At 54.1% G+C, this 115343-nt stretch carries 98 protein-coding genes (2 of these 98 cut by a window edge); 48 read left to right on the top strand and 50 right to left on the bottom strand.

Annotated features, from left to right (window positions below; translation table 11 throughout):
* From FH871_RS20645 to FH871_RS20570, 16 genes are all read left to right on the top strand, one after another.
* On the top strand, positions 1-1241 hold the 3' portion of the coding sequence (locus FH871_RS20645; RefSeq protein WP_171062904.1) for a sialidase family protein. It extends 388 nt beyond the left edge of the window; only the last 1241 of its 1629 coding nucleotides appear in the window; its start codon lies off the left edge, out of view; the stop codon is at positions 1239-1241.
* A 30-nt stretch (positions 1242-1271) separates the two neighbouring features.
* On the top strand, positions 1272-2402 hold the full coding sequence (locus tag FH871_RS20640) for a sialidase family protein (protein ID WP_138993256.1): 1131 nt from the start codon (positions 1272-1274) through the stop codon (positions 2400-2402).
* A 33-nt stretch (positions 2403-2435) separates the two neighbouring features.
* The gene (locus tag FH871_RS33805; protein ID WP_229317435.1) at positions 2436-4238 is read left to right on the top strand and encodes an exo-alpha-sialidase; all 1803 of its coding nucleotides are present in this window, start codon (positions 2436-2438) and stop codon (positions 4236-4238) included.
* A 43-nt stretch (positions 4239-4281) separates the two neighbouring features.
* On the top strand, positions 4282-5394 hold the full coding sequence (locus FH871_RS20630) for a sialidase family protein (RefSeq protein WP_138993255.1): 1113 nt from the start codon (positions 4282-4284) through the stop codon (positions 5392-5394).
* Between the two features lie 12 nt (positions 5395-5406).
* Entirely contained in the window at positions 5407-6204 is a 798-nt protein-coding gene (locus FH871_RS20625; protein ID WP_229317432.1) for an SGNH/GDSL hydrolase family protein, read from the top strand.
* 1 nt (position 6205) lies between these two features.
* A complete protein-coding gene (locus FH871_RS20620; protein ID WP_138993254.1) occupies positions 6206-7129 on the top strand; it encodes a succinylglutamate desuccinylase/aspartoacylase family protein in 924 nt (307 codons plus the stop codon).
* Positions 7119-7934, top strand: a complete 816-nt coding sequence (locus FH871_RS20615) for an SDR family NAD(P)-dependent oxidoreductase (protein ID WP_138993253.1) — start codon at positions 7119-7121, stop codon at positions 7932-7934. Before FH871_RS20620 ends, FH871_RS20615 begins: the two co-directional genes overlap by 11 nt.
* Before the next feature lie 35 nt (positions 7935-7969).
* A complete protein-coding gene (locus tag FH871_RS20610; RefSeq protein WP_212768252.1) occupies positions 7970-9019 on the top strand; it encodes a pyridoxal-phosphate dependent enzyme in 1050 nt (349 codons plus the stop codon).
* Between the two features lie 36 nt (positions 9020-9055).
* Positions 9056-10321: an MFS transporter gene (locus FH871_RS20605; protein ID WP_138993251.1), complete on the top strand. Its 1266-nt coding sequence runs from the start codon at positions 9056-9058 to the stop codon at positions 10319-10321.
* Entirely contained in the window at positions 10318-10962 is a 645-nt protein-coding gene (locus tag FH871_RS20600) for an RraA family protein (RefSeq protein ID WP_138993250.1), read from the top strand. Before FH871_RS20605 ends, FH871_RS20600 begins: the two co-directional genes overlap by 4 nt.
* Positions 10959-11342: a RidA family protein gene (locus FH871_RS20595; protein WP_138993249.1), complete on the top strand. Its 384-nt coding sequence runs from the start codon at positions 10959-10961 to the stop codon at positions 11340-11342. Before FH871_RS20600 ends, FH871_RS20595 begins: the two co-directional genes overlap by 4 nt.
* A gap of 10 nt (positions 11343-11352) precedes the next feature.
* Positions 11353-12837 (top strand): M81 family metallopeptidase, encoded by a 1485-nt coding sequence (locus FH871_RS20590; RefSeq protein WP_138993248.1) that lies wholly within the window; start codon positions 11353-11355, stop codon positions 12835-12837.
* A 151-nt stretch (positions 12838-12988) separates the two neighbouring features.
* The gene (locus tag FH871_RS20585; RefSeq protein ID WP_138993247.1) at positions 12989-13819 is read left to right on the top strand and encodes an SMP-30/gluconolactonase/LRE family protein; all 831 of its coding nucleotides are present in this window, start codon (positions 12989-12991) and stop codon (positions 13817-13819) included.
* A gap of 44 nt (positions 13820-13863) precedes the next feature.
* Positions 13864-14892, top strand: coding sequence for a hypothetical protein (locus FH871_RS20580; RefSeq protein ID WP_138993246.1), 1029 nt, complete (start codon positions 13864-13866; stop codon positions 14890-14892).
* 29 nt (positions 14893-14921) lie between these two features.
* Positions 14922-15860 carry an aldo/keto reductase gene (locus tag FH871_RS20575; protein ID WP_138993245.1) on the top strand — a complete coding sequence of 313 codons (939 nt, stop codon included), beginning with the start codon at positions 14922-14924 and terminating at the stop codon, positions 15858-15860.
* A 110-nt stretch (positions 15861-15970) separates the two neighbouring features.
* Positions 15971-16762, top strand: a complete 792-nt coding sequence (locus tag FH871_RS20570) for an SDR family NAD(P)-dependent oxidoreductase (protein WP_138993244.1) — start codon at positions 15971-15973, stop codon at positions 16760-16762.
* A gap of 9 nt (positions 16763-16771) precedes the next feature.
* On the opposite strand, the gene FH871_RS20565 is transcribed toward FH871_RS20570, so the two are convergent.
* The 3 genes from FH871_RS20565 to FH871_RS20555 all read right to left on the bottom strand — a co-directional run bounded on the left by FH871_RS20565 (position 16772) and on the right by FH871_RS20555 (position 20943).
* Positions 16772-17425, bottom strand: a complete 654-nt coding sequence (locus FH871_RS20565) for a hypothetical protein (RefSeq protein WP_138993243.1) — start codon at positions 17423-17425, stop codon at positions 16772-16774.
* Positions 17426-17595: 170 nt separating this feature from the next.
* The gene (locus FH871_RS20560) at positions 17596-18450 is read right to left on the bottom strand and encodes a GNAT family N-acetyltransferase (RefSeq protein ID WP_138993242.1); all 855 of its coding nucleotides are present in this window, start codon (positions 18448-18450) and stop codon (positions 17596-17598) included.
* Positions 18451-18462: 12 nt separating this feature from the next.
* Positions 18463-20943 (bottom strand): outer membrane beta-barrel family protein, encoded by a 2481-nt coding sequence (locus FH871_RS20555; RefSeq protein WP_229317430.1) that lies wholly within the window; start codon positions 20941-20943, stop codon positions 18463-18465.
* Positions 20944-21211: 268 nt separating this feature from the next.
* Here FH871_RS20555 and FH871_RS20550 point away from each other — a divergent pair, with 268 nt between their 5' ends.
* Positions 21212-21991 carry a TlpA disulfide reductase family protein gene (locus FH871_RS20550; RefSeq protein ID WP_171062903.1) on the top strand — a complete coding sequence of 260 codons (780 nt, stop codon included), beginning with the start codon at positions 21212-21214 and terminating at the stop codon, positions 21989-21991.
* 266 nt (positions 21992-22257) lie between these two features.
* On the opposite strand, the gene FH871_RS20545 is transcribed toward FH871_RS20550, so the two are convergent.
* Complete coding sequence (locus FH871_RS20545; protein ID WP_138993240.1) at positions 22258-22695, bottom strand: DUF6526 family protein; 438 nt, start codon at positions 22693-22695, stop codon at positions 22258-22260.
* Between the two features lie 71 nt (positions 22696-22766).
* On the opposite strand from FH871_RS20545, the gene FH871_RS20540 reads away from it, so the two are divergent.
* Positions 22767-24098, top strand: coding sequence for a DEAD/DEAH box helicase (locus tag FH871_RS20540; protein WP_138993239.1), 1332 nt, complete (start codon positions 22767-22769; stop codon positions 24096-24098).
* Positions 24099-24207: 109 nt separating this feature from the next.
* Here the strand turns inward: FH871_RS20540 and FH871_RS20535 are convergent, their stop codons facing one another.
* Positions 24208-24498: a DUF6364 family protein gene (locus tag FH871_RS20535; protein ID WP_138993238.1), complete on the bottom strand. Its 291-nt coding sequence runs from the start codon at positions 24496-24498 to the stop codon at positions 24208-24210.
* Between the two features lie 122 nt (positions 24499-24620).
* Here FH871_RS20535 and FH871_RS20530 point away from each other — a divergent pair, with 122 nt between their 5' ends.
* Entirely contained in the window at positions 24621-25763 is a 1143-nt protein-coding gene (locus FH871_RS20530) for a DEAD/DEAH box helicase (RefSeq protein ID WP_138993237.1), read from the top strand.
* 104 nt (positions 25764-25867) lie between these two features.
* Here the strand turns inward: FH871_RS20530 and FH871_RS20525 are convergent, their stop codons facing one another.
* Positions 25868-26365 carry a DinB family protein gene (locus FH871_RS20525; protein ID WP_138993236.1) on the bottom strand — a complete coding sequence of 166 codons (498 nt, stop codon included), beginning with the start codon at positions 26363-26365 and terminating at the stop codon, positions 25868-25870.
* Between the two features lie 86 nt (positions 26366-26451).
* A complete protein-coding gene (locus FH871_RS20520; protein ID WP_138993235.1) occupies positions 26452-28593 on the bottom strand; it encodes an alpha-amylase family protein in 2142 nt (713 codons plus the stop codon).
* A 100-nt stretch (positions 28594-28693) separates the two neighbouring features.
* Here FH871_RS20520 and FH871_RS20515 point away from each other — a divergent pair, with 100 nt between their 5' ends.
* The 3 genes from FH871_RS20515 (at position 28694) to FH871_RS20505 (ending at position 30444) form a co-directional block, all read left to right on the top strand.
* A complete protein-coding gene (locus FH871_RS20515) occupies positions 28694-28981 on the top strand; it encodes a hypothetical protein (RefSeq protein ID WP_212768251.1) in 288 nt (95 codons plus the stop codon).
* 145 nt (positions 28982-29126) lie between these two features.
* Entirely contained in the window at positions 29127-30098 is a 972-nt protein-coding gene (locus FH871_RS20510; protein ID WP_138993234.1) for a Na/Pi cotransporter family protein, read from the top strand.
* A gap of 28 nt (positions 30099-30126) precedes the next feature.
* Positions 30127-30444 (top strand): hypothetical protein, encoded by a 318-nt coding sequence (locus tag FH871_RS20505; protein WP_138993233.1) that lies wholly within the window; start codon positions 30127-30129, stop codon positions 30442-30444.
* Between the two features lie 85 nt (positions 30445-30529).
* Here FH871_RS20505 and FH871_RS20500 read toward each other — a convergent pair whose 3' ends face one another.
* Positions 30530-32041: a choice-of-anchor I family protein gene (locus FH871_RS20500; protein ID WP_138993232.1), complete on the bottom strand. Its 1512-nt coding sequence runs from the start codon at positions 32039-32041 to the stop codon at positions 30530-30532.
* A gap of 307 nt (positions 32042-32348) precedes the next feature.
* Here FH871_RS20500 and FH871_RS20495 point away from each other — a divergent pair, with 307 nt between their 5' ends.
* From FH871_RS20495 to FH871_RS20485, 3 genes are all read left to right on the top strand, one after another.
* Entirely contained in the window at positions 32349-32600 is a 252-nt protein-coding gene (locus tag FH871_RS20495) for a hypothetical protein (RefSeq protein WP_138993231.1), read from the top strand.
* A 66-nt stretch (positions 32601-32666) separates the two neighbouring features.
* A complete protein-coding gene (locus FH871_RS20490; RefSeq protein ID WP_138993230.1) occupies positions 32667-33974 on the top strand; it encodes an esterase-like activity of phytase family protein in 1308 nt (435 codons plus the stop codon).
* Positions 33975-34020: 46 nt separating this feature from the next.
* Positions 34021-35874: an alkaline phosphatase gene (locus FH871_RS20485; RefSeq protein ID WP_138993229.1), complete on the top strand. Its 1854-nt coding sequence runs from the start codon at positions 34021-34023 to the stop codon at positions 35872-35874.
* 78 nt (positions 35875-35952) lie between these two features.
* Here FH871_RS20485 and FH871_RS20480 read toward each other — a convergent pair whose 3' ends face one another.
* From FH871_RS20480 to FH871_RS20465, 4 genes are all read right to left on the bottom strand, one after another.
* Complete coding sequence (locus tag FH871_RS20480) at positions 35953-37485, bottom strand: RagB/SusD family nutrient uptake outer membrane protein (protein WP_138993228.1); 1533 nt, start codon at positions 37483-37485, stop codon at positions 35953-35955.
* 19 nt (positions 37486-37504) lie between these two features.
* Entirely contained in the window at positions 37505-40837 is a 3333-nt protein-coding gene (locus tag FH871_RS20475) for a TonB-dependent receptor (protein WP_138993227.1), read from the bottom strand.
* 413 nt (positions 40838-41250) lie between these two features.
* Positions 41251-42675 (bottom strand): arylsulfatase, encoded by a 1425-nt coding sequence (locus FH871_RS20470; RefSeq protein ID WP_138993226.1) that lies wholly within the window; start codon positions 42673-42675, stop codon positions 41251-41253.
* A 117-nt stretch (positions 42676-42792) separates the two neighbouring features.
* Positions 42793-43686 carry an NmrA family NAD(P)-binding protein gene (locus FH871_RS20465; protein WP_138993225.1) on the bottom strand — a complete coding sequence of 298 codons (894 nt, stop codon included), beginning with the start codon at positions 43684-43686 and terminating at the stop codon, positions 42793-42795.
* A 100-nt stretch (positions 43687-43786) separates the two neighbouring features.
* Here FH871_RS20465 and FH871_RS20460 point away from each other — a divergent pair, with 100 nt between their 5' ends.
* Positions 43787-44170 (top strand): helix-turn-helix domain-containing protein, encoded by a 384-nt coding sequence (locus FH871_RS20460; RefSeq protein WP_138993224.1) that lies wholly within the window; start codon positions 43787-43789, stop codon positions 44168-44170.
* A gap of 43 nt (positions 44171-44213) precedes the next feature.
* On the opposite strand, the gene FH871_RS20455 is transcribed toward FH871_RS20460, so the two are convergent.
* The 4 genes from FH871_RS20455 to FH871_RS20440 all read right to left on the bottom strand — a co-directional run bounded on the left by FH871_RS20455 (position 44214) and on the right by FH871_RS20440 (position 52758).
* On the bottom strand, positions 44214-46856 hold the full coding sequence (locus FH871_RS20455; RefSeq protein ID WP_138993223.1) for a putative Ig domain-containing protein: 2643 nt from the start codon (positions 46854-46856) through the stop codon (positions 44214-44216).
* A gap of 156 nt (positions 46857-47012) precedes the next feature.
* Positions 47013-48299: an Hsp70 family protein gene (locus FH871_RS20450; protein ID WP_138993222.1), complete on the bottom strand. Its 1287-nt coding sequence runs from the start codon at positions 48297-48299 to the stop codon at positions 47013-47015.
* A 253-nt stretch (positions 48300-48552) separates the two neighbouring features.
* Positions 48553-51987 carry a PAS domain S-box protein gene (locus FH871_RS20445; protein WP_138993221.1) on the bottom strand — a complete coding sequence of 1145 codons (3435 nt, stop codon included), beginning with the start codon at positions 51985-51987 and terminating at the stop codon, positions 48553-48555.
* A gap of 30 nt (positions 51988-52017) precedes the next feature.
* A complete protein-coding gene (locus tag FH871_RS20440; protein WP_138993220.1) occupies positions 52018-52758 on the bottom strand; it encodes a response regulator in 741 nt (246 codons plus the stop codon).
* Between the two features lie 290 nt (positions 52759-53048).
* Here FH871_RS20440 and FH871_RS20435 point away from each other — a divergent pair, with 290 nt between their 5' ends.
* Both FH871_RS20435 and FH871_RS20430 read left to right on the top strand, forming a co-directional pair.
* Entirely contained in the window at positions 53049-53378 is a 330-nt protein-coding gene (locus tag FH871_RS20435; protein WP_138993219.1) for a hypothetical protein, read from the top strand.
* A gap of 144 nt (positions 53379-53522) precedes the next feature.
* Complete coding sequence (locus tag FH871_RS20430) at positions 53523-53756, top strand: hypothetical protein (protein ID WP_138993218.1); 234 nt, start codon at positions 53523-53525, stop codon at positions 53754-53756.
* A 124-nt stretch (positions 53757-53880) separates the two neighbouring features.
* Here the strand turns inward: FH871_RS20430 and FH871_RS20425 are convergent, their stop codons facing one another.
* Entirely contained in the window at positions 53881-54951 is a 1071-nt protein-coding gene (locus tag FH871_RS20425) for an alpha/beta hydrolase family protein (RefSeq protein ID WP_138993217.1), read from the bottom strand.
* 85 nt (positions 54952-55036) lie between these two features.
* The gene (locus tag FH871_RS20420; RefSeq protein WP_138993216.1) at positions 55037-56074 is read right to left on the bottom strand and encodes an SDR family oxidoreductase; all 1038 of its coding nucleotides are present in this window, start codon (positions 56072-56074) and stop codon (positions 55037-55039) included.
* 269 nt (positions 56075-56343) lie between these two features.
* On the opposite strand from FH871_RS20420, the gene FH871_RS20415 reads away from it, so the two are divergent.
* Positions 56344-56775: a hypothetical protein gene (locus FH871_RS20415; protein WP_138993215.1), complete on the top strand. Its 432-nt coding sequence runs from the start codon at positions 56344-56346 to the stop codon at positions 56773-56775.
* Between the two features lie 135 nt (positions 56776-56910).
* Here the strand turns inward: FH871_RS20415 and FH871_RS20410 are convergent, their stop codons facing one another.
* The 3 genes from FH871_RS20410 to FH871_RS20400 all read right to left on the bottom strand — a co-directional run bounded on the left by FH871_RS20410 (position 56911) and on the right by FH871_RS20400 (position 60471).
* On the bottom strand, positions 56911-57582 hold the full coding sequence (locus tag FH871_RS20410) for a GNAT family N-acetyltransferase (protein ID WP_138993214.1): 672 nt from the start codon (positions 57580-57582) through the stop codon (positions 56911-56913).
* A 125-nt stretch (positions 57583-57707) separates the two neighbouring features.
* Positions 57708-59417, bottom strand: a complete 1710-nt coding sequence (locus FH871_RS20405) for an arylsulfatase (protein ID WP_138993213.1) — start codon at positions 59415-59417, stop codon at positions 57708-57710.
* Between the two features lie 19 nt (positions 59418-59436).
* Positions 59437-60471: a bile acid:sodium symporter family protein gene (locus FH871_RS20400; RefSeq protein WP_255516939.1), complete on the bottom strand. Its 1035-nt coding sequence runs from the start codon at positions 60469-60471 to the stop codon at positions 59437-59439.
* A 53-nt stretch (positions 60472-60524) separates the two neighbouring features.
* Between FH871_RS20400 and FH871_RS20395 the strand changes: the two genes are divergently transcribed.
* Positions 60525-61265 (top strand): IclR family transcriptional regulator, encoded by a 741-nt coding sequence (locus FH871_RS20395; RefSeq protein WP_229317428.1) that lies wholly within the window; start codon positions 60525-60527, stop codon positions 61263-61265.
* A gap of 8 nt (positions 61266-61273) precedes the next feature.
* On the opposite strand, the gene FH871_RS20390 is transcribed toward FH871_RS20395, so the two are convergent.
* The 18 genes from FH871_RS20390 to FH871_RS20305 form a co-directional block, all read right to left on the bottom strand.
* On the bottom strand, positions 61274-62095 hold the full coding sequence (locus tag FH871_RS20390) for a PHB depolymerase family esterase (protein ID WP_229317454.1): 822 nt from the start codon (positions 62093-62095) through the stop codon (positions 61274-61276).
* A gap of 65 nt (positions 62096-62160) precedes the next feature.
* On the bottom strand, positions 62161-62955 hold the full coding sequence (locus FH871_RS20385) for a sialate O-acetylesterase (RefSeq protein WP_138993211.1): 795 nt from the start codon (positions 62953-62955) through the stop codon (positions 62161-62163).
* 157 nt (positions 62956-63112) lie between these two features.
* Positions 63113-64129: a zinc-binding dehydrogenase gene (locus FH871_RS20380; protein WP_138993210.1), complete on the bottom strand. Its 1017-nt coding sequence runs from the start codon at positions 64127-64129 to the stop codon at positions 63113-63115.
* 43 nt (positions 64130-64172) lie between these two features.
* Entirely contained in the window at positions 64173-64565 is a 393-nt protein-coding gene (locus tag FH871_RS20375; RefSeq protein WP_138993209.1) for a VOC family protein, read from the bottom strand.
* Positions 64558-66654, bottom strand: coding sequence for a heparinase II/III family protein (locus tag FH871_RS20370; RefSeq protein WP_138993208.1), 2097 nt, complete (start codon positions 66652-66654; stop codon positions 64558-64560). The genes FH871_RS20375 and FH871_RS20370 overlap by 8 nt, the downstream gene beginning before the upstream one ends.
* Positions 66654-67361, bottom strand: coding sequence for an RraA family protein (locus FH871_RS20365; protein ID WP_138993207.1), 708 nt, complete (start codon positions 67359-67361; stop codon positions 66654-66656). Before FH871_RS20365 ends, FH871_RS20370 begins: the two co-directional genes overlap by 1 nt.
* On the bottom strand, positions 67358-68059 hold the full coding sequence (locus FH871_RS20360; RefSeq protein ID WP_138993206.1) for an SDR family oxidoreductase: 702 nt from the start codon (positions 68057-68059) through the stop codon (positions 67358-67360). The genes FH871_RS20365 and FH871_RS20360 overlap by 4 nt, the downstream gene beginning before the upstream one ends.
* A 101-nt stretch (positions 68060-68160) precedes the next feature.
* Positions 68161-69912: a sodium:solute symporter family protein gene (locus FH871_RS20355; protein WP_138993205.1), complete on the bottom strand. Its 1752-nt coding sequence runs from the start codon at positions 69910-69912 to the stop codon at positions 68161-68163.
* A 2-nt stretch (positions 69913-69914) separates the two neighbouring features.
* Positions 69915-71426, bottom strand: a complete 1512-nt coding sequence (locus tag FH871_RS20350) for a glycoside hydrolase family 28 protein (RefSeq protein WP_138993204.1) — start codon at positions 71424-71426, stop codon at positions 69915-69917.
* Between the two features lie 449 nt (positions 71427-71875).
* A complete protein-coding gene (locus tag FH871_RS20345; RefSeq protein WP_138993203.1) occupies positions 71876-73378 on the bottom strand; it encodes a hypothetical protein in 1503 nt (500 codons plus the stop codon).
* Positions 73379-73399: 21 nt separating this feature from the next.
* Entirely contained in the window at positions 73400-74554 is a 1155-nt protein-coding gene (locus tag FH871_RS20340; protein ID WP_138993202.1) for a hypothetical protein, read from the bottom strand.
* A 10-nt stretch (positions 74555-74564) separates the two neighbouring features.
* The gene (locus FH871_RS20335; RefSeq protein ID WP_138993201.1) at positions 74565-76016 is read right to left on the bottom strand and encodes a hypothetical protein; all 1452 of its coding nucleotides are present in this window, start codon (positions 76014-76016) and stop codon (positions 74565-74567) included.
* Entirely contained in the window at positions 76013-76711 is a 699-nt protein-coding gene (locus tag FH871_RS20330; RefSeq protein WP_138993200.1) for an SGNH/GDSL hydrolase family protein, read from the bottom strand. Before FH871_RS20330 ends, FH871_RS20335 begins: the two co-directional genes overlap by 4 nt.
* Positions 76712-76718: 7 nt before the next feature.
* The gene (locus FH871_RS20325; RefSeq protein ID WP_138993199.1) at positions 76719-78221 is read right to left on the bottom strand and encodes a glycoside hydrolase family 88 protein; all 1503 of its coding nucleotides are present in this window, start codon (positions 78219-78221) and stop codon (positions 76719-76721) included.
* A 6-nt stretch (positions 78222-78227) separates the two neighbouring features.
* Positions 78228-79640 carry a RagB/SusD family nutrient uptake outer membrane protein gene (locus tag FH871_RS20320; RefSeq protein ID WP_138993198.1) on the bottom strand — a complete coding sequence of 471 codons (1413 nt, stop codon included), beginning with the start codon at positions 79638-79640 and terminating at the stop codon, positions 78228-78230.
* Positions 79641-79654: 14 nt separating this feature from the next.
* Positions 79655-82771, bottom strand: coding sequence for a TonB-dependent receptor (locus tag FH871_RS20315; RefSeq protein ID WP_138993197.1), 3117 nt, complete (start codon positions 82769-82771; stop codon positions 79655-79657).
* A gap of 310 nt (positions 82772-83081) precedes the next feature.
* Entirely contained in the window at positions 83082-84308 is a 1227-nt protein-coding gene (locus tag FH871_RS20310) for a hypothetical protein (RefSeq protein WP_138993196.1), read from the bottom strand.
* Positions 84292-86790 (bottom strand): DUF2339 domain-containing protein, encoded by a 2499-nt coding sequence (locus FH871_RS20305; RefSeq protein ID WP_138993195.1) that lies wholly within the window; start codon positions 86788-86790, stop codon positions 84292-84294. Before FH871_RS20305 ends, FH871_RS20310 begins: the two co-directional genes overlap by 17 nt.
* A gap of 341 nt (positions 86791-87131) precedes the next feature.
* On the opposite strand from FH871_RS20305, the gene FH871_RS20300 reads away from it, so the two are divergent.
* On the top strand, positions 87132-87539 hold the full coding sequence (locus FH871_RS20300; RefSeq protein WP_138993194.1) for a hypothetical protein: 408 nt from the start codon (positions 87132-87134) through the stop codon (positions 87537-87539).
* A gap of 117 nt (positions 87540-87656) precedes the next feature.
* A complete protein-coding gene (locus FH871_RS20295) occupies positions 87657-88793 on the top strand; it encodes an AraC family transcriptional regulator (RefSeq protein ID WP_138993193.1) in 1137 nt (378 codons plus the stop codon).
* Here FH871_RS20295 and FH871_RS20290 read toward each other — a convergent pair.
* Positions 88738-89226, bottom strand: coding sequence for a hypothetical protein (locus tag FH871_RS20290; protein WP_138993192.1), 489 nt, complete (start codon positions 89224-89226; stop codon positions 88738-88740). The genes FH871_RS20295 and FH871_RS20290 overlap by 56 nt on opposite strands.
* A 260-nt stretch (positions 89227-89486) precedes the next feature.
* On the opposite strand from FH871_RS20290, the gene FH871_RS20285 reads away from it, so the two are divergent.
* Positions 89487-92423 carry a carboxypeptidase-like regulatory domain-containing protein gene (locus FH871_RS20285; protein ID WP_171062901.1) on the top strand — a complete coding sequence of 979 codons (2937 nt, stop codon included), beginning with the start codon at positions 89487-89489 and terminating at the stop codon, positions 92421-92423.
* A gap of 22 nt (positions 92424-92445) precedes the next feature.
* Here FH871_RS20285 and FH871_RS20280 read toward each other — a convergent pair whose 3' ends face one another.
* Positions 92446-93159 carry a hypothetical protein gene (locus FH871_RS20280; protein ID WP_138993190.1) on the bottom strand — a complete coding sequence of 238 codons (714 nt, stop codon included), beginning with the start codon at positions 93157-93159 and terminating at the stop codon, positions 92446-92448.
* Positions 93160-93293: 134 nt separating this feature from the next.
* On the opposite strand from FH871_RS20280, the gene nfi reads away from it, so the two are divergent.
* Both nfi and FH871_RS20270 read left to right on the top strand, forming a co-directional pair.
* Positions 93294-93998, top strand: a complete 705-nt coding sequence (gene nfi, locus FH871_RS20275; RefSeq protein WP_138993189.1) for a deoxyribonuclease V — start codon at positions 93294-93296, stop codon at positions 93996-93998.
* Between the two features lie 203 nt (positions 93999-94201).
* Positions 94202-95104: a manganese catalase family protein gene (locus FH871_RS20270; RefSeq protein ID WP_114405159.1), complete on the top strand. Its 903-nt coding sequence runs from the start codon at positions 94202-94204 to the stop codon at positions 95102-95104.
* A gap of 101 nt (positions 95105-95205) precedes the next feature.
* Here FH871_RS20270 and FH871_RS20265 read toward each other — a convergent pair whose 3' ends face one another.
* On the bottom strand, positions 95206-95385 hold the full coding sequence (locus FH871_RS20265) for a hypothetical protein (protein WP_138993188.1): 180 nt from the start codon (positions 95383-95385) through the stop codon (positions 95206-95208).
* A gap of 464 nt (positions 95386-95849) precedes the next feature.
* Between FH871_RS20265 and FH871_RS20260 the strand changes: the two genes are divergently transcribed.
* From FH871_RS20260 to FH871_RS20250, 3 genes are all read left to right on the top strand, one after another.
* The gene (locus tag FH871_RS20260) at positions 95850-96896 is read left to right on the top strand and encodes a sensor histidine kinase (RefSeq protein ID WP_138993187.1); all 1047 of its coding nucleotides are present in this window, start codon (positions 95850-95852) and stop codon (positions 96894-96896) included.
* On the top strand, positions 96877-97680 hold the full coding sequence (locus tag FH871_RS20255) for a LytTR family DNA-binding domain-containing protein (RefSeq protein WP_138993186.1): 804 nt from the start codon (positions 96877-96879) through the stop codon (positions 97678-97680). The genes FH871_RS20260 and FH871_RS20255 overlap by 20 nt, the downstream gene beginning before the upstream one ends.
* 104 nt (positions 97681-97784) lie before the next feature.
* Entirely contained in the window at positions 97785-99233 is a 1449-nt protein-coding gene (locus FH871_RS20250) for a S41 family peptidase (RefSeq protein WP_138993185.1), read from the top strand.
* Between the two features lie 72 nt (positions 99234-99305).
* On the opposite strand, the gene cydB is transcribed toward FH871_RS20250, so the two are convergent.
* The gene (gene cydB, locus FH871_RS20245) at positions 99306-100340 is read right to left on the bottom strand and encodes a cytochrome d ubiquinol oxidase subunit II (protein WP_138993184.1); all 1035 of its coding nucleotides are present in this window, start codon (positions 100338-100340) and stop codon (positions 99306-99308) included.
* Positions 100341-100419: 79 nt separating this feature from the next.
* Here cydB and FH871_RS20240 point away from each other — a divergent pair, with 79 nt between their 5' ends.
* Entirely contained in the window at positions 100420-100782 is a 363-nt protein-coding gene (locus FH871_RS20240) for a four helix bundle protein (protein WP_138993183.1), read from the top strand.
* A 32-nt stretch (positions 100783-100814) separates the two neighbouring features.
* Here FH871_RS20240 and FH871_RS20235 read toward each other — a convergent pair whose 3' ends face one another.
* Positions 100815-102176: a cytochrome ubiquinol oxidase subunit I gene (locus FH871_RS20235; RefSeq protein ID WP_138993182.1), complete on the bottom strand. Its 1362-nt coding sequence runs from the start codon at positions 102174-102176 to the stop codon at positions 100815-100817.
* 212 nt (positions 102177-102388) lie between these two features.
* Between FH871_RS20235 and FH871_RS20230 the strand changes: the two genes are divergently transcribed.
* From FH871_RS20230 to FH871_RS20210, 5 genes are all read left to right on the top strand, one after another.
* A complete protein-coding gene (locus FH871_RS20230) occupies positions 102389-103153 on the top strand; it encodes a creatininase family protein (RefSeq protein ID WP_138993181.1) in 765 nt (254 codons plus the stop codon).
* 250 nt (positions 103154-103403) lie between these two features.
* Positions 103404-105161 carry a hypothetical protein gene (locus tag FH871_RS20225; RefSeq protein WP_138993180.1) on the top strand — a complete coding sequence of 586 codons (1758 nt, stop codon included), beginning with the start codon at positions 103404-103406 and terminating at the stop codon, positions 105159-105161.
* 6 nt (positions 105162-105167) lie between these two features.
* Positions 105168-105506: a tRNA-binding protein gene (locus FH871_RS20220; RefSeq protein ID WP_138993179.1), complete on the top strand. Its 339-nt coding sequence runs from the start codon at positions 105168-105170 to the stop codon at positions 105504-105506.
* 11 nt (positions 105507-105517) lie between these two features.
* The gene (locus tag FH871_RS20215; RefSeq protein ID WP_138993178.1) at positions 105518-107521 is read left to right on the top strand and encodes a plastocyanin/azurin family copper-binding protein; all 2004 of its coding nucleotides are present in this window, start codon (positions 105518-105520) and stop codon (positions 107519-107521) included.
* 88 nt (positions 107522-107609) lie between these two features.
* The gene (locus tag FH871_RS20210; RefSeq protein WP_138993177.1) at positions 107610-108944 is read left to right on the top strand and encodes a sensor histidine kinase KdpD; all 1335 of its coding nucleotides are present in this window, start codon (positions 107610-107612) and stop codon (positions 108942-108944) included.
* Positions 108945-108972: 28 nt separating this feature from the next.
* On the opposite strand, the gene FH871_RS20205 is transcribed toward FH871_RS20210, so the two are convergent.
* Together FH871_RS20205 and FH871_RS20200 are read right to left on the bottom strand one after the other, a co-directional pair.
* On the bottom strand, positions 108973-109617 hold the full coding sequence (locus tag FH871_RS20205; RefSeq protein WP_138993176.1) for an NAD(P)-dependent oxidoreductase: 645 nt from the start codon (positions 109615-109617) through the stop codon (positions 108973-108975).
* Between the two features lie 71 nt (positions 109618-109688).
* Positions 109689-110099 (bottom strand): Rrf2 family transcriptional regulator, encoded by a 411-nt coding sequence (locus tag FH871_RS20200; protein ID WP_138993175.1) that lies wholly within the window; start codon positions 110097-110099, stop codon positions 109689-109691.
* Positions 110100-110226: 127 nt separating this feature from the next.
* Between FH871_RS20200 and FH871_RS20195 the strand changes: the two genes are divergently transcribed.
* From FH871_RS20195 to FH871_RS20180, 4 genes are all read left to right on the top strand, one after another.
* Positions 110227-110748 (top strand): hypothetical protein, encoded by a 522-nt coding sequence (locus FH871_RS20195; protein WP_138993174.1) that lies wholly within the window; start codon positions 110227-110229, stop codon positions 110746-110748.
* Positions 110745-111068: a hypothetical protein gene (locus FH871_RS20190; RefSeq protein WP_138993173.1), complete on the top strand. Its 324-nt coding sequence runs from the start codon at positions 110745-110747 to the stop codon at positions 111066-111068. Before FH871_RS20195 ends, FH871_RS20190 begins: the two co-directional genes overlap by 4 nt.
* Complete coding sequence (locus FH871_RS20185) at positions 111069-112433, top strand: M28 family metallopeptidase (RefSeq protein ID WP_138993172.1); 1365 nt, start codon at positions 111069-111071, stop codon at positions 112431-112433.
* A gap of 181 nt (positions 112434-112614) precedes the next feature.
* The gene (locus tag FH871_RS20180) at positions 112615-113088 is read left to right on the top strand and encodes a lipocalin family protein (RefSeq protein WP_138993171.1); all 474 of its coding nucleotides are present in this window, start codon (positions 112615-112617) and stop codon (positions 113086-113088) included.
* A gap of 271 nt (positions 113089-113359) precedes the next feature.
* On the opposite strand, the gene FH871_RS20175 is transcribed toward FH871_RS20180, so the two are convergent.
* The 4 genes from FH871_RS20175 to FH871_RS20160 form a co-directional block, all read right to left on the bottom strand.
* On the bottom strand, positions 113360-113995 hold the full coding sequence (locus FH871_RS20175; RefSeq protein ID WP_138993170.1) for an HPP family protein: 636 nt from the start codon (positions 113993-113995) through the stop codon (positions 113360-113362).
* Between the two features lie 102 nt (positions 113996-114097).
* Complete coding sequence (locus FH871_RS20170) at positions 114098-114379, bottom strand: helix-turn-helix domain-containing protein (protein WP_138993169.1); 282 nt, start codon at positions 114377-114379, stop codon at positions 114098-114100.
* A gap of 35 nt (positions 114380-114414) precedes the next feature.
* A complete protein-coding gene (locus FH871_RS20165) occupies positions 114415-114825 on the bottom strand; it encodes a GreA/GreB family elongation factor (protein WP_138993168.1) in 411 nt (136 codons plus the stop codon).
* 58 nt (positions 114826-114883) lie between these two features.
* Positions 114884-115343, bottom strand: the 3' portion of a protein-coding gene (locus FH871_RS20160) for an MCP four helix bundle domain-containing protein (RefSeq protein ID WP_171062900.1). The gene runs 224 nt beyond the window's last position; the window shows 460 of its 684 coding nt (coding positions 225-684); its start codon lies beyond the right edge, outside the window; its stop codon occupies positions 114884-114886.

The following is a 115343-nucleotide window of genomic DNA, read 5'->3' as shown; positions in this document are numbered from 1 at the left end:
ACCGGGGGCGGCATCTGGATGTGTGGTATGGCCGGACAACCGGTGCCGGAAAACCGTGGAGTCAGCCCCAGAAGATTTACGACGGCTACGTGGGTTCGATCCGGAGTTTCATCCGGCTCAGCACCGGACGCCTGTTGGTGTCTTTTGCCAAAGCGGTTCCCGAACGGCAGGAAAAACCGGGGGCGGGGCAGGTTGATTACGGCTGGAACGATATTATTTCGCTGCATTCGGACGACAACGGGCAAACCTGGAAACCGTCAACTAATTCGGTCCGGGTCGAGATCAACAACGCCATGCCGGTTCGGTATGGCGGTATTGAGCCCGCTGTGGTGGAATTAACCGACGGGCGGTTGTGGATGCTGGTTCGGACCAACAAAGGACATCTGTATGAATCGTTTTCCGGTGATCAGGGGCAAACCTGGCAGGCGGCCCGACCAACCCGGTTTATTTCGTCGGACTCCCCGGCCGAACTGCTCCGGCTTTCGGATCGTCGTCTCGTGTTATTGTTGAATAGCAACCAGCGTTGGGACAATCCCCGGAGTTATGCCGCCGGAGGCCGGGAAATGCTGCATGCCGCCATCAGCCGCGATGACGGTCAAACCTGGCAGGGCTTTCGGGAAGTGCTGACGATGCCGGTGACCAAACCGGGTCAGGTTGAGAAAAACGACAGGGGGACCGCCTACGCATCGGCAGCAGAAACGGTGGAGGGCAAGGTGGCACTGGTGGCCGGACAGGGTGACGCCAAATCCGTGGTGTTGTTTGACCCCGACTGGCTGGAGCAAACCGAAGCCCGCGAAGAGGGGAAAACCACCCTGAATTCGACAGCCGAGCGCCCGGCCCTGGTCTGGAATTTTCCGGCGACGCGGCAGGGAACGCTGAAAGCCGATCTGGAATTTCCGACCGATGCGCAGGCGGTTTCACTGGCCCTAACCGACCATTTTTCGGTGCCGGACGACTCGCTGGCGGCTGACCATGCTGTAGCCGAATTCAAGATTAAATTCGCCGAACTGGCCAAAACTGGAGCGAAACCGTCCCGGATGACGGTGGAAATCCGGTGGAATTGCCAGAAACAAGAGGCTCTTTTCGTGATGAACAACCAAATCGTGGCCCGGACGAATTTTCACCGCCAACCGGATTTTGGAGTGAATTACCTGCGAATTGGAATGCGCGACCAACGGGGAAAACCCGTCGGTGTGCCGCTTCACTCGGTCGCAATGACGGGCACAAAAAAGCCAAACTGACTATCCTAAACCTTAAACCACCTGCTTTGTATGAAAATAGCGCATCGATTAAAAGTAGCAAGCCTGCTGGCACTGATGGCCAGCGGTTCTCTGCTCGCTCAGATCAATAAAGACGCCGGAAAAACCACCGCGTCGGGGTCCTGGATTGCGGAGAATGTTCAGGAAATGCCGGGCCTGAAAATGGGGCCGTTTGTGCGGCTGGCCGACGGCAGTATCCTAACCGTCGACAAAACCAAAAGCCTGATCAGCAAGGACGACGGCAAAACCTGGACGGAGTACACGATCTTTAAAGACCCGGCGAAATTTGAAATCAGCGACGAACGGGCGTTGATCCGTACCAAACGGAATGTGATCATTCTGGCTTGTATGAACCTGAAAGAACGGGCCAACTGGAACTGGCAGAAGGAAATCTCGGATTCGCCGGACGCCAAACTGCCGACCTACGCCGTTCGCAGCCTCGACGGCGGCAAAACCTGGCAGGACGCCCAGAAACTGCACGACGACTGGACCGGCGCCATTCGTGACATGATCGAAACCAAAGACGGCAGCATCGTTTTTACCTCCATGATGATGATGCACAACCCCGGACGGCATTCGGTGCTGACCTATTCGTCGAAGAACGATGGCAAAACCTGGACCCGCAGCACCATCATCGACCTGGGCGGAACCGGCCACCACGGAGGTGTGACGGAAGCCACGCTGGAGCAATTGAAAGACGGCCGGCTGTGGCTGCTGCTGCGGACCAACTGGGGAACGTTCTGGGAAGCCTATTCCAAAGACGACGGCGTGACCTGGAACAGCTTCAACCCTACCAAAATCAGCGCGAGTTCCGCGCCCGGTCTCCTCAAACGGTTGCAGGATGGCAAGCTGGTGCTGGTCTGGAACCGCCGTTTTCCGGATGGGCAGGTGTCGTATAAGCTGAGTGGGGGCGATAACCAGTGGTCGGAAATTCCGGCCAGCAACCACCGCGATGAACTGTCGATTGCGTTTTCGGATGATGAGGGCAAAAGCTGGAGCAAACCGGTGGTCTTTGCCGAACGCGGAAAGCAGCCCCGGATTTCGTATCCGTACGTCTTCGAAGAAAAACCGGGCGTGCTCTGGATCACCGTCATGCAGGGCGAGTTGCGGGTGAAGCTCAACGAAAAAGACTTTTTACGGTAGAAAGCGGTACGCAGCTCTTTAAACAGGTGATCTATGCGACTTTCGATACGATTTTTGCGAACAACGGTTCTCTGCTTTCTCATCGGTTTTCCGGTTTTTGCCGAAAAACCGGCGGGAGTTGGTGATGGCAATTTGACCATTGTCGCTTTCGGCAACTCCATTACGGCCACCCGCAAAACCGTCAATCAGGTTTTTGCGCAACGGCTGCCGCACCTGCTGGCCCAGAAAGGCGTGAGTGCCACGGTCATCAATGCCGGAATCCCCGGTAGCCATACGGGCCGTCAGACGGATCATAACCTGTTCAAAATCAGACACGCCCTCGACCGGTTTGAGTCGGATGTGCTGGCGGTTCATCCCGATCTGGTAATCATCGGGTTTGGCATCAACGACGCCCACATCGACAGCGGAGGAGCCACCGGGCCGTCGCGGATTCCGCTGGAGAACTACCGGAAGAACCTGGCCTACATGATCGAATCGCTGCAAAAGCAGGGCAGTTTAGTGATCCTGACGGTTCCGAATCTGCTGGGCAAAAAATACGCAGATTACCAGAACGAACGCCTGTTGCAGTACGTCGAGGTGGTGCGGAACTATTCCCGGAAATACCGAACCGGTCTGGTCGATAACTACAAAGCGTTTGTGGATTACCAGAACCGGACGGGTGTCAGTTACGATTCGCTGATGCTCGACGGCGTTCACCCCAACGACCGGGGCCACGAACTGATTGCCGGGAACCTGGTGGACGAAATCCTGCGGGTAACCAAACTCAACGGAAAGAACAAGGTCGGTGAGAAAAGTTTGGTTCTGCAACTCAATCCGGGGGCCGACAACCCGCGCAACAGCGAAGGCGATTTTGTGACGCTGAAAGATGGCCGGATTCTGTTCATTTACTCGCGTTTTGCCGGAAACTCTTCCAGCGATTTTGCTGCGGCCACGCTCGTAGGGCGGTATTCCGGCGACGGCGGCAAAACCTGGACGAAGGACGACCAGCTTATCGTTAGCAATGAAGGCGGCATGAATGTGATGTCGGTTTCGCTGCTGCGGTTGCAGGATGGCCGGATCGCCCTGTTTTACGCCCGGAAAAATGCCATGGACGACTGCATCCCGATGATGCGGATTTCGACCGACGAAGCCAAAACCTGGAGCGATGCCATTCCCTGCATCACCGACCGGGAAGGCTATTTTGTGTTGAACAACAACCGCGTGATTCAGTTGAAAACCGGTCGGCTCCTGATGCCGGTCGCCTTGCACGAAACGCCACCGGGTGGCCGGTTTAATGGAAAAGGCCGCTTATTTTCGTATTATTCCGACGATACCGGCAAAACCTGGAAGGCGAGTCAGGAGGTGGCCAATCCGGATGCGATTACCCTGCAGGAACCGGGACTGGTTGCTTTGAAAGACCGGCTGATGATGATCATCCGGACGGATGCCGGGGTGCAGTATGCGGCCTATTCGAGCGATCAGGGTCAGACCTGGAGTCCGTCGCAGCCGACCACCATCGCGTCGCCGGTTTCGCCCGCCACCATCGCCCGAATCCCGGCCACCGGCGATCTGCTGATGGTCTGGAACAACAACGGCAACCAGGAAGGCAACCCGATCAAAGGCCGACGGACGCCCCTGAACATCGCCGTTTCGAAAGACGAGGGCCAAACCTGGACACACGTGAAAACGCTGGAAGCCGATCCCGATGGCTGGTATTGTTACACCGCCATTCATTTCATAGGCAAGAAGGAGGTTTTGCTGAGTTATTGCGCCGGAAACCGCCCCAAAGGAACGGGGCTCTCGGTCACCAACGTCACGCGCCTGAACCTGGACTGGATTTATAATACGAAGAGGTAAGAAAAGAGAAGTGAGACAAGAGACACGACTAATTACTAAACCCATGACCAAACCACTGTTCATCCTATCATTTCTAGTTCTGGCTTTTGTAGCCGCCCGCGCGCAGCCCGATACCGAATCCGTTGGCACGGTTGCCCTGGAATTGACCCCCGGCGACAACAACCCCCGCAACAGCGAAGGCGATTTCATTACGCTGAAAGACGGCCGCATTCTGTTTGTCTACAGCCACTACACCGGCGGCAGCACCAGCGACCACGCCCCGGCCTATCTGGCGGGTCGGTTTTCGAAAGACGGCGGCAAAACCTGGACGCAACAGGACCAACTCATTGTGGAAAAAGAAGGCGATATGAACGTGATGTCGGTTTCGTTGCTGCGGCTGAAAAACGGCAAAATTGCCCTGTTTTACCTCAAAAAGAACTCCGAGCAGGACTGCATTCCCCAGATGCGGATTTCAGCCGACGAAGCCAAAACCTGGAGCAAACCGACGCCCTGTATTACGGACCGGGAAGGCTATTTTGTGTTGAACAACAGCCGCGTCATCCAACTGAAAAATGGCCGTTTGCTGATGGCGGTGGCCCAGCACAAATCCCCCGGCGGCAAATGGCAGGGCAACGGAACGCTGTACAGCTATTATTCCGACGACAACGGAGCTACCTGGAAAAGCAGTGAAGCGGTTCCAAAACCGGCGGATCTGGTCACGCAGGAGCCCGGTTTGATTGAACTGAAAAACGGAACGATTCTGATGTTTATCCGCGCCAGTGGCGGTTTTCAGCAGTTTTCGTATTCCAGAGACAAGGGGCAGACCTGGAGTCACATTGAGCAAAGCACGTTGAAGTCGCCCCTGTCGCCGGCGTCCATCGCCCGCATTCCATCGACCGGCGATCTGCTGGTGGTCTGGAACAACAACGACGGCAGTGTTCCGGCGCTCAAAGACAAGCGCACCCCGCTGTCGGTGGCTATTTCGAAAGACGACGGCAAAACCTGGCAACACGTCCGCAACATCGAAACCGATCCCGATGGCTGGTATTGCTACATCGCCATTCATTTTACCAAAAAAGAGGCTTTGCTGGGGTATTGCGCGGGGAGTCAGAAAAAAGTGACGCATTTGTCGACCACCCGGATCAACCGGCTGAATCTGGCGGCCTTGTACCAATAAACCGGTTTTCGGATGAAAAAGGAGTCGGACTTTTCCCGTCGGAAATTTATCAAAATGGCCGGACTGGGTGTGGTTCTGCCGACGGTTTCAATGCCGGTTTTTCCCGGAATGGCGTCAGCGGAGGAAGAAAACCGGGCCACAGTTCCGGATCTGGAACGGATCAAAGGGCTGTTCGCGCAGAAAGAACCCAGCATCTGGCTTTTCACCGGCGACAGTATCACGCACGGTGCCAAGCATACACACGGGTTTCGGAGCTACCCCGAAATTTTCGCCGAACGGCTTCGCTGGGAGTTGAAACGGGTGCGTGATCTGGTGGTCAATACCGGCATCAGCGGCAACGCCACCAGCAACATCCTGAGCGATTTCGACTGGCGGGTTGCGCAGTTCAAACCGGCGGTGGTGTCGCTGATGATCGGAACGAACGACTGTGCGCGGAAAGAAATCACGCCCGCCGTTTTTGAGCAAAACCTGAATAGCCTGGTCGAGAAAATCCGTGCGTTGGGCGCGATTCCAATTTTGCATACGCCGAATCCGATCATCATTCAGAAAGCCCCGGAACGGAAAACGCTGCCGGATTACATTCCGGTTATTCGAACCGTAGCGGAAACAAAACAGGTGATTCTGGTCGATCATTATCACCATTGGCAAACCACGACCGACGTCGATGTGAACCGCGAATGGCTCAACGATCCGTTGCATCCGGGTGCGCGGGGCCATCAGGAAATCGCCCGTCAGTTGTTCAAAGCAGTAGCCATTTTTGACCCCAAAGAACCGACTTGTGGAGGGCCGTATTATGAAGGAGAACACTGAAATGATTGACTATCAACGAATAACCGGAGACTTGCCCGGCCCACACGTTCTGTTGTCGGCGGGTGTTCACGGAGATGAATACGAACCAATGCTGGCGGCTCGTGAACTGATTCGGGTGCTGGAAGGAAAAGTGGTGTCCGGTAGCGTGACGGTGGTGCCGGTGGTGAACGCGTCTGCCTACGCGCTCGCCAGCCGCTGCGGGGAAGATGGGCTGGATTTGGCCCGGATTTGTCCGGGAAATCCCGCAGGTTCGGTGTCGGAACAAACCGCCGACCGCATCAGTGCGCTCATCCGGGAAGCGGATTATTACGTCGACATGCACACGGGCGGATTGGCATATGACATTTATCCATTGGCTGGTTACATGCTCCATCCGTCGCCGGACGTGCTGGAAAAACAGCGGGAAATGGCGCTGGCGTATAACCTCCCCATCGTGTGGGGAACCGATCACCGCCCGAACGGACGAACCCTTTCCGTGGCGCGTGACGCCAACATTCCGGCCATTTATCTGGAATACGGCGGGGGAACCGGCCTTCGGGAGCTGGTCGTGACGGCCTACCGGGATGGTTTTCTCAATCTGCTTCGGCACTTGGAAATGATCGATGAACCTGCTCAAACCATCCCGACTACTGAACGGTACTGGGTGGAAGATGATCGGCCGGACAGTGGCTATCTCCAGGCCAAAATGCCTTCGCCGGTTGACGGTGTTTTTATCACTGCCGTAAAACCGGGTGATTTCATCCGGGCCGGGCAGCGTTGGGGCCGGATTGTCGATCCGGTTTCGGGCGACACGACGGACGTAATCTCGGAAACCGCCGGGCTGGCTTTTCTCCTGCGAACGACGGTAAACGTGAAAAAGGGCGATGCGTTAGGTGGGGTCTTGCCCATCGAAAAGCCTGGTAAAATTGTGATTCATGAAAGATAGAAAAGTCGTGCTCATCACCGGAGCCGCCGGGGGAATCGGTCGGGCGACGGCTACCAGATTCGCCGAAGAAGGGTTTCGCCTGGTACTTTCGGATATTGCCGAAGAACCGCTGAATGCGTTAGGGCTTGAATTAAAGAGTGCATACGGTGCTGATTGCCTGGCGATTCCGGGCAATCTGGAACAAGCGTCGTATCTGCAGGAGCTGGTCAGCCAGACCATGGAATGGGGTGGGCGGATCGACGCGTTGGTGAACAATGCCGCCTGGCGAACGCTGGAAACACTGCGGACCATGAGCCTTGAAACCTGGGAAAAAACGCTCCGGGTTTGTCTGACGGCCCCGGTTTTTCTGACGAAAGGGGTCGCGAGTCAGATGGAAAAGCAGACCGGTGGCGGGGTCGTCGTCAACGTTTCCAGCGTCATGGCCTCCCGGCCAGCGGGCTGCGGCCCGGCGTATATCGCAGCCAAAGGAGCGCTGGAAAGCCTGACGGCGGAATTTGCCATTACCTACGGTCGAAGCGGTATTCGGGTGGTGGGCGTTGCGCCGGGTTACATCGACACCGACCTTAGCAACGACTACGTCGATCCGGAAGGGGAAAACATCAGCGCCCGCCTGACCGCCGAACTCACCGATTTTATTCCGATCGGGCGGGGGGGGCATTCCCGCGAAGTGGCCGAAGCGGTTTTCTGGCTGTGTTCCCCGCAGGCGTCCTACATCAGTGGCACCACCCTGACCATCGACGGCGGTTTTAAACCCAATTTCAGTAACTATTCAGCCAAGAAAACCCAATTCCCCACCGAGTTTTGAACACGATCTGGAAATATCAAAACCAAGTACCGACCGTGGCACTCCAGCACCGCGTGCTTCTGGGCGAAGGGCAGACACCACTCGTTCGCTCCCGGTCGATTGGTGCGTCGCTGGGCCTCAACAACCTGTATTTCAAACTGGAAAACCTGAATCCGACCGGTTCCTACAAAGATCGTTTCGCGGCCGTTCTGGTCAGTGAGATGAATGCCAAAGGCCAGAAAGTCTGCATTGCCACCTCCAGCGGCAACACCGGCGCGGCCTTGTCGGCCTATTGCGCGGCTGCGGGTATTCAGTGTATGCTGGTGGTGGTAGACGGGGCGCCCTTGCCCAAAATCCGGCAGATGCAGTTATACGGAGCCAGCATTTTTATGGTACACGGTTTTGGCAAAGATCCGGTGATCACCTCAGCGGTATTCGACGAACTCGAAACCCTCTGCCGGACCCATGAAATACCGCTGCCGATCAGTGCCTACCGGTATTGCCCGTCCGCCATGCAGGGCGTGCAGACGATGGCTTCCGAAATTCTGGAAACATTGGAAGGTCGGGTCGATCATATTTTTTCGCCAGCCGGTGGGGGCGGGCTGACCCTAGCCATTACCCGGGGTGTTCTGTCTGAAAAACCGGATGCCGGTTTTGCGAAAGTTAACTGTGTTCAACCCGAAGGGAACGATACGATTGCAAGTGCGTTGCGGAACCAGGATCGGAAAGCGAGCGCGGTGGCGGCCTCCACCACGGCGGTCAGCGGTTTGCAGGTTCCGGGGGTGCTGGATGGCGATGACGTGATTGAAAACTGCCGAAAAACCGGCGGCACGGGCTACGTCGTGACGGACGAACGGGTTTTTGCGTGGCAGAAAGCACTGGCCCAGAAAGAGGGAATTTTCAGCGAACCCGCCGGAGCGGTCGCGCTGGCCGGGCTGGAGGATGCCGTGGCCCGAAACGAAGTAAGCCGCGACGAAACCGTGGTTTGTCTGGTCACCGGCAGCGGTTTCAAGGACATGGCTTCGGTCGAAAGAAACTTTGGCTTGCCGCCCGTGGAGACGGTGGACGTTGGCCGGGCCATCGGGTTGATTCAGCCGTTTTTGTAATTGTTTTTTCTCAACTAACCCCCACGTTATCAAGCCATGACTCTATCGCGACCATCTTTTTATCCGTGGCTCATCGTGGGTTTACTCTGTGTGGTCGGCTGTCTGAACTACCTCGACCGGATGATGATTACCACGATGCGGAGTTCCATTCTGGCCGAAATTCCGATGACCGACGGTCAGTTCGGTTTGCTGACTTCGGTTTTCCTGTGGGTATACGGTTTGCTGAGTCCGCTGGCCGGTTTTCTGGCCGACCGGTTTAACCGCAGCCGGGTCATTATCGGCAGCCTGTTTGTCTGGTCGATTGTCACCTGGTTTACCGCCCGGGCCACCACCTTTGAAGAACTCCTCCTGACCCGCGCGCTCATGGGCGTCAGCGAAGCCTGTTACATTCCGGCGGCTCTGGCGCTGATTGTCGACTACCACCGGGGTGCCACGCGTTCGCTGGCGACGGGCATTCACATGGGCGGTATCATGATCGGGCAAAGCCTGGGGTTTGTCGGCGGCTGGCTGGCCGAAAGCCGGACGTGGAGCTACGCATTTGGCGTTTTTGGACTCATTGGCGTCGGGTATGCGGTGTTGCTGGCGTTGGTGTTGCGCGATCCGGTTGTGCCCGAAAAACATGCGCTTTCAGCCGAACCCGAACCGGCCATTCGTTTCACGGCCGCCCTTCGGGATCTGTTCAGTCGCCGGAATTACCTGGTAGCGCTCACCTTCTGGGGGCTGGGTGGAATTGTGAGCTGGCTGGTTGTCGGCTGGTTACCAACGTATTACAAAGAGCATTTCAACCTGTCCCAAACCGTCGCCGGCCTGTATGCCACGGGCTACTTTCACACGGCTTCGCTGGTGGGCGTTCTGACGGGCGGTTTTCTGGCCGACCGCTGGAGCCGGACCAACCCACGCGGCCGGATTCTGGTGCCTTTCATCGGTCTGGTGATTGCCGCTCCCGGTATTTTCATTGCCAGCAGTACGAGCATTCTTCCCGTCGCCATCGTCTGTTTCATGCTTTATGCCTTTACGCGCACCTTCCTGGATGCGAACATGATGCCGATTTTGTGTCTGATTGCCGATCAACGCTACCGCGCCACGGGCTACGGCGTGTTGAATCTGGTGGCCTGCATCGTCGGGGGCGTGGGGCTGTACGCGGGCGGTATCTTGCGGGATGCGGACGTGGATCTGAGCCGGATGTTCCAGTTTGCCGCCCTTACCATGCTGATTTCTGCCGCCTTGCTATATACCATCAAACCCAAACCGGAAGACATTGCTGAACGTCCGGAAGTCGGGAATAAACCTGTTTTAAAATGAATCTGGAAGAATTAAAAGACAAACTATACGTGGCCGTGCTGTCGGATGTACTCGACCAGTTGGGCTATACGCACCAGGCCACGCGCATTCCGTTTCACGCCTATACCGGCATTCCCAAGTTGCTGGGGCGTTGCAAAACCAGCTTGTGGGCGGACATGTACGATGCCGACCCGAATCCCTACGAACTCGAATTACAGGCCGTCGATTCCTGCCAGCCGGGCGATGTGTTGATCTGTGCGGCAGGCGGTTCTACGCGCTCCGGCATCTGGGGCGAGTTGTTGTCGACGGCGGCCCGCAACAGCGGTTGTCTGGGCGTCATCGTTCACGGCGGGGTTCGGGATATCGACAAGATGCGGGTAATGGAATTTCCGGTTTTTGCGACTTCCAGAAATCCGTACGACAGCCAGAACCGCCAGCGGGTGGTCGATCTGGACGTGACCGTGGAGATCGACGGCGTAAAATTCCGGCCCGGCGATCTGGTGATGGCCGACGAAGACGGCATTGTCGTCGTTCCGCAGGAAGTGGAAGAGCGGGTCATTGCCGCAGCGATTCAGAAAGTGGATGCCGAAAACGTCACGCGTGATGCCATTAAAAACGGCATGAAAGCCTGGGAAGCCTATCAAAAATTTGGTGTATTATGAGCAAGAAAATCGTCGTAAGTGGGGAAAACATCCCGAAAAGTCATCTCCCTTTTTCACCCGGTATTGTTTCGGGCGATTACCTGTTTGTGTCGGGACAAGCCTCGGTGGACGACACCGGAGCCATCGTCAATGACACCTTTGAGGGGGAATGCCGCCGGTCGTTCGAAAACCTGAAACGGATCGTGGAAGCCGCCGGAGCGAGTCTGGACGATGCCGTTCAGGTTCGGAATTACGTTGGCAAACAGGAATACCTGGCCGAGTTCAACGCCATTTACCGGGATTATTTTAGCGCCCCGTATCCGGCCCGGACCACGCTGATTGGCTGCCTGGGCGATTTGCTGAAGTTTGAAGTCGATGTCGTGATTTATGTAGGAAAATAAAACCGCAACGATGCGAAAACGAATTGCGCTGCTGGGCATTTACCACGAAACCAACACCTTTATTGAAATCCCCACCACGCTGGACGATTTCAAAAACGGCTACTGGCTGGCGGGGGAGGCCATTCGGGCCGAATACGCGGGCGCGCACCACGAAATCAGTGGCGTGATCGACGTAATCGATGCTTCTCCTGACCTGGAACTCGTGCCGGTTTTGTATGCCTCGGCCACGCCGGGTGGTTTGATCCAACGAGAAGCCTACGAGGCTATCCTAGCCGAGATGTGGGCGGCACTTGACGCTGTTTTGCCCGTCGATGGTTGTGTCGTGGTGCCGCATGGGGCCGGGGTCGCGGAATCGTATCCCGATCTGGATGGGCATTGGCTGGGTTTGCTGCGGGAAAAACTGGGTCCTGAAATACCGATAACCGGCACGCTGGACCCGCACGCCAACGTCAGCCGGGCGATGGTAGCGGCCACGGATGCGCTGGTCGCGTATGCCACCAATCCGCACATCGACCAGCGGGCGACAGGTCGGAAAGCCGCCCAGATTCTCGTGGACACGTTAAGGGGCACGGTTCAGCCCGTGCAGCACCTGGTGCAACTGCCGATGGCGATCAGCATCGAACAACAATACACCTCGCAGGACCCCTGCCGAAGTCTACTGGCGCATTTGACGGAAACGGGGAGGCAAAACCGCCTGCTGTCGGCGAGTTTGCTGCTGGGGTTTCCGTATGCCGATGTGGCCGAAATGGGTTCGGCTTTCATTCTGGTTGCCGACCAAAAACAGGATGCCGACGCGCAGAAGCTGATCCAGAAAACCGGGCAGCAACTTTCTGACTATATCCTTGACCGAAAAGAAGAATTTAACGGCCCCAAAACCGGTATTCAGGCCGTCTTGCCGACGTTGGCGGCTTTACCCAAACCGGTTTTGATGCTGGACATGGGCGACAACGTCGGTGGGGGCGCACCCGGCAACAGCACGCATTTGCTGGAATCGCTGGAAATGAAGGACATCGGACCGGTTTTTATCTGCCTGTACGATCCATCGGCGGTGGAGGAAGCGCGTCAACATGCCATTGGTGAAACGTTTCCACTGGCGATGGAAGCCGGGAAACCCCACAAAACGGAGGTGACACTCACGCGACTATTGGATGGAAAATTCACCGAATCGACGCCCAAACACGGCGGTTTTGTGAATTACGACATGGGCGAAACCGCACTCGTGAAAACTCAAAAAGGCAATATCGTCATGCTGACGACCCGCCGAACACCGCCCTACAGCCTGCGCCAGATGACGGCTTTCGGCCTGGAACCGGACGCGTTTGCCATCATCATCGCCAAAGGCGTCAACGCCCCGATTGCTGCCTACGCCCCGGTTTGCCCGGCCATTGTGCAGGTCGATACGCCGGGCGTGACCCAGGCGGACATGACACTTTTTACGTATCAAAACCGGAGAAGACCGTTGTTTCCGTTTGAAAGGGATCATCAGCTCCACTAAACTTCATTATTCGTTACCGCGCGGGCGGCCCCGTCAAAATTCGGTGTTCGATATTAAGGTTTAAGTATCTTATAATCAATGGTTTGAATATCGAATATTTAATATTGACGGGGCCGCCCGCGCGGTAACGAATAATGAAATAAAGAAAAGCATGAACTACACCGTCGAAAAGCTTCTTGATCTGCCTTTTTACACCGAAGGCCCGGCGGTGGATCGGGATGGAAACTGGTATGTTACGACGCTCACCGGCGGTGAAATCATTCGGCTGGATAGAGCGGGGAAGTACATCGTCTGGGGAAAAACCGCTTGCCCCAACGGGCAGGTTGTTTTGCCCACTGGCGACCATGGGGTGTGCGACCCCCGGCAGGCTGCCATCGGCCGGTTTGGTTCAGATGGGTCGTATCAAGGGGTTGTTATTCAGCAGTTTTGCGCCGGTGTGGACGTGCAGTCGCCCAATGATCTGGTGATCGATTCCCGTCAGAATCTCTACTTTACCGACTCGATCCGAACCCATGGAAAAGTGTTTTTTGTCGGAGCAGACGGAACCGAGCGACTGGTTGCGGACGGCATCGATTACGCCAATGGGCTGGTGTTGTCGGCCGATGAAACGAAGTTGTATGTGGCCGAAAGTTACCAAAACCGGGTGTTGGTGATCGAACTGGCCGAACCGGGAATGCCGAAAGGCCCGGTGCTGGTTTTTGCGGCACTCCCGGCCCATCCTTCGGGGAACGCCATTGGCAATTTGCCAGATGGTCTGGCACTCGATCAGCAGGGGCGCATCTGGGTGGCGCATTACGGGATGCAGGCGATTCAGGTGGTGTCGGCGCGGGGTGAGTGGCTTTTTTCGCTGGATACCACTTTGCCACTGACCAGCAACCTGTGTTTTCTGGAAGACCAGCCGGAACGTAAGACGCTGCTCGTAACCGGCGGATTCCGCGAACCGGGGCCGGGCGGAGTGGTTTTGATCACAGTTTACTTTTAATTCTACGGATGATGAAATTATCCTTTTATCGCTTGGTTTTACTCATGACAATTGCATTAAAAACCGTAGCGCAGCCTGCGGTCGAGTGGTCTGAATTGCCACCGCTGCCGGGTGGAAAGGGCTGGGCGGGGATGTTCGCGGGTGTTAGCCACGGTGCGCTGGTTTGTCTGGGCGGGGCCAATTTCCCCGACAAATACCCCTGGGAGGGCGGGAAAAAGAAGTGGTACGACGATATCTACGTCCTGGCCGATGGAAAGACCTGGTTGAAAGCGGATGAAAAACTGCCCGAACCGTCGGGCTATGGCGTAACGGTTTCGTACCAGAATACCCTCATTCTGATTGGTGGAAGTACGGAAAGCGGTCATCTGAACCGGGTAATCGGGTATGAATGGAACGGAAAGAAACTGATTCAATCCAGTTACCCAAAGCTGCCGGTTTTGCTGGCGAACATGGCCGGAACGCTGCTGGGTGATGTGATTGTGATTGCCGGAGGAATCAGCACGCCAACCGGAATGCCCTTGAAAAAGTGCTATGCACTGGATTTGAAAAATCGCTCGCGGGGCTGGTTCGAAACCGAAGCGTGGCCGGGGCCGGAACGGCAGTTTCCGGTTTGTACGGTTTATCGGAACCACTTTTATCTCTTTGGCGGAGAAACCGTCGGACTTAATGCCAAAGGTGAGAAATACCGATCTATTCTGCTGGATGCATTTCGTTTACGGCTGGAGCAAAAGAACAACAAATGGGTTGGTGTCTGGGAAAAGCTGGCGCCGATGCCCCGGGGCATGTCGGCCGGGGGAACGGTTTTGCCCGTTCTGAACAACGACCGGTTTTTGTTCTGGGGCGGGGTCGATGCGGTAACGGCAGCTTATAAAACACCGGCCACCCATCCCGGAATTATTCAAAGTCTGCTTTTTTATTTTCCCGAAACCGATAGCTGGGAATACATCGGTCAGCAAACCCGGTTCGAAGCCCGGGTAACCTTGCCCGTGGTGTTCTGGAACAACCGTTGGGTGTACGTCAGCGGAGAAATAAAACCGGGTATTCGGACGCCGTCGGTGGTGAGTGTGAACTAGTTGCCTGGTGTATAAAAAATAAGTCATTCATGACGTATCGCATTTTTCATAATTACCGGTTTTCGCAGTTGACGCTGGGAACCGTTCAGTTGGGGTTGAATTACGGTATCTCGAATTCGGAAGGGATGCCGGATCGGGCGGAGAGTTTCCAAATGCTTCAGCTTGCCGCACAAGCCGGGATCAATACGCTGGATACCGCCCGTCAGTATGGACATTCGGAGCAGGTGTTGGGTGATTTTCTGGAAGAAACCGGTCAGGCGTACGACCCGAATCTGGTGTCAAAATTCAAAATCAACCCGGCCAACCTCGGCCATCCGGAGCGGGCGTGGGACGAGGTGCATCGGAGCGTAAAGGAGTCGCTGGCGGCTTTGAAAGTTGATCGACTGCCGGTTTGCCTGCATCACAAAGGCGCGGAACCAATGGCGGAAGTGATCAAAATTCTGCCGATGATGGTGCGCCGACTGAAAGAGGAAGGGCTGATCGACATCGGGGGTGTTTCGGCGTATGAGCCTGAAGATGTGGCGTATATCCTGGAAGAAGAGGTGCTGGAAGCGACGCAGATTCCGGTGAACGTTTTCGATCAACGGCTCTTGAAAACCGGGCTGCTGGAGCAGTTGCGGAGCCAGTCGAAGCTGGTTTTTGCGCGCAGCGTGTTTTTGCAGGGGCTGTTTTTTATGAATCCGGCGCAGTTGAGAGGCAGTCTGAAAAAAGCAGAACTGCACCTGGTTGCACTGCAAAAACTGGCGCAGCGGGCGCAAATGTCCGTGGCTCAACTCGCTTTTTCGTTCGTCCGGGATTTGCCCGCGGTCGATAGCATCGTTTTCGGAGCAGTCAATCAGGCCCAAATCCAGCAGAATATTGCTTTGCTGAATGGCCCGGCGATTCCACCCGACGTGCTGGCCGAAATCCAGGACGTGTTTCAGGCGGTGGAGGAAGAGATCGTGACACCGGCGGTGTGGCGTTTTTAAACTTCGTTATTCAATATTCGTAATTCATTATTCGATATTAAAGCATTGTATATCTGATGATTGAATAACGAATATTGAATATCGAATAACGAATATCGAAGAAAAAACAAATGAAGAATCTATTCAGTCTTTCGGGCAAAATTGCCATTGTAACCGGTGGCGCGGGCTTTTTCGGGACGCCCATTTCCTGGGCCCTGGCCGAAGCGGGTGCGGAGGTTATCATTGCATCACGGGATGGTGAGAAATGCCGGAAATTTGCCGCGACCATTCGGGAAAAAGGCTGGTGGGCCGAGGGCATGGCGCTGGATCTGGAAGATGAAAACTCGATTCGCGCGTTTGTGGATGAAGTGAAAAACCGCTTTGGCCGGATCGATGTGCTGGTCAACAATGCGGTTTCCCGCGAAGGCTTCCAAAATCTGGCCGATATCGACAGGGAAAGCTGGGAAAAAGCCCAGCGGATCAATTCGACCGGTTTGGTGCTGATCACCCAGGCCGTGATTGCCGTGATGCTTCCGCAAAAGTCCGGTAACATCATCAACATCAGCTCAATACAGGGCGCGGTCGGTCCCCATTTTCCGGTGTATGGAACGACCGGCATGACCAGCCCGGTCAATTATACGTACGACAAATGGGGCATGGTGGGCTTCACCAAATGGCTGGCGAATTACTACGGGAAAGACAACATCCGGGCGAATTGCATCAGCCCCGGCGGCTACGGCCCCGGTGTGGAGCAGATGAGCGGGAAGGAAGAATTTGTCGAAAACTACAAACGTCTGACGCCCCTGGGCCGTTTTGCCAACGATGACGACATCAAAGGCCCGGTGGTTTTCATGGCCTCTGATGCGTCAGCGTTTGTTACGGGGCAGAATTTACTGGTCGATGGTGGTTGGACAAGCTGGTAAAAAAGAACGTCACTGATTGGCGAGGTCTTTCTCCGTTACATATTGCATGAGTTCGGTGGCGGCCGTCAGGGCCGGACTCGCCAGGGCATCATTGAACAAAACGTTGATGGGACCTTCGCCAAAATAAAGTCCGTCAGACACCAGAAACGAAATCCGGACATTCCCTTCGACGGGATGGGGCCGTCGGGGACCGTCCCAGGGACCGATTTTGGTCACGATGTTGATGCTGGCGTTGAACAGGTTGGATGTCAGGGTGTTGGATCGAGAATCGGTGGCTTCCCAAATCACCATCCGTTCGGTATGATTGATGTAGCGGGCGGTTCCGTCCTGATACGAAGCCAGTACATCGAGCCCATTGTCCAAACCGACTTCGACGACAACCGCCAGCAATTCTCTCTTTTCGATGGGGAGCCCGTTTTCCCGTAACCGGTGGCAGGCAAGGGCCTTGATTCGGGTTTCGACGTCTGGGTCAGCCGCCACGTTCTGCAAATCGGAAGTGTCTGCGGTATCGGCCAGCAAAACCGTCCACGGATATTCGTACGGCGACTGAATGCGGTTTTTGTAATACGCCAGGGAGTCACAGAACAGCAGTTCGTAAATGACGTTGGTGGATTCCTGAGAATATGGTTGTGGCGTTGTGTTAAAGGGGTGTGTAAGGGCCATGCGTCGTGTTCGTTAGCGTTGCTCCCGCTGATCAGGTCGTTGGGATCGGTATTCAAAGGTCGCAAGGCAGAAGGACTTCCAATACGCCAAACTGGTAATTGGCGGGATTGGGTACATAACAGGTGCTATTTCAGGATTCGTAGCCCGTGAGCCAGCGAATGGAAGCGGGCTCACCCCAGTTCGAAGGTGGTTACGCCAAAGATGCCGTTCACGGCAATGCGGGGGGCGTTTCCGGTATACATCCGGGCGGTTTCAAAAACCGGCTGCATGCCGTACTGCCGGGCGAGGGCCACGGCTGCCGGGTTAGCTGCCGGAACATCCAAATAAAACCGGGTTTGGGGGGCAATGGATTGAACGAGTCGGGTCAGAAGCTGATCGGCGAAAGCGGGTGTTTCGGCAAAGAGGGGTCCGATTTTAAACCCCTCGCGGCTGGGCCGAATCACGCCATACCCCTGGATTTCTTCGCCGACAACAACCGCCAATGCTGTGGCGTCGGGCTGACGAAGCCATGCCGCCAGAAAAGCGGCCCGGTCAGCCGGGAAATAAAGCCGGTCGTAGGCCAGGAGGGATTCAAAAGGAAGCTGGTCGCCCGGAACGACCGTGGCACCGGTTTCCGCGGTAATGGGCAGGGGTGTGGTGCCTTCGAAACGAATGTTGTTGTAGGCCAACGCAAAACCGGATCGCCGGTAGTTTTCCTGCTGTTCGACCACGCCATCCAGACCGATGGTGCGCCCTTCCAGGTGCTGCATGGCAGCTTTCCAGAGGGTCAGAGCGTGACCCTGGCCCCGGTAGCCGGGCCGAACGATGTAGAAGCCGATGAACCCAAAATCCGGTGGATAGCGCACCGCCGAGATGCAGGCAATGGGCTGGCCATCGAGCCAGCCTGCCAGAAAACCGTCGGGGTCCGCTGCGTAGAAACAGGCTGCGTCGCCCAAACCGGGATTCCAGCCTTCAGCAGCCGCCCATTCCACGGCAATGTCCTGTAGTTCCGGCAGCGTCATCCGGCGGATTTGGAGGGTGCTCATGTCCGAATAATCTTAATAATCGCCTTCGCCGACGTCTTTCGTTTTCTTCTTGGCCTGCCGCAGGCGGTAATTGAACGTCAGGTTGATTTGACGGAGCCGCCCCTGCGAGTTGGTTTCGGTGTAGAAATTAGCGCCCTCGGTGATGGAGCGGAACCGGCGGGAATTGAACACGTCGATTACGTTCAGGGTCAGCGTGGCGTTATTTTTCATGATGTCCTTGCTGACGGCAAAATCCAGCGTGGCAATGGCCTTCCGTTTTCCCTGCGGGGTCAGTTGGGGGGCTTCGTAGTTGGCGCGCAGTTGAACGTCGGTTTTTTCCCAAACCGTCAGCCGGTTGGTGGCCCGCACAAACCAGCTATAAGTGTCACTCTGAAAGTTGGCGTCGAGGTTGTCACCGTTGGTAACGGCGCGGAAGAAGTTAAAGCTTCCGTCCATTTTCCACCATTTAACCGGCGTGAACGAGCTGGTAAACTCGGCCCCGTAGGAGTCTTCCGTTGCCAGGTTTTCGGGGCGCGTATTCGAAAAACCGTTTTCGTCGACCCGGCGGATGCGCACGATTTTGCCGGTGGTATGCCGGTAGTACAGCGACGACCCGATCGAACCTTTCGCGAAGTATTTGATGTGACCGATTTCAAAAGCATCCGTAAATTCCGGGTTCAGATCGGGGTTGCCGCTCCAGAAGTTCCGGTTGTCGCTAAAAGTCGAAAACGGGCTGAGGTCGTTGTAATTGGGTCGGCGAACCCGGCGGCTGTAGCTCAGTTGCAGCGCATTCTGCTGCGGCATGTCGTAGGTGACGTGAACGCTCGGAAACAGGTTGGCGTAGCTGCGGGGATTGACCTCATTGGTTTGTTTCAGCGTCGTGGTGACGTCTGTCCACTCGGCCCGCAACCCCGCCTGGTAGGAGAATTTGCGGGTTTTGTTGCCAATCATCCCGTAAACCGCATTGATGTTTTCTTCGTACAGAAAGTCGTTGGTCAGCCCCGGAACCGGAATCCAGCCGCCATCGGAAGTCTGTTCCCGTACCCAGTAGTTGTTGGTCATGTCGCGTGTACTGCTCCGCAAACCGGCCTCAAACTTGCCGTCTTTTGCAAACGGCTGGACGTAATCGATCTGCACCAGAAACTGCTTCTCGGTTTCGTCGTTGATCGACCGTTGCAGCGAATTCGGGACGCCGGAAGGACCGCCATCGGGCAGAACCGTCCGCTGGCCGAAATACTGATCCGAACTTTCCCAATTGTCCAGATACCGCAGGTCGGCGGTCAGTTCGTGGCCCTGGCGTTTGAACGACCGTTTGTAGGTCAGGGCGTATTCGGAATTGGGTTCGGTTTCGGTTTCGTCCTGCGTGCGATAGGTGATGCTCTGCGGGTTGCTCAGGCTGGTAATGTAATCGCGGTAGCGGATGTCCGTAAACCGTTTGCCTTTGCTGATCCGCCAGGTATACGCCCCCGTCAATACGTTTTTGTCGTTGAAAAAATAGTCGATTCCGGCCCGGGCGTTGTTGTTTTGCCCTTTGAGTTTGCTGGTCGAGTTTTGCTCGGTCAGGAACGTCGAATCGTTGCGATACAACTCCTGATACAAGGTGCTGCGGCCGGGTGTGTTCCGGTATGCCGCGGTATAGTTGACGAAAAAATTCAGGTTTTTGCGCCGGTAATTGACGTTGGCGGCCAGTCCATAATTGGTCGGGTGTCCGACAATGACGTCAAAGGAACCATTGAAACCTTCTTTCCGCTCTTTCTTCAGAATGATGTTGATAATACCGCCCATGCCTTCCGCTTCGTAGCGCGCCGAGGGGTTGGTGATCACTTCGATGCGCTCGATGCTGCTGCCCTGCAACTGTTGCAAACCGCTGCCGCCTTTGATGCTGACCAGGCCCGACGGTTTTCCGTCGATCAGAATCCGGACGCTGTTGCTGCCCCGCAGGCTGACGTTGCCCTCGACATCCACGGCCACCGACGGCACATTACTCAGAATATCGGCGGCTGTTCCGCCCGCGTTGGCGAGGTCTTTCCCCACGTTGAAAATCTTTTTATCCAGTGAAAATTCCATCGAACTTTTTTCGCCCTGCACCACCACTTCATCCAGTGTGCTGGCCGAAGCCGCGAGTTTAAGCGTGCCGATGTCGAGCGGAGAATTGTCGCGGGTCAGGCGGATGGCGGATTTTTTCAGCGGTTTGTACCCCATAAACTCCACAACGGCGTAGTAGTTTCCGGCCACGGCATCGACCGAGAACTCGCCGGTTTCGGTGGTAATGGCCCCCGCAACGAATGAACTATCGGCGGGTTTGAACAACCGGACACTGGCAAAAATGAGTGGCGCGTTGGTTTGGGCATCCAGTGCTTTCCCTTTCACTTTCAGTTTGCCGTCCTGCGCGTAGCTTACAGACGAGGCCAGTAGGCAGCAAAGGATCAACTGGAATAAACAAAAAATGCACTTTTTAAAGTTTAGGGAAAACATGCCCGGAAGGAGGGGAAAGGGTGTAAAGGTTCGGTTCATTCGCGTTTATCGTATACTCAACAAAGCCCACCAAGGGCTATTTTTACTTTTAATACCTATAAATGGTAGAATCGGCCCCGATTGGTTCGGGTCGGCGACGTGATACTGCTCGCAAATTGGGAAGAGATGGCCTTAACTACTTGAAATGGGTGTAGTTTGCGTTCGGAACAGAATGGTCCGGATAGCTTACAACTACCTATTTCTGCAAAAGTAGGATTTTTCTGGCAAAAAAGAGTGAAAAATGATCGATAATCAGTACGTTGTTACGATGAGATGGAGCCTTGTTTTTGGAATGGTTTTGGTAAGCCTGTTCACGATTTCCTGTCGTCAAAATAAACGATACGGCGACCCCGTTGCGGAGCCTGCCATCCTGCTGAAAGATATCACGAGTTTTCTGGCTTACCGCGAAAAAAATGTAAAGTTGTCTGATGACTATCAGGCCCTGGATACGCTTGCCAATCCCATGACGCAGGAAAGTTTTCTAAAATCCATTTCCACCGGACGGTATTTTCCCCTGCGGCTGAAATCGGACGATTCGACTGCGGTGTATCAGTTGTCCAAATTGGAGGAGTCAGTCAGTCAGGACATTAAAACGACGGTGAAGTACTGGGGCCTCGAAGAACTGGAGCATTTTCAGAAGGAAGGGACGGCCCTGCCTGCCTATCGTTTTACGGACATGGAAGGAAATACATACACCAATGAGACGACGAAAGGGAAAATTGTGGTGTTGAAATGCTGGTTTATTGCCTGTTTGCCGTGTGTGCAGGAAATGCCGGCCTTGAATCAACTGAAAAGCCAATACAAAAACCGCCCGGATGTGTTGTTTCTCAGCCTTTGTATGGATCCCCGGCAAAAAGTAGCCGGGTTTTTAAAGAAAAAACAATTCGATTACGCCGTGATCCCGGATCAGGCAAGTTATCTGACCGACCAACTGCAAATCAACGCGTATCCCACGCATTTCGTGATCAATAAGCAGGGACTGATCACCAAAAAAGTAACTGATTATCATGCCCTGGTGTATGCATTGAAGAAAGAAACGGCGCAGTAATACCCGTTCAAGCGGTTAGAAGTGTTTGAAGGCTGGAATCCATTTCTTGGCTGTAGCTCCAAAGGAGTCTTCTGGAACCCGGTTTTGCCATCTGTCCCGTAGGGATGTGGTCCATTTTGTAGAAACCACGGGCATTGATAGGAAAATAGTCCCGTCGGGACGGTTCATATACGATTGGTCATCCCGCCGGGATTGGTTTTGATTTTCATAAAAAGGCTCCCAGCCTTATCCTAAAACCAAAAACCGTGTACCGAAAACCGCTCTGCTTACACCCGCAGGTGATCGGGCATCCAGTGGACAACCGACTTCTTGATTTCGTCCGGGCTAAGATTTTCAGCGATAGCGCGTTGGGTCAAATTCGGTAGTTCGTCGTCCGACGCAAACCGCAGGGCGAGAAGCTGGCCGAACGAAAGTTGGTTTTCGATGGTTTCCAATCGCCGGTTGGTCAGTACATAATACCGAAACCGCATCTCCAGCCGAACGATTCGGTTCTGATTACCAAGGGCGTAGTGTTGCCGCAGCATGAAAGCCACCCAGGTGATCAGGACAATCAGAAGAGAAATGAACAACCAGATCATGGTCGGCTCATCGGCTTTGAAGGTGTAGTAAAGGCTGATTCCCAGCAGAATAAGAACGACCGGGTAAAATACAAAGTGGTGCGGAGGGTAATACCGAACGTGGTTTTCGTAATTTTGTGTTTTCATGGAAGCCTATGGGTAAGCGTTCCTACGTAAAGAGTAAAAGAGCCTAAATGGTTTCGTTTATAGAAAAGGATATGACTTTTGAAGAATTAAATCTGAATAAACCGCTTTTAAATGCCTTGACGGATCTGGGCTACACCACGCCCACGCCCATTCAGCAGACGGTATTTTCGGTGGTGATGTCGGGAAAAGATGTGTGTGGCATTGCCCAAACCGGAACCGGCAAAACGTTTGCGTACCTGCTGCCGTGTCTGCGGCAATTCCAGTTTTCGAAAGACCGGCTTCCGCAACTCCTCATCATCGTTCCGACGCGGGAACTGGTGGTGCAGGTCGTGGAAGCGGTGAAGCAGTTGACTCCCTACATGAATCTGGCCGTGGTGGGCATCTACGGCGGGGTGAACATCAAACCCCAAATTGCCGAAGTGGAGCAGGGAATGGATGTGCTGGTGGCTACACCGGGTCGGCTAATCGACTTGTCTATCAAAGGGTTACTGAAAACCAAAACCATCAAACGGCTGGTGATTGATGAGGTGGACGAAATGCTCAACCTCGGTTTTCGGACGCAATTGACCACCATTCTGGATTTGCTGCCGGTCCGGCGGCAAAACCTGCTGTTTTCGGCCACCATGACCGAGGAGGTGGAGGGGCTGATCGAAACGTATTTCAACAACCCGGTTCGGGTCGAAGCGGCTCCGGTGGGAACGCCCCTGGAAAACATCAGCCAGACGGCGTATGCGGTTCCAAACTTTTACACCAAGATCAATCTGCTGGAATTGCTGCTTCGCCAGAATGCCGACATGACCAAGGTGCTGGTTTTTGTGGCGACCAAGAACCTGGCCAACCAGCTTTACGAGCAACTGGAAGCGAAGTTTCCCGAGCAGATTGGCGTCATTCACTCCAATAAGGAACAAAACCACCGCTTCAATTCGGTCCGGCAGTTTCAGGAGGGGAATTACCGCATTCTGATTGCGACCGACATCATTGCCCGCGGGCTGGATGTGGCCGAGGTGTCGCACGTCGTCAATTTCGACATTCCGGAAGTGCCCGAAATGTACATTCACCGGATTGGCCGGACGGGCCGCGCCGATAAAAACGGGATCGCCATTGCGTTCATCACCGAAAAGGAAAAAGAGCAGCAGGCCACCATCGAGCAGTTGATGAATTACGCCATTCCGATGCTGCCGCTTCCCGGGGACCTTGTCATTTCGGACGTGCTGACCGAAGATGAAAAACCGAAGGTGAACATGAAAAATCCGGGCGTGAAAATTCACCTGAGCGATACGTTCGGCGGGGCGTTTCACGAGAAAATCGAGAAAAACAAGAAGGTCAATGTGCGCCGGAACCACGCCGAAGAGATGATGAAGAAGTACGGAAAACCAATCAAGAAAACCCGGAAAAATAACTGACGGGAAAGCTACTTTTGAACCGGACGCCTTCCCTTTGAGATACTATCATAAAGTTTTTATAGGAGTAAAGCGGCTGATTGACAGTGTTTTGCGGGCCAAAGATGACTGATCATTTCCGACCAATGCTGACTAGATATTCCTGTGCGGTCATGATTGGAAGCTCTGACTCCTTAAAATCTTTCGGATTCCAATCCGAGGGGATCCCAATCCGCGATGTCATACTTTTGACAAATGGAGAAATTTTGATTTCCTCATTTTCACGGTCTGAATCGTTCTGACTGACCAGCGATTTTAAATATCCTTCTACCAACCCTGACAGGCTTCTGTTTTGCGAAGCTGCGTAGATTTTAGCTTGCGGAATCACGTCTTCATCGAGCTTCAATGTTAATTTCCTGTCCATACGGAAAGATGAAATGGTACGTGTAAACCTAGTAAGTTCATGCGTACAAAACCACCGCCCCGGTATTTAGTGGTATATTTGAAGCCGGAAGCCGTTTCTATCCTTCCTCTTTTTAACACATTATGTCTTTTTCATCGCTTGGATTATCCGAACCACTCCTGAAAGCCGTCGCGGAGCAGCAATATACCGAACCCTATCCCATTCAGCAGGAAGCGATTCCGACCATTCTGAAAGGACACGATGTGCTGGGAATTGCCAAAACCGGCTCGGGCAAAACCGCCGGTTTTGTGCTGCCGATTCTGGAAATGTTTCAGCGCCGAAAGACCACCAACGACCGCAACGTAAAAGTCCTGGTGCTGGTGCCCACCCGCGAACTGGCCGTTCAGGTGGCCGAAGTGTTTCAAACGCTGGCGGCAAACCTGCCCCGAAAAGTGAAAACCCTGGCGGTCTACGGCGGGGTGTCGATCAATCCGCAGATGATTGCCTTGCTGGGGGCCGAAATTGTGGTGGCCACGCCGGGTCGCCTGCTGGACCTGGTGTCTTCCAACGCCTTACACCTCTGGGAAGTGGCGATTCTGGTGCTCGATGAAGCCGATAAAATGCTGGATATGGGCTTTGCCGGCGAGATGAATGAGATTTTCGAAATGTTGCCCAAAAACCGTCAGAACATTCTGTTTTCGGCCACGCTGGGGGATGCGATCCAGGGAATCCGGGAAAATCTGCTGCGCAATCCGATTAAAATTGAAATTGCTGAAGAACCGCAGAATCTGGATCTGATCAAGCAGGTTGCCTACCGGATCGACCCGGAACGGAAAGGGCCGTTGCTGCGGTATTTGATCAAGGAACGGAAGATGACGCAGGTGCTGGTGTTTGTTTCATCGACCCGGACGGCCGACAATCTGGTGGTGAAGCTCCGGAAAAACGGTGTGCAGGCCGAAGCCATTCACGGCGATAAAAGCCAGGGCGCGCGGACCGAAACCCTGAGCAAATTCAAATCCGGGAAGTTGCCGGTGATGGTGGCTACGGATTTGATTTCCAGAGGGATCGATATTCAGTTGTTGCCCTTTGTGATCAACTACGAATTGCCGCGTTCTCCCAAAGATTACATTCACCGGATTGGCAGAACGGGTCGCGCCGAGGCCGAAGGGGAAGCCATTTCCCTGATCTGCCCCGACGACGAACACCATTTTAAAATCATCCAGAAAAAAATGGGCAAGCGCGTTGAAATGGTCGATACCGAGGAGTTGAGTTTGAAGGGGTATTGATTCAACGCGAGACTAAAGAGCAGAGAAGTGAGAGTAAAGAAAAAACGCATGGTTGTTCAGTAGTTAAGTCTTTACGCTCTCGTCTCATCTCTTTCATCTTTCTATCAAAAACCGGGTTCATCCGCACTTGGGCCGTAGCTGCCCGGAATCGGAATGTTCAGCAGACGCAGGTATACGCCCAACTGCGCCCGGTGGTGCACAATCTGGCTGAACGAAATGCGGATCATTTCGCCTTTCGAGGTGTCGCTGTAAATCTGTTCGCCCTCGCGCAGCACCCACCGGCCTTCCAGTTGTTCTTCAGTAGCCTGTTCCAGATGCGCTTTTCCGTCGGCCAGCATTCGTTCGAAATAGTCCAGCAACTGGGCTGTATCGTTAATCACTACGGGCTGATACGGAGTCGTGGCAAAATCGAGTTCTTCGGTGGTCAACGCCAGCGTCACCCACGAAGGCAATTCGGCAATGTGGGTGGCCAGCGCCCGGACGGTCATGCTTTTTTCGTGCGGTTGCCAATCATACTTGTCGTTGGGAACGCGGCCAAGCATGTTCCGGGTGGTTTTGGCTTCCTGATCCATTTCCTTCAAAAGCATTTCGATCTGTGACATAGTCGTTGGGGTTTGTTTACGATACAAAGTAAACGCGACCCGGTGACAGCCCTATGTCAGTAGCCTTTGGCGAGGGACCGATATATTTACCGGTCCAGTACCAGCCCGTCGAAGTCGCCGAGTTTGGCCACTTTTAACTCCACGAAACCGTTTTTCCACGTAAACGGAACCGGTTTTTCGGTCACCATCGAGAATACTTTCGAGGGCTTGAAATCCGACTTGATTTTGAAACTCAGCTCATACACCGGCAGCGGTTTGAAATAGGTGTTCCCGCTAAAACCGGTCAGGTTAACGAGGTGTAGAATCAGGCCGTCGGAGGTTTTTTTGGAGAGATTGGCCGGGATGTTCTTCGTGTATTCCTGCAAAATAACCTCGATGCGTTCGGGCGCGTTGGTCTGAACCAGTTGGTTGGCTTCCGGCAACAGGTAGTCGATGGCGTCGAGCAGGATGTTTTTGTGTTGTTCGTAGCCGTGCATGTAATAGAGCCGCCCCAGATTGATCGGTAGGATAACCGCTTGACTTTTAGCGTGTTTTTTAACACCCATCGCGTAATAGCCGGTGGGATCGTGTCCGCCGATGATCTCTGGTGGGCCGGGGCGGCCCTTCGCCAGGATGGGCAGAAAAACCGCATCGGCGGCTTTCAGATCGTAGAGTCCCAGATTGAATTTCCAGAAAAGCATCGACTGTTTCTGAAAACGTTTGAAGACGGTTTTGTTTTCGGGGTTGAGGTAAAACCCGGCCCCGTCGTGGTCTTTCTGGATAATTTTGGCCCCGAACAAGTCCTGCAAGGTTTCCGGACTGTCGAACAGCGTCCGGTTGGTGGCAATAAGGTGGGTGCCCTGCTGGCTCGCTTCTTTCAAAACCCGGATGGCTTCGACACTCAGGTAGGTGATTTCCGGCAAAATCAGGAGTTTGTATTTTTTGACTTTCTCGGCCAGATTGCCGATCTGTGCGTCTTCGATGATGTCGAATGGCAGGTGGGCTTCTTTCAGCATCAGCACAATGCCCCGGTATTCCTGCATGGGTTCGCCACTTGGCCAGGCGCCGGGGGCCACAACGGCGATTTTAGCGACAGATTGGTAGTTCCCGAAATACGGTTCGTGCTTCTTGTGGTGGGCGTAAATGGTTTTGACGATGTCGAAGTTGCGTTCATCTTCGTACCCCCGCATGTCGCCCATCAGGCTGATATCCAGCCCCGAACCATTGGCGATGTTTTCGTAGAGCCGAATGCCGACTTCTTCCGGCTCCACGGCATTGTAGCGCGACTGAAACGAAATCTGCTGAATGCTGGCGTTGCTGACGATGTGATCGGGAAAGGAGTTGACGGCATTGCTCACGTTGTCGGAAGCCGTGTAGGGCCAGTAGGGAAGGCTGGTGTTAGACTGGGATTCGTGCCGGATGATGTCGACGTATTTGTCCATATACGTGCAGATTGCAATCTGCGGGTTTTTGGACTTTACCAGTTCGTGCAACCGCTTCGACCAGTCCTCGACCGTGGCTTTTTTAAAGGCCAGGTACTTCTGAAAAACCGGATCGGCTTTGTTCTCGACGGTGGGCAGGGTCATTCCCGGACTGAAGGCTGCGAAGGCTTTTTTGTCGGCTTCATTCTGGTCGATGCCGTGGTATTTGCCCTCGTACGGGTTGTTGACCTGATAGCCCGGCATGTTCAGGAAAATTCCGTCGATCGGAAACCGGTCGATCACCTCGGCGATGATTTTGAACGCCCGGTCCTGCACATACGGCGCGTTGATCGACACCACGTACATATCCGTGTTGATGATCCGTTCGCCTTTGGGTGAAATATAACACCAGTCGGGGTGGGCTTTGAAAATGCTTTCGTGAACCCGGCTGAAGTCGAACCGCACCACCACCCGAATGCCGTTTTCGTGGCACTTTTTGATGACCTCAGCCAGCGTGTTCGGTTTCATGTAGGGGTTGGTATACTGAAAATCGAGTTGGGTAGGGTAGAAGGCCATAATGCCGCCCGCGTTGATCAGCAATGTGTTGGCCGAACACGCCAGTAGGTCTTTCAGCAGCGAATCCGGGTGGAGCGTGGCGGCTTCGTAGGCGGGCAAATTCGTCTGGATCACGCGCAGGTTGTTCGCTTTCCACCACGGCAGGTTGTCCGGCCATTTTACGGATGGAACTGGCTGGGCGGTTTTTTGGGCAATTCCGGCAGTAAACGAAAACAGAAAGCAAACCAGACAAAGAAGAAACGGTTTTTTCACGGGAACGGAATGGGCTGATTGAAAGCTGGAAAGAATAAAAGTAGTCAGAAAGTAGGCGCAAATCAATGGCTTCTACAAAACCAGAACGTACCTTACCGGTATGAAACTGACCTGGACTTTCTACTCCAAAACGAACCAGCCCATTACGCTGACCGTGATTTACGTGCTGGAACTGGACAAACACCAACTCGAATATGGCGGTTTTCTGGATACCGATTCCAACCGGGCTTATGTCGACTGGGCCACGTTCAAACGCTTCGATGATGCCTCGATCAAGGTGCGGAAAGATGCGTTTGCCCGGTTAAAACGCATAACAAAAAAGGAGGACGGGATGCTCGGCGATGCGCTGGTGAGGTTTACACCGGAGGGCAACGACCCCGCGAAATGAGTCGTTTTTACTCGTGCCGACTGGTGAATAGGCCTGGTTCGTCGCCCGGTTTTAGGGCCGGTTAATCATAACAAATCCATAATCTTCCATGCGGTGATAAAAACCGGGCAAGCCGTAACTTCGATAAATCAAGTGGCTTTCTTATATGGCGTATCTGGAAATAATCCTGCTCGTCTTAGCCGGGTTAACCCTTTTTCTGTTTGCCCTCAATTACCTGTCAGACGGTTTAAAAGCGATTTCGGGGGACAAGCTACAGGGCTGGCTAAAGACATTTACCCGGACGGTATTCACCAGCATTTTGACGGGCGTCGTGGTCACCACGCTGCTGGACTCTTCTTCTGCGGTCATCATCATGACCATTGCGCTGGTCAATTCCGGGGCGTTGACCTTTCGTCAGGCCATCGGTATTGTATTGGGGGCCAATATCGGAACCACCTTTTCAAGTGAACTCATTGCGTTTGACATTGGAAAATGGGCGGGCGTGCCCATGGCGGTTGGTCTGGGAATCATGATTCTGGCCCGGCGCGAAACCCTCACCCAATGGGGGCAGGTCATCCTGGGGTTCGGAATGCTTTTTCTGGGACTCTTTCTCATGGAGGAGGCCGTTCAACCGCTGAAACACCTACCCCAGGTGGTGAACTGGATGAAGGGACTGGCGGAACCCTGGCTGGGTGCCCTGACGGGTGCCGGCGTAACGGTTTTGCTGCAATCATCGTCGGCCACCGTGGGCATGTCGGTTGTTCTGGCCGGACAAGGGCTGCTGACCCTCGGGGCGGGGATTGCCGTCATGATGGGAGCCGAACTGGGAACCTGCGCCGATACGCTGGTGGCATCCGTTGGACGCACGAAAGCGGCTGTTCGTACCGGTCTTTTTCATCTCCTTTTCAACCTATTGTCCATCATGCTGGGCTTGTTGCTGATTGTGCCTTTCACCGAACTCGTGCTTTTGATCAGTAAACAGGCCCCGGTTGGGCGCCAGCTGGCCAATGCACACGTCCTGTTTAATGTTCTGGGGGTTTTGCTGGCCGCTCCTTTTACGTCCCGCTTAGCCGCTGTGTTCGAGCGCTGGGTTCCGGATACCATTTCAACCCCAAAGCGGGCGGTCATGTCCCATTGATAGTTTTTCGGTGTTAACCTACACGGATATGCACATTTTTGATAAGATAGAGAAACGACTGCGGTTTATTGCCCGGGAAGGGTTGGAGATTGGTCCCCGGCACCGGCACATCCAAAGTGTCGAGTATTTTTTTAATGGTGAAATCCGGATTTCACTGGGCGATTTTATGGTCTATCTGAACGAGGTCGACTGCGAAATCGAGGTCAACTCGGCAATTCTGTTTCTGGGTATCAATCCGCCCAAAAGTCAGGAAATCGAATCGACGATAACGCACCTGATCCGGCTGGTCGAAAAGGAGATTGGTGCTTTTCGGGTACGAATGGTCATTCCACAGGATCGGGACTAGCGTTTTTTTCCTATAAAACCACAACACCGGCATTGGTTTCTCAATGCCGGTGTTGTGGTTTTATAGGAAAAGTAAAGCGTCTTTCTTATACTTTATCCGGCTGATAAATCTTGACCGTACCGTCGCCTTCGCTGCTCACTACCAGCATACTGCGGCCGTTTGGGCTGTTTTCGGCCGGAACAAACAACACGCCTTCGGGGGCATCACCGGTTTTGAAAAGCTGGAGAAATTGGGGAGCCGCCGGGTTGGTAACGTCATAAATGGCAATCGCATCCGCCCGTTCCATTCCGACAAACGCGATGGGTTTGCCGTTGATCATTCCGACGGTAACGCCTTCCGGTTCAACACCCTTGTCGTCCGAACGCCCATCATCATACAGGTTGAGGTTGGCGGCAATAACCTGCTCTTCCAGACTTTTGCCCGAGTCATACACCCGCGCTCCGGTGGATGCGTTGTAAATGCTGAAGCCCCGGCCACCAAAGCCGTAAAGCTCGGTGTAGACGCCACCACTGTTTCCGGCCGTTTTGGTCACCCGCAGGCGGCCCAGGTTGGCGGGCAGTTTCAAGTCCGCAGCGGTTGGAAAAGCCGTGGGGTCCAGGGTGAGACTGCTGACGCGTGCCTGCTCATCAAACGCCGAATATTCCCGGGCGTCGCCTTCGTTGGCCGTAATCAGATACCCATTGCCACTGGCTGAAAAGTAAGAAATCGCGTCGGGCAGGAAAAAGGATCGAACGGGCCAGGTTCCCAGACTAATTTTACTGTCCTGATCGCTGGGGTCCATGGCGTTGTTGGCCAGGTTGATGTCTTTGGTTCCCAGTGGGTTGATTTTCAAAATGGTGCCCGTTACCAGATCAACCTCGGCAATGCCATTGTTTTCCTGGAGTGTTACCCACGCTTTTTGGGAATCCGACGAAATCGCTACGTATTCCGGCTCCACATCCTGCGCAAAGGTCGCACCGGGGCCGTAGATCCGGAAACCGCCTGCCGACAACTGCGGCAACGAAGCCGCAAACGACTCGAAGGTGAGGGTTTTGACGCTGTAGTTGTCGGCGACATTGATGATCGAAATGGAACCCACCGGATCAGTGGTGTAGTTGGCACTGGGTTCGCCCTCGTTGGCCGTAACGATGTAGGCACCATCGGGGCTGAAGGTGATCATGTCGGGCAGCGCGCCCACGGTAATCTGTTTGACGGGAGACAAATCCGTCGTGTTCAGAACGATCACGCTCCCGTTCGCCTGTTTGTTGGTGGCTTCGAGGGCGATGGCAAGTTTTCCGCCGTATACCGCCACGCTGTTGGCTACACCGCCCAGGGCCGTCAGATCGATGGGTTGTAATTTGGTCACCCTGGGGTAGGCCGTCAGATCCAGGACATCGACTTTGGGAGTCGATTCATTGTTGACCACAAACAGGCGTTTGCTGATCGGATCATAGGTCGCAATTTCGGCGGAGGCTTCCCCGCCTAAATCCGTGGAGGTAATTTCCTTGAACGCAGCCGGGTTTTCCTGCGACACCCCGGGTGGTTGGTGATCGTTGATACAGGCGTTGGTCAATACCGCCAAGAGGGCCAGCCCAATCCGCCATTTGTTCTGAATCATGCTCGTGTGTATGAGGGGTGAAAGAAACAAAAATAGGACCCGATCGGGGACAGAAACCACGCGCCGGAAAAGCTTAATAATTATTTAACAGGCTTTTTGACAGGTATTTATGGTAAGTGTTCGTCGCCTTTTTGACCGGAGCCGTAATGGTGTTACCGCAAGGTTAACAGAACCGTTTCAGACTTGATGGTACCGTAATCCGCTTGTTGCGCCTTGCTTTTACCTTTGTTCAGTCCGCATCCGGCTCCGCAATCCGACCGAATCTCCAGCCAGGATACACAACCCAACTTGTAACGACCAGCAGGTCATGAAAGGCACTTCAAACAACATCATCAGCCTGTGGTTTGGCGCTGACACGCCAATCCGGCAATTCAAAATTGAGAGAAACCGGCCACTCTGGTCAGCCTGTCAGCGGGTTAGCCAGGTTTTTGTCGCGCCTTCCGGCGCTCTGACGCCCGACCAGTACCGTAAATCCGACCGATCGGCTTTTGCCCGGGCGGTTCTGGAGGAACTGAACTACCGGCGGGTTCCGGAAGAAGCAACCTATGAATTGGTCTAAGGTTTAACCGGATCAAAACGTACCACGACCACCTGATTATCAATAAAACAACTTTTTTCTCTGATTATGAGCAAGTTATCTTTACCTGTTTCAGTAGCTACGCTGCTGGTTTTGGCGAGTGGATTCGTCGTTACCTCCTGTGATGACCATCGCATTCCGGCGGTTTTCTATCCGGCCTTCGCGGAAGCAACCGACCCCAAGGTTTTAGCGATTTCGCCCAACAACACGGTTATTTCCAACGGGGGGTTTGGCTCCGCTATTGCTGCCGACCCGAATGATGCCAACGTATTTTACCTGTTGACCGACCGGGGGCCGAATGCCGCCGGATCACAGGCCAATTCCATTATTTTCGGTAAAGCTGATTTTACCCCTCAAATCGGTAAATTCCGGGTAGACGGAGGTAAATTGGTGCTGGAAAAAACTATTTTACTTAAAAATGCGGCAGGTCAGTTGCTGACGGGCCTGCCGAACCCCAGCGGAGAAGGAAGCACCGGCGAAACCGCATTCGACCTGTTGGGTCAGTTGTTAACTCCCAGCGCGGACGGGCTGGATTCGGAAGGATTGGTATTGGCTTCGGACGGCACGTTTTGGATCAGCGATGAGTACGGTCCGCACATTGTACATTTTGACGCGACCGGTAAAACCCTGGAACGCATCAATCCGTTTGGCACCGGAACCGGCGGACGTACCCTGCCGCTGGTGCTGGCCCGGCGTCGCCCGAACCGGGGTATGGAAGGACTCACGATGACCCCCGACGGCAAAACCCTGGTGGGGCTGATGCAGTCGCCACTCTATAATCCGTCTGCGGTTTCCGGGTCAACGATCATTCGGGTTCTGACCTTCGATATTGCTACGGGAGCCACGAAACAATATGTTTACCTGATGGAAAATGCGAGCCTGACCGGGTGCAGTGAAGTGGCCGCGATCACGAACACGACATTTCTGGCCCTGGAGCGGGATGGTGATTACGGCGGTAATCCGGCCAAACCTGCAACGTTCAAACGGATCTACAAATTTGATCTGGCGGGGGCCACGGACATTTCCGATCCGGCCAACGGTGCTGGCGGAAAACTATTTAGCGGGATGACGGTCGAACAACTGAAAGATAAAGCGGGCTTGCAGACGGCCGGCATCGTACCGGTTACGAAAACACTGGTGCTGGATCTGTTGACGGGAATTTCACCGGTTTATCCGCACGACAAAGCCGAGGGCGTGGCCTTGCTGGGAACGAATGTGCTGGCGATTTCCAACGACGATGATTTTGGGGTGGTCGACAACGGACAGAATGGCTTCACCACCAAGGTTTTACCGGCTACGGGCAAAGCGGATTTGAACAGGATTTACTTCGTGACATTGGCAACTCCTTTGAAGTAAGGTTGTTATCGCTTGCCAAAGCCAATTGAAGCTCTATTTTCAGTCTATGAAGAAAGACCTGCTTATTCGTTTAGTGGCCGGTTTTATGTCAATCCACTCTGCTTTCGCCCAACCGAAGGGCCTCTACACGACGGCCCAGGCCCATTCGCACAATGATTACGAGCAATCGATTCCTTTCTGGCAGGCTTACCACCAACAATTCGGTTCAATAGAAGTCGATGTTCACGCCCGGAACGGCGTCCTCTACGTGGCCCACGATGAGACGGACCTGGACCCCGGCCGAACGCTGGATGCGCTGTATATTCAGCCCCTGGTCCAGCAGGTGAAAACCGGTCAGGGGAAGCTTGAGCCGAAAACAGCCCGCCCGCTGCAACTCCTGATCGATCTCAAAACCCCGGCCCGCCAGACACTGCCGCTATTGGTTCAGGCTCTGGCGGCCCATCCGCACGTATTCGGCTCCGGGGGCTCGGTACAGGTCGTGGTGAGCGGCCAAGTGCCGGAACCGGACGAATTCAAATCCTATCCGGATTGGCTGCTTTTCGACGGACGTCCTGAAACAACGTACTCGCCCGATCAACTGAAACGCATTGGCTTGATCAGCCAGTCATTTCTGACCTATACACGCTGGAACGGGAAGGGGTTAATCGTCAATGCCGAACGGAAAAAGCTGAACGAAGTGATCCGGAAAACCCACCAGCAAGGCAAAAAGCTGCGGTTGTGGGCGACTCCCGACAACATCAACACCTGGAAAACGCTGATCAATCTGGGCGTCGATTACATCAATACTGACCACATTACCGAACTGGCCAACTTCCTCAACAGCCGCCCGACCGCCGAATACCGGAATAAAACCGTTCACGCGGTTTACCAGCCGACGTACCGGCAAAACGACGCGCACAGTCCGGTAAAAAACGTGATTCTGCTCATTGGCGACGGCATGGGACTGGCCCAGATCTACGCCGGGATAACCGCCAATCAGGGGCAGTTGAATCTGACGCAGGTGCTGAATCTGGGTTTTTCCAAAACCAGTGCCGCCGATACCTACATTACGGACTCGGCCGCGGGAGCAACGGCGATGGCAACCGGTGAGAAAACCAACAACCGGGCCATTGGGGTAGACTCGACGGGAAAGCCCCGTCCGGCCATTCCGGCTCTAATCCAACCCTGGAACATGGTCAGTGGATTGATCAGCGCCGGGAGCGTGACGGACGCCACCCCGGCCGCTTTCTATGGGCATCAGTCCGACCGGTCTTTCGAACGGGAAATTGCGGCTGATTTTCTGCAAAATCCGGTTCAGATTCTGATTGGGGGCGGCTACCGGTTTTTCAACGAGGAGAAGGTGCTGGATACCCTCCGGCAGCGGGGGTATGCGGTAGCGGATCGATTTGGCAAACTGGCGCAGTTGAAAGCGCCTTTTGTGTTGCTGGACGATGAATCGGTCGTTTCCGTCGGCCAGGGCCGGAAGGATTTTCTGGCCATGAGCCTGCGCAAAACCCTGGCTGAGTTAAGCCCGAACCCCGCCGGATTTTTTGTCATGGCCGAAGGCGCACAGATCGATTACGGCGGCCATGCGAATGATGTCCGGTATGTGGTTCAGGAAATGCTGGATTTTGATCAGGCCGTCGGCGAAGCGCTGAAGTTTGCCGACCAGAACGGGGAAACGCTCGTGATTGTCACCGCCGATCACGAAACCGGGGGGCTGACCCTGCTTGATGGCGATCTGAAACGCGGGTACGTGGATGGACATTTCAGCACCAATGACCATTCGGGCGTGATGGTGCCGGTTTTTGCGTATGGCCCGCATTCGCTGGACTTTCGGGGCGTCTACGAAAATACCGCCATTCACCACAAGATCATGGCGGTGTTGGGCCGCTATCGGAATACGCAAAAGACGAAATAATTCTGCCGGCGGTTAACCAAAAAAAGAGGAGTCATCCGGGTGATGACTCCTCTTTTGCATTCGTGCCGGTCAGGCGGATCAATACCCCGGATTCTGGTACATTTTTTCCGGATTCAACTTGTTCTCATCGAACGGAATCGGGTAGTAATAATCCTTGGTTCCGAAGTTGGACAGTTTTGCTACCCCAAAGTCAGCCTGCGACTTGGCGCGAATGTACGTAACCAGTTCGGCGGGGGTGAAAAACCGCAGGAGATCAAACCAGCGGTGGTTTTCAAACGCCAGTTCCACGCGCCGTTCGTGCAGAATGGCCAGTTTGAGCGTCGGGAATTTGCTGCTGTAGGCGGCATTGGTTCTGGCGACCTCGTATTTCGGCATACCGGCCCGCTCCCGAACCTGGTCCAGCAACGAAACCGCCGTTGCCTCGTCGCCCAGGTACAGATTGACCTCCGCCAGCATCAACATCACGTCGGCATACCGGATCAGAATCCAGTCGTTGCCGCCGTAGCCGTTGGTTCCGGCGGCTGCGCTGGCATCCCGGTATTTGGTGATGAAGTAATCTTTCACCGTGGCGGCATTGGCGAATTTGATCGAAAACGCTTTCCGCACATCCGTTTCCTCGTATTCCTTCACCAGATCGGGCGTCACATTGCCGCCTATACCCGTATTGTTTCGCAGGGAGTTGATGGTTTCGCCCTGGGCCTGGTTGTTGGCGGCAATGCTCGACGAATAATTGATATCGCCCTGTTTGTTGACAATCTGGAAAATGATTTCCGGGTTCGTCGATTTCTTGGCAACATCGAACACATCGGCATACGGGATTTCCTTCAAAGCCCCAAACGTCCGTTTCGTGTAGGCACTGGTCAGGTTCGTTTTGGCGGCATTCAGATTGGCCGTGCGGCTGGCAGCATCCAGCGTGGTTGCCATCGTCAGATACACCTGCCCCAGCAGGGCAAGTCCGGCCACTTTCGATACCCGGCCTTTGCTGGCCAGCGGCTGATGATCAGGCAATGGGCTGGTGGTAACTTCGGTCAGGTCGGCCACGATTTGTTCGTACACTTTTTCCTTCTTTTCGCGGAAGGTGCTGGCCGCCACGTCAGACGCCGTCGTCAGCGGTTTGGTCACCAGCGGTACATCACCCCATTTGCGAACCAGGTGGAAATAAATCAAGGCCCGGATAAATTTCGCTTCGGCACTGTACTGCGCCTTGGTTTCGGGCTTGCTGAAAGCCACGGTTTCGATTCCCGAGAGCACCTGATTGGTTCGGGTAATGCACTGATAGAGTGCCAGCCAGTGGCTTTTCAGATACGTGTTGGAAGGCAGAAGCGAAAAATCATTGAACTGAAACGGTTCGCCCGCGTTCGACTGGTTGTCGTTTCGACCGGTATTGTCGGAGCGTTCTTCGGAAAACAAACCGCTGCCTTCTCCAATCGAATTGGAGCTGCGGAGCGATTGGTAGGCTCCGTTCAACGCAACGAAGACGTCATTTTCGGTTTTGAAGTAGTCGGACGTCGCCACGGAATTGGGGTCGGTCTGAACCAGAAAATCATCTTTGCAGGACGCCAGCGGCAGCAGTGCCAGCAGGCAAAGGACTGAAATGTGTTTATAGGTCATCGTGAATGTCATGTAAGAATTAGAAAGTCAGTTTGGCACCCAGGTTATAGCCACGGGCCAGCGGATACATACCGTAGTCGACGCCGGGCGTCAGGTTGGCTCCGTTGTTGTAATCCACCTCGGGGTTGTAGCCCTTGTATTTGGTGATGGTAAAGGCGTTGTTGACGTTGGCGTAAATCCGCAGCCCACCGACTTTGATTTTAGCGAGCCATTGCGCCGGGAGATTGTAGCCCAGCGTGATGTTCGTGCAGCGGAAGAAGGAGCCGTTTTGCAAATAGAAACTCGAAAGCCGGGTGCTGTTGCTCTGCGTGCCACCCCGCGCAGCCCGGTAAACGCTGCCGTCGCCCGGCTGCGATTCCGAACGGTAGCGATCCGTTACGCTCACGTACTGATTGCCGGACGCTTCCATGTTATAGACGTAATAATCCTGTCCGTCGAGCACCTGATTTCCTTTCGAACCGTTGAACGACGCGTTCAGATCCAGGGCTTTGTAACTGGCCGACAGCGACGCCCCGTAGATGAATTTGGGATACGGGCTGCCAATCACCCGCTTGTCGGCATCGGTCACCACGCCATCGCCGTTGACATCTTCGAAAATCAGATCACCCGGTTTCAGCGGGTTGCTGGAAGCCGTCGAGCGCGCGGGACCTTTCAGGACATAACCGGCGGGAAAGGATTGGGTGGCGGAGTTGTAAACCGCGTTGTCGGCCGCCAGATTCTCCATGTCTTTTTCCCGGACCATACCCACCACCTTGAAACCGTAGAACATGCCGACCGGCTGGCCCTCCTGCGTGATGTGGGTCAGATACGACCGCTCGGCCCCGTTGGTGATGATCGTGCTGGCGCCCCCCATGTCCAGGACTTTGTTGCGGTTGACGGAAATGTTACCGCTCAGGTTCAGCTTAAAATCCGGCGTAGCAATCACGCGGCCATCCAGTTGCAGTTCGACGCCCCGGTTGCGGATTTTGGAATCGGCCAGGTTGGTCAGAATGGTCGAAGACCCCGAAACCGCCGAAATCGGCTGGTTGAACAACAGGTTGTAGGAATTACTGATGTAGTAGTTGGCAATCACGAACAGGCGGTTGTTGAGCAAACCCGCATCCAGCCCGATGTTATACTGCGAAGTCGATTCCCAGCCCAGCCGCTGGTCTTTGATGGCACCCGCCCACAGGGCCGTCTGAATGGTTCCGTTGCCGAAAACCGCTCCGCCCGGCGACGACATCACCTGCTGGTAGTTGTAATTCCCGATGTTGTAGTTTCCGGTCAGGCCCCAACTGGCGCGCAGCTTGAGCGAAGACGCCTGTCCCAGCCAGTCGTGGTAAAACGGTTCGTTCGAGATGCTCCAGCCGCCGGAAATAGAAGGAAAATTTCCCCAGCGATTCAGGGGGCCAAACCGCGACGAACCATCGCGCCGGAAAGCGGCCGTCAAAAAGTATTTTTCGCCGTAATGGTATTCGGCCCGGGCCAGGTACGACAACAGCGATTCTTCGACTTTACGGGTGCCTGAATTCAGGAAAAAGTTACTCGGATCGGCTCCTTTGGCCGTAATCTCCTGAATGAGATCATTCTGAAATCCCTGCGACGACACACTGATCACATCACTTTTCTGCCGCTGGGCCGTATAACCCGCCAGCAGATTCAACCCGTGCTGACCGAACTGCTTGCTGTAATTCAGGGTAAATTCGGCCAGTACATCGGTGGTCGACAGCGTCTGGGCGGTGGCCTTCGCTGCCGCCAGCGCCTGCGGAGAGTATGGCGGATTGTTGCCGCTGCTCAGGCTCGTGGGCAGGTAATACTCGTATTTCTCGTTGTAGGTTTGCAGACCTAAATTGGCCTTGGCCGCCAAACCGGGGATGATTTCGTAGGTCACCGTTCCGTTGTAGGTGCCGCGCATGCCCCGGCGGGTGATGTTGGTTTCCAGTGCGAGTGCCACCGGGTTTTCGATGGTCTGGTAGCCATACAGGGGTTGCTGCGACGCCATTTCGTTTTTAATCAGATTCCCGTTGTCGTCGCGGGCCCGGAAAATGGGGGCATAAATGAGCGCACCCAGAATCGACCCCTGGTTGAAACGGCCTTCCTGCGCTTCGCGGTTGTTGGTAGACGTCAAAAAAATGCTGGCACCCACTTTCAGCTTTTGGGTTACATCAGCGTCCACATTGGCCCGCAGGTTCACCCGTTCCTGTTTGGTGGCCACGATGATGCCCTGCTGGTTTTGATACCCGCCACTGAGCAGATACCGCAACCCATTGCTGCCGCCCGAAAACGTCAGGTTGTGCCGCGACATGGGGGCATTGCGATACAGTTCATCCTGCCAGTCGGTATTGTATTTCGGCTGGATCATGGTTTGGGTGGCAAAATTGTAGAGGTCGACAGGCAAACTCACGGAGTTGGCATTCCCCACCTTGGCGATCCGGGTGGCATTGTCGTCGGAATACATCCCGTCGTTCCACGGCTTGCCGGCATTCACCGTCAAATCGCGGTACGTTCCGTTGCGGGCGTCGATCAGCAATTCCGTAAACTGTTCGGCGTTCAGCAGTTTTACTTTTTTAGCCAGTTGGTTGATGCCGTACTGGTATTCATATTCCAGCCGTCCTTTGCCTTCCTTGCCGCGTTTGGTCGTAATCAAGACGACACCTCCCGACGCCCGCGAACCGTAAATAGCCGCCGAGGCCGCATCTTTCAATACGTCAATCGACTCAACGTCGTTTGGGTTGATAAACACGTCATTCCCCGCCGGATAGCCGTCGATGACGTACAGCGGGTCCGAACTGGCATTGATCGAGCCAATGCCGCGCACCCGGATTTTGGTACCCACGTAAGGTGCCCCGCTCACCTGGTTGACCTGAACACCCGCGAGCTTTCCGACCAGTGCCTGTCCCAGCGACGGAGCCGATAGGTTCAGTTCTTTGGCTTTTACATTGGCAATAGAACCCGTTACATCGCTTTTTCGCATGGTCGAATACCCGACGGCCACCACTTCGTTCAGTTGGTTGACATCCTCTTTCAGCCGGATTGTCAGGGTGGTCTGGTTGCCAATCGCCACTTCCTGCGAGGCAAAACCGATGGACGAAACCACCAGGATTGCCCCGGCATTGACGTCGAGCGTAAACTGGCCGCTGGCGTCGGTCGCCGTTCCTTTCTGGGTTTGCTTTTCCACAATGCTGACGCCCGGCAGCGGCTGGTTGGCCTCATCGGTGACGGTTCCCGTAATTTTGACGAGCAGCCGGGCGGTTTTTGCCTTGCTCCGCCGGTCGTCGGCATAGGATACCGACCTGGCGACTAGTCCGGTCGCCAGGGCCAGCAGGAGCAGGCAGCGGAAATACCGGACAAAACGATTTTTGTAGTGATTCATTTCGATACGTTTTAAGCAGGTTGTATGGTGAATTGATTTGGGAAATGCAAAAGGGAGAATTTACCAGGCAAGGTGCGTGAACGCTAAAAGAAGAAGACTACAGAGCGTCAGTAAAAGTCCTGTTTTCATACACCGATGGTCAATGCGTTAGAGATAGCCGTTGACCTACAGAAGCAAAGAAAAACCGTCGTAGTCGTAGAAAGGGGAAGGAAATCAAGGGTAGCACTCGCTTCGTCACCGGCTGGTAAATTCACCGCAAAAGAAGCGTTTACAGATGAGTTGAGGATTACCGCTGTTTTATGGAATTGTTACGATTGGCGCGTTCGGAGTCCCGGAAACGATTCCGGTTTCCCGGGAAGGGATTTAAGAAAGAAAAGAGATAAATATCGAATGGTAAATGTTGCAGAAGCGGATTACCGCCCTGCGCTGCCGAACGGAAACAAAGCCGAGGGCGTATGAGATTCCGTCATCAACCGCCCTAGTTCGGTGGCTTTCGCGGGGTGTTTGGCCGCCAGATTCGTGGTTTCGGCCGGGTCTTTTGCCAGGTCATAGAGTTCGACGGCCTGGGTGGTGTTCCCGGCGGCATTCAGTCGAACAGCCTTCCAGTTGCCCTGCCGAACGGCCTGTTTGCCCCCCTGTTCGTGAAATTCCCAGTAGAGATAGGCGTGTTTTTTTTGAGTGCCTTTTCCCGTCAGAGCAGGTACGAACGAAATCCCGTCGATGCCGGTGGGGGCTTTCGTTCCGGCCAGTTCGGCAAAGGTGGGCAGCAGATCCCAGAAGGCTCCCACGTGCTCATTTTGGGTGCCGGGTTTGATGGTGCCGGGCCAGCGGGCAATCATCGGTTCCCGGATGCCGCCTTCGTAGAGGTCGCGTTTGAAACCGCGAAAACCGCCCCCGCTGTTAAAGAAAACCGGGTCGGCGCCCCCTTCGCGGTGCGGGCCGTTGTCGCTGGAAAAAATAATGAGCGTGTTCTGGTCCAGGCCCTTTTCTTTCAAAGTCGCCAGAAGCTGACCGACGTATAGATCGAGCCGGGTGACCATCGCTGCGAACGTAGCCCGCGGATACGCCTGCGAGGCATAACCGCCGACGCTGGCATTGGGGCCATAATCGGCACCTTTGTAGGGTTTTTCGGCGAATTTTCCTTTGTAATACTGGAAAATGCTGTCATTGGGAACCAGCAGTTCGGCGTGGGGAAGAGTATAGGGCAGGAAGAGGAAAAAAGGCTTGTTCGGGTCGTTGTTTTTGACGAAGCCCAGCGCCTGTTGCTGAATCAGATCAGGGCCGTACTGGCTGGTTTTCAACAGGTTTTCATTTTCGGCCAGAACGATTTTTTGGCTGTTGTCCCAGAGGTGATTCGGATAATAACGGTGCGCCAGGCTCTGGCAGTTATAACCGTAGAAGCGGTCGAAGCCCTGTTGGTTGGGATCGCCTTCGGAACCGACTGGCCCCAGTCCCCATTTGCCAAAAGCGGCCGTCGTGTAACCCGCTTTCTTCAGAATTTCCGCCATCGTCACCACCGAATCGGCCAGGGGCTGCTGGCCCTCGGGGTCGACACCTTTGTTGCCCCGGATGTAAGTATGCCCGGTGTGGTGACCCGTCATGAGCGACGAACGGGAGGGCGCGCAAACCGACGTTCCCGCGTAAAACTGCGTAAACCGCACCCCTTCGGCCGCCAGCCGGTCGATGTTCGGGGTTTTGATCAGCTTCTGTCCGTTGACGCCCAGGTCGCCGTAGCCCAGGTCGTCGGCCAGAATGAAGATGATGTTGGGACGGGTTTGGGCCGTGACAAAAGCAGGCAGGGAAAACAGCAGAAAAAAGGAAACAAGCAGGGTACGCATGATCGAACGGTTAGGCGGCTTCTTCCTCCTAAAATCGATTCGACGTAAATCCTACTCACGATCCGGTATTTTGTGAGCAATCACCCGGATCATGAGCAGGATTTACGTCGTTTCTGCTTAGTTCGCCTGGTAGGCGGGTACCAGTTCGTTGCGGGCAAAGTCTTCGAAGGTCATCGGTGTGGTGTTGTCGGCATTGCGTTCAAAACCGCCCATCAGACCGCCATCGTTGACACGCTGGCAGAATTCCACGTAGTTATCGGCCATACTGGGGGTCAGACCTGACTGAATCATGCCCGCCCGCGCCTGGTCATACGAGAAAGCGGTCCAGACTAAATCCGGTTTTCCGAGAGCCCGGCCCACAATCTGCGCCACTTCATCGAAGGTCAGGTCACGCGGCCCGGCGACAAACCGGACGGTTTTGCCTTCAAAATCCAACGCCAGCAACTGGTGGGCGGCTACGGCGGCAATGTCGTCGGTGTGAACCAGCGCCAGCGGTGTATCGCCTTCGATGGGAAAACCCGCCAGCAAACCCGTTGCTTTCAGTAAACCGATGCTGCTGAAGAGGTTCTGGAAAAAGAAACCTGCCCGCAGATGAACGACCCGCAGATCTTCCACCGCATTGAGCTGGTTTTCCAGATAGGTCATGCCCTGAATCACCCCGTTCTGGTCGGGCAAATGCGCCCCGAAGCTGCTTAAACTAACTGCGTAGGGAACGTGATTGGCCCGAATGGCGGCTGTCAGGGCGTCGGCGACCCGTTTTTGATACCCCGTAAAATCGGACGCTGTAAAATTGGGGGGAATCATGGCGTAAACCGCCGTAGCACCCCGAAAAGCCTCGATCAGAAAATCCGGGTCTTCCAGACTTCCGATGGCCGCCTGGGCACCGCTGTCGATGAGTTCTTTCAAATGGTCGGCTGACCGACCGATGACTCTGACCGGTTTTCCGGCTTGTAGAAGTTGCCGGGCGATGGGCTTGCCCGTATGGCCGCTGGCTCCTGTGATGACGTACATAGCACTTAAGTTGATTACTTTTTAGAAATAAATCTTGCCAAAACTAGACTCGATAGTTTATATTTGTCAAGTAATCACTTTAATGTTTCTTAGTATCAAAATGGAAACCATAGTTGATAATGAGGTGCTTGAAAAAGTAAATAGTTTGGAAGATTTAGCGGCTTACGGGTTAACGAAGTGTCCGGTGACGCTCACCAGCCTGATCATTGGCGGAAAATGGAAGCCGGTTATTATTTACAATGTGTCGCGGGGGATCAACCGATTCGGCGAAATGCAGCGCGCCATGCCCGGTATCAGCAAGAAAATGCTGACGCAGGAGCTGCGGGATCTGGAGCGAAACGGAATTCTGAACCGGAAAATCTACGCCGAAATTCCGCCCCGGGTCGAATACAGTCTGACGGAACAGGGAAAAGCCACCCTGCCGGTTTTGCAGTCGATGGTGGATTGGGGGAAAGCGTATGCAAAGACGCTGGGATTGCACTAAGGCGGTTTTCGTGTGGTTCGAAAACCGCCCCGATCGAGAGAATTTATGGTTTGAGTACTTTCAAGGTTGCGGTTCGTGACCCGCTGGTGGCTCGCAGGAACAGCAGCCCTGCGGGTTGATGACCAAGGAACAACGTTTTTTGTTCTACGTTAGCGGCTGCTTCAACCGCCCAATCGGCCACGGCCCGGCCGTTCGCATCCGTCAGTTGCAGGCGCAGGGGGCGTCCCGCTGCGCCCCGGACTTCCACCCCGAGCGTCGGGCCGAAAACCGGGTTGCCCAACACGATCATTTCCAGATTTTCGGGTTGTTCGGCACCCTTCCGGGCGGGCAGGGGGCAGTTCAGGAGTTTTCCCGAGTTCTTCAATACAAACGTGCTGCCCTGCACCCGCGCCGAAATCAGATGCGGGCCGGTTCCTTTCAGTGTGACCGGAACTTCGAAGCGGTAGGCATGCGCCCCGTTGCCTTTCCCGGCATTCTTCAAATCATCCCGGTAGATGTTGGCGACGGTGCTGCCCCAGATTGTGTCGTCGGTGTAGAACTCCACCGTTACCGGCGTGTTGGGTTTATGGCGATCCCACACCCAGCCCCGGATCGTACCGCATTCGACTTTGTCCAGGTAGCCGTCGAAACTTCCTGTTATGGTGGTGGTTGACGCGGGATGAACGGTTAAAACAAAGCTCACGCTGTTGGTGGAACCGGGCACATCCGTGGCCGAATACGTCAGCAGGAAACTCCCCGGTTCGGTGGGTGTACCGCTGATCATTCGGTTTTCCGAACCCAGACTCAAACCCGCCGGTAAGCCGCTGAGGGCATACGTCAGGGGGCTGCTTTCGGGGTCGGTGAAGGCGGGAAGGGTGGCCGAGAAGGGGACGTTTTCCTGGGCGGTCAGGGGCGTTATCAGCAAAGTGGGCGAGGGCGGGACGGGGGGCTGGTTGCCCACCGGTTCGGTACTGTTCTGGCAGATGAGTGCCTTGGGCGAATTTTTGAGAACAAAATCGCTGCCCGTCACCCGGGCCGACAGGAGGTGGGGCAGGTTGTCTTTGAGCGATTCGGGAAGGACATACCGAAAAGCGTGTTGCCCATTGCCCTTGCCCGCGTCGAGCAAATCCGGACGAAAATCGCCCGCGGGCAGCGTTGCAATCACCGCATCACCATCCAGAATGTCGACGGAAACGACGGTATTGCTCTTGTCGCGATTCCAGGCCCAGCCCCGGAAACTTTCGCAGTCGGCGCCGTAAATATAACCGTCGAAACTGCCGCTCACCGGCGTCGGCAGTTCCCCCTGAAATTCAAAAGCGCCGATGTCGATGCGGCCGTCATTGAAGAAACGGGGATTTCCGGCCAGGTCCGTGGTGCCACTGGTTGTGGTGGTGCTGGTGGGGTCTCCGGCGTTGATGGCGGGCGAGCCGGGCGTGAGTTGCAGGTCGGGTTCACCAACAAAAGGCAGAACTGCGGTAGTCAGGTTGTTGGTTCCGCCGTAACCCGTGACTTCCGTATCGAACAGGCTGTAGGTACCGGTGATGGTAGAACCGTTTGAGTTAAAGAAGGTTTGAGAACCGCCGTTGTTCCAGACGATGCAGTTTTTAAAGGTAGTTCCACCCCCGGTTTGGTATGCGATACCTCCGCCCAGGGTTGCCGAGTTGCCCGAAAAGCTGCAGTTGGTGAAAAGCTGGATCGAGTAATTCACGGATATGCCTCCGCGTGATGCCGAATTGCCAACAAAGCTGCAGTTCGTAACGGTCGGGCTACCGCCATCGTTGGCGAGTACACCACTGTTACCGGTGGAGGTATTGTTGGTAAATTGACACCGGGTGATCACCGGGCTACAGGTGCCTCCGGCGTTGGTTCCGTTAAAAAGGCTCCCGCCGTTTCCGGCGGTATTCAGGGTAAAATGACAGTGGGTCAGCCTGGGGCGGCATTGGCTGCCCAGGTCGGCATAGTTATACACCGCTCCACCCGGCCCGTCCGAGATGCCCGCCGTATTGCTCATAAAATGGCAATCGATGAATTCCGGGCTGCAGATACCGCCCGAATTGGCCAGATTGTGTACCGCTCCGCCCGATTTGGCAGTATTGCCCACAAAGAAACAGTGACGAACCGTGGGACTGTCGTTGAGATTGGTCATTCCTCCGCCAACCCTATGAACGTCCTCAACGGCACTATCGGCATTGCCTGCTGTAATCACAAAACCGTCGAGCACGGCGCTGGTGGTCAGCGATCCGGAGAGATTGCTGACGACGTGGTAGGAATTGTCGGTGTTACCGGCTCCCCCGATTTCCCCACTGAGGGTGGTGCTGGAAGGGGTGGAAAGGCTGAGGGCGGGGCGTTCGCTCAACAGATTTTCGTCGCCCTCGAAACCGCCATACACCGCGACGTGGTTTCGCATGGAAAAACTGATGGTGCGGTCGGCGGAGCCGGTGGGTTTATAGAGACCGGCGGCCACCCAGACCTGAACGTCCGCATTGCCGTTGGTCTGGGAATAGGTGCTGGCGGCTTCAATGGCGGTCTGGAGCTGGGTGCCATCGAAGGCATTTTCCCAGGAAGAACCGTCTTTGGTAACGGCCCCTCCGCCTGGGGTAACGTAATAAATCTCCTGGCTGTAAACCGTCAGGCTGGTCAGGAACAGGCAGGCCAGGCATAGCAGACGACAACGATCCGGTTGGCAAAAAAGTAAAGAAGTTTTCATCAGAAAAATAGATTGAACGGAGTGAGGATATACGCTCCAAAATTCCGATTTTTTTCTGATAAATACCTGATACTGTAGCGACTACTATTGACCGTTCGATAAAAACCGGGTTTTGTTGCAGCGGGCCGATCGACCCGGTTTGCTACAATTTGCGGGTTAGACCGATGCGATTTGGCGGGCTGAATTCCGACCGAATTTGCTCTGGCTGTCGTAGGCCAGCCCCAGGCCAACGCTGGAGAGCTTGTTTTCGTCGGCAATGGCCGCATTCGGGAAAAGCCGCTTGAATTCGGTCTGAATCAGCGGTACTTCGGTGGAGCCGCCGGTCAGAATGACCAGGTCGATGTCCTGTTGCCGCACGCCGGCATTCTGCAAACATTCCGTGGCTGATGCCACAATTTTTTCAACTTCGCCCAAAATGGCCGTTTCAAACAGCGTCCGCCGGATCGGAATCACGAAATCCGTTTCCACAAAATCGAAAGGTGTGGCGTATTCGGCCTGGTCCGTCAGGGCAATTTTGGCACCTTCGGTAGCCGCCAGAACGGCGTGACCGGTTTCGTTTTCGAGAACACTCAAAAGCCGTTTGTACCGTTTTTTGTCGTGCGACTGAAACAGCAACTGCCGGGTTTGCATGATGAGTTTGGGCGTATAGAGGAAGTTGACCTTGCTCCATTCGGCCAGATCGTGAAACGGTTTCAGCGGAACTTCCAGTTGTTTGTCGCCATAGCGGCTCCGGTAACCCAGTTCGGGCATGATGGCGGCCAGGCTCAGGTCTTTGTCAAAATCGTTGCCCCCGACCCGCACCCCGGTGTTGGCTAAAATGTCCGACGAACGATCCGTTTTCCGGACGGATTGACTGGATAACCGGATCACCGTAAAATCGGAGGTTCCACCGCCCAGATCGGCTACAATCGCCAGCTTCTCGCCCGTAAGCCGGGCTTCGTGGGCAAAGGCGGCCGCGATGGGTTCAAACTGGAATTCGACGTTTTTGAAGCCAATCCGCAATGCAATTTCTTTCAGTTCGGCCTGCGCCTGGGCATCCGATTCGGGCGAATGATCGACAAAATGAACGGGTCGGCCCATCACCACATTTTCAATTTCCTGACCCGCCACGGCATCCGCTTTTTCCTTCATTTTTTTCAGAAAAGATGCGATGATGCTGGAGAAATTCATGGTGGTGCCGTTCACCACGGTGCCGTGTTTCATCAGGGGCGTTCCCAAAACCCGTTTCAGACTCCGCATGAAGCGGCCCTGCTGACGGTCGAAAAACAGATTGACCGCGGTTCGGCCATAAAACGCCTTGTTGTCGGCGCGCTGAAAGAAAATAGCACTCGGAATGGTTACGTGCGTCTGTTCAACCGGTACGAGGCTGATTTCGCCATCGTTGGCAAGGGCAATGCTGGAGTTGGAGGTACCAAAGTCGATTCCGCAAGAGAGTGTTGTCATCCCGGATTTAGCTCAAAATGTAGCCCGCAAAAGCCTTTCACCGTCAGGAAAAGAGCCTGAACGAAGCAGGAAAGCAGGGCTGTGATTGGATAAAGGGGCGCAAAGGTACGAGTAAACTTTTTAAAATTTCCGCAAACGATGATTTTTATGAAGCGAGTTTACGGCTTACGTCGCGGAAAGGAAGCCCGCCGGGCTGGCGTGCAGACCTTTTTTGGCGTGCTTCCAGCGTTGCTCAACGGATGGAAAACGACGGTTAAAAGTGAGGGGCACTGGGAAAAGCAACTTCTGCGACTTTCGGGAAACTGGCCGACGCCGACGGTTCGCTCTGCGCTTTTGTCAGGGTGACAGTGACGGTTGTTCCGTTGTTTTCTTCGCTCTGAATGTCCAGATGTCCTCCGTGTATTTCCACAAATTGCCGGGTGATGACCAGGCCCAGGCCGGTTCCCGGAATGCCGGTGGTGTTGCTGGCCCGGAAGAAGCCCTGGAACAGCATCGAAAGATCTTTGGCCGGTATGCCGATGCCCCGGTCGATGACCTGCAAAACAAGGCTGTCTTTTCTGAACTGGATGCGCAGGTGCGGATCGACTTTTGAAAATTTAAAAGCATTCGACAGCAGATTGACAATCACATGGTTCATCAGTTTTTCGTCCAGATACGCCGGATAAGGTGTTCCCTCGACCAGCACCTGGACAACCCGCTCATCGCTTCGCTGCCGAAAATGGGTGGCAATAATTTCCATGCAGACTGCGATGACATCGACCCAGCGGGGCTTGAAACTGACTTTTCCAGCCTCAATGCTACCGATGGTCAGCAGATCGCTGAGCAGTTCGCTCACGCGTTCGACCTCTTTTTCAATGACCTTCAAATGTTTTCGGATGGCGGGTTGAGCGGTGGTTGCCGGACTGTCCAGGTAGAGCCGGACCAGATCGACGCTGGATTGAATGGTGGTCAGGGGCGTCCGGAACTCGTGCGAGGCCGTGCTGACAAACTGCGACTTGAGTTGATTCAGTTCCTGCTCCCGTTCCAGCGATTTCAGCAGCACGATCTCTTTTTCTTTCTGGCTGGAGATGTCATTGACGATGCCAATGTAGCGTATCGGAAGGCCCCGGTCGTCTTTCATGACGAAGGTTCGAACGTGAAGCCAGCAGATTTCCTGGTGGGTACCCAGCACCCGGCACTGGAGCGTCACTTCCTGGCCCTGCCGGTATTTTTTAAATTCGGATTTGACCAGCGCCCGGTCTTCTTCCAGAATGGTATTCAGAAACGACGCCGTGTGGGGCGACGAACTGCCAAATACACGTTCGTACGCCGGGTTGATGTACAGCAATTGGAATGGTTCGACGGAATGAATCCAGAAAACCTCATCGACGTTTTCGGCAATTTCCCGAAACCGCTGTTCACTCTCCCGAAGGGCTTCTTCGGCCAGTTTTCGCTCCGTAACGTCCCAGGCAATGCCAATGGCCCGGACCGGATGGCCCTGGTGATCCCGGACCACCAGCCCGTCCTGTTCCAGATACATGATGGCCCCATCCGGTTTTATAATCCGGCAGACGTTCGAGAAACGATCGTCTTGGGTATTCTGGTGTTTTCCATGCCGGGTTCCTTCCAGAAAAGCAGGCAGATCGTCCGGATGGACCATCTGAATGAATTTCTGAAAAGTCCAGTCGGTCCGGCCTGGTTTCATTCCAAAAATCGTCCAGAGGTGATCATCCCAGATCAACCGGTTATTGACCAGGTCGTCCTCCCAAATTCCCTGACCGGCGGCCTGCGTCGCCAACTGGAGCCGCTGGTTGAGGTTTCGCAACTGGGTTTCGGCGGCTTTTAGCGCCGAAATATCAGTGCAGATGCCCACGTAGCCCACGACTGTGCCATCCTGCTCTTTTAAGGTAGTGGTGACGAGTAAAATCGGTACCTGTCGGCCATCTTTTCCGACCGCAATGCATTCCTGGTATGAGTAGTCCTTGTTTTTCAGGGCCACCTGAAAGAGATCGGCAGGGACACCGTCCGAATCTTTCAACTCGTAGGTAATAAAGGGGAGGGGGGTGTCGGGCGGGCCGGGGTAGATCTTCGGAACCCGGCCAATGAGTTCATGGTTTTGATAGCCCAGTAATTTTTCGGCGGCCTGGTTCGCCGTCTGAACAACCCCGTTGATGTCGGTAGAAACGATGGCCTGACCGGCGTGTTGCAGCACCGCCTGGTGCAGGGCCGACAACTGCCCGATCTCCCGCGTACGTTCTTCCACCCGCTGTTCGAGGTGTTCGTTCTGTTGCTTCAGTTCTTTATCAGCCAGTTGCTGATTCAGCACAAATGCCAATTGGCTGGCTACTTCCTGGGCAATCTGCAGGTGTTCTTCCGTGAAAAAATGAGGAACCGTCGACACGAGGGTGAATGCGCCGATGCATACCTGACGGCGGTAGAGCGGGAGGATTACCAGCGAGCGGAAACCCCGTTCATACAGGTCAAGTCCCGGCGGAAAACCGTCGTCGTCAGGTTGCAAATCGGGCAGGTACTGAACGCGGCTCGACAATTGGAACAAATTCGTGATAAAATGGCTTGAAAAGGCCAGACCGGGGTTTACCTCCAGCACGCCTTCGGCCAGCCGGTATTCGGCCACGGCCAGACCCGTGGTTTCATGGAAACGAAAAATGGTTAGCCGTTCACAGGGGACGAGTGCATTGATGTGGTGTAGGGCAGTCAGCAGGGGTGACTGTTCGATCGGTTGGTGGCTCAGGAGCGCCCGGTCGATCGTATGAAGACCCTGTAGACGCTGATTCGCCCGGCGAATGGCCGACTCCTGGTGCTGACGGTGCTGGGCATTTACGACGAGGGTACTGAAAGTCTGGAGCAAATGAACATCGTTTTCGTCCCAGACTTTGGGTTTATCAATGGCGTAAAAACCGATGAAACCCTGTGTTTTATCATCCAGAACCAGGGGGACCGCAATCATCGACCGAATGGCAATGGAATCGAAAATGGCTTTTTCTTCTGCTGCCTCGGGAGGCAGTTTGTCGGTGGTCAACTGAAGTACCTGCCGGTTTTCTAACCGGGCGTGGAGCCAGGCAAAAACGGCTCGCGGCAAATTTTGAAACCGGTGGCTGCTGGACATAATGCCCGGTCCGCACCATTCGTGCGAACAACTCCCCCGCTGCTGATCGTCTGAATACCGGAAAATCGCGGCCCGGTCGGCACCGTTAAAACGACTGATCTGTTCCAGCGCGTCGGTGATGCAGGCATCGAGTTCAAAGCCGTCGAGGGTGATGAACTGACTCGAAATCGCCGAAATGATGGATTCCATGGACAGCCGTCGCTGGAGTTCCAGTTCGGCGGTTTTTTGCTCCGTAATATCCTGAACTTCAGCTAAAAACTGGTCTTCAATGGGCGTGAGGGTAATGTGAACCCAAACGTTCAGGTTGGTATTCTGATAGTGTTCATCGAGTTGCTGAGGATGCCCCGACTGGAGAAACGACACCAGTCGCTCCAGCCGCCAATGGGCATCGGCCGTTGGCCAGCACCCGCTGACGGTTTTTCCGGTTATTTCCTCGACCGATAGCCCGGCTATCTGGGCGAACGCCGTATTGACCAGTCGGCAACGAAAATCGGTTATGGCCCGGTGTTCATTGCGAATCGGCTCCAGAATGGCAACACCCTGCTGCGAACGATTGAACCAATACTGCAAAAGCTTTTCCACATCAGACCGGGTTTAGGAGGAGCGGGTTAGCTATTCGGTCAGCCACTTTTTAAACGAATTGTACCGCGCTCTGGGCAGGATGGCTTCCAGAGGTTGACCATTGATCAGCAGAAACAGACAATATTTGCCATTTTCCCAATATGCGTATTTCTGGACGGTTTTCCGATGAATAATGCTGTTTCGATTGGCCCTGAAAAAAAGGCTCGGGTCCAGTTCGGTCGCTAACTTCTCAAATGGGACATGAATTTGAAACGTGCCCAGCAGGTGTCGTACAAAATTCTTTTTGTTCCGAATGAAAAAATACAGACAGTCCTCAGTTTGGAGCACCATATGCCCCCGTTCATCGTGCCCCTGAATGGTTTTCATAAACAGAGTCGGCGGGGGAGCTTTCTGTTTCTGTTGCTGCCGTTTGAGTCGGCTCTCGATGGCGGCCACCAGTTCTTTCATACCAAAAGGTTTGGCAAGGTAGTCATCCGCCCCCAGCGTCATGCCCCGGCGCAGGTCGGCCATATCGGCTTTTGCGGTCAGGAAAATAAACGGAACATGGGCTAAATTCGGGTTGGTACGGATCGATTCCAAAACCTTGTAGCCATCCAGTTTCGGCATCATAATATCGCACAGAATTACATCCGGGGGCTGCTGAATGGCCTCGGCGATGCCTCCCTGGCCGTTGGCAGCGGCTGTCACTTCATAGCCCCGCATGACCAGCATTTCCTGTAAGTTTTTCCGGATTTGTGCTTCATCTTCGATGACCAATACGTGAATCGGCATTTTCAAACGGGTTACATTTCAAAATAGGGCTCAGAGAAATCGTAATTTTTAGGTTTGCATTCGTGGCACTACCGGGATGAAAAAGGCAGGATTTCGCTTGACGATCAAACGATTGGCTTATAAATTCTGAATAAAAAGCGTAGAATAGTGATTCAATGATAAGTTTTTCGTACCATTTCTCCAACTTTTTAACCGCATCTTTGTGTCTGTTTGTAATAAATGGTAACATGGCTTTTTAAGCCGTATCATTCGATCTCCTTACTTTACCCACGCAGATTTTGCCTGAATCGATGAAAGACGAATCGTTATCGCCCGAGGGGACTTATGCCATCCGGTTCGATGTTTTTGAAGTTCGAATGAGCCACTGGGTCGAAGTGCCGGGCATCTTCCGGGTGGCGGACGACTTGTTGCTTTTCGACTTGCGGGGCGATGTCTGGAGTGCCGGGCCGGTTACGTGGCTCAGTGATTCGGTCGTTCAACTGACGGTTCGCCGGTATCCGGGTTGGGTTTCCTGCGAGTTGGTGCTCGACCTTCGGGCCGGAAAAGGGGAGGCCATCTGCGGCCCCGACCGTTTTGAAGGCGCCTTGCCAGCCCTGGAAAACTGGGTACGCCGGCATTGACCGGATCACGGTATCCCAGGCCGCAGCCAACCGGTCGATGACCTGAAAATTACATCGCTACGCCAGTGACGCGGTGCCATCGCCGGGATTTTTCAAACAAACCAACCCGCATGTGGTTCTTTTCGAAAGAACAATCTTCAACGTATGAAAACGAAACCATGGATCTGGGGGCTTTCGCTGGCCCTGCTCACGGCCACCACGCAGTTGGCCTGTGACTCCAAAACTGAAAATAAAGCTGAGAAAGTCGGCGATGAATACAAAGATGTGATTGAGGCTCAGCAGGAAGGAGACAGCAGCGAAGTTCAGGAAGAACAGGCTGAACTGGATTCCGCCCGTCAGGATTACCGGGAACTGAAAAAGGATTCTACTCAAAAGTAAGAAACGGGCTACAAAGCGGTTTCCGGTTCGCCTGATTGGAAGACGGATTGAACGGATCAAAAACGGATTTTAATCTGCGCTAATCCGTTCAATCCGATTCATCCGTGTTCCAATCAGGCGAACCTTAACGACGTTTCGGTTGCTCGAACGATAGATTGGCCGAAAAGAACTGCAACACTTTGGTACCGATGCGTTCGCCAATCCGGTTGATGTGGTCACCCTCGTATTCTTCGTAGGTGTGCTTGATCTGGTAATCATTCAGAACACTATCCAGCACTTTGTTGTTGGCAGCAATGCTGACGTCTTTCGAGCCGGCATCAAAGGCAATGGCGTGCAGTTTTTTCAGGTTCGAAATCGACTGGTCAATTCCGGATAGCGGGGCGTTGGCCGCCAGCTTTGCCAGAATGCCCGGCTGGGGCTGTCCGTCTTTGACCGGCAAATCGAGATAAAAAGGCGGTTTGGTCGGGTTAGGAGCCCAGGCCGCAGCCGTTGAAAAAGCTGCCTTGGTGCCAAAATCGGCTTTCTCCAGTTCTTCCATACTTTTGATGGCTTCCATCCGGCCCGCAGCCGCTTCGTTCCGGTTTGGGGTGAGGTTGGCGCTCATACAGCAGGGACTCAGCAGGTAGAGGCTGGAAAAAATATCCGGGTATTTCTGACCGATCCGCATGGTGCCATAACCGCCCATCGAATGCCCGGTTAACCCGCGGCTGGCGGCAGTCGGAATGGTCCGGTAATGGCTGTCGATGTAACCCACCAGTTCTTTCGCTACGTAGTCTTCCCAGTTGCCGGTGGTGACCGAATTGGAGTAAAAACTTCCAAAAAACTTGGTATACGCATTGGGCGTGACGATAATCATTTCACGCACGGCGGGGTCGGCAAACGCTTTGTCGACCACGTCCGGCAGGTTGATCCAGTGTTTGGTAAAACCGTACCACTGGGCGTCATTATCTGTAAAACCGTGCAGGAGATACAAGACCGGATACCGGCGGTTTTTGTCGGTTTTGTAACTGGGTGGCAGATAAACCGACACATCGCGGTCGGGCGAATCGCCGGAAAGGTTGCCCTCCAGGCCTTTGCCGTGTACTTTGATGCGTTCGGCGGTGCCTTTTTTGGGGGCAACCGACTGGCTGGTAGCCGGAAAGGCGATGCAGACGGCGAACAGGATTGCAAGGGCGGAAACCAGTGACGTTTTCATGAACGGTTCAGGAATGCTTTTGCCAGCAACTTACCGATAAGTTGAACAAAGACAAAGCATTCCTGAAGACGCAACCGAAAAGAAGTTACCAGGTATATTGATTGTTCGCTTCCGCAGCGTCGTCGGTCCGGGTTGTGAAAACCGAGCGGCTCAGGGACGATTCGCTGTCTTTTCCTTTGGCCCGTTGTTCGCCAATGCCACCGGGAGCCGGGAGCAGCATATTGATAACCGACAGCACTTCGGCCGTCAGCCCCGGAAACAACCCGTGTACGGCGGCCGCGACTTTGGCTGGCAGTGAAATGATCAGTTCGGCGCGGCCATACCGGCAGGCTTCCAGAATTTGCCGGGCGCTTTCTTCTGCGCTTTTCGACAAAACCGGCAGGGAGTCGCCGATCTTGAACCAGGCGTATTCTTTTTCGTTCTGCCCTTTGAACAGCGCATTCCGGGGGCTTCCGGTTCGCATCAGGCCGGGGCAAACGGTGGTTACATAAATACCGTCCTTGATCAATTCAGTTCGGAGTCCTTCCGAATACCCAACTAACGCAAATTTACTGGTCGAATAGGGCAGCAGGTGCGGGAAGGCCACTTTTCCGCCGAACGACGCGATGTTGATGATGCGTCCCCCCGCCGACCGGCGTTCGCGCATCTGGGGCAACACCGCGTTGATGGTGTGAAAAGCCGCCCAGAAATTGGTCTCCATCACTTCCCGAAAGTCCGCTTCCGTCGCGTGTTCGATGGGTGTCACCAGAATCGTTCCGGCATTGTTCACCAGCACATCCACCGGCCCCACTTCCTGCTGAACGGTCTGAATAAAAGCGCCAACCTGCGCTTTATCGGTGACGTCACAGGCGTAGGTAAAAACCGTACCGCCGTTCAGTTCGAGGTCGGCTTTGGCGCGTTCCAGCTCTTCCGGGTCGCGGGCGCAAATGGCCAGGTTGGCACCTTCCTGCGCAAATTCCCGCGCCAGCACCAGTCCCAGCCCGCGCGAACCGCCCGTGATGACAACGGTTTTGCCCCGAAAGTCGGTTTTTCGCCATTGATCGATCAGCGTTTTGGCCGCCACCGCGACACCAATGCCCGCCAATCCCCACAGTCCCATTCTATTGGTGTTGGATAGTCTCATGGTTCGTTTGTCTATCAGTCCTTTTTTATTCAACCCGCTTCGGAGCGGAATGTTGTTGACCGGCGGTATTCCGGCGTAAGAGTACACTGAGAAACCGGTGGTAATGGGGTTAAAATAAGATTAATCGGATAAAAAATAGAATTCATCGGCAAAAACAGGCCATTGGTCGATAAAAGGCGGGGGGAGAAAGAAATAAATAAAACCGCATTAAACGTTGGGTGGGGTTACCCCTCTAAGAGGCATATTACAACAAATAAAAACGACCAACCATGAAAACGACCATCATCACCCTCGTCACCTTCGCCTTTTTAACCACCGGAACTGTTATGGCCCAACGCGGATACGACAACGACCGCTACCCGGCCCCCAACCCGCGCTACGACAACGATCGCTACGGCAACGGCCGCTATGATAACCAACGCCGGGACGATATTCAGGAAGACATTAAAATTGACCGCCTGGATGCCATCGTCGGTCTGTCCCGTCGTCAGGAACGGGAGTTGAAGCGCATCGAAGACCGGTATGATTACCGCGAAATGGAAGCCGCCCGACGCCGGGATCCACAAGCCTACCAATATACGCTGCGTCGGAAAAATCAGGAAATGATGTCGGTGTTGACGCCGTTCCAACGCGAAAGATTATTTGCGTACCAACAACAATACCGCCGGAACGATCGCGGCTATTACGGTCGCCGGTACTAAGTCGGTTTACGGTTTTTGGTTTACGGGTCCTGTACATTGCAAGCTCGTTCCCATTAACCCCAGCGTTTACATACCCACCTTTCTTGACTGAAAAAGCGGAGCAATCCGCTTTTTTTTGTGGCCAGGGGCGGCTGGTTACGGTTCGTCCAGAATCACGGCCGCCAGGGCGTGAACGGTTTCCCAGGAGAAAGGAAGCCAGTCCCCGCTGTTGTCATCGTAGACCTCGCTGGCCGCTTCGCCGGGGAACAGTTTGTAATCAAATTTGGGGTAATTGCTGACAATGTAACCGGGGTAATAAAACTGCATGTGCTGTAGCCGGGCGTAGTTGATTTTTTGCAGCATCAGGTATTTCCCCAGGCTGTATTTGCGGTAGTCGGGGTGGTAAAAATTCATGATCCCGGCAATGCTGTGGTCGCCCTTATCGAAAATGCCGACTGCAATCAACCGCTCGCCATCCCGCACTTCGATGGCATACGTATCAAACACGTTGTAGGGATAGATGGCCTCATTAAACAGCCAGAATTCGACCGAATCCGGGGCTTCAAAGTCGACGGCTTCACGATACAGGCTAAAAAGTTCTTCGGTTTCTTCCGTCAGTACGAAGGGCTTTACGGTTAGCGAGAATTTCTCGTTGCGTCGCAGCAAACTGCGTTGTTTGCTCCCGTAATTCACCTTTGCCAGCGTAAACCGCAGCCAGTGAACGGGCAGAATGGAGTCGTAGGAAAGCAAATACCGGCATGTAAACAGCTTCTGATGCATCCGAAAATAACCCAGGCTCAGGTACAAATCCAGTTGACTTCCTCTCATTATTGGGGCGTATAAGGGTGCTGCGCTTGATGCGACTTCAAAATAACGACGAAAGTGCAGAAAATCCAGCGAAAGAGCGACGGTCCCGAGCGGGATATTTTCCAACCCATCGCCAGGTTGCCGGGTCAGTTGGCTATTTTGAAGAAATTCCACTCTTTCCGAAAATCGGCTTTCATCGTGCCTTTCGGAAAAACCCGGTGCGTGTTGGCCCATTCGTTCCACTGCTGATCGAGTTTTTTGACCAGCTCGGGGTTTTCGGCAGCCCGGTTCCGGCGCTCCGTCCGGTCGGTTTCCAGATCATACAGCTCCCAGGGCTGGCCAATCATCCCCACGGCTTTCCAGTTTCCAAACCGGATCGCCCGGTGGTTTTCGTGTTCCCAATACAGGTAGTCGTGCAACTGGCGAACCCCCTGTGTCAAAACCGGCATCAGGCTTTTTCCCTCGATCGGTTGAATGGCCTGTCCCTTCGCTTCCGTAGGATACGTTGCTCCACTGACCTCCATAAACGTCGGCATGAGGTCGATCAGATAGCCCGGTGTAGCCGTCAGTTTTCCTTTCTGGCGAATACCGGCCGGATAATGCACGATGAGGGGCGTCGAAATGCCGCCTTCGTAGGAAACGTGTTTGAAACCCCTGAAAGGCGTGTTGGAAGCATTGGCCCACACGGCTCCGTAGGAAATAGCCCCGGCTTTGGTCGGCACGTTGATGTCCGCCAGCTTCCCACCGCCCAGAATACCGCCTTCCTGGCAGGCGCCATTGTCGGACAGAAAAACGAGCAGCGTATTGTCCAGTTGTCCGGTTTTTTTGAGGTGATCCACCAACTTGCCGATGTTCTGATCCATGCGGTAAATCTGGGCGGCATACACCGCCATGCGATAGTCCATTTCCCGCTGCGAGGTGGTGTCCTGCTCAGTCCAGGCCGGGTAGGTTTCGGGCCGCGCCGAAAGTCCCCACTTCGCCGATACCAGGCCGGTTTTAATCTGTTTTTGCAAACGTTGCGCGCGGAGAGCGTCCCAGCCTTGTCGGTATTTCCCCCGAAACCGCTCGATATCCGGCGAAAGGGCGTGCAGCGGCCAGTGCGGGGAGGTGAAAGCCAGGTACAAAAAGAAGGGCTGCCGGTCTTTTTGTTCGCTCAGAAAGCTGATCGCGTGGTCGGTGAAGGCATCGGTGGTGTAGAAAGGCTGGTGTACGTTTTCAATCCGTTCGTTGTCGTTCCAGATCCCGCGCGGGTGAACCGGGTCGAGGTAACTGCTGGCGCCTGACAGCAGGCCGTAAAACCGGTCGAAGCCCCGTTGGCGGGGATACAAATCCGGGGTGCTGGAGCCTAAATGCCACTTTCCGGCCATGTACGTATGATACCCGGCCGATTTGAGCACTTCCGCCAGCGTGACACAGTTCCGGTTGAGTTCGCCCCGGTAGCCATCGACGCCGTAGTCGTAACTAACGCCATTGCCCGGTTCTTTGGTCATGTGGCCGATGCCGGCCTGGTGCTGAAACAAACCGGTCATCAACGCTGCGCGGGTGGGGCAGCAGCGGGCCGTGTTATAAAACTGCGTAAACCGGACGCCCTGTTTCGCCAGTTGATCGAGGTGGGGGGTTGGGATTTCCGAACCGTAGCAACCCAGATCCGAATAGCCCATGTCGTCGGCCATGATGAGAACGATGTTGGGTCGGGGGGCGGCTTTCGGCGACCGGGCATCAGGCTTGTTTTGGAAGGAATCGGATTGATTTTGAGGGGATAAACTGTGGGGGTTCGGGTGAAAAGCAGCCAGAAAAACCGTGGTTGCCAGAAGCGGCAGGCTGAGGAAGATGGCCGGAAAAAGGTTCTTTTTCATCGGGGTCGGGTGAATCGGTTTAGGGTTTTGCAGGCACCTGCGCTACATCCGCACCCCGCCGGGCCATGGCCTGGGCCAGCACACTGGCGGCAATGAGTTGCAGGGCGTGGTACATCATGATGGGCAACAGGGCGATGCCGACGACGTTGGCCGGAAATAAAACCGTGACCATCACGCTGCCCTGAACCAGTGATTTTTTGGAACCGCAGAACAAAGCCGTGATCCGGTCGGCGCGGTTGAAACCGAGCAGGCGGCTGACGGCATTGACCAGACCGTAGATCAGGAAAAATAAACCCAACATGCAGATTCCTAAAATCAGCAAATCCGAAGCCGTCAGACTCTGAAACATCCGGCGCTCGAAGGATTCGCAAAACGAGGTGTAGACGATCATCAGGATGACGATCTTATCGAAGGTGCTCAACGCTTTTTTGTGCCGCTCCGCCCAGGCACCCAGCCAGCGGTTGAGCAGAATACCGAGAACAACCGGCGCAATGACCTGCAACGCCAGCTTTCCGATGACACTCGCCAGATCGTAATCACCCGAACCGGTCGATAGGAAAAGGCCCATCCAGAGGGGCGTCAGGAAGACGCCGATCAGGCTGGAAATGCTGGCGTTGAAAATGGCCGCCGGAATGTTGCCGCCCGCTATGGAAACCATCACCACCGACGACGAAACCGTTGAGGGCAAGGCGGCTACGTAAAACGCACCGAGCCACAGCAGGCGGGTTTCGTCGGTGCCGAACAGATACATGGCCGCCCAGACCACCAGCGGAAAAACCACAAAGGTGGTCAGATGGATCGTCGCGTGGAGTTGCCAGTTGCTGAGCCCCGCCCGGAGTTTGTCGCCACTGAGTCGCAGGCCGTAGAAAAAGAAAATGACCGAAACGCCCAGATTGGCCAGATTCGACAGCGAAAAGGGACCTTCCTGAATGCCGGGTGTAGGCCACAGATACGCCAGACCGATCATGCTGAGCAGGGCCAGCAAAAACCAGTCTAAACCCGCCCGGGCGGCTACCGAACGAAGGGTGGAAATTGAAAAGGAGCGGTTTTTCACAACACGTCAGGATGGTTGAATTATTCGTAAATTACGGCCCCAAATTCCCTCTCATGATGATTCAGGTTGTTGTCCGCGCGTTAGAAATTTTAGAGTATGTGGCCAAGAAAGAGAATGACCCCACGACTCTGACGGAACTGGCTGCGGCTGTCGGCCTGAATCAGCCTACCTGTGCAAATATTGTAAAGACTTTGGTCGATAAAAAATATTTAGATCATGTGGGCCGCAGAAAGGGCTACCGGCTGGGTGCAATGGCTTATCAACTGACTGATAATGTGGCGTATAACGAACATCTGGTGCTGGCGGCCAAAGACATCATGGAGGAATTGACCGCCCAATTGAACGAAACGTCCCTGCTGGGTATTCTGCGAAACAACAAGCGGTTTTTGCTCCACATTGCCAACAGCGATCAGGATTTGCAGGTACGAAGCCGCACCGAATCGGATATTTACTCGACCGCTACCGGGCGCATTCTGGTGGCATTTTTGCCCCTGAAAGAAATCGACGCCCTGGTCGAAGCCATTGGACTGCCGGCTGCGCCGGTCTGGCCGAACGTCGAAACCCGGGCGCAGTTTCTGGCAGCTCTGGACGCGATTCGCCGGGAGGAAATGGTCATTACCCGTTCACTCAAACACATTGTCGGCATTGCCGTTCCGTTGTGGAAAGGCGGGCAGGTGGTTGCCAGTCTGAGTGTGTTCCTGCCCGAAAGCCGCTACACCCCCAACCGAATCCCCGTCATCATCAATGCCGTTCGGGAAGCCGCCGGGCAGATCAACAAACGACTGGCGGGTTGAACCTGCTGTTACAGTTCCAGTTGCCGCTTGAAAAATGCCCAGGCTTCCAGATAAACGTTGATGTCGTTGGGGTAGTCGTGCTTGCCGCCCAGCACTTTCAGCAGGGTTACTTCGGGTTTGCCTTTCGCTTTGTACGTATATTGCTCAATGGTTTTTCCGTCGGTCGGGTCGGTATCGGGCAGGCGGCTTTTCTTCGGTTTTCGGGCATAACCGGCCAGTTCCGACCAATAATGAAACGTCCGATCCGTCGACCGCACCATTCCCAGGCTGATGCCGTTGGTTTTGACTTCCCCACCTTCGTACGGATTCGTTTGGTCTGCTGTTCCGTTCACGATCAGCACCGGAACCGCCATCCGTTTTTCGGGGCAGTCCAGGTTGTTCGTATCGGGCAGGTTGGCGATGAGGGCGGTGATGGCCCGGAATTGTTCGGGCATCGTCAAGGCCAGCTTGTAGGCCATGTGACCACCGCCGGACGTGCCGACCGCAAAAACGCGTTTGGGATCGATCTGGTAGTTTTTCCGGAAGTACCCGATCATCGTCTCAAAAAAAGCATTATCGTTGATATTTTCCTGATTGGCCGCCGATTGAGCGGTTTTCCGGCACTCGTTCCAGTATTTTTTATAACCGTCGGGATACACCAGCAGGATGTTTTCAGCGGGCGCAATTTCTTCCAGTTTCTTCGCGCCATTCCGAACACCCTGTCCGTTTCCGCCCGAACCGTGCAGCACAAACACCAGCGTCGCATTCGGTCGGGCTGGTTTCAGAAAGTGGAAGGTTCGGGAATGGCCTTCGATCGACACGGAATCACTCACGAGCTGGCTTTTGGCCATGCCAGCCGTTAAAACAAGAACGAAAACGGCTACCCATCGCTGCACCGGAGAAGGAAAGAAGATACTCATGGTTTGGTTTTCAGGAGTTTATGCTGAATAAAAACGTCGGCATACCGGCGGCCCAGCGTTCGGGCCGAAGGCGTATCGAAGTGCGTGGAATCGCCCTTATGCGTTAAACCGGTGGCAACGGCATAGTACGCGTGGGGGATGGTTTTGGTCGCCCGTTGCAAGGCTTCGTTGATAAGACCGGCATTCGGATTTCGCTTCACGACAAAATCGCCCAGCGTTCCAACGACAAACGGTACCGTTGGTGCGTTCAGTTCGTTCCGCAGCCGTTGCACCAGTTCCGCCAGTTTTTCGCCATACACCGCCGTGTTGCCCGGTTTGGAATCCGATTCGCCCTGATGCCACAGAATACCGGCCAGTTGCCCATTTTCAAGGGCTTTTTTCGCCCGGCGCATCGCATCGTCGTAGGGATAGGATTTCGTCGGTTCGTAATAAGCTCCCGGTTTCCAGACATCGATGCCCGAACCGCCCACCGCGCAGGGAACCAGCCCGATGTTCAGGTGGGGATCGGTTTCGGCCAGCCGTTTTGCAAAGGCCAGACCCGGCCCGACGCCGATCACTGCCGGTTTGTCGAAGTGCATCGGGTCACGGGCCGGAACCCAGGTTTGCTCTTTGGTCAGCATCCAGATGTGCGGATTGGGCTGCTGATCTTCGGCTTCGGGAACTCCCCGACCCGCCATGTTCGACTGGCCAATGAGGAGGAAAAGCTGCAAACGGGGCGGTGCGTCCTGCCTGAACGCCAGAGCAATACCGAGAACCAGCGCGAAAACCGCGGCTTTGACGAATGTTTTCATGGGGCTAATTTGGGATAAAACTCACAGGAGCGCCAGTTATACTGTATTTTTCGTTTAAAACGCCCATTTGTTTCCAGGTCGGTACAACAGAAAGGGTAAGGAGTCGTCTGGTCGACGATCCTTACCCGGCAGCTTTTTTTCGTTGGTAACTACAGGACTAGACGTCACATTGCAGCAGGTATTTCATCCCGGCGGGATTGTGGTCGATCGTTTCAAAAACCGCCTGCGCATCGGACAGGGGAGAAACCTGCGTAATGAGCGCGTCGAGGGGCAGCGATCCGCTGGCGGCCAGGGCAATGGCTTCTTCGAAGTCTTCGGGTTCGTAAACCCGGGCACCGATGAGCTTGAGTTCGCGCCAGAAAAACCGGAACAGATCGACGGCTTTGGGTTCGGCGTGAATGGCAACCATCACAATCCGGCCCCGCACCCGCGCCAGCGCGGTCATGGCCGTCACCCCCGCCTGTACGCCCGAAACCTCGAAAACGACATCGGCCATCGCGCCATTCGTAAACTCCGCCACGCGGGCCACCAGATCGGTTTCCCTGGGGTTCACCGTCGCCAGTTTCAGCGATTCGGCCAGTTGCAGACGCGTCGGATTGACTTCGGAAATCAGGACGCTGGCACCTTTTTGTTTAGCGACCAGCGCGACCAGCATGCCGATGGGACCCCCGCCGATGATGATGACGTTTTCACCCGGTTTTACGTCGCCAAGCCGCACATCGTGGCAGGCCACCGCCAGCGGTTCAACCAGGGCACCGATCGGGAGCGGCAACTGGTCGGGGAGCCGGTGGAGCGTATAAGCGGGCACGTTCCAGTATTGCTGCATCCCGCCCGGCGTGTCGATTCCGATGAATTTCAGGTTCTGGCCGATGTGCCGAACGCCGTTGTCGACGGGCATTTCCGGCCCCGGTTTGAGGGGGCGAACCGTCACCCGGTCGCCCGGTTGCCAGCCAATAACGCCTTCGCCCACCGCGTCGATTTCGCCCGACACTTCGTGGCCGATGACTTGCGGCAGCGCAAGGCGCTGGGCCATTGCGCCGTGGTAAATATGCACGTCGGTTCCGCAAACGCCACAGTAGGCCACTTTCAGACGAACCTCACCGGGCAAAACCGGCTGGCGATCAACCTCCTGTAAATCAAATGTTTTGTTTCCTGTAAAATGGAGTGCTTTCATTGGTCAATGAGCGAATGATTGGATGCGTGAATGCCAGACGGCGTCAGGCGGGTATTCGCTCCAGAATCTGGAGCATGTTGCCGTCGGGGTCGTAGAGGGTACGGACTTTGCCACCCCCGATGGCGTTGATGACCGATCCGCCCCACACGACGTTTTGGGTATCTAAAAAAGCAATGGCTTCCTCCAGATTGGCCACCCGCAGGGCCAGGTGCGACCAGCCGGGTGTCCAGGTCGTGCGTTCGGGCCGGACGGTGTCGTCTTTGGGCATCACTTCGAGCAATGTACCGTCGGGCGCTTTGAGCATCCAGACCGGCTTGTCGTGGCGAAACCATTTTTCGTAACCAAAGACTTCGCAGTACCAGTCGGCCAGTTGTTCAACATCGTTGGCCGCTACGCCGGGGTGATCGATGCCCGTAATTTTCAGAGGGTTAGCCATGTGGATATGGTCGGATTAGGGTATACATTTCATCGTGTTGCTGTATGGTCCACTGTTGCCCCTGTCCCGAAGTCAGCGAAAGGTGGCTGGCGGTTTCGTCCAGAATCCGGAGCGTCCAGTGCTGCGGTCCGTTGGTCAGCGTAAAAGCCGCATCGTTCGATTGTAATTGCCACTGATCCAGTTGGAAAGCGTCATCGAGGGCAATCGCGTGAACTACGGTTCGCTTCAGAGCCGGTTTTGTTTCAGTGTAGCGGTACAACAAACCGCTTCCCGGTCGTCCTTCGCCCAACTGATCGGGTTCAACGTGGTAGGCGTCGTGAACGTAGCCATAGACCGGATGGCCCGACCGACCCGACCCTGTGTGGAACAGTTTCATCCCGGCATCGTTCCGGCAAACCGTCAGGCCCTGGCCCTGGCTGTCTACCCGGGCCTGCCCGTCGCGGTTGTTGACGAGCCAGTTCCAGACCGTCGTAACGGGTTGCGTCGCTTCGATCCGGTCCACGACGAAAAGAACGTGGCTGCCCGCCAGCAGCCAGAGCCGCGTAAACCGCTGAATGGGCGTGCCGTAAGCACTTCCGGCGTCCGAGCCGATAACGGAAACCGGTTCGTCGCGTTCCACCGCCCGTCGCCGGTTGCCCCGGTCGACGGGTGGGCCGGGGGTGCCGTTGACGAGCAACCGCCGGGGCAGCACACTTTTCTGTTCGAGCAGGGATGCTTTCGCGAGGTCTTCCTGCAAACCCAGCGATTCGCTTTCCACCAGAAACGTACAGGTATTGTGGGTTTGCGTACTGCTTTCCAGCCCATGAATCAGGTTTCGGTAGCAGCTATGACCTGGATCGACCAACAGCCGTTCGCGGTTATGAACCAAAATGAAACTGTTCAGATCGCCGTGCAGGTGGCCGGGGCCGTATAAACCGTCGCCCCCGCCGTTGATGGCAACGACCGTGCGGCCATCCCAGGCATCGCGCATAAACGCATGACCGTTGCTGAACGAGGTTGTCAGGGGCAAACCGGTTTTCTGCGGACTGATGGGTTGGCTTGGGGGAATCAACAGCGGCAGGGTCAGAAAACCCCAGTCGTTCCGCATACCGAACGTCGCCAGATCGTGCGGTCCCTGCGTCGGGCAGGGTTCGTAGTATTCCTGAAACAGCCAGCGTGCCAAACCCGCCTGCACCGGATCGCTGGAACGGACGGCAACGTGCAGCAGTAAATCGCCCGAAGGCCGAAACAAAGCCGCCGAATCGTTGAAATTGACGGCCCGGGCGCGGGGTTCGTTCCCCCAGTTTGCCATCGGTTTTCGATACAACATACTTTGCGTCATCCAGCCCATTCCCCGGCCATAGGCGTCGATATCCAGTTGTTGGGCGTAATTCGGGTATTTCCGCACCAGCGATTCGTAGGCCAGCATCAGTGCATTTGCCAGGTAGTTTCCATATTGCAACGACTCGCCGTAGGAACCGTCGGGCTGAAAGGCATGTGCCATCTGCGCCAGTTCGGGCGTCAGTTCGTCGAGCCAGCCCTCCCGGCCCAGAGTCGCCGAAGCCACCAGCGCCCCGGACGCCAGAATGCCCCGCCAGTTGGCCAGGTGATTGTTTTTTTGCAACCACCGGCGGCACAAAACGATGCCTTTCTCAGACAAAGCTTCGCCTACTTCCTCCCATTCCGCTTCGGTGAAAACCGTTCCGGCCAGATCCAAAACCGCCGACACGCCCCAGCAGAGGTGAGCGGTTTCCAGATGACCCGTAAACGGCAGGGAATGATCCCGAAACCACGGGCCGACCCAGTCGCTGGCAGGACGGCGGGCGATGGAGAGCGTCGTGCTCCGCAGCCAGTTGGCCAACGCGTCGGTAGGGGCAAGGGCATACTGCATGGCTGCGTCGGACAGGTATTCAGCCGCCGGATACCACCACCCCAGCGAGGCCCGGCCAGGTGCCGGGTTTTCAGCTTGCAAACCGGGTGTCGCCAATCGCCCGGTGACGCGCTGTTCGAGCGCGTTCCGAAACCGTTTGACCGTTGCGTCGGTGCTGGTCAGGATCGCTTCTTTTTCGGTTTCGGTCAAAAACAGACGCAGGGTGTCGACGGTTTCCATCAGAAGTAGCCGCCGTTTCGAACCACCTCCGTCGGGCGCATGCCGCTTTCGACCATCTCCTTGATGTTGACCTCGTTGTGGACAATGTCCTCGGCTGCCAGCAACACATCGTAGGCAATCGCCTGCGGAACCGAAATAACGCCGTCGATGTCACCAAAAATCCAGTCACCGGGCTGCACCACGACTTCACCCATCAGGATCGGTTTCTGGTAATGATACATGCGGAATCGGCCCAGCATCCCGGTATTGGCCTTATACTTGAAAAATACCGGAAAGTGCTGTTCCAGAATGGCTTGTGTGTCCCGAATGCCGTTGATGATGGCCCCCCGACATCCGGCGCGAATGGCCGCCATCGTCATCACTTCGCCCCACTGTGAGGTTACGGTATCGCCGGTGCAATCCCAGACGACGACCGAATCCTGGTGCAGCGCTTCGAGCATTTCGGCGCGGGTTTCCATTTCGCCGTCGGTCGTAATGTCGGGTCCGCCTTTGATGGTGAAAGCCTGCCCGGCCAGCTTCATTTCTTCCCGCAAGGGCGCAAACTGCGCGGGCAAACTGCTGGCCTGCATGGTGTAGCGAAACCGTAGTACGTCGTTGACCGCTCCGGTATAGAGTTTCAGATAACGCTCCCGCATTTCGGCAATGGAAATGGGGTAAATCGACGCGGTTTTCGCCGGGCTATGTCCGTTGGATTCGATGGTGTTCATCCTGCTAAAAATTTCATGTTGTCAAAATTGATTTCCCGAATGACGACGTAGTCCGGCTGGTTCAGTACGAAGACGATGACGCGGGCGACATCCGCCACGCTCAGGAATTTTTCACGGGCCACTTTCCGGTCGCCCCAGTAGTTGCTGTCGGTTGGGCCGGGGTTTACGTCGGTGACTTTGATGCCTTCTTTCAGCACCTGATCGGCCAGTCCGCTGCTGAGACCGCGCGCCCCGAATTTGGAAGCACAGTAGATCGGTGCGTTCGGATTGGTGCGGTAGCCGGCCATCGAAATAACCGTTACGATGTGGCCCTGTTTTTTGGGTTTCATCAGCTTCAGCGCTTCGCGGTTGCACAGAAAAACGCCCCGAACGTTGGTGTTCATCATCTGCTCGTAGGTGTCGAGGTCGGTGGTTGAAAGATCCGTGGAGAGCAACCCGATGCCGGCGTTGTTAATCAGCACATCGACGGTGCCGAAAGCGTCGGCACAAGCCGCAAAACCGGCCAGTACATCGGCTTCCTGACTGACGTCGCCTTTGAACGACCGCAGATTTTCGTGACTGATCTCATCGGCTAGCTGGTGTGTCCGGCTGAAATCGAACACCTTTGCCCCCTGTTCGAGGAGTTCCAGTGCGGTGGCTTTTCCAATGCCGCCGGATGCGCCGGTGATAAAGATGGTTTTGTCTTTTACGTTATTCATAATCAGTTGATTTCTTACGTTTGCGCATTCAGATTTGTAATTCGAATGGAATTCTATTACGGATTTCTAATCCGCCCGTCGTCCGATTGATGCTAGGTTGCTCATTTCGATTTCAAATCTGAATGGACTGTGGCTGCGGATTTCAAATCTGTGACAGAGGACGATCGGGCGGGGTCACCCGGCGATTGCAAATCCCGATCAGCCGACAAATTCCGGGTTCGGTACCACATCAGCGGGGCCAGCAACAGGCAAAGCAAACCGGCACCACAGGCGACCCGGCCGCTGGTTTCGCCCAGCGATGGAATGCTCATGACGAGGAAAAGTGCTCCGGTTACTGTCAGGGCCACGGCATACAGGCGGTTCATGATCTGCATGAAAGCCGGGTTTTCCTGCGGTTTTTCGGCTTCGGTCAGTGGGGTATTTAATCGTCGAAAAAAGGCTTCCACGCGAAGGCGGTACGCGTCGGTTTGAACGGAGGTGATGCCCGACAGCAGAAATACCAGCACACAGGCCACGATCTCGATGAACGTTGCCCATTCCCACGAAACCTGCGGCATCGCGTTCAGGATCAGACCCAGCCCCATGCCGACGATCAAGGTTGCGAAGGCACCCCAGGGTTGCGGTTTTTTCAGGACAATGCCCAGCACCAGCGGCAACGTCATCGGAATGGCAAACAGGCCCGTAAAGAGTTTGTTGGCTTCAAACGCCCCGCCAAAACCGCCGACGTACAGTGCCCCAATCGTGATGAGCGACCCCAGCACCACCGTCATCAGCCGACCAACCCAGAGCATTTCCTTGTCGGCGGCTTTGGGATTGAACAACCGCTGGTAAATGTCGCGGGTCAGTACGCCCGCCGTCACGTTGTATTCGCCACTCAAAACCGACATCGTGGCCGCGAACATGGCCGCCACCATCAGCCCCATGATGCCTTCCGGCAACAATTTCAGGCACACGCTGACGTAGGCCATTTCCGGATTTTCCAGGTTGGGAATCAGGGCTTTGGCGGCAATAGAGGGGAAAAGGAAAACGATCGGGAACAGGAAAAAGAAAACCGCCGTGAGCATCCCCTGTTTCTGACTGGCCCGTTCGTCGCGGACGCTGTAAAACCGCTGAATGAATGTCCAGTTGCCGCTGTATTTCACCAGAATCATGAGGTAATACACCATCAGGTACAGCGGCATCCCTTTCGGGCCGTTGAACCACGTAAAATGCTCGGGAATCGTCGCCATCATCCTGGGCAATCCCCCGGCGGCCTGGATGGTCAGCGGCACCAGAATCAGCGTGGCCACGATCAGGATGATGAACTGAACGACATCCGTGACGACGACCGCCCACAGGCCGCCGACCACCGTGTAGAGTGCGACGATGATGCCGCAAACCAGAATCGAGGTTTCCAGCGAAAGCGAGGTGGCGGCTTTGACAAACAGGCCGAGGGCATACAGCCGCACCATGTTGTCAAGGATTTTGAAGAAAACACCCATCCAGGAAAACACCTGCCGAACCGGCGCATTAAACCGGGTTTCGAGGTATTCCAGGGGCGTTAAAACACCCGCCCGACGCCAGCGTTTCGCAAAAATGGCCACGCCGACCAGCGCGGGCAAAACCGTACTCCAGATCAGCGTCAGGGCCACAAAACCGTGTTGGTAGGCAATCCCGGCGTAGGCCACGAAGATGAATGTGCTGAACTTGGTCATGAAGTTGCTGATCGCGCCCGAAACCCACGGAATCGCGTTGCCCCCTTTGAAATAGTCGCTGATGTTCCTGACGAATTTGCCCAGAAACAGCCCGATACCCGCCATCAAGAGCATGTAAATGGCAATGGCCCAATAGTCTAGTTGTTGTAGGGTTTGCACGGTTAATTGGGTTTAGGGATTTTGGGTGAATTCCGAACGTTTTTAAGCAGTACCAAATCCGGCGCGTTTGGGCTGGCTTTGGCTTTTAAGCCAATGATTTCCAGCGCATCGACATCATCGGCGACAATGGCCGGGCGGTTTTCTTCGTCCGCATAATCGAGTGAAAAATTTTCGAGGGAAATGTTCCTGCCGTGCCGGATGTAAAAACCGTAGGCCGGTAACCGCCCGAACATTTCACCGCGCGGGTAGGCTTCGACTTTTTCGGGGACCACGGGATTGACAGCGGGTGGCTCGATGACTACCGGTGTTCGGTGGTCATCGTCGCCCAGCAAAGGTTTGTTGCTGCCATCAAACCGGAGCCGGATTTGTTTCAGGACGATGTTTTCAACCGGAAAACCCGGAATGCCGGTAATCGAACAGCCGTAGCCACCAATGCGCGTTCCCTGCACATTCTCAATCAGGACATCTTTCAGGATGCCGGTGTTGATTTTGGCATTTTTCCGATACGGACGGTTTCGGGCGCCCAGCCGGATGAAAATGGCCGTCCCCTTGATGTTGCGCACCGAGATGTTGGCGATGTTGATGCGTTCAATGCGCGCGCCGTCCACCGTCATGAGGCTGATGGCATCCACCCGCGTGTCGAAAACCGTACAGTTCTGAACCGTGATGTCTTCGAAAAAACCGCTCGTTTCAGTGCCGATCTTGATGCCGGAGGCATTGGAACTGACAATGCAATTGGTGATGGTAATGTCGCGACAGCCTTCGTTGGGCGACAGGCTTTTGAGGCAAATCGCATCGTCTCCGCTGTTGATCAGGCAGTTGGAGACCCGGACAAGCTGGCAGTCGACCAGATCCAAGCCGTCGGTGTTGCGGCCTTTCGCATCAGCGTGCCGGAATTTTTCAATGTCTTTGTTCTCGCGGCTGTCCACCGTAATGCCGTCGATCACCAGGTTTTTGCAGGACTGGTAGAACTGTACCCATGAACCCGAATTACGCAGCGTGACCTCCCGAATCTGCACATCCTCGCAATTCCGGAAGTGCAGAATCCGCGGGCGGCCACTGAAGGAGGGGGAGTAGTACGGCCCGTTGAAATCGTCACCGCGTCCGTCGATGGTGCCCCGGCCCGCGATGGAAATGTTGCGGGCGTCTTCGGCGTAAATGAACATTTTTTCGGTCACCAGTTCACCGCCGTACGCCGGGTATTTGGATGCCGTGCTGGGGTAATCATTCACGTTGGCACTCCCCAGTAAAACCGCCCCGGCTTCGACGTAGAGCGTCACGTGGCTTTTCAGGTAAATCGTCCCGGACAAAAACTGGCCGTTGTGCAGATACACCTTGCCACCCCCAGCCGCGTGGCAGCGGTCGATGGCGGTTTGGATGGCTTTCGTATCCATCGTTTTGCCGTCACCTTTCGCGCCCGATTCGAAGACATCCCACACCCCGGACGGTTTTTGGGCCAAACCGGTGGGGGAGAACGCCAGCCAGAGTAGAAGAATTTTATAGAAAGAATTCATTTTCAGGTGGTTTAGGAATAGTCAGACCGGTTATGGTTTCCCGGTTGAACCGGGGTCTACAAAATGCGTCATCCCTACGGGATTTTGCCCTTGTCTTGTTCGTTTTCCCCCGCTTTAACCGGGGTCTACAAAATGGGTCATCCCTACGGGATTTTGCCCTTGTTTTGTTCGTTTTTTTCCGGTTGAACCGGGGTCTACAAAATGGGTCATCCCTACGGGATTTTGACCTTGTTTTGTTCGTTTTCCTGCGGTTGAACCGGGGCTACAAATGGGTCGTCCCTACGGGATTTTTCGGATTTAACAATCCCGTAGGGATGACCCATTTTGTAGGAAGTTTTAAAGGATCCAATGCACCCAATCCCGTAGGGATGACTGATTTAAGGCCCGAAAACGGTTGATTCTTTAAAACCAATAAACCGTGGAATGGCCGGAATTTCAACCGATTGGTATTACACCACATTGCTCTTTTCCATAATCAACATCGGATAATCCTGCAAAGGCAATTGCCGGAAAAGCTGGGCCTCCGATCCGACGCGGTATTTGTCGTTGTCGAAAAGCTTTTCCTGCCCCGTCAATTCGAGAATGTCACCCGTGATCAAGTCCACCAGAACCGGTTCCTGAAATCCCGGGCCTTCCCAGTCCCAATGATACAGGTGGATGCTCTCGGCGGGCTTGCTGTCGGCGGCTTTCTCGCCCGACCAGTAGGCCAGCACCGGGCCGTTGTCGGTATTCAAAACCGCTGAACAGACCCCTGCCAGGCTTTTTTTGATCCCATCGCCGAAAAGCTGGTAGTCTTTCTCCGCAACCGGCTCTTTGCCCGACACCGCATGAATAATAGAGCCTCGGGTATGCACATCACCGTGAACCAGACTCCCCAAATGTTGCAGCGCTTTGTAGGCGATTTTGGGCTTGATTTCCGGTTTTTGCCGCAAAATGCCCTTGTAATTCACTTTGCCCGAACCCTTCGGATAATCGTGCAGATCGACAATGAGAAACCACAACGTCATCGGCAGATCCAGCGAGCAGTCGGTCAGCAACCGGCGGAGCATGATTTTGGCCTGAATGGCTTCCGTCCATGGCCCTTCACCCGAAAAACCAGTGCTGTTGGGATCGGACGGAAAACCGTTTTCGCCCTGCCAGATTTTGATTTTGGGGTTGTAGTGATCGATCAATTTGCGCAACGCCAGCGTCCGCTCCGAGTAACTTTCGGGAATGGTGGTGTAGGGATGGAAGGAAAAAATATCGATCAGATCGGCAAGTCCGGCTTCAAACAGCTCCCGAATGAATTTGGCAGGCATGCGCGAAACCACCCCGCCGACGATGACAGCATCGGGGCAGTTTTTCCGGATAATCGGCGCAGTTTCCCGAACCAGTTGTACGTACTTTTTGGCATTGGGTTTATCGGGTGCCCAGAAACCCGACAGATTCGGCTCGTTCCAGATCTCGTAATGCTTTATTTTGTCCTTGTAACGTTTGGTCAGGGCGGTTACATACCGTTTCCAGGCTTCATTCGCCACCGGAATGTCCAGCGGATGATGGCCCACTTCGCCAGCCGTGTAGTTGGTATTGCCGTAGCCGACATTAAAAAACGGTTTGACGCCCCGGCTGACCAGCCCATCGACACTTTCATCGAGCCAGGTCCAGTCATATTTCCCTTTTTCGCGTTCTACGCGGCCCCAGCCGGTTTGCAAACGGCCCCATTTCACCGGCAGGTTATCGATCCAGGGGTATACTTCTTTCGGTTTCCACAAGTCCCGGTCCAGCGTTTCGCAGCCAATTCCGAACGGCGAATGCTTGATCTCCGACGGTTTTTTCAGCCGAACCGAGCCAATTTTTTTCAGTGGATTGGTGGGTTCAGAATCCACTGAAACCGGTTCCAAATCCATTTTTAGGGATGTGGTAAACGGCAGAATGGATAGTGTTTTCAGGAAATCCCGGCGGTTGTTTTCCATTATCAGGTTGGTTTTCAGGGGTTAGGAATAGCGCAACGGCTCGTTGAATACATTGCAGACGTGCAGCGAATGGCTGTTGAAATGATAGGGGCCTTCGTATCCGGTATCGCCGAGGAAGTGACTGACCAGCGCAATCGAAAGGGGATAAAACCAGGACCCCAGCATGATGTGGGTGCGGTTGGGGTCTTCGTCGCGCAACTCTGCAGAGGCCGTGGTTTCGCCTTCTTTCCAGATCCAGTGCGGACGCGGCACCCAGTCGGCGGGTTTGCTGTCCCGGCGGTGCAACAGCCAGCCGACACCGTCGGCGCTTTCGTGCTGCAACGCGTGAGCCAGATACCGTCGGCAGGCTGCTTCGACATCGTCGCGCCGGTAATCCGTCAGGGCCATCAGGTTCACCAGTTGGTAGGCGCCGTCGAAATCCGGGCAGTCGGAACCGCCGGGCCAGAAGGAGCCGTCGGGCAACTGACACGCCAGCGTCGAATCGACGGAACGTTCGAGGTGGCGCAGCGGCCAGCCCAGGGCAAAGTAAATCGGGACGACGTGGATGGTGCCGAACAAGCCGTTGGCCGGGTCGGCGCCCAGTTGGGTTCCCCAATAGCCGGTTTTGGGGTCCTGCAATTCTTCCAGCGCCGGAAAAATCGCCTTTTCCATCAACGAATCCACTTCTGAGGCACCGAACCAATCACGCAGTGCAAACAGGGCCGTTGCCGCTGCCAATACCTGATTCCCAGCCGCCCACGAATTGCGCCAGTCGTAGTGTTTCACCCAGCGGTACAGCCGGTCGGCGTTGAGCAGGGGTTCCAGAAACCGCAGTTCGCGTTCGGGCTGGCGGTTCAGCATCCGCAAGGCCCAGAGGTTACCGCGTGTATAATGCCAGACCGGTTCCAGTTCGTCCAGCGTCCGGATGCGCCCGAACTCGGCGGGTTTCCCCGAAAAATACCCCTGTTCGGTTTGGCGACGCTGAAACTGTTCGGCCCAAATGTCGAGGTCGGCCGCCGGGCGGTTTTGCAATTCGCCGAACAGATCGAGGACGTGGGCGGCATGGTAGGAGCCGTAAAAACTTTCACCTTCGCCCCGTTCCTTGCGGTACACGCCCGGCGTGTCGCCGATTTTCATGGCATCGACAAACCGCAGTGCCGATTGTTTAATTCGTTGATAGCCTGGTGTTTCTGTCATGATCATGGTCTTATTTTACGAGTGATAGAGTCGCTTGGTCGGCAATCAATACCGGATAATCCGGTACCGGAATGGCCGTAAACGTGTAGCGGTCACCCGCTTTTTTCCACTGATTTTTCGGGATTTCATAGACTTTTCCGGTAATCAGATCGACCAAAACCGGTTTGCTGAATTTCCCTTCAACAGTCACGGTCGTTGGTTTTGGTTCGTAGGTTTCGGCGGGGCGGGCTTCGGCGCTCCAGAGCGTGACGAGGCTCCCGCTGTTTTTCCGCTGGCGGTATTGAAACGCCGAAACCGTAGCCTGGCTGACGCTTGGTTTGGCCTGATCGAGTAGCTCAAGCTGGTCGTCAAAGGTCGAAAAAACGTGCTGGGCGGCTTTGTAGGCCATTTTAGGTCGTTCGATGGTTTTGTCAGGATTGGTTTTTAGCAAACCTTTCGTGTTGACGCCCGTCATGTGGTCACCGGCGGCATAGTGGATGTCGCTGATCGTGAAGAGGTTGGTGGCAATGCCGCGTCCGTGGTCGGCCAGCATCCGGCGCAGATCCCACTTGGCCTGGCTCAGTTCGGTCCAGTCGTATTGCCGCAAAGCCCCGATCGTCACCGCGCTGGCCGTAGAAGGTGCCCCGTTTTCCCCCTGCATGAAGGTGATTTTCGGATTGTAACTCCAGACCATTTTACGCATTTCCTCAATTTTTGGATACGAGGTGTCGGGGTTCGGCGCGTAGCCGTGGTAGGTCAGAATATCGACCAGCTCCAGCGCATTTTCCTGCTTCAAATGATCGAGGAACGGGCGCATGAAGGCCGTTGCCGGAACCCCGGCAACACCGAGGGCAATCAGTTTGGCGTTGGGCTGAATGGCCTTCACCAGTTTGGCGGTGCGGATGTAGAAAACCGCTACTTCCTCGCCGGTATTTAGCTTGTTGAGGTCCGGTTCGTTCCAGATTTCCCACTCCGTTACCTGGTTTTTATAGCGGTTTACCATCGCCCGAACCCAGTTGTCCCAGGCTACCAACGCTTCTTCGGATGTGGGAATCCGACCACCCAGTTTGGGTTCGCCACCACCGGGATAAATCGGATTGCCGTACGACAACTCCACCCAGGGCGAAACACCGCGCGAATAAGCATCCGGAATGACGGCGTCGAGCCAGGCAAAATCGTACTTTCCTTTCACCTTTTCGCATTTCGACCACCCACCCTGCAACCGGATTCGTTTGGCCCCCAGCGGACCGAGGTAGTGGCGGTACGATTGGTAGTCGGTATAGTCCCGGTCGAGGGTTTCGCCCCCGATGGACCAGGTCGAGGACTTGATTTCTTTCGTGGAACGCGGCCGAAGCTGGGCCACTTCCCGGAAACCTTTTGGCTCTGAAACCGTTAGGCCAGGTGCCGGATTTTGGGCCGATGCTGTTGGTAGATCGACCGAGAACAGACTGATTGACAGAAGGAAAGGGTTTAGGAATTTCATTTTCTTTTCAGGATTAGGGAACGGTTGGCCTGTAAATAACCGGCAATGTAAGCGGCCTGCAACTGCATTGCGGAGTCGTCGTAATGCACGTGATCGACAAAATGCTCACTACCCAAACTGCGCGTGAAGGTGTAGAGGTCGATAACCGGAACGGCGTGTTTCTGCATCACCTCGTCGGCAATCCGGTTGTAATCATCCAGATCGCGGGCATACCGTTTGAAGGCTTTCGAGCGCGTATTGTGCCGTTCGTCTTCCACGGAGGTGGTTCGCATCCAGACCAGCCGGATGTTGCGTTTTTTCAGGAGTTGGTAAATGGCTTCCAGATTTTTCCGGTAACTGGCCGAATCGACCTGAATGGCGTTGGTTTCCGGGAGTCGTTTGATGTCGTGCAGTCCGCAGTTCAGGAGCAGCACATCCGGCTGGAAGGTTTTGTCGGGGGCTTTCAGTTTCAGGTATTCGAGCACCATGCGCGAGTCGCCCCCGTTGGCACCCACCGGCACATCCAGGTTTTTGGCCGCCTGTCCGTCGTCGCTTTTCCGGTCATATTGCCAAACACCCTGGACGTATTTTTCCAGAAATGGACCATACCGCATCGAAATGCTGTCGCCGATGACGTAGAGTTTCGGCAAGGGTTGTGCTGCATTAATCAGCAGCCAAATCGCTAGAAGACCAACAATACCGGTTGTTTTTTTCATGTTTTAATTACGTTTTCATTGCTACCAGAAACTGCGCCATCAACCCGGCGGCATACTGCGAAATGACCCGGTATCCGCTGCGCTGTAATTCTACACCGCCCCGGTTCGACTGGCAGGCTCCCGTCAAAAAACCGTCGGGTGTGAGGTATTGAAACAAGGCTTTTTTCGTGATTTCGAGTGTTTTGAACGTTTCGGAAGGCATCCAGCCGTACTGTGTAGCCAGGGCCAGTGCTGCCGCGATGCCCGCCGTAGCCGAGGTATCGATACCGGTTTGGGGTTCGCCCACGAAGCCGTGCCAGCCGCCCTGCGCGTCGCGGTCTTTCAGCATCCGTTCGGCGGTTTTCAGGAACGTGGCCTTCAGGTTTTGCAGAACCGTCGGGTCGAGCTGAGCCGCCAAAGGGTTCAGTTCATTGAGGGTTCGCACCGTGCCCAGCAGATACCAGACCAACCCGCGCCCCCAGTTGGGATACGCATTCCATTCGCCCGCTTGATTCCGTCCCTGATATACCACATCGGGCGTAACCAGTGCTTCCTGACGGTGGTGTAGATTGGCCAGCGCCAGCCGGGCCAGTTCCACATCCTGGCGTTGCCGGGCCAGCACCGCCAGTGGATACGCCAGCGTGTAACAACCTTCGGTCGTCAGACTCTGATCCTGAATGAGTCCGTTGGGCTGGCTTTTTTGCCGGGCAAACGACACCAGCAGATCAAGCGCCGGATGATGTGTTTGCCGTTGCGCCAAAGCCGCCAGCGGCAGCGGACATTCGATGCCGTAAATCGTTCCGTCGGCGGGTTCGCTGCGGGCATTTTCGTACACCAGCCGCTGTTGATCGTCAAAAAACAAGGCAAAATGTGATTCCAGTGCTTTTTTAGCTTCGGTTGAGCGACTTCGAAGCCACCAGTCCAGCAGGCCGTCGGTCACGCAGCCTTCCATCCAGCTAAATTGTTGAATGGACCGGAGTGACCCGAGATTTGACCAAAAAGCGGTTTCCGGATTGGCGGGAGCAGTATCGGCCAGCACATGCGGTTGCAACCCGGCATAGTCCGGATTTTTTGCCGGGGCCAGAAACCAGATGGGGGAGGTGCCGCTAACCATCCGGAGCCGGATGCCTTCCTGCCGCAGGATGGCGGCTTTTTCAGTGGAAAGCAAAACTTCGTACAGTTCAGTCGCGTACGAAAACCGCAAATCCAGTTCACCCAGCCATTGATTCGTTTGAGCCGACCGAACTTCTACTTTTTTCGCTTCCCGGGTGTCGATGGCGACGGTCAGCCGCAGGCGCAGCGGTTTTTGGGGAATCGGTTTCGGAAAATGCAGAATCACATCGTCTCCGGATTTGTCCGGCAAAACCGCAAAGGCGGGCCAGCCAAACGGCACTCGTTTTCCGGCGGGAAGTTCCAGCTTAGGCGCTTTTACCGCACTGGCTACCCAATAGGAGTTTTGCTCCAGCCCGCGAGGAATGGAAACCGCCAGTGCGTAAAAAAGGGTCCGTTGTGTAAATTCCCGCCGATTCATGGGTGCTTAATAACCAGGGTTTTGGGTCAGCGACCGATTCAGGTCCATTTCCCGTTGCGGAATCAGGTAAAGCGTGTGAAAATCCTGCACAGTCAGCCCTTTGGCATTCATCACCGTGATATACCGCCCCGTCCGAACCAGATCAAACCAGCGGTGGTTTTCAAACGCGAATTCCACCCGCCGTTCCTGCTCGATGGCCAGCCGGAAACTGCTCTGGGTGGTCGCCGTCGTGGCCGCCAGTCCCGCCCGCTGGCGCACCTGGTTCAGATACGTCACGGCTTCGGGGTTGAAACCCACTTCGTTGAGTGCTTCGGCGTACATCAGCAGCACATCGGCATAGCGGATGACGGGAAAGTCGATGTCCGAATCACCGGCAAGGGCTCCGAATTGCACGTATTTACTGACATACCGCTGCGTAACCAGTTGCCCGGTGGCGTCAAGATAAGAGGATTTCATCGAAAAGGATTTGCGCAAGTCGCCGGTCTCGTAAGCGGCTTCCATATCCGCCGTTACATACCGCATACTCCCGCCCGTAATCCGTGCGCCTTCGCTGGCCTGAACCGGCCCGAAACCGCTTCCCTGGCCCGTGTTGCCTGATTTATACTGAACATTGAAAAGGATTTCGGCATTGGTCGGTGTGGCAAAACTGAACACATCGGCGTATTTGGGCAGCAACTGAAACCGGCCCGACGTAATGACTTCCTTGAGTTTGGTAGCGGCTTTGTCCCATTCCTTGCGGGTCAGGTACACCTTGCCAAGCAGGGCTTTGGCCGCGCCCTGCGGAGCCCGCCCGACATCCGTTGAACCATAGGTGACGGGTAAAACCTGTTCGGCACTTTGCAAATCGCTGATGATCAGGTTGTAAACCTCGGCGGATGGGGTTCGGGTGAGGCTGCTGGCACCGTCGGCTTCGGTGATTTCGGTTGTCACCAGCGGCACATCGCCGTACAGGCGGACGAGGTTAAAATACAGCAACGCCCGCAGAAACTGGGCTTCTCCCCGGTACTGTGCTTTCAGGTTATCGGGAATACCGGCGGTTTCGATGCGGCTCAGGATGGCATTGGCGCGGCTGATGCCCCGGTAATGATCGCGCCAGGCTGCGTAGATGATGTCGTTGAGCGAGGTATAGGAATGATCGATGAACTGGAAGTTATCGACGTTGACAGCCTGCCGGGTCGTTACGCCATAATTGGTATTGTCGGTCGATACTTCACCCATCCAATACAAGGACGTGTTATACGTACCGCCCAGTTTGAGCGAAGCATACGTTCCCACCACGGCATTGTTGAAATCGGCCGCGGTTTTGTAAAAATTGACGGTGTTGCGGTCGGTTTCGGGCGAAAGGGCCAGAAAATCATCCTGGCAACCGGCCAGAATGAGCAGGCTGAACAGCGAAAGAAAAAGGCTTTTGGCTTTCATGAGGTCGGGTTTGGTCAGAAGGTGAGACTTAAACCAAGGGTGAAGGTGCGGGCGGGCGGATAGCCGAGGTAGTCGATCCCGGCCGCCAGCATGTTGTCGCCGGAGTTGCTGATTTCGGGGTCGTAGCCGGGGTATTTCGTGAATGTGAAGAGGTTGTTGCTCGTCAGATAAACCCGGCCGGTTTGCATCCCCAGCCGTTTCGACAGCCCTTGCGGCAGGTTGTAGTTCAGGGTGACGTTGCGAACCCGCAGGTACGAACCGTCGAAATTGAAGAAGGAACTGTAGCGCAGGTTGTTGTTGAGGGCACCCCGGATGATGCGGGGTGATTTGCCGTCGCCCGGTTCGGTGGGCGATTTCCAGTAGTTGTCGATGACTTCGCTGAGGTTGTTTTGCACCCCGTGATACCCGCGCACAAAAACCGCCCCGGCCCAGAACACATCGCGGCCCTGAACGCCATTGAGCAGCACGCTCAGCGACCAGTTTTTGTAGCTGAACGTGTTGTTAAAACCGTAGAATGCGCGGGGTTGCGGATTGCCGATGATGGTTCGGTCGGCGTCGGTGATGGTGCCGTTGCCGTCTACATCCTTGTACATTAAATCTCCCAGCTTGGCTCCGTTCTGTTTGGCATGGGTCGAAAGCTGCTCCTGCGTCAGAAAAACGCCTTCGGCTACGTGGCCGAAGAAACTCCCGATGGGCTGACCCACCTGCGTGATGCTGACATCCCCACGTCCACCGTCGGAAAAGAGCTGTTCACCCTCCGAACCGAGCCGCAGTACTTTGTTGCGGTTGAAGGTCACATTAAAACTGCTCGTCCACTGAAAATCCCGGTTGGCGATGGGTTTGCCGGACAGGGCCAACTCGACGCCCTTGTTTTCCAGTTCACCAATGTTGACCCAGGCCGTGGTGTAGCCCGTAACGGCCGGAATGGCTTTGTTGAGCAGCATATCGGTATTCCGGCGGTTGTAATAATCACCCGTAAATTGCAGCCGGCTGTTGAAAAAGGCCAGATCCACACCAATGTCGATTTGTTTGCTGGTTTCCCAGCCGAGTTGGTTGTTGGTGAAACTGCCCTGCGCAAGCCCCGGAACCTGGGTATTGCCCAATACGTAATTGGTCGCAGAAAGCAACCCCAGATAGCGGTAGTTTCCGATGGCGTTGTTGCCCGAAAAACCGTAGCCCGCCCGGATTTTGAAGTCGTCGAACAGGTTGAGGTTTTTGAGGAACGGCTCTTCCGACAACCGCCAGCCCGCCGAAAACGAAGGGAATGTTCCCCAGCGATTGGCCGATCCGAAGCGGGAAGAGCCGTCGGTCCGGATGGTGGCCGTCAGTAAATACCGGTCGTTGTAGGCATAATTGACGCGGCCCAGGTAGGAGAGCAGCGACCACTGCCCGACGGTGTAACTCCCGCCCGTAATCTGGCCGCCGTTGATGTTTTCGAGCAGGTCGTCGGCAAAATTCGTGGCCGCCGTGGTGGTTGCCGTGGTGGTCGATTTTTGGATGGTGAATCCGGCCAGGGCGTCGAAGGAATGGTTGCCAAAGCTGCGCCGGTAGTTGATCGTGTTCTCATTCAGCCAGTTGACGTCCGAGGTGTTGACGATGCTGGAGGTCGCGGGCGACAGCGAAGCACTGCCCGACAGGGTCGAGGGTTTGAAGGTATTGGTGTTGTAATAATTAAAATCGGTTCCCACGCTGACCTTCAATTTCAAACCGGTCGCCAGTTCGTATTCGCCAAAAACATTGCCGAGCATCCGGAATTGGGCATTGGTGCTTTTGTATTCATTGGCGGTTTTGAGGGGGTTGGCAATCGCGCCCATGCCCACGTTCGTCAGGTCGAAGGTGTTGCCGTAGGAGCCATCGGGGTTGTAAACCGGGATCATCGGCGGCATGGAAAGGGCTTCGGCGACGATGTTATAATCTCCGTAATGGCCGGTGGACGGAACGTTGTCGGTGCTGGTATAGGTCGGAGCCAGATTCATGCTCACTTTGAGCCGTTTGGTCAGTTGGCCGTCGAGGTTCAGCCGGGCCGAATACCGCTCGAAACCGGAGCTGATCAAAATTCCTTTCTGGTTAAAATACCCTCCCGAGATCGCATACCGTAACTTTTCAGTGCCGCCGGTGGCCGAAACCTGGTAATTCTGGATGGGTGCATTGCGGAAAATGACATCCTGCCAGTCAGTGTCGACCTTGGGCAGGTTGTTCAGATCCTGCCAGGCTTCGGGAATCCGGTACGACGCGGAGCGAACACTGTTCGGGTCGGTGATTTTGGCATTGGGGCCGCCGTTGTCGAGCCAGCCGTTGTTGTGGCCTTCGATGACGAATTCGGCAAACTGGCGGGTATTCATCATTTTGAGCAGCCGGGCCGGTTCCTGCATGCCGACGTAGGCATCGACGGTGATCTGGGCCTGACCGGTTTTTCCGCGTTTGGTGGTGACGATGATCACGCCGTTGGAGCCCCGCGAACCGTAAATGGCCGTTGCCGATGCATCTTTCAGGATTTCGATCGACTCGATATCGGCCGGGTTGATGGTGTTGAGCGGATTGCCGACCCCGGAGTTGTTAATCGGAAATCCATCGACCACAAACAACGGTTCGACTCCGCCGGAAACCGAGCCAATCCCGCGTACCAGAATGTTCGTGTTACCGCCCGGCGCGCCCGAGGTGGTGGAAATCTGCAAACCCGGCACCTGCCCCTGCAACGCCTGATCGAGCCCCGAAACCGGGATGCGCTGCAACTCTTTGGCCGAAATCGACGCTACGGAGCCGGTCAGGTCCTTTTTCTGCTGGGTTCCGTAGCCGACCACGACGACCTCGCCCAGTTGCTTGGTATCGGGCAGCAGAATCACATTGATGTTGGATCGGTTCCCGATGGCCCTTTCTTCGGACGTATAGCCTACGAATGAAAAAACCAGTACGGATTGGGAGGAAGTTGCTTTCAGGCTGTAGGTTCCATCCGTTTGGGTGGTTGTGCCGGACGTACTGCCTTTTTCGATGATCGTTACGCCGGGTAATGGTTGTCCATTTTCTTCAGTGACTTTCCCCGAAATGTTCACTTGCGCCCATCCCAGGACAGGCCAGGTGCTTGCTAAAAGCAACAAGCCTATTTTTTTGAAGTAGAGTTTTAAGGATCTCATAATATTCAATAATATTGAATTATGATTAGGAATAATTTCGTTGCAAGGCTATATAATTTATCGATTTTTTCAAAATTATTTTTGATATTTTACCATAAAAATAGCTAATTTGGCTAAAAATGAAAAGTTAAGGGTATGGTTTGTTAAGTAGTTTCCAACATTGGTAGTGTAAAAAATCGTCTTTAATTCATTATAATTGAATTAAAGATTTTAGCCAAAATCTGTGCAAAGCTGCCGGTAGAGTAAGAAGTGAATAAGCCCGGATGCAATCCGGGGAAGGGATGGAGAGTCTGGATTGGTCTAAAACCGGCTAGCGGTTTTTCATATCCGTCACCATTTGGTAGGAAAAGTAGCTGAGAAGAACGACGACCAGCCCAATCGCCAGCCAGATCAGCCAGGGGTTGGAGGCAAAAAACGAAGAAGAACCGCTGGAAACGTGAACCGACTCCGGTTGATCGACTTGAACGACCGGCGGGTTAGTCGGTATTTTCGTCTTGAAATGCACCAGATCATACGCCGGAGCGCCCACGGCGGGATTGGCAAACGCCAGATGGTAGGAGTTACCCGGTTTCAGTTCCGCCAGTAATTCCGTGGTTAATTGCTGGGCTTTGATGCTACCCAGCGTCAGCGGCACATTATTCTGATTTTCGATGATCAGGAACAGGTCGGTCGTGGGCTGGTTCGGTAGCAGAACGGTGTGCAGGCTGTCCATCGAGTTGAGTTCGAAACGCTTTAAGGATTCGAAAAAACGGTGCCGGCGATTCCTCTTCTGCTTTTGAATCCGGAACTGCCCCAACTCTGCGCTCCGGCGGTATTGGTCCGGGTATTGGACCGAGATGGTCAGTTTGTCCGGGCGCGACGGGCTTGGAAAGGTGATATGGACGTAACTTTTGTGATCGCTGCTGTCGCGTTGCGTAAAAAAAATACCGGGAATGTCGGAATAATTGCCCGCTTCGGTGGTGGTGGTATAATAGCCGACTTTAAGAATATTTAGCGGGGCGCTGAGCGAGTCGTTGATTTCCAGTTGGTAATATTCGTAATCACTCAACGGAAAGCCGAGGATTTTGGCTTCGGAGGTCGCCCGGCTGTTGGAAACCGGTTCGAGCCAGTAGTCATCTTCGATACCGTACCACGTTTTGCCGTCGTTGCTGCCACTCAGCCGGGCTTTTTTGCGGATGTTCGTATTTTTCAGGATCAGGCCGAGGGAATTGATCGGCGTTTTGTTGCCATTCCGCAGCACCAATTGGGTCGCTACCGAAGTGGTGGTTTTACCAACCAGCTCATATTCCCTGAATTGAACCTGCTCGCCGGGTTGTTTTTGCGTCAGCAGATAGGGTATTTCCCGGTTTTGGTCATCGTACAGCCGGATGTCGGTTTTGGCGGCATTCAGCCGCCCGACCACGGCGGGGGGCAACAGAATCCGGTAATAGCCCGGTTGCGTCACCGGATGAATCCCCGCCCGAAAGTCAAAGGATTGCGTCCGGCCTGTTCCCCAGGTCAATATGAAAACCGTCGTCAGACTAAGCAGTCGGTTCATGCGTCGCATTGGCGTCGTCGATGAGGATTAACTTTCTGATTTTCTGGTACATGAACGATATGATCAGCAGCAGCACGCCCAGCGAAATAAAAGCCGCAATTTTTCCGCCTTCCGAAATGCCCTCGATGTCGTAGATAAACAGCTTCAGGATGGTCAGGGCAAACAGGCTGAGCGACAGAATTCGGAGCTGGCGGTTTTTGCGGTTCAATCCAATCCACATAAACACAAAGGCACAGACACCCCAGAGAATCGGCAGGCCGACTTTGTTGGTCTGGATCAGCAGTTCATCGAAACGCACCAGCGCTGGCTGACTGGCCAAGCCAGCGGTTTTTGATCCCGCAAAACTGAAATAAATGACGTGCGCGAACAATTCCGACGTGGCTACATAGACGATGACGTAGCCGATAAACCAGGGCCAGATCCGCAGCAGAACCGGCGGCAGGGGCGTCAGCCGGGCTTTGTTCCGGTCGATGAGCCACAGAATCAGGAGGGTAAAAAGCAGACTGGCATAATGAACCGGGAAGCCAATCAGGCTCGGTTCGTCGCCTAAAAAATAATCGTTCAGCAGCGTCATCGTCGCCGGGCTGTAAGTCGAGAGGTAGGCGATGAGGCCCAGGAATCCGAGACCGACGGCGATCCAGCGCGATCCGCGATTCCCGGAACGTTGGGCATTGAACAGCAAACCGGCCCCGAAAAACAGATTGTAACACCCGAGCAAAATGGTCTGGTTGGGGCCAAATCCGATCCGCAGCGTCGTCTGATAATCCAGTTCGAACAACCCACTCAGGTAGAGCACCACTACCGTGATGAACCGCAGAAACCGGCGGTAGCTTTCCACCTCCAGTTGACCAATCCAGAACCGGAAAGGCTCGGTCTGTGTGTTCAATAACCGGTTGACAGCCAGGAGACCAGCGATGGAAACCAGGCTGGTAATGAAGGCTTTGTTCAGAAGAATGGGCAGGGGCGAGGTCGAAACGCCACCGTACAGATCCGCCCAATCCATGCCCAGACTCACGAGCATCAGGCCCAAAACCAGCACCGAAGCGGTTGAAACCAGCGTCAGACCGGACTTTTGGGCCAGCCACAGCAGCAACACGGCTTCCAGCGCCCAGAACATCGTAATGAAATTGCCTTCGAGTTGCACCGGAATCGCCAGACTCACAAACGTAATGACCAGACCGATCAGCAGGTAAATCAGGGTCCGGTCCACGGCCTCCCGGCGATGGAGGAAAACCGCCAGCCCAAAGTTGACGATGGCCAGTGCCACCGTAAATAAACCCTGGTAGTGTTGATGGCCGCTATTGAGCAGAATCACCATTCCGGCTGCGAAGAAGAAAGCCGTACTGCTCAGCAACAAACTGATTTCCACGGCCGAAAACCGGGCTTTTTCTTTCAGATTATTGATCAGGTTCATCGCCATGAAAACCACATAGAACAAAGTGGCAAAAATCAGCCCGCCGAAATAATGCGGTTTATTTTCGAGAATGCTGTCGGACAGCCAGGCTCCGTAGAGCAGAACCGTGAACCCGTAGGCGACGATATGCACCAGATTCCATTTCTTAAAATACGCCAGCACCAGCATGCCCACGTCCAGAATCAGAATGTAGGTCAACAAAACCACGTAGTTGCCGTCGCCGGAACTGACCATAAACGGGGTAGCAAAACCGCCGATCAGCGACACGACGGCCAGCTCGACGCGGTCGTAGGAAATCGCCAGCAGGATGGAAAAACCGGTGATGACGACCATCAGCACAAAAGCCGTGGTCTGGTTGAAAATGTGGTAATCGTGGAAGGCAATGGCAATCGTGAAGTACAGAACCGCCAGTCCACCACCGACCAGCACGGAACTGAAAGCCCCGAACGATTTCCGCAAGCGGTGGGCGATGCCGATGAGGGCTCCACCCGCCAGCACACCGATAAACACCCGGCCAATCTCGTTGATCCACTCCTGATCGATGGCGTATTTGACGAAATAACCGATGCCCAACACCAGAATGCCAATCCCGATTTTGTTGATGAGGTTTTCGCCAATGAACTTTTCCAGATCCGGATTGTCGCGCAGAAAGCGTTGAAAGAAAGACAGTTGTGGTTCGGCCGGAACCGGCGGGGGTGGGGGCAGAACCGGAAGGGGCGGCTCGCCGATGTCCTTGGGAATTGGCGGAGGAAGGGTGCTTTCGATCCGAAATGCCGGTTGCGCGACTACGGGCGCTGGTTCCGGTTCCGGCGTCGGTATAGGCTCGGGTCGAATGGCTACGGGGGGCGCCAGCGGTTCTATGACTTCGATTACCGCCCCTCGTTCGTCCAGCATCGTGGGTTTCACCGGCTGGTCATTTGACCCGAGGTTGCTCCGAAAGGCGTTGAAATCGGCGCGCAATTGATTGATCTCATCGCTTTGCCGCAAAATCAGTTGCTTGACGTCCGAAAACCGGCTGTAGGCAACCAGGATCAGAATAATGACAATAACCAGTAAGAACGCTTCCATAGGATGGTTTCGGTGGAGCTTATGTCGTCGTAATCAGTTTTTTAGGCGGTTGAGCGCAGGGTGAAAAGCGATTCCAATATACGCGAAGGGATTGCCCTTGACAAACCTTTGCAACCTAAAGTTGGGGGATATCGGCCGCAACCGCCAGCGGCACCTGGTAAGTGGTTGGGTTTCGGAAACAACTCCCGTCCCCGGCGTACAGTTCACAGCAGGTTGATCGGTGAAACCGCCCGGCTGATCGGGAAAAACCGGCTCCCGGTCGAATGCCCGAATGCCCGGTTAAACGCAGCCCCCGATTGGGATTCTAACCTTCAGTAACGAACAAATAAACAATCACGAACATGAAAAAGACCATCATTGCCCTCGCAACTGTAGCCCTTTTAAGTACCGGCGTTTCAATGGCTCAACGCACATACAACCCCAGCGCAAATCGCAATCAGGCCCCGTATGGCAACACCAATCCCGGTTCACGTTACGACGATGTGAAGGAAGACATCAAGATCGACTGGCTGGATGCCATCGTCAACCTGTCGCGGAAACAGGAAAAGGAACTGAAACGCATCGAAGACCGCTACGATAGCCGCGAGAATATCAGCCTGCAACGTCGCAATCCAAAGATGTACCAACGGATTCAGGCCCAAAAGCAGAATGAGATGCTGGATGTCCTGAACAAATCGCAGCTTCAAAAATGGATTGCCTTTCAACAATCCAATCGCTCCAATCGTGGTCCGGTATATGGCCGTCGTTAACCGCCCGGATTCTGATCTCAAACCCGCTTTCTCATTGCAGAAGGCGGGTTTTATTTTTTGTGAGAAAAGTCAGTTCGGGAACCTTGAGCGGTGCCAATCTTTTCGGTAATTTGCCATATGACTATACCTCCACTGGATTTAATTCTTTTGCTAGGTACGGCGCAGGGTTTCATCCTGGCGGCTTTGTTGTGGTTCAACCGCAAAGGCAATCGGCTCCCAAACCGTTTGCTGGCGATTTTGGTGGGTTTACTGGCATTGGCCAGTCTGGCGGTTGGCATTCCGATCATGAACCCGTGGATCAATCTGTTTGTCGATTTCGTTCCGCTGATCATTATCATGCCGCTGGGGCCGCTGATGTATTTTTATACCCGTTCGTTGCTGGAGCCCGACTTTCGGCTGGGCAAACGCGAACGGCGGCATTTCTGGCCGGTTATTATCGACTTTGGGAGCAAATTGATGGCCTGGATTTTCCTCTTCGGCTTGCTGTTCGGTTTTTTTGAACACACTGACAACCGGCAGGTGGGCGCTTGGATGGATACCTACGATAAATACGCTGACATTCCACGCTGGATTTCTGTAACTCTTTATGGCCTGTTGTCCTACCGCTGGCTGGCCCGGTTTCAGAAAACGAATTCCGACCTGACGGCACAACAGCGGGCGGGCGTACGCTGGCTGCGGCAGTTTCTGATGGTTTTTGCGGCCTTTCAAACGATCTGGTTTCTGCATCTGATTCCGTATATTCTTCCCCAAACCAGCAACGCCCTGCTGGATGCGTTTGGCTGGTATCCGCTCTACATTCCGATTGCGGTGATGATCTACTGGCTGGGATTGGGCGGGTATTTCCACGCCCGACATACGGTTTTGTCCGAACCCATTCGCAAAACCAGCCCCGTGAGCCTGCCCGACGAGTTGATTCAAGAAACGACGAGTGGATTGATCAAAGCGATGGAAACCGCTCAGCTTTACCTCGACCCGGAACTGACTGTCGAGAAAGTCGGGCGGCATTTGCGGCTTCCGGCCAAAACGGTTTCAGCGGTTTTGAATCAACACCTCGGCAAGAGTTTCAACACGTTCGTCAATGAATACCGGGTGGAGGACGTCAAACGACGGCTGAATGATTCGGTCAGTGCCAATCTGACGCTGACCGGTATTGCGTTCGAATGCGGTTTCAATTCCCAGGCCACGTTCCAGCGGACGTTCAAACAAATGACCGGTTTTGCTCCGAAAGAATATTTGAACCGGCAGGCGGTGTAAAGACAAAATACCCCAAAGAGATAGGACCACTAGCCGGATGAATTACCATGCCCGGCGACGGCCCGATGTATAAAACATCCTGAAAGGGTAGAATCACTAGCCCGCGGTAAAACCGTGGGTGCAGAATTACCATGCCCGGCGACGGCTCGATGTATAAAACACCCTGAAAGGGTGGAATCACTAGCCCGCGGTAAAACCGTGGGTGCAGAATTACCATGCCCGGCGACGGCTCGATGTATAAAACACCCTGAAAGGGTGGAATCACTAGCCCGCGGTAAAACCGTGGGTGCAGAATGACCGTACCCGGCGACGGCCCGATGTATAAAACACCCTGAAAGGGTGGAATCACTAGCCCGCGGTAAAACCGTGGGTGCAGAATGACCGTACCCGGCGACGGCCCGATGTATAAAACACCCTGAAAGGGTGGAATCATTAACCCACGGTTTTTCCGTGGGCGCGTCCGCAGAGTGGTTAATTCGATGGGAATCCGCGATAGGCATCCGCCGATGGGGGGCCGCCGATCGGAATCCGCCGTAGAAAAACCCACGGACAAACCGCAGGTTAATGATCTCACCCTTTCAGGGTGCGTATGAGCCTGTTCAAGGCCAAATCCGGTTAAATTTCCTCTCAAATCCGGATTTGAGCAGACTGAGATCGGGCATTTGGCTTGTTTTGTTGCAAACAACAAGCCAGATGACGTATTCAGCCAATTTCCGCCTAACCTCCATTTTCGGATTTCTTTTTTCCCTGCTGACAGTGATTGCCAATGCCCAGGCCGGTTTCCTGACACTTTCCGGGAAAGTCATCAATCAGGAGACCGGCGAACCCATTCCGTTTGCGGGGATTTCGGTGGTGGGGCGGAGCATGGGTACGGTTTCCAACGTCGTCGGTGCCTTTTTGTTGAAGGTGCCGAACGAGTTTGACCGTGACAGTCTGAAAGTTTCCAGTGTGGGCTATCAGTCCTTTACGCAACCGATTGTACTGGCAAAAAATCAAAATCTGGTGATCCGGTTAAAAGCGGCTGCCATTACGCTGGACGAAGTGCGGGTGCAGACCCGGCGAAAAACCGCCGTCGCTATGCTGCGGGAAGCCATTGCCGCTATTCCGCGCAATTATGACACCACCTCGGTGCAGATGACCGCTTTTTACCGGGAAGACGCCCGGTTCGACAACGAGCCGATGACATTCAACGAAGCCGTATTGTCGGTCTATAAAGCGGCTTATAACCAGTCGGAGCAGAAAGATCAGATGAAGTTGCTAAAAGGCCGCAAAAAGAATTACAAACTAACCAAGTACAACCTGCCGCCGATTATTAACCTGAGCAACGGCGCACGAAATTCGCTGATGGCTGATTTTATCAAGCAGCCCATTCATAAGAACAGCATTCTCAACGAGCGGAATTTCAAACATTACGATTTCAGGCTGAGTACGCTGACGGCTGACCGGACAACCTACGTCGTTGAAATCCGGCCGGGGAAACCGAAGCGGAAATCGTATGCAACGGGCAAATTTTACATCGATGCCGAGACGATGGCGTTTGTTCGCTCCGAACTGCAGATCAGCCAGGCGGGGCTGGACAAGGAAAACAGCAACGACTGGCTGTTGAAAAAAATAGCGTCCGTCGTGTATAAACAGAATTTTAAGCTCTCTGATTTTAAGGAAGTTATTACGTATACAAAGCATGGGAACACCTGGCACCTGAACAATGTGGAACGAGGCTATGAAGCCCGGATTAACAGCGCATCCCGGAAAATCGTCGATAAAATCTGGAAAGTAGCCACCAGTTTTACGGTCACGGATGTGGTGGCAAAAGGCATTGCTCCTTTTGCCGAAGGCGACATCGCCGAGAACCGCAACTCGATGAACACGCTGATCGGTGAGCAGAATGATCCGAATTTCTGGGAAAACTACAACATTCAAAAGGCGGTTTCGGTCGATACGGTTTTTGGTACTAGTCAGATCATCCGTCCCGCAATGGGTCGGAAGGATTCTGTAAATATCCGAATTCCGAACCGACAGAACGGTTTTACCCGCGCCGATACGCTGCGCGGTAAACTCACGCCTTTGCGCAGTAATTATGACGTGACGTTCTACGATCTGGCAGTCAAGGTAGATATTGAAAACAAGGCGATCAGCGGCAAAAACCGGATGCGGTTTAAGGTTTTGAATCCACTGGACCAACTACAGCTAGACCTGTACGCCAACATGGCGATTCACCGGATTTCGTACGCTGGAAAACCGCTGGCTTACACGCGGGAATTCAATGCGGTTTTTGTGCAGTTTCCCGAACAGCTCAAGGCGGGCAGCGAGCCGGAACTGGAAATCGATTATTCGGGCACACCGCAGGTTCCGGATTTTTCGGTGCCGATGATGGGCGGTTTTTTGTGGGATAAAGACCAGGCAGGTAATCCGTGGGTGCAGGTGGTTTGTCAGGGATCGGGTGCCAGTTTGTGGTGGCCCAACAAAGACCACCTCTCCGACGAACCCGACAGCATGCGCATCAGCGTGACCGTGCCAGACGATCTGATGAACATTTCAAATGGTCGGCTGTTGCGCAAAACCGCCTTGCCAGACCACTGGACGAATTATGAGTGGTACGTAAGTTATCCGATCAACAACTATAACGTAACGCTGAACATCGGAAAATATGCCCACCGGCGCGAAACCTACGGCCCGGATTCGCTGACGCTGGATTACTATTGTATGCCCTACAACCAGGAGAAATTCCGCTGGGTTTTCGATGGGGTTAAACCGATGCTGACGACGCTGGAGAAACACTACGGCCCGTATCCGTTTCCGCGCGATGGGTTGAAGCTGATGGAATCGCTCTACCCGATGGAACACCAGAGCGCGGTTTCGTTTGGGAAATTACCCGCTGAACGCGCCGATTCGCTGAGTCCGGTGGATTCCCTTCGAATTATGCAATTGGCCTGGCATGAAGTAGCGCACGAATGGTGGGGCAATAACGTCAGTTGCCGCGATCTGGCCGATATGTGGATACACGAAGCGTTTGCCACCTATTCAGAAGGGTTTTACCTGGACTCGGCGGTTCCGGAAGATGGCGAACTGGGCTATATCGCATCACTTCCACCGCAGGTCATTGGCAAAGAGCCGATTATCGGCGTTCGGGATGTCAACCACATTCATTACGACATCGGTGATATGTATTCCAAAGGCAGTCTGATGTTGTACACCTTTCGGCACATGCTCAACAACGACCGGCTTTGGGCTGAGATCCTGAAAGGAATCCAGGAACGGTTTCGGTTACAAACCGTGACGACCCAGGATGTGGTCGGGTATATGAATGAAAAAACCGGGACGGATTACAACTGGTTCTTTGATCAGTACCTGAAGTATACGACAATTCCAACGCTGGAGATTCAATTGACGGAAAAGGCGCAGGATTTAGTCGTGAGGTATCGCTGGAAAGCCGATGTGTCCAATTTTCGGATGCCCATTCGGGTGACTAAAACCGAAAATCACTACGACTTCATCACGCCCACAACCATCTGGCAAACGATGACGCTCCCCAACCTGACCGCCGATGATTTTGAGGTGGACGAAACCCGGTTTTACGTGAAAGTGGAAGAAGTGGAACCCGCCCACCCTGTCAGCGGTCGCAGACCCTGACAGGGTGAGGGGCCTGACGGGGTTATTTTACGACAAACTCCGAATCTTTGACGCCGTCGTTGATTTTAACTTTGTCGACAGCAATTTGCATCTGCATCGGCCCCATGCTCTGGGAAAACGAGACTGGGTATTTCAATCCCTTAAAATCTTTGTAATCACCATATTGAATGGTTTGTTCTACTTCGCCACGCGGGGACTTCTGGGTCGCCACGGTTTGAACTTTCAACCCTGAACCGGCCTCATAATAATCCGTCCACAGAACCGCGCCGTCGGCGGTCGTGTGTTTCACTTTGTACGCATCTTTTCCTGCAATTTTCTCCGTTCCTTCCACGGTGCTTTTAATTCCCATTTCGGCAAAATGCAGTTCCGGAAACAGCGTGCCCTGGATAAGTGCCTGCTGGGCATCTTTGCCTTCCAGTACCTGACTGCCTCCGCGCATACCGCCCGTGGCAATTTTGGTCCCGTCGCTGGTCATTTTAAACACCTCCATGCCGTTGGCAACCATGACCCGTACGTACTTGTTGGGGGCTTTCTGTTTCAGGGTAATCACCATCGGATTGCCCTGCATTTCGGTCGACATCTGGATGTTGAGGTTGTCGATCGTAGCCAGAAAATCCTTGCCGCCAATGGCCATCAGGTATTTGGCAATGATTTCATCGGCTGTAGGCGTGGTTTGGGCTGTGGCCCAACAGGAGAGAGCAGGCAGCAGCAGGAGAGTAAGAATTGCTTTTTTCATGATGTCAACAAGAAGGTTTGGCGTCAAAACTAACGGAAAAATGCAGATAGTCAAGCAAAAATGCCATTGCTTAGGCAGGGCTTTAAACTTCGGACGGTCAATGGGAGTTAGGGATATGCATCGAAACCACATTCATGGCCACCTACCAACTTCTCCACGACTGGACCGTAACCCCCGCCGAAGCCGTCGCCCTGCAACAGCAACTGCGGCACGAAATCCGGATTCAACCACTCATTAAACCCGTGGAAACGATTGCCGGTTGCGATATTTCCTTCAACAAATTCGAGGAGACGGTGTATGCTGGTATTGTCGTTTTACGGCTCGATACGCTGGAAGTGGTTGAAGAAGTGGGCGTAGTCAGCTCGGCCACGTTTCCGTACATTCCCGGATTGCTGTCGTTTCGGGAAATACCGTCGCTGCTCGAAGCCTGGTCGAAACTGAAAACCGAGCCCGATGTCGTGATGTTCGATGGCCAGGGCATCGCGCATCCGCGCCGGATTGGCATTGCCTCGCACGGTGGCCTGTTTTTGAACCGACCCACGTTCGGGTGTGCCAAGTCGGTTCTGGTTGGCCGATACGACGAACCAGCCCCGGAGCGGGGCGCGTGGTCGCCGATGAAACATTACGGCGAAACCATCGGGGCGGCTTTGCGAACCAAAAACAAGGTGAACCCGGTCTACGTGTCGTCTGGTCATCTAATCGATCTGGAAACCGCCATAGCGCTGACGTTGCAGTGTGACGGCGCCCGCCGGGGCTATGGCTACCGGATTCCCGAACCCACCCGCCTGACGCACAACCTCGTCAACGCCCTGCGACGCGGGGAACGAAATCCGGACTGACAATCAGTGGCCTTCAGGAATGGTTTCAGGAGCCCGCTGCCGGGCCGTTGGATAACAACCCGGAGGGCGGTTTTGCAAAAAGGTCTTCTGCTTAACGAGTTAGCGGATGGTGTTTTTTTTAGAAAATGAAAAAAACAACCATCGGGCAGGGGGACTGTTGGAGTAGAGTACATAAGTTATTCTCACTCTAATTCCCTCCAGTTATGATTTTGAAAATGGATCGGTTGCCAATTGAGCTACCTACCCCCAGCAATCCGTCGCCGAATGATGCGGCTGCGGTTCAGGAACTCCTCGGTGGAAAATTCGGGGAAATGTCGACCCTGATGAACTACACCTACCAGTCTTTTAATTTCAGGGGCCGCAAGAAAATTCGTCCGTTCTACGATGTCATCAGCAGCATTGCCGGCGAAGAATATGGTCATATCGAAGTCGTCGCGTATACGGTCAACCTGCTTTTGACGGGGGCCAGCAAACGCGGTTTCGACCCCACCACGGCGCCCCTGGCCGACGCGGTTAATGCCCGCAATACCCACCATTTTATTGCCAGCGGTCAGGCCGCCCTGCCGATGGATTCGATGGGTCATTTCTGGACGGGCGACAATGTGTTCAGCAGCGGCAATCTGAAGCTGGATCTGTTGCACAATTTCTTTCTGGAATGCGGGGCTCGTGCCAATAAAATGCGAGTCTACGAGATGGTAAGCGACCCAACGGCGCGGACCATGATCGGCTATCTGCTGGTGCGGGGCGGTTTACACGTGGTAGCCTATGCCAAAGCGCTCGAAAAACTGACGGGGGTGGAAGTAACCAAGCTGCTGCCGATTCCGAACCTGAGCAACAACGCCTTCCCGGAAGCGAAAAAGTTTATGGAAAATAAACTGCACCTGAAACTGTATACGTTCAGCAAGGAAGATTACCAAACTGCCGGGCTGATCTGGAACGGAACGCACCCTGACGATGGGCAGGAAGTGGAGGTTGTGTTCGGAAGTCCGGAAGGGTTTCCGGCACCTGATCTGGAAGCAGAACCCCAACTCAACGCACCCGGTGACGACGAAATCGATCCGGAAATGTTCGCCGATATGGCGAAGAAGATGGGGATCAAATTGTAAGGGAACCTGTTATTCACCGAAAAACGCCCGATTGTTCACTGGAACAATCGGGCGTTTTCGGTGAATGGTTTTCTGCCGGATCGGAAAACCGGATTCCAAACCTATTTTTGCTGCTGATCTTCTTGCTCAGCCAGGCGCTCAGATAGTACATTTTTGAGCTTTTTGACATCACGATCTAATTGAGCAGTCTTCAAGGCGATTTTAGTAAGAAGATCATTCGCCCGATCAACCGCCGAATAAGCAATTTCAATTTGTTTCGTCTTTTCCTGAGGATTCAACATAATCGGTATTGGTTATGCGTTCCAGCATGAATCGGCAGTGTGAAATATCTAGTTCTATTTCTCCAATTCACGGTGATACCGTTGAATGCTATTTTTAAGGCGGACTTGGCTTGCAATGATCTCATTGTAAATATAACTCTCAAAATCTCTTTTTTCTCTCGTCAGATACAGAAATTCCTGTATCTCATAAAGGGCCAGTTCGACTTGCAATACCAAACCAATTAGTTCCAGTTGTTCGGCTTCAAGATGCAGTAGCCTATAATACGCTTTTGAATTCGACATATCTCTAAACGACATCTGGCATGGTAGTTAGACGTTGATCCTTTCAAATCGTCACCAAAAAGTTGGGTAAATACTGCATGTTTCATTTTAGATCTGCAATTCCAACACCCAAGCGTCCCTTTCCGACACTTCAGCAACCTCATCTTTCGGTTCAGCGGCTTTTGTAGCATCTTTACGGAACAATGGAAAAACTGAACGACAGATGGTTGCGCCTGATCGGCATCCTGGTGGTATCGGTGGTGGCTACTTTCGTTTTTTACCAGCCCGACAATGGCCCCGAAGACATCACCTGGTTGCAGGCCCTGCTGATTAGTCTGATCGAGTGGACGGTTTTGCTGGAAGTGAACCGGCAGGGAATCCTGCTGGCCCGCCGGAAGTTTCCCCGGCTTAACCAGACTACGAAGCGGATTCTGCTGGAACTGAGCTGGTTTGTAGGCGCTACGATTATTCAGCGGGTGACGGTGACGTATCTCTACGATGTGACCCAATTCTGGGGCTATCCCTTGCCGGGCGGAACCTACTGGGTGACAACCCTGGTCTCGTTTTTATTCACCCTGCCGATTGCCGCCCTGTATGAGGGGCAGCACCTCTACCGCCAGTGGTGGACGACCTATTACGAAGCCGAGCAACTCAAAAAAGAAAACCTGCAAAGCCAGCTCGATTCGCTCAAGGCGCAGATTAATCCGCATTTTCTGTTCAATAGCCTCAGTACGCTGTCGTCGCTGGTGACCGAAGATGCCAAACAGGCGGAGCGGTTTATTGAAGAACTGGCGTCGGTGTATCGCTACGTGCTGCAAACCAACGAGCAACTGCTGACGAGCTTGGACCATGAATTAACCTTTATTCGGGCGTATTTCAATTTGCTGCAAATGCGTTTTGGCCGCAGTGTCGAACTCGACATAACCGTCGAAGAGCGGTATCTCGACTTTCTCGTGCCACCGCTGACGCTACAACTGCTGGTGGAAAACGCCGTGAAGCACAATGTTGCGTTGCCCACCAAACCGCTACTGATCCGGATTTATACCGATGAAGCACAGAACTTGTTTGTGGTCAATAGTTTACAAAAGAAACAGAATGTGATTCCTTCAAACCGTACGGGTTTGGCAAACATCACAACCAAATACCGGCTCCTGAAACAACCGGAGGTGGTGGTTCGTCAAACCGATGACTGTTTTCAGGTCATGATTCCCTTGATTGAAGTGACTGCTTATGACTATTCTCATCGTTGAAGACGAAGAAGCCACCGCCCGGAAACTCCGTCGGCTGGTGCAGGAAGTTGAACCCGACGCGACCGTGGCCGGGATGACGGTCAGCGTGGACGAGTCGGTGGAGTGGCTGCAAACCCACCCCAAACCGGATCTGATTCTGATGGATATCGAACTGGCCGACGGCCAGAGTTTTGAAATCTTTAACCGGGTGTCGGTTTCGAGTCCGGTCATTTTCGTGACGGCCTACGACGAATACGCCATGAAAGCGTTCAAAGTCAACAGCATCGATTACCTGCTGAAACCGGTCAAGGAAGACGACCTGCGGAGCGCCCTGACGAAACTGCGGACGATGAAAGAGGCTTTTCTCGAACAGCCCGACGGCCTGAAAACCTCGCTGGACAAGCTGCTGCGGAAGTTGGCGACCTCGTCGTCTACGGAAGAGCGTCCCGCATCAGCCGAACCCGCGTATCGCGACCGGTTTTTGGTCAAGCAGGGCCAACGGCTTTTTTCGGTTCCCCTGTCAGACGTGGCCTACATTTTCACCCGAAACAAGTTGTCGTTCCTCAAAACCCGCGACGAACACGAATGGATGATCGACTATACGATGGACGAACTCTCGACCCTGCTCGACCCCAACCGGTTTTTTCGACTGAATCGCCAGATCATTGCCGAACTGCGGGCCATCGACAAAGTGAATCTCTATTTTAACGGAAAACTCAAAGTGAGCCTGCGCCCGGTTTTCGAGGAAGAAGTGATCGTCAGCCGGGAAAAAGCCGGGGAGTTTCGGATTTGGTTAGGGGAGTGAAATCCGACGCTTCGGAGGCAAAACTCAACGATTCGGTGGCCACTGCGTTGGGGCAACGGCTTTTTTCAGGCAGTTTTGTGTCGCTAAAACGAACAACAAATGCGATGAAAAACAGCCTGTTACTACTTTCAGTCTTCCTCATTCAATGTTCAGTGGCGATGGCCCAGATGCTTACGCCGGAACAACTTCGCACCGACTTCATCCGTTTCCAAACGGTCCTCAATGAAGCCCATCCGGCCCCATACCAGTATACACCGAAAACCACGTTCGACTCCCTTTTTACGGCAACGGAAGCTCAGTTCAATCGTCCAATGACGCAGCAGGCGTTTTACAAAACGATGATTCCTCTGCTGGTAGCGCTGAAAGATGGCCACGTCAAATGGATTCCGGCGGGTCAGGATGAACACTATCCGTTTCATACCGGTAAGCTGTTTCCGCTGAAACTGTATATGGTAGAAAACAGAGCCTGGGTGGTGGGAAGTTACGGAAGTGAAACCGTCCCGAACGGGGTGGAACTGACCCGGATCAATGGAAAATCCGTCGCGGACATTATTCAAAAGCTGTTGCCCAACATGACCTTTGCGGATGGACATACCGTCAACGGGAAATACGAAGACCTGAATCAGTTTTTTGCCGGTTATTATGCTACGTTTATCGCATCGCCGGATATTCATGAGGTTCGGTATCGGGCTGGAAATGAGGAAAAAACGGCATCACTTTCATCCGTAACGCTTGAGCAAATCAAAGCATACAACGAAAAACAAAAACCCGCCAGACAGCGGCCTTTCCGGCTGGCATTGATCGAAAACGGGACTACGGCGGTGATGACCATCGAGCGGTTTTGGGACGACAAAAAAGAGCAGGACTACCGGGCCTTTCTGAAAGATTCGTTCCGGGAACTGAAGGAAAAGCAGGTGCAGAATCTGGTGCTCGATTTGCGAAACAATGAAGGGGGAGAAGAGAAATACGGCATTACTCTGTACCAATACCTGACCGAAAAACCGTTCCGCTATTACGATCACATCCGTGTTCGGCAAAAGAAAAATTACTCGTTTCCGGCCTGGATGCCAGCGATGTACCGGAAATTCAAGTGGCTCGTTGTCCGGAAGCGGGGTGATGGATATGTGTTTACCAAACAGCCTGGTCTGAAAATCCAGAAGCCGAAGCGCGATGCTTTTCACGGCAGGCTGCTGGTGCTGGTCAATGGCTTGAGCTTTTCGGTAACCACGGAGTTGGCAGCTCGGATGCACGCCGACAAACGAGCGGTTTTTGTCGGACAGGAAACCGGGGGCGGCTATGCGGGCGACAACAGCGGGATTTTTACGGTTACCCAACTGCCGAATTCCAAAATCGATCTCGGCATCGGCATGTTCGGCTACCGCATGGCAAATCTGCCGAACGACCTCAAACCCGGACAGGGAATCATCCCGGATCACACCGTTGTGCCAACCATAGACGATGTGTTAACGAACAACGACCGCGCGATGAAGCAGGCTCTCGAACGCCTTCAGAACACGCCCGCACCTGCTATCAGAAGCAGCAGTTCCCATTAAGAACCGCTCCGCTTAACCGCCGGGCGGCCCCGTCCCTTTTCCTCCGCTCGACTCTGCGAAACAACGCTTGGCTCAATAACTCGTATCCTCCAGCTTCACTTTCCCCCGAAATGTCCAGAAAACGAAAACCGTATAGGTCAGTACGAGGGGCATGCCGATGACGGCAAAGAGCAGCATCGTCCGCAAAGAACTGTCCGTCGAAGCAGCTTCGTAGATGCTGATGTTCCCGCGCACGTCGTAATTGGACAGCACCAGATTGGGATACAAACCGGATGCAAACAGCACCAGCAGCAGGGCCGTAGTGACGGCCGACGAAATGAAGCCCCGCAAATACCGCCGTTTTTCGATCATCCGGCGCATGTTCAGCACGATCAGCACTGCACTGACCGGCAAGGCGAACAAAACGGGGTATTTGTGGAAAATGGCGGCCATGTGCGGTACGTAGATGAGCGTGGCCATGGACGACGTGATGAAGCAGAGAATGAAAAATTTACTGGTCTGGTTGATCAGAATCGTCATTTTGGCGTACAGCCGGTCTTCGGTTTTCATGGCGAGATACATGGCCCCGTGCAGCATGAACAGCGACAGAACCGTCACCGAAATCAGCAGGGCATAGGGGTTGAAGAAGTCCCGCAGGCGTCCGACAAACTGGTAGTCTTTGTCAAGTGGAATGCCCTGAATCAGGTTGCCCAGAATCAGCCCGAACAGCAACGCAATGGTGCTGCTCGACAGACAGTAGCACACATCCCACAGTGCGCGCCACCAGGTCATTTCTTCCTTGCTCCGAAACTCAATCGAAATGGCGCGGAAAATAATGGCGACCAGCAGCAGGATAAACGGCAGGTAAAAAACCGACAGGAGGGTTCCATACACCAGCGGAAAGGCCGCAAACAGCGCTCCAGCGCCAATCACGAGCCAGACTTCGTTGCCATCCCAAACCGGGCCGATGGCGTTCAGGGCAATCCGGCGGCTTTGCTCTTTCCGAAAAAACAGGTGCAAGGCCCCCGCACCCAGATCGAAACCGTCGAGAATACCGTACCCGCTGATGAGCGCACCAATCAGCAAAAACCACCAGGTGGGAAGGTCGAGACCGAGGATTGTGTCCATGACTTTTTAACGATGAATTATGAATGATGAACGATGAATGGTTTAGCTTTAGGGAGTATCCACCGTCTCTATCCTGATTATGAAAAAAGTTAATATCGTTCGTGAAAATAGTTTTCAGTTTGCCATCCGCGCCATCCGCCTGTTTCAATACATTACGAAGAGTAAACAGGAATATGTTTTGAGCAAGCAGTTGCTTCTTTCCGGCACTTCCATTGGTGCTAATGTTCGTGAAGCCGATAATGCAGTTAGTAAGGCTGATTTTATCAACAAAATGGGTATTGCACAAAAGGAATGCGATGAAGTTATGTATTGGCTCGAGTTGTTAAAAGCGACTGATTATCTGAATGATGCGGAGTTTACTAGTGTTTACAATGATGCCAACAGCTTGTTAAAGTTAATCCGCACTATTATTCTTAACACAAAGAGAAACCTCGCAAGCTGAACATTCATCGTTCATCATCCATCATCCATCATTCATAATTCAAATCTTGAGCTTGGCGTTTCCGGGTCTTCCGGGCCGATGTCAGGGCCGTGCTGAATTTTTTTGTTCAAAAGGTAAATGAATAAAACGAACAGGATGACGTAAACCAGCGTGAACAGAATGAGCGAAATCAGGACGTGTTCGGCTTTGACGGCCTGCGAAAGCGCGTCGGAGGTTCGCAGCAGGCCGTATACCACCCACGGTTGCCGACCGACTTCGGCCGTGTACCAGCCGACCTGGTTGGCAATCTGGGGCAGCAGAACCGAGCCGACGAAAACACCCATCAGCCACCGGTTCTGGAATAGTTTTTTTCGATAAAGCAGAAAAATCGCCAGCCAGCACAAACCAATCAGTGTCATGCCGATGGCGACCATCAGGTGATAGGTCTGAAACACAAAGTTGATGGCTCCCGGGCGGTTCTCGGGTTTGAAACTGTTCAGACCGGGAATGGGTTTTTTGAAATCCTGGTGAACCAGAAACGACAAACCGCCCGGTATTTTCAACCCGGTTACGGTTTGGTTTTTGGCGTCGACCCAGCCCAGCAGGTACATATCGGCGGGGGCGGTTTCAAAATGCCCTTCGATTGCGGCCAGTTTGGCGGGCTGGTATTTCGTGATCACTTCCGCCGATTTGTGACCCGTAAACAGTTGCCCCAGCGACGACACGGCAGCTACCCACAAGGCAATCTTAAAGGCTTTTTGCGAGTGAATCAGATACTTCCGTTTCAGAATATACCACGCACTGACGCTCAGTACCAGAAACGACCCGGCCAGAAAAGCGCCGATCAGAACGTGCGAATACCGCTCGATGGACGACGGATTGAAAACCATCTCCCAGAAGTCGGTCACCACGGCGCGGGCTTTCAGGCCTTCGCCTTCGATGCGGTAGCCCGTCGGTGTTTGCTGCCACGAGTTGGCGACCACAATCCAGAGGGCCGAAAACATGGAGCCCAGGGCCACCAGAACCGTCGACAGAAAGTGAACGCGTGGGCTGACGCGGTTCCAGCCGAAAATTAAAATCCCCAGAAAGGCGGATTCGAGGGCAAAGGCAAAAATGCCCTCGGCGGCCAGGGCGCTACCGAAAATATCGCCGACGTAACGGGAGTAGACCGCCCAGTTGGTGCCGAACTCGAACTCCATCACAATGCCGGTGGCAACACCGATACCAAAAATGAGGGCGAAAATCCGGACCCAAAACCGGGTCAGTTCTTCATACACCTTGTCTTTGGTCTTCAAATACAGGCCTTCCATGAACACCAGGCACACGCCAAGGCCGATGCTCAGGGGCGGATATATGTAATGGAAAGCAATCGTGAAGGCGAACTGGATGCGGGAGAGTATTTCAACATGGTCCATAGCCGGTGGAGATGGGAATGGGGGCAAGTTACTACGGAACGGGACACGAAATAATGGTTTTGAACAAGATTTTCGAGTGTGTGATAAAAAGAGTTATTTCGCAGAGTTTATCAGCGAACATCAGAGTTACGCAGCGTTTTTTCTCTGATAAACCGCCGGGCGGCCCCGTTTGATTCCCTCTGGTAAACTCTGTGAAATAACCCCTTAAACTCATGCGCCCCTACATTCTTGCTGAAGCCAACTGGAAACACATTCACGACCAACCGATCGACCTCGTCATTCTGCCGTGGGGGGCTACGGAAGCCCACAACTACCACTTGCCGTATGCGACGGACGTGATTGAAGCCGACACGATTGCGGCTGAGTCGGCACGGCTGGCGTGGGAGCAGGGCGCGAAAGTCATGGTTTTGCCCACCATTCCATTTGGCGTCAACACCGGGCAGACCGATATTTTACTCGATATCAACCTGTATCCGAGTACCCAGAAAGCCATTCTGAACGACATCATCGAAGTGCTGAACCGGCAGGGAATTTACAAGCTCCTAATTCTGAACAGCCACGGCGGGAATGATTTCAAAACCATGCTGCGCGAACTGGGCGTTCACTATCCGAACATGTTCCTGACCACCTGCTCGTGGTTTAACGCCCTCGATAAATCGAAGTATTTCGACGAACCCCAAGGTGACCATGCCGACGAAATGGAGACGAGCCTGTTGCTGCACCTCCGTCCTGATCTGGTCTTGCCGCTGGATGAAGCCGGTGACGGAGCGGCCAAAAAATGGAAAGTTCAGGCGCTGCGCGAAGGCTGGGCGTGGGCCGAACGCAAGTGGTCGCAGGTGACGGAAGACACCGGGATTGGCAATCCGAAACGGGCTACGGCGGAAAAAGGTAGACGGTATTTTGAGGACGTCACCCAAAAACTGAGCGGTTTTCTGGTCGAACTGGCGAACCTGGACGTGAAGGCGTTGTATGAGTGATGGGGTGTCTCTGTCCCGCAATCAGCGGAATGAGTCGCGTATTGGGAAACGTTCTTTTTTCATGGAAATAAGGGATTTGAGGTCTACCAACGGAATTGCTGAATATACAACCGGAATACACTATTTTTGCTTCCCTGCCCCTTTGCCAGACAGAAATGTTCGGGTTTGGTTTAGGGTAAAAAAAGACGTTACTTTCCCTTTTGTAACGTAAGCAGTCCATTGCTTTAACCACTGAAACTTTACCTATTCGATGAATCCCATTCTACGATGGTTCAACCGTGGAACCGCCCTCCTGCTGCTGGCAGGAACGCTACCGGTTTGGGCCCAATCCGTTGACGAATCCCTGACGCTGCTTCCCACCGACCGATTATCGGCTGTGCCCGCCAACTGGAAACCGGCGGCTTCCATTCTGGTAAATCCCCTCCGAGCGGATCAGAAAACGAAGGCCGGGAGCGGTATTTTGGTCGGAACGCCCGGTCAGCCGCTCACCTTGCTGACCAATGCCAACGACGTTCGGCTGGTGATGGACGTGATGCTTTCGCCGGGTGCGGAGGCCACCCTGTCGTTTGGCGGCACGGGCATTCACCTGGCCGACCATTGGGGAAAACCGGAGGTCAACACCACAACCTTTGGTGCCATTGAAGGCAGCACCCTATTGCCCTTACAGAATGCCGGAAAAGCGCCGGGTTTGTGGCAGCAGCTTGAAATTCTGCTTCAGGGCGAAGGCAAAGGCCCGGCCACGCTGGAGAAAATGACGCTCAACGGCACGCTGATTCAGGAAAGTCTGGTGCTGCCGAAAGCCACCAGCGGAAAACCCGGTACGGTGAGTCTGAACGTTACAAACGGTACGGTGGCGGTTCGGAATATTGGGTATCAGCTCATTACGGATCGTCCGGTGGCAAAACTGACCAACATCCGCTACAAACTATACGAGAACAAAACGGAAACGGTTTCGCAGGCCGAGTTAGCCAATCTGAGACTGGTCAAGGAAGATACGGTTTCGGCCCTGACCTACGAGGTTTCCTACGGTCAGCCGCGCTGGCACGGTATTGTTTACACGGGTGATCTGGTGGTCGACAAAACCGGCCCCTACACCATCGCCTTGCAGCAGGGCGGTTTTGCTTCCCTGCAAATCGACGGCAAGGAAATTATTGCCAACAAGCGGCTCGATCTGGGCTACATGAACACGGCCAAAATTAACCTGACGGCGGGGAAACATCCCTTCACACTGTTTTTCGGTCGGTCGTGGCCCCGGCCGGGTCTGGGTTTTTTCATCTCGGCTCCCGACACCAAGTTTCAGGCGCTACACCCCCGGGCCTCGTTGCCCGAACCCGATCCCGTTGGCGAAATTGCGGTAGAACCCGGCACCAAACCGGCGGTGATCCGATCCTTCGTCAATTTTGGTTCCAAAAAGAAAACCCATTGCCTCTCCGTAGGCAGCCCGTCGGGGCTGAACTACACCGTCGATCTGAACCAGGGCGCATTGCTGCAGGTCTGGCGCGGGCAGTTTGCCGACGTAACCGACATGTGGTATGAACGCGGAGAACCGCAATTGCTGAAACCGCTGGGAACAGTAGCGGTTTTGTCGGCACAAAGTCCGCTGGCGCTGATGGCCAACGCGAACCAGTACTGGCCCGATAGCTTGCCCGACAATGAATGGAAATACACCGGTTTGTTAATGGATAAACAGGGTAATCCCATTCCTCAGTATCGCATGCGGGATCTGGACGTCACCGATGCGGTTTTGCCCGATGCCGACGGCAAATCCATCACGCGGACGCTGAGCGTGAAAGGGCCGGACAACGAGTCGCTCTACTGTCGGCTGGCGGTTGGGGCGTCGCTGGACGAAGTGGCGAAGGGGTTGTATTCGGTCGATGGAAAGTATTACATCCGGATCGATCCGAAGCTCAAACCGACGATACGAACCAGTTCCGGGCGGCAGGAATTGCTGATGCCGGTTCCCATGAAAGGCGGTTCGGCAACGGTTCAGTATTCGCTCTTGTGGTGATTCGTTATGGAGAACCGCATCACCTGGGCCGACTTCGAAAAGGTGGAGATCGTAACCGGAACCATCGTGGCCGTTGACGCTTTTCCGGAAGCCCGCAAACCGGCCTACAAACTCACCATTGACTTCGGCGCAAAAGGCATCAAGCGATCCTCTGCGCAGTTAACCCAATTGTATAAAGTCGAGGATTTGCCTGGTATGCAGGTCGTTGCGGTTATCAACTTTCCGCCCAAACAGATCGCGACCTTCAAAAGTGAATGCCTGGTTTTGGGTGCCATTGGCCCCGACGGGGAAGTAACTTTACTGCAAACCGAACGCAAAACTGAAAATGGCTCCCGAATTGCCTAGTATTAAAGACCATGAAAAACAGACTCTCGTTTCTCTTTCTCTCTCTTTTTATTTCCGCGTTTGCCGTGGCCCAGCGCCCGTTGACGGAAGATGATTATTACCGGCTCATCACCATTCCCATGCCTGAAGGGGTGCAACTGGAAGTGGGTGGAATGGCCGTGCTGCCCGACGGTCGGCTGGGCGTTTCGACGCGCCGGGGCGAAGTATGGTTCATCAGCAATCCGTATATGAAAGGAAGCCGCCAGCCGCAGTTCAAGCGGTTTGCCTACGGCCTGCACGAACCGCTCGGACTGGCGTATCACAAAGGTGCCATTTACGCCACGCAACGCGGTGAACTGACCAAAATGATCGATACGGATGGTGACGATGAAGCCAACGAATACCAGTCGATTGTGAAGTGGCCACTGTCCGGCAATTACCACGAATATTCGTACGGGCCGGTTTTTCTGCCGGATGGTGATATGCTCATTACGCTCAACCTCGGCTGGATAGGCAAGGGAGCCAGCCTGGCCAAATGGCGGGGATGGATGCTGAAAGTCAATGAAAAAGGCGAGATAAAACCGTTTGCCACCGGCCTGCGGTCGCCTTCCAGCTACCGGGCCTTGCGCGACGGCAGCATTTTTTACACCGAAAACCAGGGCGACTGGGTGGGTTCTGGCCGGATGACGCACCTCGAACTGGGCGATTTTGCCGGGAATCCCGAGGGGCTGAAGTGGACCTCCGAACCGAATTCTCCGCTGAAACTGAAGCTGGAAGATGTGCCAAGTACGGGAAAACCGATGCACGAAATGGTGAAATCGATTCCGCATCTGAAAGAACCGGCTATCTGGTTTCCGCATACCATGATGGGCATTTCGACCTCCGATATTCTGGAAGACACCACCGCCAACCGTTTTGGTCCCTTTGACGGGCAGTTGTTCGTGGGCGATCAGGGCCACAGCAAGGTGATGCGGGTTTTTCTTGAAAAAGTGGATGGGAAGTACCAGGGAGCCTGTTTTCCGTTCCGGTCGGGTTTTCAGTCCGGTATTTTGCGGATGGCCTGGGGGCTTGACGGTTCCATGTTTGTGGGGCAAACCAGCCGGGGCTGGTCGGCCACCGGCAAAGATCCGTTCGGGGTTCAGCGGTTGGTCTGGACGGGCCTAACACCGTTTGAAATGAAAGCGATCCGCTCGATGCCCGACGGTTTTGAGGTGGAATTCACGCAGCCGGTCGACAAGAAAACCGCCGAAGATCTGGCTTCCTACAGCCTGAGCAGCTTTACTTATAAATACCACAAAATCTACGGCAGTCCGGTCGAAGATCCGCGGCCTGTGCCCATCCGGGGCGTTGTGGTGTCGGACAATGGCCTGAAAGTGCGGATTGTGGCCGACACGGTGCTGCGCGAAGGCTATGTTCATGAGGTGAAAGCCGAGGGCATCAGGTCGAACAAAGGACTGGCGTTGCTGCATAACACCGGTTATTATACCCTCAACCACATTGCGCCCGGAACGAAGCTGACCATTGCCGCCCCCGCCAAGCACAACCACGCCGATATGACGATGGCTTCCACCAAAACCGCACCGGCGGTTGCAGGGGGGAAAGGAAAACCGGCGGCTGCGAGTGCCAAACGCGTGACCGAACAACCCGCCGACTGGACCAATGGCCCCGATCAGGTGATTACGATTGGTACCGTGCCGGGTCTGAAATTTGACAAGACGCAGGTCGAAGTGAAAGCGGGCAGCCGCATCCGGTGGGTGTTTAACAACAACGACGACATGCTGCACAACTGCGTGATCGTGAAACCGGCCACAGCCAACGCCGTCGGCGATGCCGCTTTGAAACTGAACCTGAACGGCTCCCGGATGCAGTATGTTCCGGTATCGCCGAACGTCTTGTTTCACACGAACCTGATGCAACCCGAAAGCTCGGAATCACTCTACTTTGTAGCGCCGACCACACCAGGTGATTACCAGTTCGTCTGCACCTTTCCCGGACACGCATCGCTCATGCAGGGCGTGATGAAAGTGGTGAAATAAGTATAAGAATTTTAATTATTTTTGTAGATAGGTGATTAGACGATGGGTTTAATCACCTATTTTTTCAGCTACTCACAGAAAAACGACGTTGGGAAAATCGCTACTTTTCAAATCCATTCAACGCTACTTTACGGCACTGGTTGGCGTGCCGGGGGAAACTACGCTGGAAAGCCGGATCTTTAATTCAATCTGTGTGGTGGGCATTGTGGCGATGCTCTACAATATTCCTTTCAACTATTTCATCGGACTGACCGAAGCGTCGCTGGTTTCTTTGCTGCTCTTTATAGCCTTTTCATTTCTCTATTATCTATCCCGGATAAAAAATAAATTCTACATCAGCGTGTCTCTGGGTGGTGTGTTTATTACGCTGCTTCTGGCGGGGAATTATTTTTTTAATGCAGGGGTTATTGGGCCTTCCATTCTCCTGTTCATGTATGTTTATTTCTTGTTAGCGATTGTTGCGCCGTCCCGGCAACACGCCTTCTGGTTTTGCTTTAATGTCGTTGTGGTATTTGGTCTTCTGGCGGTCGAATTTGTTTACCCTGCCAGTGTAGTCGGCGGCTATTCGAGTCGGCTGAACCATATCCTGGATGTGGGGTCGACGTATTTGGTAGGGGCGGTGCTGATTTATCTGGCGACTTATTTTTTCAAGAAAGCCTACCGGGCCGAACAGCGGCTGGTTGAAGAAAAATCCGTGGTGCTGGAACGACTCAACGCCGAAAAAAGCAAGCTTTTCTCCATCATTTCGCATGATTTGCGTTCGCCATTGGCGTCTGTTCAGCAATACATCGAAATCTTGCGAGAAACGGATCTGGACGATGCGCAAAAGAAACGGATCGAATCGGATTTGCTGGATGTGATTAACCACACCCAGGAGATGCTTTTTAACCTCCTGTCGTGGTCGACGACCCAGATGAACGGAACCAAAGTGGAGCTTACGCACGTCAATATTTCGACCGTTTTAAAACCCATCATTGAAATTTATAAACCGCTGGCTTTTAAAAAAGAAATCCAGTTAACGTATTCAATTCATACACCGTTCGAGGTCGTTGCCGATAGCAATATGTTGCAACTTATTGTTCGGAATTTAGTGGGAAATGCGATAAAGTTTACGCCTTCCGGAGGTTCGATTGTGGTTGAAGTCCTGGAATCCCAATCGAATTGTTTGATTGTTGTGAAAGACAATGGGGGCGGAATAAAACCGGAAGATAAAGCAACTATATTTTCACTTAAATCCCGGGCAACCTTTGGCACCAACAATGAAAAAGGGGTAGGACTGGGCCTTTTTCTCTGTAAAGAATACGCAGAAGTTCAGCAGGGAAAGCTTTGGTTTGAAAGCGAACCGGGGGAAGGAACCACGTTTTATCTGTCGTTACCCTTGGTTCGTTTACCCGAAACCGTACTGATTGGCAAAGCTGCTTAATCAGCACGGTTTCGGGTGATTATCAGACTCAATACCCCACCGTAAACCGCTGACGAATGTGTGCGGGCTCGTCCAGTTCATCGAGCATTGCAACGGCCAGATCTCCGACGGAGATTTTACTTACCCCGTTTTCGTCAAACACAGGCTGGTTGGTTCCCCGGCGGAATTGCCCGGTACGCTCACCGGGTTCTAGCAAAATGGCCGGGCTGATAAACGTCCAGTCCAGGTCTTCTTCTTTTTTCAGCGTGTTCAGGTAGTCGCGGGCGGCCAGTGCTCCCGGTTTCCATTCGGCCGGAAACTGGGGGGTGTCGATCAATTGAACGCCCGGCGCTATTTCCAGACTACCGGCTCCGCCCACCACCAGCAGGCGTTTTACACCGGCTTTTTTTGTGCCGTTTTGAATCGCCAGCGAACCGGCCAGGTATTCGTTGTAGAGGTTGGGGTTTTGCCAGCCCGCATTGTACGCACTCACGACCGCATCATGGCCGGCCACGAGCCCGGCTACCTCGGCTTCATTCAGCACATCGCCTTTTACGACCGTTAACTGTGGGTTTTCTACCGTCATTTTCTCCGGATGACGGACAATCGCCGTTACGGCATAGCCGCGGTGCAAAGCTTCTTTCAACAGGGCTGAACCTACGAAGCCTGTGGCTCCAATCAAGACAATTTTCATGGTTTTTTATAATTAGTTTATGGGTAAATTTTAACTGTAATTTATTTTATTACAGTTTAGTTCAAAAAAAATTAGTCAAACTGGTTGGTAAAATCGGCCAGGGTTGTTTGGTTAAGCCGCGCAATGAGGGCTTTTTCCGCATCCAAAAAAAGAGTGTCCAGATGGGTATTAATCTGACGGCCCACCGCGCAATCGGGGTTCGGGCTGTTTCGGTTTTGCCCCAGCAGGGGCGTTTGTCGAACAGCCTCGTAAATCGCCGACAGCAGGATTTTGTCCGCCGGTTTGGCTAAACTGCTGCCGCCATTTTTGCCTTCCTTGCTGACAATGAGCCCCTTCTTTCGTAAATTGCTGATCTCTTTCCGAACCAAAACCGGGTTGATGTTGACGCTGCCAGCCATAAAGTCAGACGACAGCAGTTCCCCATTGGCCCTCGTCAGGAGGGTCATGATGTGGATGGCAATCGAAAACCGGCTGTTGTTCATTCTGTAATAAAATTTATTACAGTACAAAGGTAATCGTATTTCAAGGTGAAATCAAGGCGTGGTCGAAAAATTTACGTTCGTTTGCCTAAAAATTGAGTGGTATCCCGAATTTGTGCGTTAATTCACTATGCGATTCTTTTCTGTACTTCTGTTCTGCACGCTCGTAGTAGGGGTTGCCTGTGCGCAACGCCCTGCCGATTCCACCTTTTACCGGCCCGGTGCTGCGGTTCCGGCCTATCTGAAACCCATCGAGCGGTCGTATGGATCGTATTTCTACGGGGGCAAGCGATTGCGGTCGCCGAATTCGCTGGAGATTCCCTTCAATGAATTGAATGATCCCATCGTCAACCGTCATTTCCGAACCTACCGGACGTTTGTGCTGGCCGGACAGGTCGTTGCGCTGGTTCCGCTGGTCTACGTTTTAACCCGTACCAAGGGCACCTACACCCGTTCGGGCGACTACTGGGCTGTGTATTTTGGCTCGATCGGTGCCACGCTGGGGTTAAGCATCATTGGCAATGCCCAGGCTCGCAAGGCGGTGACGCAATACAACCGGGCGTTGGCCGCTGCCCGCTTCGGGTTTTCGGCGCAACCCCTCCCCGGCACAACCCAAACCGCCTTTGGCGTGAGCCTGGCCCGACGATTATGAAAAACAGGCCTTCAGACGACGAGGACGCCGGTTTTTCCTTTCGGGAACTGTTTTCGGAAGACGAAACCCGGGAGTTCTATCAGCCGGTGCGGCAGTTGCCGACGCGCCAGATTGCGTTCTGGTCGCTGGGCTTGTCTTTACTGCTGGCGGGGGCGTTGGTGCTTTCTTCGCTGAACGAACGCAGTCGTCCGGTTCTGCGTCAAAAGGCGGTTCCGCGTTCCGGCAAAAAATCATTTTTAAACCCCGTAAAACGCCGTAAAATCGACGCGGTGGTGTATCTTCGTTTGTATTCCCGTTTACTAAACTCATCGACTTACTGAATGAAAAACTGTACACTTTCGGGTATTCTCCTTCTTTTTTCGCTTGGTTTACAGGCCCAGACCACCGTCAACCGCGATCCTGCCATTGCCCAACTCGTGGCCGACGTGTCGGCGGATAGTTTGCGGGCGCACGTTACCAATCTGGTCAGTTTCGGAACGCGGCATACGATGAGCAGCGCGACGCCCAAACGCGGGTTGAGCGCGGCCCGGCAGTGGACACTGGGCAAGTTTCAACACTACGCCAAACAGTCGGGCGGACGGCTGACGGCCCAGATCGATAGCTGGACCCTGCAACCGGACGGACGGCGGATCGATGCCGTGACGCAAATGGGCAACGTAATGGCGACGCTCAAAGGCACCGACCCGAACGACGACCGGATTTTTCTGGTGAGCGGTCACATCGACAGCCGTGTCAGTGACGTCATGAACCGCACTGCCGATGCGCCGGGGGCCAACGACGACGGTTCGGGAACGGCCGCCGTGATCGAACTCTGCCGCGTGATGAGCAAAGTGCCGTTTCCGGCCACCATCATTTTTGTGGCCGTTTGCGGGGAGGAGCAGGGATTGTTGGGTGCCAATCACCTGGCGCAACGGGCAAAAGATGAAAAATGGAACCTGGAAGCGTTGCTGAACAACGACATCATGGGGTCGAACCACAGCCCCGACACGCACATCACCGACAACACGCGCGTCCGGGTGTTCAGCGAGGGCTTGCCCGGTTATCAGACGGATTCGCTGGCGGCCAACATCCGGCAGTATGGCCTGGAAAACGACGGAAAATCGCGGCAACTGGCCCGGTATACCAAAGAAGTGGGTGAGCGGTATGTCGATCAGCTGGAGGTGGTGATGGTGTATCGCAACGACCGGTTTTTGCGCGGGGGCGACCACACGCCGTTTGTCACACGCGGTTTTCCGGCGGTCCGGATTACGGAGATGAACGAAAATTTTGCCCACCAGCACCAGGATCTGCGCACGCAGGACGGTGTGGAATACGGCGATTACGTGAAGTTTATGGATTTCGATTACCTGCGGAAAAATACCGCCATGAACCTGGCCGTGCTGGCCAATCTGGCCAAAGCGCCGTCGATGCCCCAGAACGTTACGGTGGAAGCCCGGAGTCTGACCAACTCCACGAGTCTGTTCTGGCAGGCCCCCAAAGCCGGAAATTCGGCCAGCCGGAAAATAAAAGGGTATTATGTACTGATGCGCGAAACCCACTGGCCGTTCTGGCAAAAAAAGTTTTATACGGAAAAAGTCGGACTGACGCTTCCCTATTCAAAGGATAATTATTTCTTTGCCGTTCAGGCCGTTAGCGAAGACGGGAACGAGAGTTTGCCGGTGATTCCACGCCCGGGTTTGCGGTAATTAATGCTGAAGTTTTACGCCCTGACGCAACGTTTTAGGCCTATTTTGCGTAGGGTAGAAGAGAAAACACCGGCTTTTTATCCGGAAATTTACAACCTGACATTTTTTTTTGTAGATTTCGTTTCCAACGGTCATCTCATCCAGTCACACTAAACTAGTATTTCACAAAAACCTGAAAATTATGAAGCGATTACTTTATTTGATCTGCGTGGTGGTGTTTGCGGCTGGCCTGAGTTCGTGTAATAAAGACGATGATCCGGCACCAGATCCAGTGGTAGGATCTTGGAAGTTGGATCGAATTAGAACAAGCGGATTTACAGGTGCGTTTGCAACGGCAGGTTACAATGGGGATAATGATCCCGTTGTATTCGACTATCAGGATAGCTTTATCACGAAAACTGATAAAACATTTACGGGTTCTGTCCGTACTTCTGGTCGTGTACTCGATTACAAGGGAAACTGGACTTTTACGAATAATGAATTGTCCCTGAAAGACGATCAGGGCAATGAAGATATATATACGTTAGATGCGGCTGTCACACCGAACCAACTCCTTTCCAAAGCGGTATCTATCAGTGACTCTTTGACGAATCCGTCCACGAATGTGGTACAACCGGTTACGTATACCATTCAATTTGTGTATACAAAGCAGTAATTTAATCCCGTTCTTGAAACCTCCAATGCTTTCAGTGTTGGAGGTTTTTTTATGAATAAAAGTTATTTCGCGGAGGAAATTAGAAAAAACAAGCTCTGCGTATCTCTGATTTCCTCCGCCAAACCCCGCGAAATGATTTTCATTGAATCTAGCTGGGCGTGTACTCCAGCAACTGATTATCCTGATTGATAAAATCGGCTTTTTCGTTCTGGCTGGTACCTGGGGTCGATTTCTCAGGCAACTATCCAAAACCGGGTGACGGCAAACTGTTTTAAGGTATGTCCAGCGTATCCACATTGTCCGGATGAAGTCGCCGGGGCGGATTTCTTCTGAGCTTTCTGGCCACCTTTCGCCAGGGTAGTGGGGCCACCGGATAGGATCGACCTTTTGGTATATTGTTGATAATCAAGGCGATTGTCAGCAGGATCAGAACGCCGGTCATGACGGGGGCCACGGTATATCCAAATCCTAAACTTTTGATTTTTTCTGAACCAATGTTGGCGATCAGTGCCGTGGCTCCGGCCGGCGGATGCATGGTTTTGGTGATCTGCATACCCACAATGGATAGCGAAACGGCCAGAGCGGATGCCAGCCAAATCTGGTCGGGAACCAGCTTCTGAATGGCAACGCCAATCAGGGAAGCCAGCAAATGTCCTCCGACCAGGTTTCGGGGTTGCGCCAGAGGGCTATGGGTTGTTCCGAAAATTAAGACGCACGAAGCCCCGAAAGAACCGATAAGAAACACATCATCCTGCGGGGTAAATCGGGATTGCTGAATCAAACCCAGGGATGCGATGGCCGTAAAAGCACCCAGAAAAGTCCAGAAATGATCGACGGGTGACAGAATCGTTTGACGGTAGAGGACGTAACGGGCAATGCGATAACGACGCTTAAATCTTTTTTTCACAAACGGAAGAGTACGTACGAGGCTCGCCTGAAGGCAGGGCCTAAAAAATCAGGATACAAATATCGTCACCAGACCTGACATCGCGCAAGTCTGGTGATACTTTCAGGATAAAAACGCGACCATCAGATCGATTTCCAGCACCCTGGCAATTTTCAACAAGGTGCCAATGGTTACCTGTTGTCCCTTTTTTTCATACTTATTGACGGTAGAGATCGACACGCCCAGTTTCATCGCCAGATCGCTCTGGGTGAGATCGGCTTTTAAGCGGGCTTCCCGAATCAGGTTCCCCACCTGTTGCAAGGAGGGTTCCTGATCGGTTGCTTTTACCAGGATGGAAGTGGAATGAACCAGGGTACTTCGTTTTTTCGGGTGATTCGGATGCACGTTTCAGAAGTGGATTGTTCCCGCGCCGGGGGTCATTAAAGTGATAAATCACCAGCGGCTTCGGGCTGGTACAAAATGGCGTCGATCTGGATTTTGACTGTTCGGGCCGGGGTTGAAAAACTGATTAAATCACCTTTTTTACAGCCCAGCAAAGCGGTTGCCAGCGGGGCAAAGATCGAAATCTGGCGCTGGGAAATATTCGCCTGTTCGGGATACACCAGCCGGATGTTCAGCGTATTCTGGTTGTCGAGATACCGGATTTTTACCAGGGAGTTCATGGTCACCACATCCGCCGGGATGTCGGAGGGCTCCAGTAGCGTGGCCTGGCTCACGCCCAGCAGCAAGGTTCGGATGTGTTTAAAAGAAGCGGTCGGATCGGATTTGGCTTGCACCACCCGATCGATCAGTCGTTGATAATCCAGCGTATTGATGATTAAATTCTTCATGTCTTAACCGGTTTTAAGGCGTTGAAAGAATCGTTTCATCCGGCCCGGCACCTGTCTGTTAATTGAGGTGCCAGGATTTCGGATCACGATCCCGGAGGTTTACGTTATACAGGGTGCTGAGAATAAGCAGTCCCATGATGATCGCCACTGCCACCTGTAAAGTGGAGTTGGCATAAAAGTGAAGGGCTTCGGTATGGGATTTCTTCCTGAACTCCTGCCCGACAACCGACTGAATGCGGGCCAGATCATGCAGATGGGTAACGCCCTGCTGAAAGAGAACCGCCCCATGTCCGTGGAAGGCGTTACGGGCTGCTTCGGTTTGGCCGGAAGTCCACTGGCGCAAAATGGTCTGCTCCAGTTGTTTGTAGTCGGACAGCACGGTTTTGATCGCCAGCAAACTCGTTTTTTCGTCAGCCACCAGACTCGTCTTCCCGAATTGGTCGATGAGTTGCTGAATCCCGGTATCATACTGTTTTAGCTTTTCCCGGATGATTGTGGGAGAGCCGGTATGGTGCGAA

This window comes from Larkinella sp. C7 (assembly GCF_006149005.1).
In the GTDB taxonomy this organism is placed as follows: domain Bacteria; phylum Bacteroidota; class Bacteroidia; order Cytophagales; family Spirosomataceae; genus Larkinella.
This window is presented reverse-complemented; position numbering and strand designations above follow the sequence as displayed.

Excerpts from the sequence above, each read along its gene's own strand:
- FH871_RS20420 (WP_138993216.1), bottom strand. The coding sequence starts at position 56,074 with ATGAGACTATCCAACACCAATAGAATGGGACTGTGGGGATTGGCGGGC.
- cydB (WP_138993184.1), bottom strand. The coding sequence starts at position 100,340 with ATGGACACAATCCTCGGTCTCGACCTTCCCACCTGGTGGTTTTTGCTG.
- FH871_RS20265 (WP_138993188.1), bottom strand. The coding sequence starts at position 95,385 with ATGTTGAATCCTCAGGAAAAGACGAAACAAATTGAAATTGCTTATTCG.
- FH871_RS20540 (WP_138993239.1), top strand. The coding sequence starts at position 22,767 with ATGACTTTTGAAGAATTAAATCTGAATAAACCGCTTTTAAATGCCTTG.
- FH871_RS20180 (WP_138993171.1), top strand. The coding sequence starts at position 112,615 with ATGAAGCGATTACTTTATTTGATCTGCGTGGTGGTGTTTGCGGCTGGC.
- FH871_RS20255 (WP_138993186.1), top strand. The coding sequence starts at position 96,877 with ATGACTATTCTCATCGTTGAAGACGAAGAAGCCACCGCCCGGAAACTC.
- FH871_RS20200 (WP_138993175.1), bottom strand. The coding sequence starts at position 110,099 with ATGAACAACAGCCGGTTTTCGATTGCCATCCACATCATGACCCTCCTG.
- FH871_RS20335 (WP_138993201.1), bottom strand. The coding sequence starts at position 76,016 with ATGAAATTCCTAAACCCTTTCCTTCTGTCAATCAGTCTGTTCTCGGTC.
- FH871_RS20325 (WP_138993199.1), bottom strand. The coding sequence starts at position 78,221 with ATGAATCGGCGGGAATTTACACAACGGACCCTTTTTTACGCACTGGCG.
- FH871_RS20525 (WP_138993236.1), bottom strand. The coding sequence starts at position 26,365 with ATGTCACAGATCGAAATGCTTTTGAAGGAAATGGATCAGGAAGCCAAA.
- FH871_RS20555 (WP_229317430.1), bottom strand. The coding sequence starts at position 20,943 with ATGAACCGAACCTTTACACCCTTTCCCCTCCTTCCGGGCATGTTTTCC.
- FH871_RS20430 (WP_138993218.1), top strand. The coding sequence starts at position 53,523 with ATGAAAACGAAACCATGGATCTGGGGGCTTTCGCTGGCCCTGCTCACG.
- FH871_RS20535 (WP_138993238.1), bottom strand. The coding sequence starts at position 24,498 with ATGGACAGGAAATTAACATTGAAGCTCGATGAAGACGTGATTCCGCAA.
- FH871_RS20440 (WP_138993220.1), bottom strand. The coding sequence starts at position 52,758 with ATGCCGATTCACGTATTGGTCATCGAAGATGAAGCACAAATCCGGAAA.
- FH871_RS20390 (WP_229317454.1), bottom strand. The coding sequence starts at position 62,095 with ATGGCCAAAAGCCAGCTCGTGAGTGATTCCGTGTCGATCGAAGGCCAT.
- FH871_RS20410 (WP_138993214.1), bottom strand. The coding sequence starts at position 57,582 with ATGAGAGGAAGTCAACTGGATTTGTACCTGAGCCTGGGTTATTTTCGG.
- FH871_RS20300 (WP_138993194.1), top strand. The coding sequence starts at position 87,132 with ATGAAAAAGACCATCATTGCCCTCGCAACTGTAGCCCTTTTAAGTACC.
- FH871_RS20625 (WP_229317432.1), top strand. The coding sequence starts at position 5,407 with ATGAAAAAGGAGTCGGACTTTTCCCGTCGGAAATTTATCAAAATGGCC.
- FH871_RS20290 (WP_138993192.1), bottom strand. The coding sequence starts at position 89,226 with ATGATTCCACCCTTTCAGGGTGTTTTATACATCGGGCCGTCGCCGGGT.
- FH871_RS20475 (WP_138993227.1), bottom strand. The coding sequence starts at position 40,837 with ATGAATCACTACAAAAATCGTTTTGTCCGGTATTTCCGCTGCCTGCTC.
- FH871_RS20320 (WP_138993198.1), bottom strand. The coding sequence starts at position 79,640 with ATGAAAGCCAAAAGCCTTTTTCTTTCGCTGTTCAGCCTGCTCATTCTG.
- FH871_RS20630 (WP_138993255.1), top strand. The coding sequence starts at position 4,282 with ATGACCAAACCACTGTTCATCCTATCATTTCTAGTTCTGGCTTTTGTA.
- FH871_RS20515 (WP_212768251.1), top strand. The coding sequence starts at position 28,694 with ATGAAACTGACCTGGACTTTCTACTCCAAAACGAACCAGCCCATTACG.
- FH871_RS20225 (WP_138993180.1), top strand. The coding sequence starts at position 103,404 with ATGAATCCCATTCTACGATGGTTCAACCGTGGAACCGCCCTCCTGCTG.
- FH871_RS20595 (WP_138993249.1), top strand. The coding sequence starts at position 10,959 with ATGAGCAAGAAAATCGTCGTAAGTGGGGAAAACATCCCGAAAAGTCAT.
- FH871_RS20455 (WP_138993223.1), bottom strand. The coding sequence starts at position 46,856 with ATGAAAACTTCTTTACTTTTTTGCCAACCGGATCGTTGTCGTCTGCTA.
- FH871_RS20295 (WP_138993193.1), top strand. The coding sequence starts at position 87,657 with ATGACTATACCTCCACTGGATTTAATTCTTTTGCTAGGTACGGCGCAG.
- FH871_RS20220 (WP_138993179.1), top strand. The coding sequence starts at position 105,168 with ATGGAGAACCGCATCACCTGGGCCGACTTCGAAAAGGTGGAGATCGTA.
- FH871_RS20165 (WP_138993168.1), bottom strand. The coding sequence starts at position 114,825 with ATGAAGAATTTAATCATCAATACGCTGGATTATCAACGACTGATCGAT.
- FH871_RS20195 (WP_138993174.1), top strand. The coding sequence starts at position 110,227 with ATGCGATTCTTTTCTGTACTTCTGTTCTGCACGCTCGTAGTAGGGGTT.
- FH871_RS20215 (WP_138993178.1), top strand. The coding sequence starts at position 105,518 with ATGAAAAACAGACTCTCGTTTCTCTTTCTCTCTCTTTTTATTTCCGCG.
- FH871_RS20600 (WP_138993250.1), top strand. The coding sequence starts at position 10,318 with ATGAATCTGGAAGAATTAAAAGACAAACTATACGTGGCCGTGCTGTCG.
- FH871_RS20615 (WP_138993253.1), top strand. The coding sequence starts at position 7,119 with ATGAAAGATAGAAAAGTCGTGCTCATCACCGGAGCCGCCGGGGGAATC.
- FH871_RS20190 (WP_138993173.1), top strand. The coding sequence starts at position 110,745 with ATGAAAAACAGGCCTTCAGACGACGAGGACGCCGGTTTTTCCTTTCGG.
- FH871_RS20425 (WP_138993217.1), bottom strand. The coding sequence starts at position 54,951 with ATGAAAACGTCACTGGTTTCCGCCCTTGCAATCCTGTTCGCCGTCTGC.
- FH871_RS20545 (WP_138993240.1), bottom strand. The coding sequence starts at position 22,695 with ATGAAAACACAAAATTACGAAAACCACGTTCGGTATTACCCTCCGCAC.
- FH871_RS20590 (WP_138993248.1), top strand. The coding sequence starts at position 11,353 with ATGCGAAAACGAATTGCGCTGCTGGGCATTTACCACGAAACCAACACC.
- FH871_RS20505 (WP_138993233.1), top strand. The coding sequence starts at position 30,127 with ATGCACATTTTTGATAAGATAGAGAAACGACTGCGGTTTATTGCCCGG.
- FH871_RS20495 (WP_138993231.1), top strand. The coding sequence starts at position 32,349 with ATGAAAGGCACTTCAAACAACATCATCAGCCTGTGGTTTGGCGCTGAC.
- FH871_RS20620 (WP_138993254.1), top strand. The coding sequence starts at position 6,206 with ATGATTGACTATCAACGAATAACCGGAGACTTGCCCGGCCCACACGTT.
- FH871_RS20500 (WP_138993232.1), bottom strand. The coding sequence starts at position 32,041 with ATGATTCAGAACAAATGGCGGATTGGGCTGGCCCTCTTGGCGGTATTG.
- FH871_RS20185 (WP_138993172.1), top strand. The coding sequence starts at position 111,069 with ATGAAAAACTGTACACTTTCGGGTATTCTCCTTCTTTTTTCGCTTGGT.
- FH871_RS20510 (WP_138993234.1), top strand. The coding sequence starts at position 29,127 with ATGGCGTATCTGGAAATAATCCTGCTCGTCTTAGCCGGGTTAACCCTT.
- FH871_RS20385 (WP_138993211.1), bottom strand. The coding sequence starts at position 62,955 with ATGAAAACATTCGTCAAAGCCGCGGTTTTCGCGCTGGTTCTCGGTATT.
- FH871_RS20480 (WP_138993228.1), bottom strand. The coding sequence starts at position 37,485 with ATGACCTATAAACACATTTCAGTCCTTTGCCTGCTGGCACTGCTGCCG.
- nfi (WP_138993189.1), top strand. The coding sequence starts at position 93,294 with ATGGCCACCTACCAACTTCTCCACGACTGGACCGTAACCCCCGCCGAA.
- FH871_RS20330 (WP_138993200.1), bottom strand. The coding sequence starts at position 76,711 with ATGAAAAAAACAACCGGTATTGTTGGTCTTCTAGCGATTTGGCTGCTG.
- FH871_RS20405 (WP_138993213.1), bottom strand. The coding sequence starts at position 59,417 with ATGAAAAAGAACCTTTTTCCGGCCATCTTCCTCAGCCTGCCGCTTCTG.
- FH871_RS20285 (WP_171062901.1), top strand. The coding sequence starts at position 89,487 with ATGACGTATTCAGCCAATTTCCGCCTAACCTCCATTTTCGGATTTCTT.
- FH871_RS20490 (WP_138993230.1), top strand. The coding sequence starts at position 32,667 with ATGAGCAAGTTATCTTTACCTGTTTCAGTAGCTACGCTGCTGGTTTTG.
- FH871_RS20205 (WP_138993176.1), bottom strand. The coding sequence starts at position 109,617 with ATGAAAATTGTCTTGATTGGAGCCACAGGCTTCGTAGGTTCAGCCCTG.
- FH871_RS20380 (WP_138993210.1), bottom strand. The coding sequence starts at position 64,129 with ATGAAAGCACTCCATTTTACAGGAAACAAAACATTTGATTTACAGGAG.
- FH871_RS20310 (WP_138993196.1), bottom strand. The coding sequence starts at position 84,308 with ATGAACCGACTGCTTAGTCTGACGACGGTTTTCATATTGACCTGGGGA.
- FH871_RS20370 (WP_138993208.1), bottom strand. The coding sequence starts at position 66,654 with ATGGAAACCGTCGACACCCTGCGTCTGTTTTTGACCGAAACCGAAAAA.
- FH871_RS20230 (WP_138993181.1), top strand. The coding sequence starts at position 102,389 with ATGCGCCCCTACATTCTTGCTGAAGCCAACTGGAAACACATTCACGAC.
- FH871_RS20575 (WP_138993245.1), top strand. The coding sequence starts at position 14,922 with ATGACGTATCGCATTTTTCATAATTACCGGTTTTCGCAGTTGACGCTG.
- FH871_RS20250 (WP_138993185.1), top strand. The coding sequence starts at position 97,785 with ATGAAAAACAGCCTGTTACTACTTTCAGTCTTCCTCATTCAATGTTCA.
- FH871_RS20565 (WP_138993243.1), bottom strand. The coding sequence starts at position 17,425 with ATGGCCCTTACACACCCCTTTAACACAACGCCACAACCATATTCTCAG.
- FH871_RS20350 (WP_138993204.1), bottom strand. The coding sequence starts at position 71,426 with ATGAATTCTTTCTATAAAATTCTTCTACTCTGGCTGGCGTTCTCCCCC.
- FH871_RS20270 (WP_114405159.1), top strand. The coding sequence starts at position 94,202 with ATGATTTTGAAAATGGATCGGTTGCCAATTGAGCTACCTACCCCCAGC.
- FH871_RS20305 (WP_138993195.1), bottom strand. The coding sequence starts at position 86,790 with ATGGAAGCGTTCTTACTGGTTATTGTCATTATTCTGATCCTGGTTGCC.
- FH871_RS20640 (WP_138993256.1), top strand. The coding sequence starts at position 1,272 with ATGAAAATAGCGCATCGATTAAAAGTAGCAAGCCTGCTGGCACTGATG.
- FH871_RS20415 (WP_138993215.1), top strand. The coding sequence starts at position 56,344 with ATGAAAACGACCATCATCACCCTCGTCACCTTCGCCTTTTTAACCACC.
- FH871_RS20460 (WP_138993224.1), top strand. The coding sequence starts at position 43,787 with ATGGAAACCATAGTTGATAATGAGGTGCTTGAAAAAGTAAATAGTTTG.
- FH871_RS20435 (WP_138993219.1), top strand. The coding sequence starts at position 53,049 with ATGAAAGACGAATCGTTATCGCCCGAGGGGACTTATGCCATCCGGTTC.
- FH871_RS20280 (WP_138993190.1), bottom strand. The coding sequence starts at position 93,159 with ATGAAAAAAGCAATTCTTACTCTCCTGCTGCTGCCTGCTCTCTCCTGT.
- FH871_RS20395 (WP_229317428.1), top strand. The coding sequence starts at position 60,525 with ATGATGATTCAGGTTGTTGTCCGCGCGTTAGAAATTTTAGAGTATGTG.
- FH871_RS20260 (WP_138993187.1), top strand. The coding sequence starts at position 95,850 with ATGGAAAAACTGAACGACAGATGGTTGCGCCTGATCGGCATCCTGGTG.
- FH871_RS20585 (WP_138993247.1), top strand. The coding sequence starts at position 12,989 with ATGAACTACACCGTCGAAAAGCTTCTTGATCTGCCTTTTTACACCGAA.
- FH871_RS20450 (WP_138993222.1), bottom strand. The coding sequence starts at position 48,299 with ATGACAACACTCTCTTGCGGAATCGACTTTGGTACCTCCAACTCCAGC.
- FH871_RS20530 (WP_138993237.1), top strand. The coding sequence starts at position 24,621 with ATGTCTTTTTCATCGCTTGGATTATCCGAACCACTCCTGAAAGCCGTC.
- FH871_RS33805 (WP_229317435.1), top strand. The coding sequence starts at position 2,436 with ATGCGACTTTCGATACGATTTTTGCGAACAACGGTTCTCTGCTTTCTC.
- FH871_RS20550 (WP_171062903.1), top strand. The coding sequence starts at position 21,212 with ATGAGATGGAGCCTTGTTTTTGGAATGGTTTTGGTAAGCCTGTTCACG.
- FH871_RS20340 (WP_138993202.1), bottom strand. The coding sequence starts at position 74,554 with ATGACAGAAACACCAGGCTATCAACGAATTAAACAATCGGCACTGCGG.
- FH871_RS20580 (WP_138993246.1), top strand. The coding sequence starts at position 13,864 with ATGACAATTGCATTAAAAACCGTAGCGCAGCCTGCGGTCGAGTGGTCT.
- FH871_RS20560 (WP_138993242.1), bottom strand. The coding sequence starts at position 18,450 with ATGAGCACCCTCCAAATCCGCCGGATGACGCTGCCGGAACTACAGGAC.
- FH871_RS20315 (WP_138993197.1), bottom strand. The coding sequence starts at position 82,771 with ATGAGATCCTTAAAACTCTACTTCAAAAAAATAGGCTTGTTGCTTTTA.
- FH871_RS20465 (WP_138993225.1), bottom strand. The coding sequence starts at position 43,686 with ATGTACGTCATCACAGGAGCCAGCGGCCATACGGGCAAGCCCATCGCC.
- FH871_RS20470 (WP_138993226.1), bottom strand. The coding sequence starts at position 42,675 with ATGCGTACCCTGCTTGTTTCCTTTTTTCTGCTGTTTTCCCTGCCTGCT.
- FH871_RS20235 (WP_138993182.1), bottom strand. The coding sequence starts at position 102,176 with ATGGACCATGTTGAAATACTCTCCCGCATCCAGTTCGCCTTCACGATT.
- FH871_RS20605 (WP_138993251.1), top strand. The coding sequence starts at position 9,056 with ATGACTCTATCGCGACCATCTTTTTATCCGTGGCTCATCGTGGGTTTA.
- FH871_RS20240 (WP_138993183.1), top strand. The coding sequence starts at position 100,420 with ATGAAAAAAGTTAATATCGTTCGTGAAAATAGTTTTCAGTTTGCCATC.
- FH871_RS20365 (WP_138993207.1), bottom strand. The coding sequence starts at position 67,361 with ATGAACACCATCGAATCCAACGGACATAGCCCGGCGAAAACCGCGTCG.
- FH871_RS20345 (WP_138993203.1), bottom strand. The coding sequence starts at position 73,378 with ATGGAAAACAACCGCCGGGATTTCCTGAAAACACTATCCATTCTGCCG.
- FH871_RS20360 (WP_138993206.1), bottom strand. The coding sequence starts at position 68,059 with ATGAATAACGTAAAAGACAAAACCATCTTTATCACCGGCGCATCCGGC.
- FH871_RS20375 (WP_138993209.1), bottom strand. The coding sequence starts at position 64,565 with ATGGCTAACCCTCTGAAAATTACGGGCATCGATCACCCCGGCGTAGCG.
- FH871_RS20485 (WP_138993229.1), top strand. The coding sequence starts at position 34,021 with ATGAAGAAAGACCTGCTTATTCGTTTAGTGGCCGGTTTTATGTCAATC.
- FH871_RS20570 (WP_138993244.1), top strand. The coding sequence starts at position 15,971 with ATGAAGAATCTATTCAGTCTTTCGGGCAAAATTGCCATTGTAACCGGT.